The 107,233-nt window shown below is 64.1% G+C and carries 116 protein-coding genes and 5 pseudogenes (1 of these 121 cut by a window edge); 62 read left to right on the top strand and 59 right to left on the bottom strand.

From position 1 onward, the window contains the following. The 13 genes from OWC48_RS24410 to OWC48_RS24350 form a co-directional block, all read left to right on the top strand. Positions 1-72: the end of a hypothetical protein gene (locus tag OWC48_RS24410; protein ID WP_282522233.1), read on the top strand. The gene continues 147 nt to the left of window position 1, outside the view; only the last 72 of its 219 coding nucleotides appear in the window; the start codon falls outside the window, past its left edge; its stop codon occupies positions 70-72. Then, positions 69-989, top strand: a complete 921-nt coding sequence (locus OWC48_RS24405; RefSeq protein ID WP_282522232.1) for a PD-(D/E)XK nuclease-like domain-containing protein — start codon at positions 69-71, stop codon at positions 987-989. The genes OWC48_RS24410 and OWC48_RS24405 overlap by 4 nt, the downstream gene beginning before the upstream one ends. A 2-nt stretch (positions 990-991) precedes the next feature. After that, positions 992-2,038 (top strand): hypothetical protein, encoded by a 1,047-nt coding sequence (locus tag OWC48_RS24400; protein WP_282522231.1) that lies wholly within the window; start codon positions 992-994, stop codon positions 2,036-2,038. Between the two features lie 263 nt (positions 2,039-2,301). Next, a complete protein-coding gene (locus OWC48_RS24395; protein WP_282522230.1) occupies positions 2,302-2,979 on the top strand; it encodes a hypothetical protein in 678 nt (225 codons plus the stop codon). Beyond that, complete coding sequence (locus OWC48_RS24390) at positions 2,979-3,503, top strand: hypothetical protein (protein ID WP_282522229.1); 525 nt, start codon at positions 2,979-2,981, stop codon at positions 3,501-3,503. Before OWC48_RS24395 ends, OWC48_RS24390 begins: the two co-directional genes overlap by 1 nt. Before the next feature lie 88 nt (positions 3,504-3,591). Further along, positions 3,592-4,272 carry a hypothetical protein gene (locus tag OWC48_RS24385; protein ID WP_282522228.1) on the top strand — a complete coding sequence of 227 codons (681 nt, stop codon included), beginning with the start codon at positions 3,592-3,594 and terminating at the stop codon, positions 4,270-4,272. Beyond that, positions 4,273-4,626: a hypothetical protein gene (locus OWC48_RS24380; protein ID WP_282522227.1), complete on the top strand. Its 354-nt coding sequence runs from the start codon at positions 4,273-4,275 to the stop codon at positions 4,624-4,626. A gap of 103 nt (positions 4,627-4,729) precedes the next feature. Beyond that, a complete protein-coding gene (locus tag OWC48_RS24375) occupies positions 4,730-5,734 on the top strand; it encodes a hypothetical protein (protein WP_282522226.1) in 1,005 nt (334 codons plus the stop codon). Between the two features lies 1 nt (position 5,735). Beyond that, positions 5,736-6,032: a hypothetical protein gene (locus OWC48_RS24370; RefSeq protein ID WP_282522225.1), complete on the top strand. Its 297-nt coding sequence runs from the start codon at positions 5,736-5,738 to the stop codon at positions 6,030-6,032. After that, positions 6,025-6,549 carry a DNA N-6-adenine-methyltransferase gene (locus tag OWC48_RS24365; RefSeq protein ID WP_282522224.1) on the top strand — a complete coding sequence of 175 codons (525 nt, stop codon included), beginning with the start codon at positions 6,025-6,027 and terminating at the stop codon, positions 6,547-6,549. Before OWC48_RS24370 ends, OWC48_RS24365 begins: the two co-directional genes overlap by 8 nt. A gap of 9 nt (positions 6,550-6,558) precedes the next feature. After that, positions 6,559-6,837, top strand: coding sequence for a hypothetical protein (locus OWC48_RS24360; RefSeq protein WP_282522223.1), 279 nt, complete (start codon positions 6,559-6,561; stop codon positions 6,835-6,837). Positions 6,838-6,841: 4 nt separating this feature from the next. Next, on the top strand, positions 6,842-7,087 hold the full coding sequence (locus OWC48_RS24355) for a hypothetical protein (protein WP_282522222.1): 246 nt from the start codon (positions 6,842-6,844) through the stop codon (positions 7,085-7,087). Positions 7,088-7,334: 247 nt separating this feature from the next. After that, on the top strand, positions 7,335-8,345 hold the full coding sequence (locus OWC48_RS24350) for a site-specific integrase (protein WP_282522221.1): 1,011 nt from the start codon (positions 7,335-7,337) through the stop codon (positions 8,343-8,345). Positions 8,346-8,550: 205 nt separating this feature from the next. On the opposite strand, the gene OWC48_RS24345 is transcribed toward OWC48_RS24350, so the two are convergent. From OWC48_RS24345 to OWC48_RS24325, 5 genes are all read right to left on the bottom strand, one after another. Further along, a complete protein-coding gene (locus tag OWC48_RS24345; RefSeq protein ID WP_282522220.1) occupies positions 8,551-9,519 on the bottom strand; it encodes a branched-chain amino acid ABC transporter permease in 969 nt (322 codons plus the stop codon). Between the two features lies 1 nt (position 9,520). Beyond that, positions 9,521-10,384 carry a branched-chain amino acid ABC transporter permease gene (locus OWC48_RS24340; RefSeq protein WP_282522219.1) on the bottom strand — a complete coding sequence of 288 codons (864 nt, stop codon included), beginning with the start codon at positions 10,382-10,384 and terminating at the stop codon, positions 9,521-9,523. A 72-nt stretch (positions 10,385-10,456) separates the two neighbouring features. Beyond that, entirely contained in the window at positions 10,457-11,677 is a 1,221-nt protein-coding gene (locus OWC48_RS24335; protein ID WP_282522218.1) for an ABC transporter substrate-binding protein, read from the bottom strand. A gap of 48 nt (positions 11,678-11,725) precedes the next feature. Next, positions 11,726-12,472 (bottom strand): ABC transporter ATP-binding protein, encoded by a 747-nt coding sequence (locus OWC48_RS24330; protein WP_282522217.1) that lies wholly within the window; start codon positions 12,470-12,472, stop codon positions 11,726-11,728. Next, a complete protein-coding gene (locus tag OWC48_RS24325; RefSeq protein ID WP_014495850.1) occupies positions 12,465-13,220 on the bottom strand; it encodes an ABC transporter ATP-binding protein in 756 nt (251 codons plus the stop codon). The genes OWC48_RS24330 and OWC48_RS24325 overlap by 8 nt, the downstream gene beginning before the upstream one ends. 302 nt (positions 13,221-13,522) lie before the next feature. Here OWC48_RS24325 and OWC48_RS24320 point away from each other — a divergent pair, with 302 nt between their 5' ends. Beyond that, positions 13,523-14,215 (top strand): hypothetical protein, encoded by a 693-nt coding sequence (locus OWC48_RS24320; protein ID WP_282522216.1) that lies wholly within the window; start codon positions 13,523-13,525, stop codon positions 14,213-14,215. A 24-nt stretch (positions 14,216-14,239) separates the two neighbouring features. Here the strand turns inward: OWC48_RS24320 and OWC48_RS24315 are convergent, their stop codons facing one another. Next, the gene (locus OWC48_RS24315; protein ID WP_282522215.1) at positions 14,240-14,593 is read right to left on the bottom strand and encodes an ArsC family reductase; all 354 of its coding nucleotides are present in this window, start codon (positions 14,591-14,593) and stop codon (positions 14,240-14,242) included. Between the two features lie 104 nt (positions 14,594-14,697). On the opposite strand from OWC48_RS24315, the gene OWC48_RS24310 reads away from it, so the two are divergent. The 3 genes from OWC48_RS24310 (at position 14,698) to OWC48_RS24300 (ending at position 16,703) form a co-directional block, all read left to right on the top strand. Continuing rightward, positions 14,698-15,069: a tRNA-binding protein gene (locus OWC48_RS24310; RefSeq protein WP_282522214.1), complete on the top strand. Its 372-nt coding sequence runs from the start codon at positions 14,698-14,700 to the stop codon at positions 15,067-15,069. Positions 15,070-15,284: 215 nt separating this feature from the next. Next, positions 15,285-15,917: a TetR/AcrR family transcriptional regulator gene (locus OWC48_RS24305; RefSeq protein ID WP_282522213.1), complete on the top strand. Its 633-nt coding sequence runs from the start codon at positions 15,285-15,287 to the stop codon at positions 15,915-15,917. Between the two features lie 3 nt (positions 15,918-15,920). Beyond that, complete coding sequence (locus OWC48_RS24300) at positions 15,921-16,703, top strand: sulfite exporter TauE/SafE family protein (RefSeq protein WP_282522212.1); 783 nt, start codon at positions 15,921-15,923, stop codon at positions 16,701-16,703. 1 nt (position 16,704) lies between these two features. On the opposite strand, the gene OWC48_RS24295 is transcribed toward OWC48_RS24300, so the two are convergent. From OWC48_RS24295 to OWC48_RS24245, 11 genes are all read right to left on the bottom strand, one after another. After that, positions 16,705-17,409 carry a glutathione S-transferase family protein gene (locus OWC48_RS24295; RefSeq protein ID WP_282522211.1) on the bottom strand — a complete coding sequence of 235 codons (705 nt, stop codon included), beginning with the start codon at positions 17,407-17,409 and terminating at the stop codon, positions 16,705-16,707. Between the two features lie 92 nt (positions 17,410-17,501). Then, positions 17,502-17,645 (bottom strand): hypothetical protein, encoded by a 144-nt coding sequence (locus OWC48_RS24290; protein WP_282522210.1) that lies wholly within the window; start codon positions 17,643-17,645, stop codon positions 17,502-17,504. A 118-nt stretch (positions 17,646-17,763) separates the two neighbouring features. Then, a complete protein-coding gene (locus OWC48_RS24285; RefSeq protein WP_282522209.1) occupies positions 17,764-18,429 on the bottom strand; it encodes a DUF429 domain-containing protein in 666 nt (221 codons plus the stop codon). Between the two features lie 28 nt (positions 18,430-18,457). Then, a complete protein-coding gene (locus OWC48_RS24280; protein ID WP_282522208.1) occupies positions 18,458-18,805 on the bottom strand; it encodes a carboxymuconolactone decarboxylase family protein in 348 nt (115 codons plus the stop codon). A gap of 3 nt (positions 18,806-18,808) precedes the next feature. Continuing rightward, complete coding sequence (locus OWC48_RS24275; RefSeq protein WP_282522207.1) at positions 18,809-19,330, bottom strand: sigma-70 family RNA polymerase sigma factor; 522 nt, start codon at positions 19,328-19,330, stop codon at positions 18,809-18,811. Next, positions 19,327-19,536, bottom strand: a complete 210-nt coding sequence (locus OWC48_RS24270) for a DUF2892 domain-containing protein (RefSeq protein ID WP_282522206.1) — start codon at positions 19,534-19,536, stop codon at positions 19,327-19,329. Before OWC48_RS24270 ends, OWC48_RS24275 begins: the two co-directional genes overlap by 4 nt. A 95-nt stretch (positions 19,537-19,631) precedes the next feature. Beyond that, entirely contained in the window at positions 19,632-20,816 is a 1,185-nt protein-coding gene (locus OWC48_RS24265) for a serine hydrolase (protein ID WP_282522205.1), read from the bottom strand. Between the two features lie 76 nt (positions 20,817-20,892). Next, a complete protein-coding gene (locus tag OWC48_RS24260) occupies positions 20,893-21,585 on the bottom strand; it encodes a GNAT family N-acetyltransferase (protein ID WP_282522204.1) in 693 nt (230 codons plus the stop codon). 4 nt (positions 21,586-21,589) lie between these two features. Beyond that, entirely contained in the window at positions 21,590-21,937 is a 348-nt protein-coding gene (locus OWC48_RS24255; RefSeq protein ID WP_282522203.1) for a Lin0512 family protein, read from the bottom strand. Positions 21,938-22,147: 210 nt separating this feature from the next. Beyond that, positions 22,148-23,803: an acetolactate synthase large subunit gene (locus OWC48_RS24250; RefSeq protein ID WP_282522202.1), complete on the bottom strand. Its 1,656-nt coding sequence runs from the start codon at positions 23,801-23,803 to the stop codon at positions 22,148-22,150. Between the two features lie 344 nt (positions 23,804-24,147). Further along, on the bottom strand, positions 24,148-25,041 hold the full coding sequence (locus OWC48_RS24245) for a LysR family transcriptional regulator (protein ID WP_282522201.1): 894 nt from the start codon (positions 25,039-25,041) through the stop codon (positions 24,148-24,150). 117 nt (positions 25,042-25,158) lie between these two features. On the opposite strand from OWC48_RS24245, the gene OWC48_RS24240 reads away from it, so the two are divergent. Then, entirely contained in the window at positions 25,159-25,392 is a 234-nt protein-coding gene (locus tag OWC48_RS24240; protein ID WP_282522200.1) for a 4-oxalocrotonate tautomerase family protein, read from the top strand. On the opposite strand, the gene OWC48_RS24235 is transcribed toward OWC48_RS24240, so the two are convergent. The 3 genes from OWC48_RS24235 to OWC48_RS24225 all read right to left on the bottom strand — a co-directional run bounded on the left by OWC48_RS24235 (position 25,373) and on the right by OWC48_RS24225 (position 27,343). Continuing rightward, on the bottom strand, positions 25,373-26,017 hold the full coding sequence (locus OWC48_RS24235) for an O-methyltransferase (RefSeq protein WP_282522199.1): 645 nt from the start codon (positions 26,015-26,017) through the stop codon (positions 25,373-25,375). The genes OWC48_RS24240 and OWC48_RS24235 overlap by 20 nt on opposite strands. Before the next feature lie 19 nt (positions 26,018-26,036). After that, positions 26,037-26,663, bottom strand: a complete 627-nt coding sequence (locus tag OWC48_RS24230; RefSeq protein ID WP_282522198.1) for a PadR family transcriptional regulator — start codon at positions 26,661-26,663, stop codon at positions 26,037-26,039. Positions 26,664-26,791: 128 nt separating this feature from the next. Then, positions 26,792-27,343: a carboxymuconolactone decarboxylase family protein gene (locus tag OWC48_RS24225; protein ID WP_282522197.1), complete on the bottom strand. Its 552-nt coding sequence runs from the start codon at positions 27,341-27,343 to the stop codon at positions 26,792-26,794. Positions 27,344-27,412: 69 nt separating this feature from the next. Here OWC48_RS24225 and OWC48_RS24220 point away from each other — a divergent pair, with 69 nt between their 5' ends. Together OWC48_RS24220 and OWC48_RS24215 are read left to right on the top strand one after the other, a co-directional pair. Next, positions 27,413-27,766 (top strand): MmcQ/YjbR family DNA-binding protein, encoded by a 354-nt coding sequence (locus OWC48_RS24220; RefSeq protein WP_282522196.1) that lies wholly within the window; start codon positions 27,413-27,415, stop codon positions 27,764-27,766. Positions 27,767-27,866: 100 nt separating this feature from the next. Further along, positions 27,867-28,022, top strand: coding sequence for a hypothetical protein (locus tag OWC48_RS24215; RefSeq protein WP_282522195.1), 156 nt, complete (start codon positions 27,867-27,869; stop codon positions 28,020-28,022). Between the two features lie 78 nt (positions 28,023-28,100). Here the strand turns inward: OWC48_RS24215 and OWC48_RS24210 are convergent, their stop codons facing one another. Beyond that, a complete protein-coding gene (locus OWC48_RS24210) occupies positions 28,101-28,571 on the bottom strand; it encodes a MarR family transcriptional regulator (protein ID WP_282522194.1) in 471 nt (156 codons plus the stop codon). A 148-nt stretch (positions 28,572-28,719) separates the two neighbouring features. Here OWC48_RS24210 and OWC48_RS24205 point away from each other — a divergent pair, with 148 nt between their 5' ends. The 4 genes from OWC48_RS24205 to OWC48_RS24190 are packed head-to-tail and all read left to right on the top strand — an operon-like array spanning position 28,720 to position 30,932. Further along, positions 28,720-29,121 carry an Ohr family peroxiredoxin gene (locus tag OWC48_RS24205; protein ID WP_282522193.1) on the top strand — a complete coding sequence of 134 codons (402 nt, stop codon included), beginning with the start codon at positions 28,720-28,722 and terminating at the stop codon, positions 29,119-29,121. Between the two features lie 31 nt (positions 29,122-29,152). After that, positions 29,153-29,566 carry a cupin domain-containing protein gene (locus tag OWC48_RS24200; protein ID WP_282522192.1) on the top strand — a complete coding sequence of 138 codons (414 nt, stop codon included), beginning with the start codon at positions 29,153-29,155 and terminating at the stop codon, positions 29,564-29,566. Between the two features lie 52 nt (positions 29,567-29,618). Then, positions 29,619-30,491 carry a bifunctional helix-turn-helix transcriptional regulator/GNAT family N-acetyltransferase gene (locus OWC48_RS24195; RefSeq protein WP_282522191.1) on the top strand — a complete coding sequence of 291 codons (873 nt, stop codon included), beginning with the start codon at positions 29,619-29,621 and terminating at the stop codon, positions 30,489-30,491. 54 nt (positions 30,492-30,545) lie between these two features. Continuing rightward, positions 30,546-30,932, top strand: a complete 387-nt coding sequence (locus OWC48_RS24190; protein ID WP_282522190.1) for an ester cyclase — start codon at positions 30,546-30,548, stop codon at positions 30,930-30,932. A gap of 22 nt (positions 30,933-30,954) precedes the next feature. Here the strand turns inward: OWC48_RS24190 and OWC48_RS24185 are convergent, their stop codons facing one another. Then, on the bottom strand, positions 30,955-32,178 hold the full coding sequence (locus OWC48_RS24185) for an MFS transporter (RefSeq protein ID WP_282522189.1): 1,224 nt from the start codon (positions 32,176-32,178) through the stop codon (positions 30,955-30,957). A 345-nt stretch (positions 32,179-32,523) separates the two neighbouring features. Between OWC48_RS24185 and OWC48_RS24180 the strand changes: the two genes are divergently transcribed. Next, positions 32,524-32,985 (top strand): cupin domain-containing protein, encoded by a 462-nt coding sequence (locus OWC48_RS24180; RefSeq protein ID WP_282522188.1) that lies wholly within the window; start codon positions 32,524-32,526, stop codon positions 32,983-32,985. 17 nt (positions 32,986-33,002) lie between these two features. On the opposite strand, the pseudogene OWC48_RS24175 reads toward OWC48_RS24180, so the two are convergent. Next, positions 33,003-33,580 (bottom strand): annotated as a pseudogene (locus OWC48_RS24175) (DUF308 domain-containing protein). A 104-nt stretch (positions 33,581-33,684) separates the two neighbouring features. Further along, positions 33,685-34,269 (bottom strand): TetR/AcrR family transcriptional regulator, encoded by a 585-nt coding sequence (locus OWC48_RS24170; protein WP_282522187.1) that lies wholly within the window; start codon positions 34,267-34,269, stop codon positions 33,685-33,687. Positions 34,270-34,346: 77 nt separating this feature from the next. On the opposite strand from OWC48_RS24170, the gene OWC48_RS24165 reads away from it, so the two are divergent. Next, the gene (locus tag OWC48_RS24165; protein WP_282522186.1) at positions 34,347-34,844 is read left to right on the top strand and encodes a peptide deformylase; all 498 of its coding nucleotides are present in this window, start codon (positions 34,347-34,349) and stop codon (positions 34,842-34,844) included. 125 nt (positions 34,845-34,969) lie between these two features. Further along, on the top strand, positions 34,970-35,479 hold the full coding sequence (locus tag OWC48_RS24160) for a GFA family protein (RefSeq protein ID WP_282522185.1): 510 nt from the start codon (positions 34,970-34,972) through the stop codon (positions 35,477-35,479). A 291-nt stretch (positions 35,480-35,770) separates the two neighbouring features. Here the strand turns inward: OWC48_RS24160 and OWC48_RS24155 are convergent. From OWC48_RS24155 to OWC48_RS24145, 3 genes and pseudogenes are all read right to left on the bottom strand, one after another. Then, positions 35,771-35,929 (bottom strand): annotated as a pseudogene (locus tag OWC48_RS24155) (GyrI-like domain-containing protein); the annotation flags it as partial. Between the two features lie 42 nt (positions 35,930-35,971). Further along, positions 35,972-36,490 carry a hypothetical protein gene (locus OWC48_RS24150; RefSeq protein WP_282522184.1) on the bottom strand — a complete coding sequence of 173 codons (519 nt, stop codon included), beginning with the start codon at positions 36,488-36,490 and terminating at the stop codon, positions 35,972-35,974. A 161-nt stretch (positions 36,491-36,651) separates the two neighbouring features. Continuing rightward, positions 36,652-37,077 carry a hypothetical protein gene (locus OWC48_RS24145; RefSeq protein WP_282522183.1) on the bottom strand — a complete coding sequence of 142 codons (426 nt, stop codon included), beginning with the start codon at positions 37,075-37,077 and terminating at the stop codon, positions 36,652-36,654. 151 nt (positions 37,078-37,228) lie between these two features. Here OWC48_RS24145 and OWC48_RS24140 point away from each other — a divergent pair, with 151 nt between their 5' ends. Further along, positions 37,229-38,200, top strand: a complete 972-nt coding sequence (locus OWC48_RS24140; RefSeq protein WP_282522182.1) for a LysR family transcriptional regulator — start codon at positions 37,229-37,231, stop codon at positions 38,198-38,200. 112 nt (positions 38,201-38,312) lie between these two features. On the opposite strand, the gene OWC48_RS24135 is transcribed toward OWC48_RS24140, so the two are convergent. The 8 genes from OWC48_RS24135 to OWC48_RS24100 all read right to left on the bottom strand — a co-directional run bounded on the left by OWC48_RS24135 (position 38,313) and on the right by OWC48_RS24100 (position 46,928). Next, on the bottom strand, positions 38,313-38,675 hold the full coding sequence (locus tag OWC48_RS24135) for a helix-turn-helix transcriptional regulator (RefSeq protein WP_039149669.1): 363 nt from the start codon (positions 38,673-38,675) through the stop codon (positions 38,313-38,315). Beyond that, positions 38,675-39,337, bottom strand: coding sequence for an SRPBCC family protein (locus OWC48_RS24130; RefSeq protein WP_282522181.1), 663 nt, complete (start codon positions 39,335-39,337; stop codon positions 38,675-38,677). The genes OWC48_RS24135 and OWC48_RS24130 overlap by 1 nt, the downstream gene beginning before the upstream one ends. A 137-nt stretch (positions 39,338-39,474) precedes the next feature. Next, positions 39,475-40,353: a GyrI-like domain-containing protein gene (locus tag OWC48_RS24125; protein ID WP_282522180.1), complete on the bottom strand. Its 879-nt coding sequence runs from the start codon at positions 40,351-40,353 to the stop codon at positions 39,475-39,477. A 203-nt stretch (positions 40,354-40,556) separates the two neighbouring features. After that, a complete protein-coding gene (locus OWC48_RS24120) occupies positions 40,557-41,816 on the bottom strand; it encodes a serine hydrolase (RefSeq protein WP_282522418.1) in 1,260 nt (419 codons plus the stop codon). A 118-nt stretch (positions 41,817-41,934) separates the two neighbouring features. Then, positions 41,935-42,798, bottom strand: a complete 864-nt coding sequence (locus OWC48_RS24115) for an APH(6)-I family aminoglycoside O-phosphotransferase (RefSeq protein WP_282522179.1) — start codon at positions 42,796-42,798, stop codon at positions 41,935-41,937. A gap of 242 nt (positions 42,799-43,040) precedes the next feature. Beyond that, on the bottom strand, positions 43,041-45,326 hold the full coding sequence (locus OWC48_RS24110) for a hypothetical protein (protein ID WP_282522178.1): 2,286 nt from the start codon (positions 45,324-45,326) through the stop codon (positions 43,041-43,043). A gap of 101 nt (positions 45,327-45,427) precedes the next feature. After that, entirely contained in the window at positions 45,428-45,724 is a 297-nt protein-coding gene (locus OWC48_RS24105; RefSeq protein WP_282522177.1) for a hypothetical protein, read from the bottom strand. Positions 45,725-45,983: 259 nt separating this feature from the next. Next, entirely contained in the window at positions 45,984-46,928 is a 945-nt protein-coding gene (locus tag OWC48_RS24100) for an AraC family transcriptional regulator (protein WP_282522417.1), read from the bottom strand. On the opposite strand from OWC48_RS24100, the gene OWC48_RS24095 reads away from it, so the two are divergent. From OWC48_RS24095 to OWC48_RS24065, 7 genes and pseudogenes are all read left to right on the top strand, one after another. Beyond that, complete coding sequence (locus OWC48_RS24095; protein WP_282522428.1) at positions 46,872-46,997, top strand: hypothetical protein; 126 nt, start codon at positions 46,872-46,874, stop codon at positions 46,995-46,997. The genes OWC48_RS24100 and OWC48_RS24095 overlap by 57 nt on opposite strands. Before the next feature lie 165 nt (positions 46,998-47,162). Then, positions 47,163-47,933 carry an alpha/beta hydrolase gene (locus OWC48_RS24090; protein WP_282522176.1) on the top strand — a complete coding sequence of 257 codons (771 nt, stop codon included), beginning with the start codon at positions 47,163-47,165 and terminating at the stop codon, positions 47,931-47,933. A gap of 346 nt (positions 47,934-48,279) precedes the next feature. Beyond that, positions 48,280-48,759, top strand: a complete 480-nt coding sequence (locus OWC48_RS24085; protein ID WP_282522175.1) for an SMI1/KNR4 family protein — start codon at positions 48,280-48,282, stop codon at positions 48,757-48,759. Between the two features lie 120 nt (positions 48,760-48,879). Continuing rightward, the gene (locus tag OWC48_RS24080) at positions 48,880-49,227 is read left to right on the top strand and encodes a hypothetical protein (protein WP_282522174.1); all 348 of its coding nucleotides are present in this window, start codon (positions 48,880-48,882) and stop codon (positions 49,225-49,227) included. A 299-nt stretch (positions 49,228-49,526) separates the two neighbouring features. Continuing rightward, positions 49,527-49,640, top strand: a pseudogene (locus tag OWC48_RS24075) (alpha/beta hydrolase); the annotation flags it as partial. 151 nt (positions 49,641-49,791) lie between these two features. Continuing rightward, positions 49,792-50,091, top strand: a complete 300-nt coding sequence (locus OWC48_RS24070) for a hypothetical protein (RefSeq protein WP_282522173.1) — start codon at positions 49,792-49,794, stop codon at positions 50,089-50,091. Beyond that, on the top strand, positions 50,088-50,519 hold the full coding sequence (locus OWC48_RS24065; protein WP_282522172.1) for a type II toxin-antitoxin system VapC family toxin: 432 nt from the start codon (positions 50,088-50,090) through the stop codon (positions 50,517-50,519). The genes OWC48_RS24070 and OWC48_RS24065 overlap by 4 nt, the downstream gene beginning before the upstream one ends. A gap of 101 nt (positions 50,520-50,620) precedes the next feature. Here the strand turns inward: OWC48_RS24065 and OWC48_RS24060 are convergent, their stop codons facing one another. Further along, the gene (locus OWC48_RS24060) at positions 50,621-51,517 is read right to left on the bottom strand and encodes a LysR family transcriptional regulator (protein WP_282522416.1); all 897 of its coding nucleotides are present in this window, start codon (positions 51,515-51,517) and stop codon (positions 50,621-50,623) included. A 289-nt stretch (positions 51,518-51,806) separates the two neighbouring features. Here OWC48_RS24060 and OWC48_RS24055 point away from each other — a divergent pair, with 289 nt between their 5' ends. From OWC48_RS24055 to OWC48_RS24045, 3 genes are all read left to right on the top strand, one after another. Further along, positions 51,807-52,541, top strand: a complete 735-nt coding sequence (locus OWC48_RS24055; RefSeq protein WP_282522415.1) for an SDR family oxidoreductase — start codon at positions 51,807-51,809, stop codon at positions 52,539-52,541. A 16-nt stretch (positions 52,542-52,557) separates the two neighbouring features. Next, complete coding sequence (locus OWC48_RS24050; protein ID WP_282522171.1) at positions 52,558-53,157, top strand: NADPH-dependent F420 reductase; 600 nt, start codon at positions 52,558-52,560, stop codon at positions 53,155-53,157. Between the two features lie 786 nt (positions 53,158-53,943). Further along, positions 53,944-54,762 (top strand): hypothetical protein, encoded by an 819-nt coding sequence (locus tag OWC48_RS24045; RefSeq protein ID WP_282522170.1) that lies wholly within the window; start codon positions 53,944-53,946, stop codon positions 54,760-54,762. A gap of 66 nt (positions 54,763-54,828) precedes the next feature. Here OWC48_RS24045 and OWC48_RS24040 read toward each other — a convergent pair whose 3' ends face one another. Continuing rightward, positions 54,829-55,770: a toll/interleukin-1 receptor domain-containing protein gene (locus OWC48_RS24040; RefSeq protein ID WP_282522169.1), complete on the bottom strand. Its 942-nt coding sequence runs from the start codon at positions 55,768-55,770 to the stop codon at positions 54,829-54,831. 53 nt (positions 55,771-55,823) lie between these two features. Beyond that, positions 55,824-57,422: a glutamine-hydrolyzing GMP synthase gene (gene guaA, locus OWC48_RS24035; RefSeq protein ID WP_282522168.1), complete on the bottom strand. Its 1,599-nt coding sequence runs from the start codon at positions 57,420-57,422 to the stop codon at positions 55,824-55,826. A gap of 149 nt (positions 57,423-57,571) precedes the next feature. Here guaA and OWC48_RS24030 point away from each other — a divergent pair, with 149 nt between their 5' ends. From OWC48_RS24030 to OWC48_RS24020, 3 genes are all read left to right on the top strand, one after another. Next, positions 57,572-57,940, top strand: coding sequence for a nuclear transport factor 2 family protein (locus OWC48_RS24030; RefSeq protein WP_282522167.1), 369 nt, complete (start codon positions 57,572-57,574; stop codon positions 57,938-57,940). Between the two features lie 255 nt (positions 57,941-58,195). After that, a complete protein-coding gene (locus tag OWC48_RS24025) occupies positions 58,196-58,528 on the top strand; it encodes a DHCW motif cupin fold protein (protein ID WP_282522166.1) in 333 nt (110 codons plus the stop codon). Between the two features lie 266 nt (positions 58,529-58,794). Further along, entirely contained in the window at positions 58,795-59,004 is a 210-nt protein-coding gene (locus tag OWC48_RS24020) for a cold-shock protein (RefSeq protein WP_008141931.1), read from the top strand. Between the two features lie 230 nt (positions 59,005-59,234). On the opposite strand, the gene OWC48_RS24015 is transcribed toward OWC48_RS24020, so the two are convergent. Both OWC48_RS24015 and OWC48_RS24010 read right to left on the bottom strand, forming a co-directional pair. Continuing rightward, a complete protein-coding gene (locus OWC48_RS24015) occupies positions 59,235-60,533 on the bottom strand; it encodes an RsmB/NOP family class I SAM-dependent RNA methyltransferase (protein ID WP_282522165.1) in 1,299 nt (432 codons plus the stop codon). A 35-nt stretch (positions 60,534-60,568) separates the two neighbouring features. Then, positions 60,569-60,943 (bottom strand): MAPEG family protein, encoded by a 375-nt coding sequence (locus tag OWC48_RS24010; protein WP_282522164.1) that lies wholly within the window; start codon positions 60,941-60,943, stop codon positions 60,569-60,571. A gap of 178 nt (positions 60,944-61,121) precedes the next feature. Between OWC48_RS24010 and OWC48_RS24005 the strand changes: the two genes are divergently transcribed. From OWC48_RS24005 to OWC48_RS23960, 10 genes are all read left to right on the top strand, one after another. Then, a complete protein-coding gene (locus OWC48_RS24005; protein ID WP_282522163.1) occupies positions 61,122-61,736 on the top strand; it encodes an acriflavin resistance protein in 615 nt (204 codons plus the stop codon). A 70-nt stretch (positions 61,737-61,806) separates the two neighbouring features. Further along, positions 61,807-62,649 (top strand): metallophosphoesterase, encoded by an 843-nt coding sequence (locus OWC48_RS24000; protein WP_282522162.1) that lies wholly within the window; start codon positions 61,807-61,809, stop codon positions 62,647-62,649. 145 nt (positions 62,650-62,794) lie between these two features. Continuing rightward, positions 62,795-64,090: an amino acid deaminase gene (locus OWC48_RS23995; protein WP_282522161.1), complete on the top strand. Its 1,296-nt coding sequence runs from the start codon at positions 62,795-62,797 to the stop codon at positions 64,088-64,090. A 13-nt stretch (positions 64,091-64,103) separates the two neighbouring features. Next, positions 64,104-64,763 (top strand): amino acid ABC transporter permease, encoded by a 660-nt coding sequence (locus OWC48_RS23990; protein WP_063983789.1) that lies wholly within the window; start codon positions 64,104-64,106, stop codon positions 64,761-64,763. A 10-nt stretch (positions 64,764-64,773) separates the two neighbouring features. After that, on the top strand, positions 64,774-65,424 hold the full coding sequence (locus tag OWC48_RS23985) for an amino acid ABC transporter permease (RefSeq protein WP_282522160.1): 651 nt from the start codon (positions 64,774-64,776) through the stop codon (positions 65,422-65,424). Beyond that, on the top strand, positions 65,411-66,139 hold the full coding sequence (locus OWC48_RS23980) for an amino acid ABC transporter ATP-binding protein (RefSeq protein WP_282522159.1): 729 nt from the start codon (positions 65,411-65,413) through the stop codon (positions 66,137-66,139). Before OWC48_RS23985 ends, OWC48_RS23980 begins: the two co-directional genes overlap by 14 nt. Before the next feature lie 31 nt (positions 66,140-66,170). Next, the gene (locus OWC48_RS23975; protein ID WP_282522158.1) at positions 66,171-66,968 is read left to right on the top strand and encodes a transporter substrate-binding domain-containing protein; all 798 of its coding nucleotides are present in this window, start codon (positions 66,171-66,173) and stop codon (positions 66,966-66,968) included. Positions 66,969-67,024: 56 nt separating this feature from the next. Then, a complete protein-coding gene (locus tag OWC48_RS23970; RefSeq protein WP_018645782.1) occupies positions 67,025-67,369 on the top strand; it encodes a RidA family protein in 345 nt (114 codons plus the stop codon). A 62-nt stretch (positions 67,370-67,431) separates the two neighbouring features. Continuing rightward, the gene (locus tag OWC48_RS23965) at positions 67,432-68,460 is read left to right on the top strand and encodes a succinylglutamate desuccinylase/aspartoacylase family protein (protein WP_282522157.1); all 1,029 of its coding nucleotides are present in this window, start codon (positions 67,432-67,434) and stop codon (positions 68,458-68,460) included. 41 nt (positions 68,461-68,501) lie between these two features. Next, positions 68,502-69,566: a LacI family DNA-binding transcriptional regulator gene (locus OWC48_RS23960; RefSeq protein WP_282522156.1), complete on the top strand. Its 1,065-nt coding sequence runs from the start codon at positions 68,502-68,504 to the stop codon at positions 69,564-69,566. A 9-nt stretch (positions 69,567-69,575) separates the two neighbouring features. Here the strand turns inward: OWC48_RS23960 and OWC48_RS23955 are convergent, their stop codons facing one another. The 3 genes from OWC48_RS23955 to guaB all read right to left on the bottom strand — a co-directional run bounded on the left by OWC48_RS23955 (position 69,576) and on the right by guaB (position 72,852). After that, the gene (locus OWC48_RS23955; RefSeq protein WP_085402226.1) at positions 69,576-69,872 is read right to left on the bottom strand and encodes a hypothetical protein; all 297 of its coding nucleotides are present in this window, start codon (positions 69,870-69,872) and stop codon (positions 69,576-69,578) included. A gap of 160 nt (positions 69,873-70,032) precedes the next feature. After that, positions 70,033-71,055 (bottom strand): NADP-dependent oxidoreductase, encoded by a 1,023-nt coding sequence (locus OWC48_RS23950; protein WP_282522155.1) that lies wholly within the window; start codon positions 71,053-71,055, stop codon positions 70,033-70,035. A gap of 303 nt (positions 71,056-71,358) precedes the next feature. Beyond that, complete coding sequence (guaB, locus tag OWC48_RS23945; protein ID WP_282522154.1) at positions 71,359-72,852, bottom strand: IMP dehydrogenase; 1,494 nt, start codon at positions 72,850-72,852, stop codon at positions 71,359-71,361. 468 nt (positions 72,853-73,320) lie between these two features. Here guaB and OWC48_RS23940 point away from each other — a divergent pair, with 468 nt between their 5' ends. From OWC48_RS23940 to OWC48_RS23930, 3 genes are all read left to right on the top strand, one after another. Further along, on the top strand, positions 73,321-74,811 hold the full coding sequence (locus OWC48_RS23940; RefSeq protein WP_282522153.1) for an MFS transporter: 1,491 nt from the start codon (positions 73,321-73,323) through the stop codon (positions 74,809-74,811). A 188-nt stretch (positions 74,812-74,999) separates the two neighbouring features. Next, positions 75,000-75,668 carry a VIT1/CCC1 transporter family protein gene (locus OWC48_RS23935; protein WP_282522152.1) on the top strand — a complete coding sequence of 223 codons (669 nt, stop codon included), beginning with the start codon at positions 75,000-75,002 and terminating at the stop codon, positions 75,666-75,668. A gap of 83 nt (positions 75,669-75,751) precedes the next feature. Next, a complete protein-coding gene (locus OWC48_RS23930; RefSeq protein WP_282522151.1) occupies positions 75,752-76,606 on the top strand; it encodes a TorF family putative porin in 855 nt (284 codons plus the stop codon). A 1-nt stretch (position 76,607) separates the two neighbouring features. On the opposite strand, the gene OWC48_RS23925 is transcribed toward OWC48_RS23930, so the two are convergent. From OWC48_RS23925 to OWC48_RS23910, 4 genes are all read right to left on the bottom strand, one after another. Then, a complete protein-coding gene (locus OWC48_RS23925; protein WP_282522150.1) occupies positions 76,608-77,090 on the bottom strand; it encodes a hypothetical protein in 483 nt (160 codons plus the stop codon). 18 nt (positions 77,091-77,108) lie between these two features. Further along, positions 77,109-78,356: a hypothetical protein gene (locus tag OWC48_RS23920; protein WP_282522149.1), complete on the bottom strand. Its 1,248-nt coding sequence runs from the start codon at positions 78,354-78,356 to the stop codon at positions 77,109-77,111. Positions 78,357-78,627: 271 nt separating this feature from the next. Further along, positions 78,628-79,305 carry a response regulator transcription factor gene (locus tag OWC48_RS23915; RefSeq protein ID WP_282522148.1) on the bottom strand — a complete coding sequence of 226 codons (678 nt, stop codon included), beginning with the start codon at positions 79,303-79,305 and terminating at the stop codon, positions 78,628-78,630. Next, a complete protein-coding gene (locus tag OWC48_RS23910; RefSeq protein ID WP_282522147.1) occupies positions 79,280-81,838 on the bottom strand; it encodes an ATP-binding protein in 2,559 nt (852 codons plus the stop codon). The genes OWC48_RS23915 and OWC48_RS23910 overlap by 26 nt, the downstream gene beginning before the upstream one ends. 252 nt (positions 81,839-82,090) lie before the next feature. Here OWC48_RS23910 and OWC48_RS23905 point away from each other — a divergent pair, with 252 nt between their 5' ends. From OWC48_RS23905 to OWC48_RS23890, 4 genes are all read left to right on the top strand, one after another. Beyond that, the gene (locus tag OWC48_RS23905) at positions 82,091-83,917 is read left to right on the top strand and encodes an autotransporter domain-containing protein (protein WP_282522146.1); all 1,827 of its coding nucleotides are present in this window, start codon (positions 82,091-82,093) and stop codon (positions 83,915-83,917) included. Between the two features lie 70 nt (positions 83,918-83,987). After that, complete coding sequence (locus OWC48_RS23900) at positions 83,988-84,179, top strand: hypothetical protein (RefSeq protein ID WP_282522145.1); 192 nt, start codon at positions 83,988-83,990, stop codon at positions 84,177-84,179. A gap of 591 nt (positions 84,180-84,770) precedes the next feature. Further along, positions 84,771-88,577, top strand: coding sequence for an Ig-like domain repeat protein (locus OWC48_RS23895; RefSeq protein ID WP_282522144.1), 3,807 nt, complete (start codon positions 84,771-84,773; stop codon positions 88,575-88,577). A 28-nt stretch (positions 88,578-88,605) separates the two neighbouring features. Beyond that, positions 88,606-88,797, top strand: a complete 192-nt coding sequence (locus OWC48_RS23890) for a hypothetical protein (protein ID WP_282522143.1) — start codon at positions 88,606-88,608, stop codon at positions 88,795-88,797. A gap of 208 nt (positions 88,798-89,005) precedes the next feature. On the opposite strand, the gene OWC48_RS23885 is transcribed toward OWC48_RS23890, so the two are convergent. Both OWC48_RS23885 and OWC48_RS23880 read right to left on the bottom strand, forming a co-directional pair. Continuing rightward, the gene (locus OWC48_RS23885; RefSeq protein WP_282522142.1) at positions 89,006-89,686 is read right to left on the bottom strand and encodes an RlmE family RNA methyltransferase; all 681 of its coding nucleotides are present in this window, start codon (positions 89,684-89,686) and stop codon (positions 89,006-89,008) included. Between the two features lies 1 nt (position 89,687). Further along, complete coding sequence (locus OWC48_RS23880; protein WP_282522141.1) at positions 89,688-90,761, bottom strand: Ppx/GppA phosphatase family protein; 1,074 nt, start codon at positions 90,759-90,761, stop codon at positions 89,688-89,690. A gap of 212 nt (positions 90,762-90,973) precedes the next feature. Here OWC48_RS23880 and OWC48_RS23875 point away from each other — a divergent pair, with 212 nt between their 5' ends. After that, positions 90,974-93,346, top strand: a complete 2,373-nt coding sequence (locus tag OWC48_RS23875) for a xanthine dehydrogenase family protein molybdopterin-binding subunit (RefSeq protein ID WP_282522140.1) — start codon at positions 90,974-90,976, stop codon at positions 93,344-93,346. Between the two features lie 56 nt (positions 93,347-93,402). Here the strand turns inward: OWC48_RS23875 and OWC48_RS23870 are convergent, their stop codons facing one another. Further along, positions 93,403-94,845 (bottom strand): DUF5107 domain-containing protein, encoded by a 1,443-nt coding sequence (locus OWC48_RS23870; RefSeq protein WP_282522139.1) that lies wholly within the window; start codon positions 94,843-94,845, stop codon positions 93,403-93,405. Continuing rightward, positions 94,846-95,646 carry a hypothetical protein gene (locus tag OWC48_RS23865; protein ID WP_282522138.1) on the bottom strand — a complete coding sequence of 267 codons (801 nt, stop codon included), beginning with the start codon at positions 95,644-95,646 and terminating at the stop codon, positions 94,846-94,848. Positions 95,647-95,752: 106 nt separating this feature from the next. On the opposite strand from OWC48_RS23865, the gene OWC48_RS23860 reads away from it, so the two are divergent. From OWC48_RS23860 to OWC48_RS23850, 3 genes are read left to right on the top strand one after another with little or no spacing between them, the layout of a single operon-like run. After that, the gene (locus OWC48_RS23860; RefSeq protein ID WP_014495938.1) at positions 95,753-96,256 is read left to right on the top strand and encodes a YaiI/YqxD family protein; all 504 of its coding nucleotides are present in this window, start codon (positions 95,753-95,755) and stop codon (positions 96,254-96,256) included. A 2-nt stretch (positions 96,257-96,258) separates the two neighbouring features. Further along, complete coding sequence (locus OWC48_RS23855; RefSeq protein ID WP_282522137.1) at positions 96,259-98,070, top strand: ABC-F family ATP-binding cassette domain-containing protein; 1,812 nt, start codon at positions 96,259-96,261, stop codon at positions 98,068-98,070. A 3-nt stretch (positions 98,071-98,073) separates the two neighbouring features. Beyond that, positions 98,074-99,153 (top strand): D-TA family PLP-dependent enzyme, encoded by a 1,080-nt coding sequence (locus OWC48_RS23850; RefSeq protein WP_282522136.1) that lies wholly within the window; start codon positions 98,074-98,076, stop codon positions 99,151-99,153. Positions 99,154-99,263: 110 nt separating this feature from the next. Here OWC48_RS23850 and OWC48_RS23845 read toward each other — a convergent pair whose 3' ends face one another. The 8 genes and pseudogenes from OWC48_RS23845 to OWC48_RS23810 all read right to left on the bottom strand — a co-directional run. After that, a complete protein-coding gene (locus OWC48_RS23845) occupies positions 99,264-100,481 on the bottom strand; it encodes a TIGR03862 family flavoprotein (protein ID WP_282522414.1) in 1,218 nt (405 codons plus the stop codon). Beyond that, the gene (locus tag OWC48_RS23840; protein ID WP_282522135.1) at positions 100,478-101,395 is read right to left on the bottom strand and encodes an SDR family NAD(P)-dependent oxidoreductase; all 918 of its coding nucleotides are present in this window, start codon (positions 101,393-101,395) and stop codon (positions 100,478-100,480) included. The genes OWC48_RS23845 and OWC48_RS23840 overlap by 4 nt, the downstream gene beginning before the upstream one ends. Positions 101,396-101,615: 220 nt before the next feature. Continuing rightward, positions 101,616-102,095, bottom strand: a complete 480-nt coding sequence (locus OWC48_RS23835; protein ID WP_282522134.1) for a MaoC family dehydratase — start codon at positions 102,093-102,095, stop codon at positions 101,616-101,618. After that, the gene (locus tag OWC48_RS23830) at positions 102,096-103,811 is read right to left on the bottom strand and encodes an AMP-binding protein (protein ID WP_282522133.1); all 1,716 of its coding nucleotides are present in this window, start codon (positions 103,809-103,811) and stop codon (positions 102,096-102,098) included. After that, a pseudogene (gene mmsB, locus OWC48_RS23825) lies at positions 103,811-104,710 on the bottom strand (3-hydroxyisobutyrate dehydrogenase); the annotation flags it as partial. The pseudogene mmsB and the gene OWC48_RS23830, both read right to left, overlap by 1 nt. A 21-nt stretch (positions 104,711-104,731) precedes the next feature. Next, the gene (locus tag OWC48_RS23820) at positions 104,732-105,799 is read right to left on the bottom strand and encodes an enoyl-CoA hydratase/isomerase family protein (RefSeq protein ID WP_282522131.1); all 1,068 of its coding nucleotides are present in this window, start codon (positions 105,797-105,799) and stop codon (positions 104,732-104,734) included. Further along, positions 105,796-106,941, bottom strand: coding sequence for an isobutyryl-CoA dehydrogenase (locus OWC48_RS23815; RefSeq protein WP_282522130.1), 1,146 nt, complete (start codon positions 106,939-106,941; stop codon positions 105,796-105,798). The genes OWC48_RS23820 and OWC48_RS23815 overlap by 4 nt, the downstream gene beginning before the upstream one ends. Positions 106,942-107,060: 119 nt before the next feature. Continuing rightward, a pseudogene (locus OWC48_RS23810) lies at positions 107,061-107,233 on the bottom strand (methylmalonate-semialdehyde dehydrogenase (CoA acylating)); the annotation flags it as partial.

The raw sequence follows: 107,233 nt of genomic DNA, 5'->3' as shown, positions 1-107,233 counted from the left end.
CGCGATACCGGTCGGCGCGTGCTGGTGGGCTCCCAAAACCGCGCAATGACCGTTTTCGAGGTGGTCCCATGAACATCACTGAGCCCGGCATCTATCGCGACTTCCCGACGGCTGCGTATTTTGGCGACCCCACGCCTACCCCATCATTTACGCAGTCACTCGCGAAGGTCCTCATCGAGCAGAGCCCGTTACACGCGTTCCAGGCGCACCCGCGCTTGAATGTGAAGCCTGCCGATGAGGACGACGGCGAAGCGTACAACAAGGCAAAGGCGATCGGGAACGCCGCGCACAAGCTGATGCTGAACCGCGGCAAGGATATGTCCGTCGGCGACTTCACGGACTGGCGGTCCGGGGGCGCCAAGGCCTTCAAGATCGAGTCCTTGAACGAAGGCAAAGAGCCGATCCTGCGCAAGCATTTCGACGCCGCCGGCGAGATGGTCGACGCCGCGACCGAGCAGCTCTGCCGCATCCACGGCACACAGAATGCCTTCACACACGGCGACGCCGAGGTTGTGATTGCCAACTGCGAGGACGGGATCTGGCTGCGGTCCATGCTGGATTGGATCACGCCCGACCTGCGCGAGGTCTGGGACTACAAGACCGGCGGCGTCTCGGCCTCACCCTATGCCACGCCGCGCCGCATGGCGGACGCCGGCTGGCACATCCAGGCCGCATTCCACGAGCGCATCCTTGACGCCATCGATCCCAAAGGCGCGGGCCGCCGCAAGTTTTTCTACGTGGCTCAGGAGAACGAGGCGCCCTACGCGCTCACGGTCAACCAGATCGGCGAGGCAGCGCTGACGATCGGCCGCAAGCAGGTCGATTACGCGATCAAGACCTGGGCCTTCTGCATGCGCAAGAAGACGTGGCCTGGCTACCCGAACCGCATCCACACCGCGGAGCTTCCGAATTGGGCAGAGAGCTCGTGGCTCGGCCGCGAGATCGAAGAAGCTTCCGAGAACGATCCCGACCTCATTTTTGCAGGCTAGACATGAACGCAATCATCCGCAGTTTCGAAGACGCCCCCGCCGTCCGTTCCCAAGTCCCGCTGATGATCGGGATCATGTCCCCCTCTGGCGGCGGAAAGACCTATTCCGCGCTACGTCTCGCGACCGGCATGCAGCAGGTGCTGGGCGGCGACATCTACGGCATCGACACCGAGAACGGGCGGATGCTGCATTACGCCGACACGTTCAAATTCAGGCATGTCCCCTTTGCCCCTCCGTTCGGCTCCCTCGATTACTTGGCCGCGCTGAAATACTGCGCGGCCAAGGGATCGCGGATCACCATCGTGGACAGCATGAGCCACGAGCATATTGGCGAGGGTGGCTATCTCGAAACCGCTGAGGCTGTGATCGATCGCATCGCCGGCAATGACTACAAGAAGCGCGAAGCCGTCAAGATGCTCGGCTGGGCCAAGGCCGGCCCGCTGCGCCAGAAGATGATCGAGGGCATCAAGCAGCTCGACGGCGTGTTCATCTTCTGCTTCCGGGCCAAGGAAAAGACCAAGCCCGTGAAGAAGGACGGCAAGACCGAGGTCATCGACATGGGCTTCATGCCCATTGCCGGCGAAGAATGGGTCTACGAGATGGCCGTCAATTGCATGCTCGAGCCCCGCTCCGAAGGCGTCCCCACCTGGCGCTCGGACCACGTCGGCGAGCGCATGATGATGAAGTGCCCCGCACAGTTCAAACACATCTTCGCCCCTCAGCAACCGCTCAGCGAAGACATTGGCCGCGCGCTCGCAGAGTGGTCGCGCGGAGGAACACCGGCGCCATCCGGCGCGGTGTCGTCGGCCGCTCCCCCAGATTCCAGCCCCCAGGCCGGAGCGGCCGACGAACAAATTCCGACTGCGGCCGAGTATCACCAGCAGTGGGGGACGATGATCCTTAGCGCCACCCGCGCCGATCAACTCGGTAAGACCTGGAACGGTCAGAAGGATCTCCGCAAATCGATCGCGTGGACCGAACAGCATCCTTACGAGACGCTGAGGGACGCAGTCACGGCTGCAATCAACAGCATGAAGGCACCGGCATGATCGGCGCCTACGCAGTCTTGGTCATCTGCGCGCTCGTCGCCGTGACCACGATCGTTTCTCTCATCAACGGCCACACGCTTTGAGGATCACATGCGACCGCACGGACAAGTCGGCAAAGCCTACCGAGAGACCGTCGTTCTGTTCGCTGTCGGCGCGGTTGTGATCGCGCTTGCGGTTTGGATTTTGTGACGGGCTGAAGCACGCAGCAGATGGGCTTCGGCCTACCCGAATTAGGCTTTCACGTTCTCTAAGGAACCGACATCATGGCCACCATCACGACTAAATTTTCGATCGGCGAGACCGTTTACCACGCCGGGACCACCACTGAAAAACGGCGCCGCCCGTGTCCTGATTGTCTGGGCTCCAAGAAGTGGGAAACCACCTCGCCGGCTGGCACGAAGTACACGTTCGACTGCCCGCGATGCGCAGCGCAATACCAGAGCGAGCGAGACCTAGCGCTTGATTATGCGCAGTTCGCGCCTTGTGTGAGCCCCCTCACAATCGGCAGCATCCAATACAACACTGCCAAGGGTTCTTATGACGAGGGTGCTCGCTACATGTGCCGGGAGACCGGCATCGGCTCTGGATCGGTCTACAGCGAAACCGACCTGTTTGCTTCCGAAGCAGAGGCCCTTGAGGCGGCGAAGGCCAAAGCTGACGTTCAAAACGTTGAGACCCCGTGGGTCGTTGTTCAATACAACAAGTCGCTTCGCCTCTCTGACTATCAGCTATCGAACGCCATTCTCGAACTGGCGAAGGACGAGAAGTCGCGCGCCCATAGCCTGCTCTGGAACATCAGCGATTTATTTGGCCGCATTGAGGAGGCCGCCGACAAGGAAGAGATCCTTGAAGCCGTCGAGGACTACAAAAACTACGACTGGCAGCGCGACAAAGACAAGATTGCCCCGTCGCACATGGACGCAATGAGCGGGGCAAGCTGATGTCACAACGCGATAGCGGATACGAGCGCAAAGAGCGCGACCTGTACGAAACGCCTGAGTGGGTGACGATGGCGCTCGCGCCTCACCTTCCGACCACCGATTGCGTCGTCTGGGAGCCGGCCGCTGGCGGCGGGAAGATGGTTCGCGCCCTCTCCAAGATCGGGTTTGATGTCGCCGCCTCGGACATCGAGACCGGCCGGGACTTTCTCGCTCAGCCGGCGCCGAAGCCGTTCCGAGCGGTTATCACCAACCCGCCCTATGAGCTGGCGACCGAGTTCATCCAGCGGGCATTGGGACTCGTGCCGTGCAATGGCTTCGTCGCCATGCTGCTCCGAACCGACTTCGACCACGCCAAGACGCGCGCCAATCTATTCGCCAACTCTCCGGTCTTTTCGAAAAAGGTCGTTCTGACCAAGCGCATCAAGTGGTTTGAGGACTCGAAGGGTCAGCCCTCGTTCAATCATGCCTGGTTCATCTGGAATTTCGAGCACGAGGGAGCGCCGACGCTGGCGTATGCCCCATGACCCAGCACTCTATCAGCGGCTTCCTTCTGGCGATCGTATTGCCGGTCCTGCTCTGCGGGATGGCTCGGGGTGTTTTGGAGATATTGAAATGACAGACCATCGGATTCCGCTCTCTATCGATGCTGATGGGAAGGTCGTGGGTATCGGACCCGAGACCGAAGTTTACCGGGTGCGCGATGTGATCGCATCGCATATCGCCTGCGAGGAAGATTGCCAGAAGATGCCGACCGGCTGCGGATGCGCGTTGACGGCTGCGCGAGCCTTGGTCGTCTCACATGCCCAATGTGGTGCAGGGCACCCACTGACAGAGGCGGTAGCTTACTGGATGATGAACAACGGCTACGCGACCGGCCATGGCGATAGCCTTAGTGGGCTGCTTCTGGAGCTTGTTGGGCAAGTCCGGGAGCAAACAGAGCGTCGCACTCCGGCGCAAAGAGAACGCCCATTCTACGGCGCCCAATGCCAGACCTATCCGAATTGCAGCGGGGGGTGCGGTCTTGGCTGCACGAAGGAACACGCCACGGCGGCCTACGATGAGTCCGCAGCCCTAATCACCGCGGCCGTCAAGGAGCGTGACGAGCTATTCGAGGAGGTGCTTCGCCTTGAAGCGCTCGTCGAAAAACAGCGGTCCTGCATCGACTGGATCTCAACCTGGGTCAGTCAGCCCGCTGGGAATTTCTCGGTCTACGCGCTCGATGGGCTCTTTGGCATGGCTCGGGACCGCATCGCGTCGCTTGCATCATCATCAAACGACAAGAGGAGGCTATAAATGCATTATTGGCGCGACGGCTGGATTTTCCGCCGAAATGAAGACGGCTCCGTTACCGTTAAGAACGAAAGTTTACAGGTCTATCTGGGCATTCCGCCGAACGAGTGGGCGTCCATCGTAGCCGCAGTCCGCGAAGGCGGCGAAACCACCGAAAGCTACTACGAAGCTCTTCGCTTCCACATGGGGGCCCGGCAACCAATGAGCATTCCGAATGATAGCCCGGCTAAGCGCCGAAGAACCATCGTTGAATTAGTGATCATCCTCGCCATTGGCGCAGCTCTTGGAGGGATGACTTGGTACGTCGTGCCGAGCGACGATGGCCGCGGCCCGCTTCGCGTGTGGGGCAGGATGTGAGACATGCCGAGCTGGAGTGAGTGGAAAATATTCTTGGCCGGAGTGATCATCGGCACGCTTGTCGATCACGCGCTCCGCACACCGCTATAGGAGATGACGTGACATGACTGAAATCCCGACAGTAAAATGCTCGTGGTGCTCTGGCGAACTCTTGGATCGGCGCGCGCTGACAACAGCGCATCACCGATCGGAAGCGGTCGACATGCAGCCGCAGCTGGAGCAGGCCCGCGCACAGGCGTTCGAGGAAGCCGCAAAGGTCGTAGAACCCAAAGGGTCACGACCGTGCGATTGCGAGCGCTGCTATTGCCATAACCAAGGCGATGCGGAAGCCGTGGCGAGTTGGGATGCAGGCATGGCTACCGCGAAGGCCATCCGGCTTATTGCTGGGCCATCCGCTCTCACTCCGGAGAGGTGCGGCGATGATCGTGCCCAACAATCGACCCCCAACGACGAGCTATGGCACCAAGCGATATCTCGTTTGGAGGAAATTGCCGATGACGACGCGCAAGGTCGCTATGGCCGACTTGCCAAGGAAGCTATTGCCGCGCTCACGCCTCTGCGCTCTCCGCCAGCGTCAGATGCGGCAGAGGGTGCGGCGATAAGCGGCGATGATCGTGCCCAAGATGCTCAAGCCCGGCCCGACGCCGGCCAAATCATGGCCATTCTGCGCAAAGTCACGGTTGGCTCGCTGTATGACAGCCTGACGTGCAAGCGCTGGAAAGACGGCATTGAGTACACCGCGCCGACCTATGCCGCCGAATGCTTGGCAGAAGAATTTGCGGCGCTTGGTTCGCGCACTCCGGCAGATATCGAGCCTGCCCAATGTGAGAGAATGAATGGCGGCGACTGGGCAAAGTTGTTGACGCTGCGCGATGTCATGAAGCGCGCCTACACGCTTGGCGGCAATCGGCTGATGTCCGTTTGGGAGCGCGACGTAAGCGCCATCGAGGCCGCCATTGCGGAACTTAGCACTCCAGAGCTTCGCTCTCCGGCAGAGGGCTGGCGCCAGATCACACTCACCCACGATCAAATATTCAACGGCATGCGTCTCGACGCCGGAACCTACGAGGTCCGCCGCGTAGACGCTCCAACTGATGCGGGGTTTTGAAATGAGCGACGACCTTAAGCAACGTGTTGAGCAGTTTCAAACCTTGAGCCTGCCAGGCCAGCCCATGGGCATGCATATGGGAACCCTGCATCTGGTTAACGATCTCTGGCGCGCGCTGGCACAGGCCCGCGCACTGGTCGAGGGTGCGCGAGAGGCCCTCCGGCCGTTCGGTTCTGGCATCTCCGTTTATAACGGCATGCCCGACGATGCACTCGCTTATGCCCGCGTGGGAGCGCTCAGGGCGGCGGCCAAAGCCTTGTCGTCTCTTTCTCCGCATGTGAGAACGCCCGATGTCTGACCGTAGGACAATAGCGGCCAGCGATAACCCGGCTGTGCTCGGCGGGGTGCGCGCGAAGAACAACGGCCGCTACAACGGCGATGGCCGCCATTGGGCGACGCCGCCCGAGGTCTTTGACCCGCTCCACGCCGAGTTCAACTTTACGCTGGACCCGTGCGCGGCGCCCGCAACGGCTAAGTGCTCGGAATTCTTCACCGAAGCCGAGAACGGACTCGAGCGGAGCTGGGCCGGCCACCGGGTATTCATGAACCCGCCCTATGGCAAAGAAGTCTACGCCTGGACGAAGAAGGCTCGGCTCGAGCAACAGAACGGTGCGCTGATCGTCGGGCTGCTGCCGGCGTCTACCGATCTCGCTTGGTGGCATGACGATATCGTGGGCCACGCCGAAGTGCGCTACCTCCGCGGTCGCGTGCGCTTCCTGACAGGTGGCCCCTACCGCGCATCGGGATTCTTCGCCAGCGTCGTGGTGATCTGGCGGCCGCTCATTTCCCAGGGGCTACAGCCAGATTCAAAATAGGAGGAAACTATGCAGGGATACTGGATCACATTCACTGACGGCACGCAGGGTTATTGCGAGGGCGGCAGCGATTACGACGCGAAGCAGATTGCCGAAAAGTTCAGCGGCAAGAAGGTTGGCGGCGGCGAGTACAAAGACTTCACGATGAAGCCGCTCCCCTACCCGGCCAATCCCGTCATCTGGCAATTCGAGCATCCGATCAGCGGGAAGTGCCCGGCCTTCTGCTACAAGCCGAAGGAATGCGCTGGCAAGTCATGCTGCCCGCAACGTCACGCCTGCACTGAGTAGGGACATGACCGACCTGCTCAATGCTCCAGAAGTATGGAAGGACTGCGAAATCTGCGGAGGCGAAGGTGTGATCTATAGAAACATCTTCGTCTACGAGGCCGGCTGCGGGTTCGGACACGATGATGTGTATTCCGTCGAGTGCGACGCTTGCGCCGGCAATGGCGGTTTCATCTGCGAAGATGAGGGCGACAGGCTGACGCCCCTTCACGATGTGCTGCGTTCCGATGGAAACACCGCATCTAAAACATGAGTGGCGTTTTTCCGAAATTGTTTTGATGGCCTTTGCAAATCTGATAGAGTGGTTGCATGCACAAGCTTCTGACACTTGCACAGACTGCGTCCGAGATCGGCGTGTCCAAGCGCTGGTTTCAGTACTGGCTTGCTGACCATCCTGTGGATAGCTCTGGAATTCCGTTCTACGTTCCGATCGGTCGGAACAAACGTTTCGACTTTGCCGACATCGGTCGGATCAAGGCAGCCATTCGGGAGGGGGAGCGATGCCGCTTAAGCTCTATCGGCGTAAGGGGATCTACTATTGCCGCGGAACAGTTGGCCCGACTGGCAAGCGACGCCGCATTAACCTGTCTCTCCACACCGCGGACAAGGACATCGCGGCGCGCCAGGCTGCCGAGTTCGAAGACAAATACTGGAAAGGTCATTTCGATGGACCCGAGGCCATCCTGACGTTTGCTCGAGCTGCGCAGATCTACCGTGCAGCCGGCAAGTCAACGACGTTCCTTGAACCCATCGAGAAGTACCTAGGGCCGACGCTGGTGCGGGACATCTCAGAGGGATCTATCCAAGTCATGGCCAAGGACCTCTACCCGAACGTTGGCAACGCGAGCCTCAACCGGCTGGCGATCGTCCCGACGCTAGCCGTGATCAACCATGCGGCCAGGTCGAAGCTGTGCACCAAGCTGACCGTGGAACGCTATCCGGAGGACGCCAAGGTGAAGGACCCTGCGACGCTCGAATGGGTGACGCGCTTCCGGTCGGCTGCCAAGCCGCACCTCGGAGCCATGGTCCTGTTCATGTACCTGACCGGCGCCCGGCCCGGCGAGGCAGTTGACCTCCAATGGGAAGACCTCGACCTCCAGCGCGGAACGGCGCTGATCCGGGAATCCAAGGTCAGCAAGGAGCGCGTGGCCCACCTGCCCGCTGCCCTGGTCGCGGCGCTCGCTAACCTGAAGCGGGTCGAGGGCCGCGGCGTGTTCATCTACGGACGTCTGAGCTCACTCAAGGACGCCTGGGCGACCGCCTGCAAGAAGGCCAGCATCAAGCGCCTGACGCCCCACTCCTGCCGCCACGGCTTCGCTACGGGGCTCCTGAGGCGCGGCGTGGACGTGGTGACGGTGGCGTGGCTCGGCGGCTGGAAGGACGCTGCGCAGGTGCTGAAGACCTACGGACACGCGATCAAGAACCCGAAGCTAACCGACCTTCTAACTGGTCCTCCTCTGGCGCACTACGCAGACCTAGAGGCAGAAAATCAAGTCGTAGCAGTAGCTTAGAGCGATTAGCGCAATCCTTGGGAAGGAAAGCGCGAAACCATCGCATCATGGGGATAGGTTACCGGTTGGAAATGGCCCGGCCCGAACTGGCCGTCACAAAACTGTCATAGACCATTTCCGCTCCGCGCGCGTGTCATCTCACGCCCGCGGAGTCGGATCATCCACCGGATTCCGGCGCCAATGAAATTGGTGCAATATCAAAAGCTTATAGTGAACGCCGGAAGTAATGGGCGATTTCGCCGATGACCCCGCGACGGAAGGTGAGCACGCAGACCACGAAGATCGAGCCCTGGATCACCGTCACCCACTGGCCGAAGCCGGCCAGATATTGCTGCATGGCGATGATCGCGAAGGCGCCGACCACGGGACCGAAAATGGTGCCGAGACCGCCGACCAGCGTCATCAGCACGACCTCGCCCGACATCGACCAGTGCACATCGGTGAGCGAGGCGTTCTGCGCCACGAACACTTTCAGCGAACCGGCGAAGCCGGCCAGCGTGCCCGACAGGACGAACGCCAGGAACTTGTACTGGTCGGTCCGGTATCCGAGCGAGATCGCGCGCGGCTCGTTCTCGCGGATCGCCTTCAGCACCTCGCCGAACGGCGAGTTGATGATGCGGTAGATCAGCAGGAAGCCGGCGAGGAAGCCGACCAGCACGACATAATAAAGCACCGTCGGCTTCGAGAGATCGAACACGCCGAACATGCGCCCCTGCGGAATGCCTTGGATGCCGTCCTCACCATGGGTGAATGGCGCCTGGAGGTAGATGAAGTAAAGCAGCTGCGACAGCGCCAGCGTGATCATCGAGAAGTAGATGCCCTGGCGGCGGATCGAGATGTAGCCGGTGATGAGCGAGAGCCCGAAAGCCGCGACGATTCCGACGAGGATGCCGAGCTCCGGCGGCAGCGCCCACACCTTCAGTGCATGCGCGCTGCAGTAGCCCGCCGTGCCGAGGAACATCGCGTGGCCGAACGAGAGCAAGCCGCCATAGCCGATCAGGAGGTTGAAAGCACAGGCAAGCAGCGCGAAGCACAGCGCCTGCATCACGAAGAACGGGTAGATGCCGCTGAATGGCACTGCGGCCAGCAGCAATGCCATCATGACGAATACGATCATCTCGTCTCGAATGGCGCGCGGGGTCACCGGCAGCGTGTCGTCCGTCAAGGCTGTCATATCAGGCCGCCCTTCCCGTCAATCCCGTTGGCTTCACCAAGAGCACCAGCACCATCAGCACGAACACGACGGTGTTGGAGGCCTCGGGGTAGAAATACTTGGTCAGGCCCTCGATCACACCGAGCGCAAAGCCGGTGATGATGGAGCCCATGATCGATCCCATGCCGCCGATCACGACCACCGCGAACACGACGATGATGAGGTCGGCGCCCATCAACGGCCGCACCTGGTTGATCGGTGCCGAGAGCACGCCCGCGAGCGCCGCAAGGCCAACGCCAAGACCGTAGGTCAGCGTGATCATGCGCGGCACGTTGATGCCGAAGGCGCGGACCAGTGTCGGATTTTCAGTGGCGGCGCGCAGGTAGGCACCGAGCCGGGTCTTCTCGATCAGGAACCAGGTGGCGATACATACCACCAGCGAGAAGATGACGACCCAGCCGCGATAGATCGGCAGGAACATGAAGCCGAGATTCATGCCGCCCTTGAGCTGGTCCGGAATGGCATAAGGCAGACCGGAGGAGCCGAAATAGTTCTGGAACACACCCTGCACGATCAGCGCGATGCCGAAGGTCAGGAGCAGACCGTAGAGGTGGTCGAGCCCGGTCAGCCATTGCAGCATGGTCCGTTCCAGGATCATGCCGAAGATGCCGACGATAACAGGCGCGATCAGCAGCGCCCACCAGTAGTTGATGCCGCCGAGGCTCAGCAGGAAATAGGCAACGAACGCGCCCATCATGTAGAGCGCGCCGTGGGCGAAATTGATGATGTTGAGCATGCCGAAGATCACGGCAAGCCCGAGACTGAGCAGCGCGTAGAACGAGCCGTTGATCAATCCCACCAGTAGCTGAGCGTAAAGAGCCTGCATCGATCCCGCACCCGGTCCCTTCGGCGTTCCCTGAAAATCGCCCGCAGGCCTGATGGCCTGCGGGCGGTCATCTTACTTCTTCAAGAGCGCGCACTTGCTCTCGGAGAGCGGCGTGAAAGCCTGGTCACCCGACACGGTGCCGACCAGCTTGTAGAAGTCCCACGGCCCCTTGGACTCCGAGGGCTTCTTCACCTCGAACAGATAGGCATTGTGGATGGTGCGGCCGTTCGGCTGGATCTCGCCCTTGCCGAACAGGTCGTCCTCGGTCGGAATCGACTTCATCTTCTCGACGACCTTGACGCCGTCATGGGGATTGCCGCCGAGCGTTTCCAGCGTCTTGAGATAGTGACGTACGCCCGCATAGACGCCGGCCTGCACCATGGTGGGCGGGGCATTGTTCTTCATCTTCGCGGCGAAGCGCTTGGAGAACGCCCGGGTCTGGTCGTTCATGTCCCAGTAGAAGGTCTCGGTGAAGTTGAGGCCCTGCGCGGTCTCAAGCCCGATCGCCTTGACGTCGGTGAGGAATAGCAGCAACGCCGCGAGCTTCTGGCCGCCCTTGACGATGCCGAACTCGGCCGCCTGCTTGATCGAGTTGGTGGTGTCACCGCCGGCGTTGGCGAGGCCGATGATCTTGGCCTTGGACGCCTGCGCCTGAAGCAGGAAGGACGAGAAGTCCGGCGTGTTGAGCGGATGCTTGACGCCGCCGACGACCTTGCCGCCGTTGGCGGTGACCACGGCCGTGGTATCGCGCTCGAGCGCCGCACCGAAGGCGTAGTCCGCGGTCAGGAAGAACCAGCTGTCGCCACCGGCCTTCACCAGAGCCTGGCCCGTGGTGTGGGCCAGCATGTAGGTGTCGTAGGTCCAGTGCACGGTATTGGGCGAGCACTGCGCGTTGGTCAGATCCGAGGTCGCCGCGCCCGAGTTGATGTAGACGCCGTTCTTTTCCTTGACGACGTTGTTGACGGCAAGCGCCACGCCGGAGTTCGGCACGTCGACGATGACGTCGACTTTCTCGACGTCGAACCACTGCCGCGCGATCGCGGTGCCGATGTCGGGCTTATTCTGGTGATCGCCGGAGATGATGTCGATCTTCCAGCCCTTCGCCGCAAGGCCGGAATCATCGACGGCCATCTGGGCGGCGAGCGTCGAGCCGGGACCGCCGAGGTCGGCATAGAGGCCGGACTGATCGGACAGCGCACCGATCTTGACGGACTTGTCCTGCGCAAAGGCTACGCCAGCCGTTGTGACGGCCAACGCCGTGCCGAGCAGAAACGACGCAATCGACTTTTTCATGCTACTTCCCTCGTGAATTTTCTCGTGGCCGTTTGACGCTTGGCCGTCTTAGACGCCGAGATAGGTGTGGAGCTTGTCCATGTTGGCGGCAAGCTCCGCGTTGGAAAATCCGTCAATGATCTTGCCGTGTTCGACCACGTAATAGCGGTCGGCGACGGTGGATGCGAACCGGAAGTTCTGCTCGACCAGGAGGATGGTAAAACCCTCCTTCTTGAGCCGCGCAATGGTGTGGCCGATCTGCTGGATGATGACAGGCGCAAGACCTTCGGTCGGCTCGTCCAGCATCAGGAAGCTCGCGCCGGTTCGCAGGATGCGCGCGATCGCGAGCATCTGCTGCTCACCGCCGGACAGCTTGGTGCCCTGGCTGTTGAGACGTTCTTTCAGATTCGGAAACAGATCGAAGATCTGCTCGAGCGGCAATCCGCCCGGGCGAACCACCGGCGGCAGCAACAAATTCTCCCGCACATCGAGACTGGAGAAAATGCCGCGTTCCTCCGGGCAGAACGCGATGCCCATCCGCGCGATCTTGTCGGAGGTCGCGCGGATGATCTCCTGATTGTTGAACTTCACCGAGCCGGTCCGCTTGCCGATGATGCCCATGATCGACTTCAGCGTCGTCGTCTTGCCGGCGCCGTTGCGGCCGAGCAGGGTGACCACCTCGCCCGCGTTCACGTCGAAATTGATCCCGTGCAGGATGTGGGACTCGCCGTACCATGCTTCCAGGTTGCGGACCTGGAGGATGTTGCCGCCGGTTGCGGCTTTTGCGGGAGCGTCCGCGATTGCAGTCTCAGGCATGACCGGCTCCCAGATAGGCTTCCTTGACGCGCTCGTCCTTGGTGAGCTCGCTGTAGTGGCCTTGCGCCAGCACCTGCCCACGGGTCAGCACGGTGATGATGTCGGAGAGATTGGCGACGACGCTCAGATTATGCTCGACCATCAGGATGGTATATTTCGCCGAGATGCGCTTGATCAGCGCCGCGATCTTGTCGATGTCCTCGTGGCCCATGCCCGCCATCGGCTCGTCCAGCAGCATCATCTCCGGGTCGAGCGCGAGCGTGGTTGCGATCTCCAGTGCGCGCTTGCGTCCATAGGGCATCTCGACCGCGGGCGTATTGGCAAACTCGCTGAGGCCGACATCGTTCAACAGTTCACGCGCGCGATCGTTGAAGCGGTTGAGCACGGACTTGGAGCGCCAGAAATCGAAGGAGCTGCCGTGCTGGCGCTGGAGTGCGACGCGAACGTTTTCCAGCGCGGTGAGATGCGGAAATACCGCCGAGATCTGGAATGATCGCACCAGTCCCAGGCGTGCCACGTCGGCCGGCGCCATCGCCGTGATGTCCTGCCCCTTGTACAGAATTTTGCCGGCGGACGGTTTGAGGAACTTGGTCAAAAGATTGAAGCACGTTGTCTTGCCCGCCCCGTTCGGGCCGATCAACGCGTGAATGCTCCCACGGCGAACCTTGAGCGCAACGTCGCGGACGGCGAAGAAGCCCGCGAACTCCTTGGTCAAGCCTTCCGTTTCGAGAATGAACTCATCGGCCAAACAGATTTCCCCCTGCCCGCACAATACGCGTGGCTGTCCTTAGCTACTTCGGCTTTCCGGGGGCCTTGGAGCCTGTCCCGGAACGTCGCCTCCGGGCGCGGAATATGCCGGAGGTGACGGGGGTTAGGCAAGGTGGAAAGCTGAGCAGATCAGGTCTCCGGCCGGGAGGCTTATGCTCCCTTAGTCGGACGTGTTTTGATGTCGCCTGCCCGGCCTCCCGGTTCGCAAGGCACCGGTCATCAAGCCGTCGTTAACGGTCTTTCATCCCGCGCGCCAGCCTTCATAGAAAATTTTCCCGCCGCATGGATCATGCGCGGGTTTTATGCGTCGGGAATATTGTCTTGGAGTTTGCCTTGGATTTCGCGAGCGCCGCTTCTTCCGTCGTCAAGTCGATCAGGCAGCGTGATCTCCTGAACACGTGGCTGCGACTTTATGCGCGCGGGCAGATGGTGCCGGCGATCTGGGAGTATCAGCCCGCGCGGCTCGAGGAAGAGCTGTCCGATCTGATCTATTATACGGTGGACATTTCTGCACCGGTGCCGCGCCTCATCATCCAGAGCGAAGGTACGCGCATCTCGCGCGCCTATGGACATACCGGCAAGGGCGTTCTGCTCGACGACTATATCGGGCCGCGCCTCGCACCCTTCGTGATGCCGATCTATCATGAATGCGTGGCGCGCGGCCTTCCGGTCTACAGCGTGGCCGACGTCGACGACGTCTATGGCCGCGTAGTTGCCTATGAACGGCTGCTGCTGCCGTTCCAGACCGACGGCAAGGTCTGCCACGTCATCGCCTCGCTCAAGACGTTCTGCGAGGACGGCGGCTTCGAGATCAAGAATCTGATGCGCGGAAATGACGCGCTGCCGCGCCCGAAACTGCGCGCGGTGATCGACCGCGATCTCTTCCATCGCGCTCCCGGCCGGATCGCTGCGGCCGACGTCGTCGAGTTCGCCGACCAGCCCGGCGTCACCACCGAGATCGTCGAACTGAACTAGCGCTTAGCGCGATTTGGCGCCGACCTACTTGGCCTTGACTTCCTTGGCATAGATGTCCGGCTTGAAGCCGACCAGAAGCTTGCCGCCGAGTTCGAGCACCGGCCGCTTGATCATCGATGGTTGCGCTAGCATCAGCGCCAGCGCCTTCTTCTCGGTGAGGCCTTCCTTGTCGGAATCCGGCAGCTTCTTGAAGGTCGTGCCGGCGCGATTGAGCAGCGTCTCCCAGCCAGTCTTGTCGCTCCACTGCTTCAGCTTGTCCTTCTCGACGCCCGCCGCCTTGTAGTCGTGGAACCCGTAGGCCACGCCATGGGCGTCGAGCCAGGCACGCGCCTTCTTCATGGTGTCGCAGTTCTTGATACCGTAGATGATGTTGGGCAAGACCTTCCTCGCGCATGCGTCGTTGGATGACTGCAGCGTTGTACGAAACTCCGGTTCGCGCGACAACATTGCGAACGAACCTCGCTCTCCGAACGGACACATCAATGCACGTCACTCACGATCCCGCCGCGGCCGTGTCGCCAACCATCGACTTCAACACCTTTCTCGCGGTCGATATCCGCGTCGGCACCATCGTCGATGCAAAACCGTTCCCGGAGGCGCGCAAGCCGGCCTGGCGGCTGTGGATCGACTTCGGCCCTGCGATCGGCGTGCGCAAGAGCTCGGCCCAGATCACCGAAAATCATCCGCTCGAGACGCTGGTGGGGCAGCAGGTCGCGGCCGTCGTCAACTTCCCGCCGCGCCAGATCGGCCCGGTTGTCTCGGAGGTGTTGACGCTCGGCTTCCCCGATGCCGAGGGCAAGGTCGTGCTGGTGCAGCCGAGCAAGCCTGTGCCGAACGGCGGACGGCTGTTCTAGCCGCGCGATTGCCGGCCGGGTCGCCATCACCTCCGCCACAGCCCCCCGGCAATGGTTTGATCCTCCTGTTCCCTGACCGTCAGGACTTGACCAGAATCGCCTTTGATAATAAAAATGACTGACTGATCGTTTTTTATTAACGCCCGGCTTTGTAGGAGCCGTATCAGGCAAATGGTCAAAACGACCGATCTGTCAGTTATTTATGGACGGCCAAAATGCCCAAGATCAGCGACAAGCAACGCGAAGGAAGGCGGCAGCAGATCCTCGAAGCGGCCCTCGCCTGCTTCGCCGAGCAAGGCTTCCACCAGACCGGCATGGCCGACATCGTCAAACGGTCGGGCTTGAGCCATGGCGCGGTCTATCTCTACTTCCAGAGCAAGGACGATTTGATCGAGGCGCTCGCCGACGACCGGCATCGTCGCGAGGCCGTGCTCAACTCGGTGGCGCAGGGATCGGGCGATCCGATCGAAGGACTTCACGCGCTGATCCGCGTCTACGCGCAATGGCTCACCGATCCCGCCGGCGAAGCGCGGCGTCGCGTCGGCATCCATGGCTGGGCGGAGGCCCTGCGCAACCGCCGCGTCCGCACCAGCGTCGTCGAAGGCATCGACATGCCGCGCGCGCTGATCGTGGCGCTGGTCGAGCGCGGCCAGCATGACGGCCTGATCAAGCGCGACCTCGGCGCCGATGCGATCGCGCGCGTGCTCATCGCGATCTTCCAGGGCTTCGTGCTGCAGAAATGCTGGGGCGAGGATTTTGACATCGAGGCCTGCATGATGGCCGTCCGCGGCGTGATCGAAGGATTTCGCACGACCAGACCCGACATCAAGCGGCGAACCAGGACGTAAGCGATGTCCTGGATCCACGATCTCCTCGCAGGCATCGGCGTCGGTCTCGTCGGCGGGCTGACATCGGGCTTCATGGGAACGAGCCCGGGCGGCGGGCTCGTCATCTTCACCGTGCTGCTGCTCGGCGCGGAGCAGCATGTCGCCCAGGGGACGTCGCTGATCACGCAGGTTCCGCCCACTGGCCTCGCCGGCGTACGCCGCTACTGGCAGGGCGGCAATCGCAGCCCGCTGCAATGGATCGCCTGGATCGGCCTCGGATTTCTCGTCGGCGGTGCGGGCGGCGGCTACGCCGCGGCGGCGGTCTCCGACTCGGTGCTGCAATGGACCTACGTCGTCTATCTCGTCGCGCTGATCGCCCTTCTGATCCTGCGCCGTGACCGCAAGGACGGGAGCCACGCGACCGTTGACCGGGACGAACTGCCTTGGCTCCCCCTGCTCCTCATCGGCGCGCTTGCCGGGTTTTCCTCCGGCTTCATGGGCATCGGCGGCGGGCTCGCGATCACCGTCGGCCTCGCCGCGGGCCTACGCGTCCCGCAGCACCAGGCGCAACTCGTCAGCCTCATCTTCTCGGTCATCCCGACCAACATTCCGGCGGCCTGGATCTACTGGAGCAAGGGGCTCATGGTCGGCTGGCCGGCCATCATCGGGATTCTCGCCGGCCTCTGGATCGGCACCGATCTCGGCGCACGCGCGGCCAATGGCGTCAGCAAAGCGGTGCTGCACAGGGTCATGATCGCCCTCATCTCGGTGATGGCGCTCTACATGACGCATAAGGCGCTGACCTGATCTACGGCCGCTTCGGAATGTTCAGCCCGCGCTCCACGGCAGGACGCGCCAGCCCCCGTTCGAGCCAGGCACCGACCGACTTGAACTGGCTGAACTCGACGAGATCGCCGGCGCCGTAGAAGCCGATGAGATTGCGTACCCAGCCGAGCATGGAGATGTCGGCGATGGTGTAGTCGTCATCCATGAACCACTGCCGTCCGGAAAGATGCGTCTCCATCACGCCGAGCAAACGCTTGGCCTCGCCGGCATAGCGGTCGAGCGGCCGCTTGTCCTCGAAATCCTTGCCGGCGAATTTGTGGAAGAAGCCGACCTGGCCGAACATCGGCCCGATGCCGCCCATCTGGAAATGCAACCACTGGATGGCCTGGTAGCGGCGCGCGGCGTCCTCCGGCAGCAGCCTGCCGGTCTTCTCGGCGAGGTATTGCAGGATCGCCCCGGACTCGAACAGCGGAAGCGGCCGGCCGCCCGGACCGTTGGGATCGAGGATCGCCGGAATCTTGCCGTTCGGATTGAGCGAGAGGAATTCCGCTGTCTTCTGGTCGTCCTTGCCGAAGTCCACGAGGTGGACCTCGTAAGGCAGACCGATCTCCTCCAGCATGATCGACACCTTGACGCCGTTCGGCGTCGGCAGCGAATAGAGCTGAAGCAGTTCCGGATGCCTGGCAGGCCAGCGCTTGGTGATGGGAAAGGCGGACAGATCAGGCATCGGGACCTCGGCTTCGTTCGTGAGATGCCGCCTAATCTAGGCGAGCCGTCGAACGGCGCAAGGCCGAGCAATGATCATGCATCGAAGCCGGACTACAAGGGCCGCAGCAGATGCTTGGCGGCGTACGCGATATCGCGGTGCGCGCGTTGCTCGATGAAAAGCTGCCCGGTGACCAGCAGCGCTCCGGTGAAAACGAGCGCGAGCATCGCGGTCGCGAACTGACTAGCATCCTTCATCGCACGAGCTTCTCCGTCATCGGTTCGCACGGGGAACGCGGGCCGACCGTCGACAGTTCCTGCACGCCTCAAATAAATTACCACTTTATCCCGAATCGAGACGCGCCAGGCTGCGACCTCAATAATTGATCTCCATCCGCAGTCCGCGCGGATCGATCTCTTCGCCGCCGACACACTCTGTGCTGTCGCGGGCCGCGACCGCGCAGGCACAGGCATCGATGAGATCGTCGCGGCCGATTCCGGTGCCATGACGCTGCGTCAGCCATGTCTCCAAGCGCGTGAAGCCGCGTTGCGCCAGCAACGAGATGCGCTGCTCGCGACCTTGCGCCGACGTCTTCTTCGGGAGACGGACTCGCCCTGCAAAATTCCAGAAAATCAATTCCGGATGCGCTTCGCCAATTGTCGCCTGCCGCGCCGGCGTCATGATCTCGTCGACGTCCCTGATCTTGTCCCTGATGTTCCAGAGCTGCGCCGACACGCCCCTGCCCTCGCCTTCCCGCTCCCAATAGTGGCGATTGGCTGCCGCCATGTCGGGAAATGTCCAGAGATCGCGGCGCGCGCCGAGAAACACGGCGGGGCCGACCAGCTCGCGGGCGCGCAAGTCGCACAAGCGATAGCCGCTCGGATTCAATCCGATCGGCATGTCGATCATCGCACGCGCGTGTGGCAACGCGAGCAAACGCCTCAGGCCCGGTGAATAGTCGAAGCCATGATCGCCGCGCTCGTCGATCCAGGCGGCTACCCAGCCGAAGCGAAATCCATCGAGACCGAGATAGCTTGGCAAATCATGCGTCCCGACGTCGACCAGACATCTATGCTTCCCTCTCGCCGCGATGCCGCTCGAACAAGCGCTGCGCCAGCAGCGCATGGCCGAGCGTGCCGCCGGCGCGCACGGCGGCGGCGATCAATGCCGCTTCGGCGACTTCTTCCCGCGTCGCACCGGCCTTCGCTGCCTGCGCCGTATGCACGTCGAGGCAATAGGCACATTGCGTGGTGAGCGCGACCGCGAGCGAGATCAGCTCGCGATATTTCGGCGGGATCAATCCGTCCTTGCGCTCGACCGCGTGGTTGAACGCAAGGAACGCGTTGGCCTCGACCGGCGCCAGCGCCACGAAAGCGGGGACAGACTTCAGATCGTCAGGCGTTTGATAATCGGTCATGTCTCACCTCGTCAGATATTCGCGCATCAGGGCGCGGGCACGATGCAGGCGCGCCTTCACGGTCTGCCTGGACGCACCGAGCGCGACGGCGATTTCGTCGATGGTCATTTCCTTGACGTCGCGCATCAGCGCGACATCGCGATAGTGCGCTGGCAACGCTTCAAACGCAGCCGCCACATCAAGCCGCAGATCGGCTTCGGATCGCGACAGCAGCAGAGCCTCCGCCTCGCCGTCGTCGATCGATGGCGCGAAGCCCGCCTTGCGCGCGAGCCGCAGACATTCGCGGCGGACCACGCTGAACAGCCACGCGGAAAGCGCGACCAGCGAGCGGATCGTGCCGACACGGCGGAACAGGATCCACAGCGCCTCCTGGGTTGCATCCTCGGCATCCGCGGAGCTACGGCAGGTGGCGCGTGCGTAGCGGCGGATATCCGGCTGCGCCGTCTCGAGCAGAGACGCGATCGCCTGGGGATCGCCGAGCCGTGCCGCCTCGAACAGGTCTAGCGAGATCGCCGCCGCACTCACGACACGCCTCCTCGTCCGATCCCGGCCATCGCGCACATCGGGCAATAGCCGACGAGCCCCGTCAGTGCGAATCCTGCGCCCCCGAGCGCCACCAGCCACGCCGCGACGCCGGTGAGATACACGAATGCGGCAACCGCAACCGCAATTCCGAGCGCAACCCGCACCGCCTGATGCAGACCGCCGATATTCTTCCTGTAGATTGCCATCACATCCTCCGAAATGAGCCGAAGCAAAATGCCTCGACCATCAAGAGGGCGCGAAGGCCGGAAGGGATTCGCGGCCGCCGGCAATTTTTTCGCGATCAGCCTCCAACCGCCTGATAGGCCAGGCGCTTGAACTCGAAGAAGAAGGGATTCCAGAAGCCCATATGGCGCTGCGCCATCAGCACGCCGGCGGTGTTGGCCTGCGGGCAAATCCACCAATGGGTGCCGGCAAGCCCACCCCACTGGAATTCGCCGGTCGAATTCGGGGGATCGAACGGCGTCGGCGCAAAGGTGACGGCGCCGCCGAGACCAAAGCCCTTGCCGGGAATCGGCCCGAGATTGGCAAACCGGATGGTCTGGCCCGCGGGCAACTGGTTGGTCATCATCTGCCGCAGCGTGTCCGGCTTCAGCAGCGCATCCGAACCGGGTAGCAGCGCGCGTACCAGCGCGAGCATGTCGGGCAAGGTCGACACCAGACCGCCGCCGCCCGAGAGCCGCGGAAACGGCCGCCGATAGGCTTGCGGATAAGGTAGATTGTCGGCCCGCGTCAGACCCGGCTTCATCGGATCGAGCACGTCGGCGCCGGTGTAGAGCACAACCAGCCTGCCCTGCTGCGCCTCGGGCACTGAGAAGCCGGTATCGACCATGCCGAGGCGATCGAAGATGCGCGCCTTGAGGAAGGTGTCGAGCGCGTGGCCGGAGACGACCTCGACCACGCGGCCGAGCACGTCGGTCGCGACCGAGTATTCCCAGCCCGTACCGGGATGATAGGACAGCGGCAGATCGGCGAGCTTGTCGATCATGTCGGTCAGCGGCGTGAGCGGGTTGAGCACGCGCGCCTCGTTATAGCCTTTGAACAGCACCGTGCCGGGATCGAAAATGCCGTAGCTGAGGCCCGAGCTGTGGGTCAGAAGCTGGCGGATCGTGATCGGGCTCTTCGCCGGCTCGACATCGGCAAGGCTCGAGGCACCCTGCTTCAGCACCTTGCGATTGCCGAGCTGCGGCAGGAATTTCTCGACGGGATCATCAAGCCCGATGCGACCCTCCTCGACCAGCAGCATGATCGAGCACGTCACGAAGATCTTGGTGTTGGAATAGGCGCGAAAAATGTGGTCGGGCCGCAGCGCGGCTTTTGCCTCGCGATCGGCGAAGCCGACGCAGTGCTGATCGACGATATCGCGCCCCCGCAGCACCGCCCAGGACACACATGGAATGATCTCCTGATCGACGTAGCGCTGCATCGCCGTCCGCGCGGCGGAAAAATCAGGTGTTCTGGCGTCCATGTGTTTCCCCAAATTATGGTTGGCAAAGGATATAGCGCGAATTGGCCGGATATGAAGCCCGTCCGGATAGCGCAGCTCATCCCTGCTTCGCCAGCACCGTCACATACAGGCGGCGGCGGATGCGCATGCCCTGCCGCTGATACAGTGCGATCGCCGATGTATTGTTCGAGAAGACGTGCAGGAACGGAATTTCGCCGCGCGCCTCGATCCGGCGCGCGACCGCCGCGAGCAGCGCCTGCGCGTAGCCGCGCCCACGATAGTCCGGATGCACGCAGACGGCCGTCATCTCGACGAACTTTCCCGGCTTCATCCGCTCGCCCGTCATCGCGACCAATTCTCTACCAACGCGGATGCCGAGAAACGTGCCTAGCTCATGGGTGCGCAACGCGAATGGGCCCGGCTTGGTCAGCTCCGTCAGCGCCATCATGGCGGCGACGTCGGCCGCGCCGAGCGTGACGATTTCGGCATCGCGAAGTGGGCTGTCGGCCGGCGAGCCGATCATCTGCTCGCCGGTCTCGGCGAGCACGACCTTGAAGCCGGCGGGAACGTCGACCGGCTCCGGCGTGAACAGCGCGGCAACCTGCGAGCCTGCCAGGAGATCACCGAGCGCCGCAAAGCTGGCCGCAGACATGTCGACCATGTCGGCAAACGGCGTCATATCGAGGGGATAGCGCAGCGCGCGCGGGCCGCCCTCCGCGAGATGCTTCTGGCTCGTCGTCAGCGCACTCCAGATCGGATGATCCAGCAACGCCAAATCGCTGTCCGACACCGGCCTAGTCCTTGTCGAAGCTGACGATGACAGCCGCATTGGCGATGAGGATAGGGTCGTTGGCCACTTCCGTGGCCGAGGGAATCTCCAGCCCGCCCTTGACCGCAGTCACCGTCACGGTGCCGTAGGGCAGCTCCATCGCAACGGCTTCCTTGTCCACCGCCTCAGGGTTGGGCACCGCAATCGTGACGTCGACGAACATATCGTTCGCGGTCTTCCCAATCATCCGGAAGAAGCCGAGGCTCGAATGCCTAATGGCATCCGACACCGCGCGCTTCGCCGCCTTGGTGGCGTCCCTGCCGTGAACGTCGACGCCCATGCCCATCTCGGTGATACAGCGAACGCGAGTCATGTCTTATTCCTGTGGTTGGTTGGGTGATTAAGAGTGTCGGGGATCTGGGTGCGCGACACAAGTACGGTTGTCATATGGGCTGCGGCCTCGCCACGAACTCCGTCATTGCGAGCGCAGCGAAGCAATCCAGACTGCCTCCGTGGAACGACTCTGGATTGCTTCGTCGCTACGCTCCTCGCAATGACGGGTGTAGCGAGAGCATCGATCACATCACAGTTTCGACTTCTCATGCGCCCGCAGCTCGTCGACCAGCACGCGCACATTCTCCGAATAGTCGATCGGAATCACGACCAGATGCACGCCGCCCTCCTTGAAGGCCGCATCGAGCGTCGGGCCGAAGCTGTCGATGCTGTCGATGCGATGTCCCTTGGCACCGTAGGCCTTCGCGTAAAGGACAAAATCGGGATTGCCAAAGGTCATGCCGTAATCGGCGAAGTGATCGACGGCCTGCTTCCAGCGGATCATGCCGTAGGCGTTGTCCTCGAGCACCAGCACGACCAAATTGAGCTTGAGGCGGACGGCGGTCTCCATCTCCTGGCTGTTCATCATGAAGCCGCCGTCGCCGGCGACCGCGAGCACGCGGCGCTCGGGATAGAGCATCGCGGCCATCATGGCCGACGGCAGGCCGGCGCCCATCGTCGCCAGCGCATTGTCGAGCAGCAGCGTGTTGGCGACGCGGGTCCGGTAGTTGCGCGCGAACCAGATCTTGTACATGCCGTTGTCGAGCGCGACGATGCCATTCTCCGGGATCACCTGGCGAATGTCGTGCACGATGCGCTGCGGCGTCGGCGGCCAGCGCGCCTCGGTGGCGCGGTCGGCGATGTGCGTGAGGATCTCCTCGCGCAACGGCAACAGCGCCGCCGCCTGCGGCAGCTTGCCTTCGAGCCGGTCGGCGAGCAGCTCCAGGCTCGGTCCGACGTCGCCGACGACCTCGGCATCGGGGAAATAGACCAGCTCGACGCTGGCTGGCGTGTAGCTGACGTGAATGACCTTCGGTCCCGACGGCCCCATGATGAAGGGCGGCTTCTCGATCGGGTCGTGGCCGATCGCCACGATCAGATCGGCCGCGTCGATCGCGTCATGGACGTAGTCGCGCTCGGATAGCGCCGCCGTGCCCATGTAGAGATTGGTGCCGCCGGGCACCGTGCCCTTCCCCATCTGTGTCGTGAAAAACGGAATGCCGGTTCGCCGCACGAAGCTGGAGATGCCGTGGGTCGAGCGCGGCCGGCTGGTCGCAGCGCCCATCATCACCAATGGACGCCTTGCGGCCAGGATCATCTCGGCTGCGCGGTCGAGCGCGGCGCGATGCGCGACCGGAATTTCAATCGGATGGACCGGGATCACGGGGACCGCCGGCACTTCATCGCCCGCGATGTCCTCGGGCAGCTCGAGATGCACCGGCCCCGGCCGTTCCTCCATCGCTACGCGAAAGGCATCGCGCACCACGGTCGGAATGCTGGAGGCGCTGATGATCTGCCGGGAGAGCTTCGTCAGCGGCTTCATGGTCGCAACCACGTCCACGATCTGGAAGCGCGCCTGCCGGCTGCTCATGATCGGCTTCTGGCCTGTGATCAAAATCATCGGCATCGCACCGAGATGGGCATAGGCGGCGCCCGTGGACAGGTTGAGCGCGCCCGGGCCGAGTGTCGAGAGACACACTCCCGGCTTGCCGGTCAGCCGACCGTGCGTGGCGGCCATGAAGGCCGCGGCCTGCTCGTGACGGGTCAGGACCAGCTCGATTTTGGAGGTGCGCAGTGATTCGACGAGGTCGAGATTTTCCTCTCCGGGGATACCGAAGATGCGATCGACGCCCTCGTTCTCCAGCGCCGCGACAAACAGGTCCGATCCTTTTGCCTTGCGTTCCATGTCGCCTCCGCTCGCTGTGCGTCCCGTGGTCGGGAGCGGTCACATGGTAGCCGCTCGCGGCTACAGCACAACTCACAAAGAGGCGTGCGACGCCTCCAACATCGTCATGCGAGGAGCCCTTGCGACGAGGCAATCCAGACTGTCTCCTCAGACGGACTTCTGGATTGTTTCGCTGCGCTCGCAATGACGAGGCAAGAGGAAAAGCTGCGTTCACCAACTCGCCTCGTAGCCCGGATGGAGCGAAGCGTAATCCGGGGGCGCGCCCGCGGATCGAGAGGCCCCGGCTTGCGCTTCGCTCCATCCGGGCTACGATTAAGATCCGGCGCAAGCCAACCGACGCCTCCTTACAGCTTCGCCTCGGCAAAAATGCCTGATATCCAATCGAGGAAGACGCGCAAGCGGAGCGCGAGCTGGCGGTTTTGCGGATAGAGCGCGGAGAGCGGCGTCGGCGACGGCGGATAGTCGGCCAGCACCTCGACCAGCGCACCACTGGCCAGATCCGCCGCGAAGCGATAGCGGGGCGCCTGCGTGAGGCCGAAGCCGAGCCGCGCGAGATCGGCCATGGTGTCGGAATTGTTGACGCGAACCCGGCTCGGCAGCACGACATTGCGCAAGCCGCCGGCGACGGAAAACTCCAGCGGCAGCACATCGCCGGTACGCGAGGAGATGAACGCGACCATCTGATGCCCGTCGAGCGTATCCGGCGTCGCGGGCGCGCCGTGGCTCGCAAGATAGGTCGGGCTCGCCACGGTGATTTCCTCGACCGTGCCGAGACGGCGCAAAATCATCCCGCTGTCCTCGGGCTCTCCCGACCGGATCACGCAATCGATGCCCTCGCGCACGAGATCGACCAGACGGTCGCCCTGCCCGATCTGCAAGTCGAGCTGCGGATAGCGCGCCAGGAATTCCGGCAGGTGCGGCAAGATGAAAGTGCGGGTCAGCAAAGGATGTGCGTCGATGCGCAGCAAGCCACGCGGTCGCGCATCGCGCATCGTGGTTTCGGCTTCCTCGACCTCCGCGAGGATGGCGACGCAGCGGCGATAATAGTCCTCGCCGTCGAGCGTCGGCGTGACATGCCGTGTCGTGCGTTCGAGCAGGCGCGCGCCCAGCCGCGCCTCGAGCCCGCGCAAAACCTCGCTCGCCGTCGAGCGGGGAATGCCGAGATCGGCCGCCGCAGCCGTAAAACTCTGCCGTTCGACGAGGCGGACGAACAGGCGCATGGCGTCAAATCGGTCCATGGCCGATTGTTCACCACAGCCGACAAGTGATGACAAGTTTTTCGCGATTATCCGGTCGCGGCGATCGGGCATTCTCGAACAATGCCAGCCACGATGCATCACACGGAGAGACCCATCATGCCTTTCGCCAATATCAAGATTCCCCAGGCCGCGCTCTCGCGCAGCCAGAAGGCCGAGATCGTGCATAACCTCACCGCGCTGTTCGTCCACTATTTTGGCGAGGCGGCGCGGCTGCACACGATGGTGCTGATCGAGGAAGTGTGCGACGGCGGCTATGGCCGTGCCGACGAGGTGTTCGTCGTTCCCGATGCCTATCGCGCCAGCGAGACCGTCACGCCACCTTCAGGCTGAGCTCGGTGCCGCCCTTGAGCGGCAGCGTCATCGAGACGAAACCGTTTTTGGGATCGCGGATGAAATCGAGATAGTCGGGCTCGGCATTGTCGTTCATGACGTAGCCGCCGACCAGGAGCTGCGTCGCGACGATCTCGATCACCTCGCGTGCCAGCGAAGGACCGCCCTCGCCCGGCCAGCCGTCGATCAGGACGAAATCGACGGGGCCGCCGAGATCGCGCAAGGTCTTTCGCGCATCGCCCTCGCGGATCTCGGCATAGTCGGCAAGGCCGGCCTCGGCGAGATTGCGTTTGGCGGTCTCGACCTTGGCCGGCACGATCTCCGAACCGATCACGGCGCCGCCGCCATTGTCGCGGATAGCGGCCGCGAAATAGAGCGTGGACATGCCGACCGAGGTCGCGAACTCCGCCACACGCGTGGCGCGCAGGCCGCGACACAACAGGTAGATCAATTCGCCTTGCTCGGGATGGATCGAAAAGCCCTGCTCGGCATAGGCGTGGGGATCACGGCTGTTGAAGGAGCCGCGCGGCCCTCCGCCGGCCGGCCGCTGCCGCGCGCCTTGGAGGCGCGCGAGGACGGCGTTGACGCGTGGGTCTTGAATCGGGCTGTGGGGCCGATCATTCATGTGTTGCTTCGCCTCTCAGTTATTTGCCGAGGATTTCCGCTGCAGCACGATCCAGGATCGCCGCGATGCGGCGCGCCTCGGCGGAGTCGCTGCCATGCCTGGAACGCAGCGCGCGCTTGAGGTTGTGGCGGGCACGGTGCAATTCGTCGGAGGCGTCGGCATCGAGATCGCCGACGCCGGCAAAGGCCTCGCGCACCTCGTCCATGCGGCGCCCGATCCGCGACAGCGCTTGCAGGATCGCATCCGCAGTGGCGCGGTTCTCGGCGAGATGCGCCTCGCCCTGCGGCGTGATGCTGTAGAGCTTTCGACCGCCGTCCTGCTCGACGCTGCTGTGGCCGACCTCTTCCAGATAGGTCAGCGCCGGATAGATCACGCCCGGGCTCGGCGTGTAGAAGCCATCGGAGCGCTCCTCGATGATCTTGATCAGCTCGTACCCATGAGCCGGCTTTTCGGCGAGCAACGCCAGGATCACGAGCTGGAGGTCCTGCGAGGACAGCCGCCTTGCGCCAGGGAAGTCGCCACCCGGGCCGCGCCCGAAGAAGCCGTGCCCGCCGCGGCCGAAGCGTCGCCCGCCGCCGTGCCGGCCCATGACGAAATGGGCGAAATGCCCGAAGTGGAAGTCTTTGTGGTCTCGTCCGTGGTGCATATCGTACGTCCTTTTGTAAAACATATCGTACGATATAACTTGCGATAGAACGCCCGCAACCCACAAATCTGTGATCGGGCGCCTTGGCGCCGGTCCCGGCTCGGGGGACCAGCACCGCCGGCGGCCGATTACTCCGCGGCTTCGCTGTGGGGAACGCCCTGCTCGACCTCGAGCTGAAGGATGTCGTTGAAGCGGTTGAAGGCGCCGCAGAGCGCGATGCGCCAGGTCAGCTCGACAATCTGGGCTTCCGAGAAATGCGCGCGCAGGCGGGCGAAGATCTCATCGCGGGTCTTGTTCCAGTTGTTGGTGACGGCGATGGAATATTCGACGACGAGCTTGTCGAGCTCATCGAGCTCGGGATGGTCCTTGTAATCGATGAGGCGCGCGGCGCCCTCCTCCGACACGCCCTGCACCGCCAGCTTTGGCGCGTGGTGCGAGACGCAATAGTCGCATTTGTTGAGCAGCGAGACCGCGACCAGCGCGAGCTCCAGGTGGCGCTTCGAGACATTGCCTTCTTCAGCAAGATCGACCAGCAGCGACCACATATGCTTGAAGATCGGCAGGCGGTGGGCCATGACACCGGCCTGGTTCTCGAACGCGCCGTAGGTCGTCATCTTGTCCCACAACGGCCTCAGCGCCTCCGGCAGATCGTCCCTGGTCTTGATCGAAACGCGCGACATGGCAGTTCATCCCTGGTTGGAAGACGCATGTTGCCATAATTGCGGGCCTTTCGTCTCAAGTGCGAGCGCATGACACCCAAGACATTCGAAGCCCGCTGCCTGCGCCTGCCCGCGGCCACCAAGGTGGTGCAGTGGGAAGGCACCTCCGTGTTCAAGGTCGGTGGCAAGATGTTCGCGCTCGGCGGCGGCTTTGCCGCGGGCTCCGGCGGCTACATGTTCAAGGTCTCGGACATGGCCTATGCGATGCTGATCGAGCACGGCGTGGCACGACCGGCGCCCTATCTGGCGCGCGCCAAATGGGTGCAGCTCGCCAGCAACAACGCACTTCCCGATGCGGAACTCACCGCCTATCTGGCGCAGGCCCATGCCCTGATCGTCGCAAAGCTCACGCGCAAATCGCGCATGGCGCTCGGGCTGAACTGAGCACTCTCCACAACGTGATGCGCTGATCATCGTACTCCCATTGGAGTTGTGCTGCACCGCACCTAACTCGAAGCAAAGCCCTTTCGAGATGGAGTGCTCCATGAGCAAGCCCAACACCACTGCAGCCAAAACTTATCGCTATGAACTCGTGCATGATGATGATGACGACGACTTCGTCGCCTACCAGCGCCGTCGCGAAGACGGGTTCTGGCAAACTTTTGCGACCTGGATGATTCCGCGCACCGTCTGCAACTAGAGCCGCGCGCTTTTCCTTCGCGATTATGTCGGAGGCGGACGCCGCCTCCGACTTTTCCAACGGGAAGGCACTGCCCGCTCAGCGCTTCTTCTCTCCGGCCGCTTCGGTCGCGCGCAGCAGATTGTCCCGCAAGCGGCTCACCGTCTTCTGCACCACCGGAAAATCATCGCCGAGGCCGGTCGCCTCGATCACGGACTCGCCGAGATCCTGTTCGATCAGTTTTCGGCCGCCCGGCGTCAGGCTCACCCGCACCTGCCGCTCGTCGGCGGGATCGCGGTGGCGCTTGATGTAACCGATCTGCTCGAGCTTCTTCAGGATCGGCGTCAGCGTGTTGGATTCCAGGAACAGCTTGTCGCCGAGCGCGCTGACGGTCTGCTCGTCCTCGTCCAACAGCGCCACCATGGCGATGTACTGGGTGTATGTCAGCCCGACCTTGTCCAGCAATGGCTTGTACGCGCGGCCGAAGGCCAGATTGGCCGAATAGACGGCAAAGCACAGGAAATTCGACAGTTTTCGGCCTTTGCCGGCGGCTTTGGCGGGACGGGACACGTGAACCTCCGCAATTCGTGATCTCAGGGTCAATATAAATCGCATCCGATTAAATCGGAAGATCTTGACCGGGCGGAGCGACGGGTTTATTTCAACGCGCATCCGATTAGATCGGATGCGGTACAAATCAAACCCGAAAGGATCTGCCATGACCACCGCTGCAAAGCTTCTCTTCACCGGCAAGACCCGCGTCACGTCCGGCCCCGACGGCGCCGCGCACGCGAACGACGGCTCTCTCGATATCAAGCTGGCGCAGCCGCACCCGGCTGCCGAAAACCTGTTCGCCGCCGCCTGGTCGGCTTGCTACCTCGGCGCGCTCGGCCTCGCCGCCGCCCAGCGCAAGGTCAAGCTGCCGAGCGAGCCGTCGGTCGACACCACGATCGACCTGAGCAACGCCAACGGCGCCTTCTTCCTGCGGGCTCGTCTCGACGTCAGCGTTCCCGGCGTCGATCGCACGGTCGCCCAGGAGCTGATCGAGGCGGCGCACGGCATCTGCCCCTACTCCAAGGCCGTCCACGGCAACATCGAGGTGACCACCACCCTCGTCTGACCCGCCATCAAGCCAACATCAGGAGCCGACCATGAGCCCCTATCCATTACGAACCCTGCGCGTGCTTGCGAGCGCCGCCGTGCTCGCCACCAACCTTCTCACCCTGCCGGCGGCAGCCCAGCCGGCCGGCGTCACGCGCACCGACCTCCAGCGCCATGATCTCAGCGCGCCCGGTCGCGAGGCGGTCCAGGTTCGCGTCGACCTCGCGCCCGGAGTTGCGTTCGGCCGGCACACGCATCCAGGCGAGGAGATTATCTATGTGCTGACGGGCGCCATCGAATACGACGTCGAGGGCAAGCCCCCGGTGACGCTTAGGGCAGGCGACGTGCTGTTCATTCCGGCCGGAACGGTGCATGCGGCGAAGAACGTCGGCAGCGACAAAGCGAGCGAGCTTGCGACCTATATCGTCGCCAAGGACAAGCCGCTGCTGACGCTGGTGAAGTGAGACCGGCCGTCTCGATTGACCAGCACACAATATCTGACTAAAGTCAGATATCATGCTCGATCCCGTCTCCCGCGTCCGCCGCTTCAATCGCGCCGTCACCTCCGCCGTCGGCGCACTCGACACCTCGTTCCTCGGGCGCGGCCGGCCGCTCGGGGCGGCGCGCGTGCTCAATGCGATCGGACATGGGCGCTCGGACGTGGCGGAGATCCGCGACTATCTCGGGCTCGATTCCGGATTGATGAGCCGGCTGCTCCGCAGCCTCGAGGACGAAGGGCTGGTCGAGACCACGACGCATGAGGACGATGCGCGCCGCCGTGTCGCGACGTTGACCCGTGCGGGACGGCGCGAGTTCGCAGCCTACGAGGCGCTGTCGAATACGCAGGCCGAAGGCTTCCTGGTGCAGCATTCGCAGCGCGACGCGCTGCTGGCGGCGATGGACCTGATCGCCTCCGCATTGACGCGCGAGCGCGTCGCGCTGGAGGAGATGGATCCGCGGAGCGAAGAAGCACGCTATTGCCTGCGCGAGTACTATTCCGAGCTCGGCCGCCGCTTCAAGCAGGGTTTTGACGTCTCGCTGTCGCGCGATCCTGACGCCAAGGACATGCGCCGCCCGCGCGGGACCTTCGTCGTCGCGATGTCCGACACGCTGCCGATCGGCTGCGTCGGACTGAAGGGAACGGATCACGGCTATGCCGAGATCAAGCGTCTCTGGGTTGCCCCTGCAGCGCGCGGATTGCGGCTCGGCCGGCGCCTGATGGATGCGGCCGAGAATGCCGCACGTGACCTCGGCATCACGCTGCTGCGGCTCGACACCAACAGCGCGCTCGCCGAGGCCGGCCAGCTCTACCGCACCACGGGCTGGCGCGAGATCCCGCGTTTCAACGATGATCCCTACCCGGATCTGTTCTTCGAGAAACGGCTTTGAGCTGAGCCAACTTCCCCTCTTCCGCGTTATCATCGAAGCCTTGGGAGCTTCGATATGACCAGAGACGACCTCGCCGGCATTTACCGCGACTACATCGCCTGCCTGAACCGGCAGGATTGGCCGGCGCTCGGACAGTTCGTGAGCGATGACGCCAGCCACAACGCACGGCCGCTCGGGCTGTCGGGCTATCGCGCGATGCTGGAGAACGACTTTCGCGAGATTCCGGATCTGCAGTTCAACATCGGGCTGCTGATATGCGATCCGCCCAACATCGCTGCCCGGTTGATATTCGACTGTTCGCCGGTCGGGACATTCCTTGGGCTTGCCGTCAACGGCAAACGCGTGTCCTTCAGCGAGAACGTGTCTTACGAATTCCGCGCGCGAAAGATTTGGCAAGTGTGGTCGGTGGTGGACAAGGCGGCGATCGAGGCGCAGCTCTGACGCTGCGCCTCGATGGTCGCATTCACGCCGCCGCCGCCGCAGCCGCCTCGCCTTGCGGCTTGGCGAATGGCCTGAAATTCATCGCCATCAGGAAGGCGCCGAGGCCCATCGCCCAGGAGGCGATGTAGAGCCAGGCGTAGCTGGAGAACGCGTCGTAGATCAGGCCGCCGGCGAGCGGGCCGGTCGCCATGCCGAGGCTGCCGGCCATCGCGGTGCCGCCGATCACCGTGCCCATCATGCGCAGCGGAAAGTTTTCGCGCACCAGCACGGCATAGAGCGGCATGGTGCCGGCATAGATGAAGCCGAAGACGGCGCCGACAGCGTAGAACGTCGCGAGCTGCTGCGCGAAGACATAGGCGAGCGCGCCGAACGCCTGCAACAGCAGCCCCGTCACCAGCACGCGCTTGGCGCCGAAACGATCGCCGAGCAGCCCGAAGGCGATACGGCCGCCCATGCCGGCAAAGCCCTCGATGCTGTAGATCGTCACCGCCGCGATCAGCGGGATGCCGCAGCTCACGGCATAGCTGACGGTGTGGATGATCGGGCCGGAATGGGTGGCGCAGCAGAAGAAGTTGGTGGCGAGCAGGATCATGAATTGCGGCGAACGCAGCGCCTCGCCCAGCGACATCTCCCCTTGCAGCACGCTCTCGCCCGCAGGCGCGGCCGCGGCATGCGCGAGCGCGGGCGGGCGTCGCACCAGGAACGAGACCGGGATCATGATGGCGCCGACCACCAGCGCCACGATCTGCATCGAGGTGCGCCAGTCGTGGCCGGAGACGAGCCAGGCCGCGAGCGGCGCCATCGTCATCGGCGCCATGCCCATGCCGGCCGACACCAGCGACACAGCCAGGCTGCGATGGGTGTCGAACCAGCCGGTGACGGTCGCCATCATCGGCGCGAAGATCGCCGCGCAGGAGGCGCCGACCAGAAGGCCGAACATGACCTGGAACGCCAGCAGCGAGGTCGCATGACTTGCGGCGAACAGGCTGAGCGACAGCACGGTCGATCCCGTCAGCACCACCGGCAGCGGTCCGAATCTGTCGGTCGCAGTGCCCCAGGCCATGCTGGTGAAGGCCATCGCCAGGAAGCCGATCGTCATCGCGCTGGAAATGCCGGTCACCGACCAGCCGGTGTCCTTGGCGATCGGCTGGAGGAACACCGGCAGCGAAAACATGCCGCCGATCGCGACGCAGCCGAGCAAGCCGCCCGCGGCAACGATCACCCAGCGATAGGAGGAAGCGTTCATTTGGGTCTCCCGTCAGGTCTGTCTGGGTGGAAGACGAATGGAAACGCCGGAGACCGACAGGCTCGCGTCATTTTTCGTAGCAGGCTTTTGCGGCCCGCCAAGAAAAATGTCGAAAACAACCCCATGCACAGTAGCCAGCCCCCGCGGGATCAATGACTTACGGGGCGGCCAAATTGCATGATCGGGAACTCGCGATGCCAGGCCGAAATTTGACACGTCGGGCAAAACACTGGCATCCTGTCATCATCCCGAAAGCCTCATTGCATCACGTACAAACGGACGCCGATCATGGCGCCGGTCACCGGTCCGCTGCGCGCGATGCGCTGATTTGAACGGAACATTTACATGCCCAAGATCGACATCGCTGCTGTCCCGGCGCGCAAGGGCTCCGGCTATCCCGCGCCCTTCGCCGGCCCTTGCGCCGATCGCATCCGCAAGCGGCTCGGCAATGCCGGTGGCCTCTCCGATTTCGGCGTCAACCTGATGCGTCTGCCGCCGGGCGGCTGGTCGAGCCAGCGGCACTGGCATTCTCATGAGGACGAGTTCGTCTATGTGCTCGAAGGCGAGCTGACGCTTGTCGAGGACGAGGGCGACACCGTGCTCAACGCCGGCGACTGCGCCGCTTTCCCGAAGGGAAGCGGCAACGGCCATCACATGATCAACCGGTCCGATGCGACGGCCGTCTACCTCGAAGTCGGCTCGCGCTCGCCCGATGACCTCATCACCTGCTCCGACGTCGACATGATGAGCCCGGCTTCCAGCGGCCGGTTCCTGCACAAGGACGGCACGCCTTATCCGCACGAATGAACGGCAACAGCGACGCCTCACATGGCCGCGCCACGCCGCCACTCGGTCACGGTCAACCATACCGCCGAGACCAGGAAGTAGATCGCGCCGACTGCAGCGTAGCCCGCGACATTCGCGATCGTTGGAGACATCGGCGTCGTGGCCTGAAAGATGAAGAAGCCGCCGGCCAGGGCCGACTGGCCACCGCTGAGCACCATGGCCCACTGCGCGCCGAAACTCTTCCAGCGCCGGATGGCCGTCCCCAGTTGGAGCAGGCCGGACAGGATCGCCCATGCTCCGAACACGGCAAGCACAAGGTTCATGCTCATCTGCAAGGTGACGAGCACCGCGACGGTGGTCGCCAGGCTAACTAGGACGTTGAACGCCTGCGTCCGGTTTTGTTTCAAGCCGCCGCTGCGGAGCGCGTCCACGACATTCGCCGCGGCGTCCATGCGGGATAGAGCACGAGCAAGGCTCCGGCGATCGCCGCAGATGACGGCCCGACGGCAAACGCGGCAACGACCCAGGCGACGGAGAACGCCGCCCGGATGAAGTAGTAGAGCTTCAGCCATTGCTCGCGGTCGGCCCGAACGAGATCCAATTGATGATGCGTCACTGCACTTTCTCCTTTACCTACTAGATGGTAGTCTTCGCGCGCAACAAGTCGCCCTCCGCCCCAGCGTGCCTGCGGGCGTGTCATTGTCGTCTCGTCGAAATGTTTCAGTGCCTGGCGGACAACCGATCCAGCAGCGGCCCGGCGATCACGCCGAACATCTTTGGATCGCCATAGGCACGCGCCGACAGCATCGCGCCGTGAATGGTCGCCATGAAGCCTTCAGCCTCGACCTTCGCTGCGCTGGAGAGCTGCAGCTGCCCCTTCCGCTTGCCGCGCTCCATCACCGAGGTCAGCCACGACGCGAGCGAACGGAAATGCGCGCGGACTTCAAGCGCCACCTCCTCCGGCAGAATCGGTAGCTCGCAAGCAAGCAACGCACACACGCAGAAAGGCGCCGTCGCATCATTGATGCACGCCTCCCAATACCCGACATAGCTTTTGAGCTGCTCGCGAGGGTCCGCGACATTGCGTTCGAGCGCGGACAGTCCCGCCTCGGCTTCCGCGCGATAGCGCGACACGAGGGTGCGGACCAGATCGACCTTGCTGGCGAAATGGTGGTGGATACTCGGCTTGCGGATGCCGACGACGTCAGCCACGTCGGCGTAGCTGAAGCCGTTATAGCCGCCCGCGATGATCAGGGTGCGCGCGCAGGCCAGGATGTCGTCGGCCGTCGAGGAAACGTTGGTCATGGCGGAGTTCACTACCTTCTAGTTGGTAGAGCGTCAAGAACGGGTGCTTCAACCATCCGTGAGTGGTAGGAGCCTGCATGACAATTCGCCCGATCGTCCGCTACCCCGACCGCCGCCTCGCGATCCCCGCCCGCCCCGTCACCGCCTTCGACGAGGGCCTGCGCGAGCTTGCAGCGGACCTGCTGGACACGATGCGCGCCGCGCCCGGCATCGGCATCACGGCGCCGCATATCGGCGTGCCCTTGCGCGTCGTCGTGCTCGAGCTCGACGCCAAGGCGGGCCCGCAGATCTACGTCAATCCGGAAATCACATGGGCCTCGCCCGAGATGATCCTGCACAAGGAAGGCAGCGTCTCGATGCCCGGCGTCAACGACGAGGTCCAGCGCCACGCGCGCGTGCGGATCAGCTACTGGGATCTCGACGGCAACGTGCAAAGCGAGGAATCGGAGGCGTTGCGCGCGGTCTGCCACCAGCACGAGATCGACCAGCTTGATGGGATGTTCTGGATCCAGCGGCTGTCGCGGCTCAAGCGCGAGCGGCTGGTGAAGAAGTTCGAGAAGATGTCGCGACCGTAAGGCGGGTGAACGACGCGCAATCCGCCAATTTTCGTCGCGCCGAAATGTCGGATTCCGCTTCGCTCATCCGTCCTACGAGCTGAAGCAGCTTGAAACCCTCCACGAACTCCATGAGATGCCAGCCCATGACCAGCGCCCCTACCATGACCGCAACATGCGCCTGCGGCAGCGTCGAAGTCCGAGCGTCCGGCAAGCCGATTGTCAGCGCCGCCTGCTATTGCGACGACTGCCAGAACGGCGCAGCGCAGATCGAAGCGCTGCCGAATTCGCCCGCCGTGCGCGATCCAGACGGCGGGACGGCCTATATGCTCTATCGCAAAGACCGGTTCGAATGCTCCAGGGGAGCCGAACATTTGCAGCCTCGTAAGCTGAAGGACACGTCGCCGACCAACAGGGTTGTCGCGACGTGCTGCAATTCAGCGATGTTCGTGAATTTCGATCGAGGCCCGCACTGGGTCTCGGCCTACCGGGCGCGATTTCACGGCGACCTCCCGCCGCTTCAGGCCCGGATTTGCACGAAATTCAAACCGGATGGCGTCGTGCTGTCGGATGATGTGCCGAGCTATCGAAGCTATTCGCCAGGCTTCATCGTCAAGCTTCTGGCCTCGCGCATCGCGATGGCGCTGGGGAGATGAGCGCGCACGATGGGTAGAGCGCCGGTTAGCAACTTTGCAGCGAAGGTTCGAAGACCCTCATGGTGAGGAGCGCGAAGCGCGTCTCGAACCATGCAGGCCCCTATCTCGCCTGACGCCATCCTTCGAGACGCCCGCCTGTGGCGGGCTCTCAGGATAAGGTTCAGGTGCATGTGACGGGGACGGGTTCTTGAGGCAGAACGCGCAGGATGGGGAGAGCGCAGCGAAACCCATCGCGATCGACGCGCGGTATTGATCGGTTTCGCTTCGCGCTACCCATCCTACAAGGGAGCGCTACTTCAGCGGCAGAAACACGTCCGCAACCGTCTCACGCTCCGGTACCTCCGGGAAGAAGCTCAGCCGCTGGCAATAGATCGGGAAGTCGCGCGCTTCCTCGCTGCTGGCCGGAAGCCAGTCGCAATAAAGGTGGAGCGCGGCGGGCTCCAGATTGTCTGGTGTAGCCGACGACGCCTTGCACGAGAGGCCTGGTTCGTCTCAGCCCGCGCCGGCCAGTACCACGGCCCCGACGTCGACCCGAGGGCGTGTCAGAAAATAGAATGCGGTGACGTGCGTGATCATCAGCAGCGGCACGTAGATGATCGGGATCGCGTAGGTTGAGCCAAGCCACTCCGCATGCGCGGGAAGGCCGACCTGGATGGCGTTGTAGTAGTCGACGACGAGGTCGATCGCCCCTGCGAGATTGAAGGCGACGACGAACAGCCAGAAGAGCGTGCGTATCCTCACCGTGAGAAGCGCCAGCATGGCCAGCACCCCGGTCGCGAAGTCGCCCCAGGCAGCGAACACCGCGAAGCCAGCCGGGAGGTCCGGGCTCACGACGCCGGGAAGGATGAAGACGAGCCCGAAGAAGCGAAAGCTGTGCAGAGTGGCGATGGCACGGTGCGCGTCGAGCCTGTCCATCGACCTGAGCCAGGGCCAGGCATACGTGCCGAAGCAAAGTAGCCATGCGACATAACCGAGGGCAAGATGTATCCGGAAGAGCGTTTCTGTCGTCATGTTGGCCTCCAATCAGATCGCGACTAGCGCGCAGATCAACCACGTCACAGTGCCGTCAGTGGGACGGTCCAAAGCAGGCTATGCCAGGCCCGAAGCGGCGGCACGATCGCAGCGGGAGCAGCGTCGGTGGTCATCGGCCGTCCTCCATCCGGGTCTCGCCCTTATTGCCGACGCTCAGGATTGGCCATGAGCAAGCGGAGCGGCAAAAGCGGGCCGATTGCGATGTACTCGTGGTCCATCAGATCTTGCTTGGACAATGGGAGGTCTTCCATGATCGCGTGTGCCCCGGCGATATCCCTGGCATCGACGAAGAGGACAACTCCGCGCCCATCGCCACGCGAATACCACTCGCGTATTTTCCCATCGAGATAGAGCTGCACGGTTTGCCGGATTTCAGCCGGCATGACGGCCATGACCTGCTCGCGCGTGACGCCAGCCTTCACGGTCAGGATCACCATCACCCCGGTGGTTGTGGGCGACATGGCTTGTGAGATGGCTTGTGCTTGGGCAACGGATGGATCGGTCATGGAAGTCGCTCCCATCAGGGTTAGGGTGAGCATGACGACAAATTTACGGATGACTTTCATCGGTTTCGCTTCCCGGAGCCACGGCGGTCTCCTTTGTTCTCTGAGATGGCGCTGATGTCGCAAATGTCCGCCATCAGCGACGCTCCCGATCTGCGAGCGAGAGATACGATCGATTGTCGCGAGCGACTATTCGGGATAATGTTGATAGGCTATGAAGCAGAACTTCACAGTCAGACAAGGCGCGCTCGATGGCGTCGAAGCGTTCCTGCGCGTCGCCCAATACCGCAGTTTCCGCCGGGCAGCCGCGGAGCTCGGGGTCACGCCATCGGCCATCAGCCAGGCGGTCCGTGCGCTCGAGGCGCGTGTCGGCGCAGCTTTGTTCATACGCACGACACGCAGTGTTGGCCTGACCGAGGCCGGCGCGCGGTTCCTCTCGCGCGCAAAACCGGCTTTCGAGGAGCTCGTCGCCGCAAGCGAGGTTGCGCGCGATCTTGGGCAACGACCGACTGGACTGTTGCGCCTCACCGTGCCGCGCGCGGTGGTACCGATCCTGCTGGAGCCGCTGATCGCATCCTTCTGCCAGGCCTATCCCGAGGTCGAGGTGGAGATCGCCGCAGGCGAGGAATTGGTCGACCTCGCGGCCAAGGGGTTTGATGCCGGCGTCCGGATGGGCCAGTTCATCGCCACCGACATGGTCGCGGTCCGGCTGACGCCCCCTTTTCCGTTCGTGGTCGTCGGCAGCCCCGACTATCTACGCCGGCACGGGCGGCCCGAGCGTATCGACGACTTGCGTCGGCACGCATGCCTGCGCATTCGCCGCAGCAACGGATCGATCGCGCCGTGGTCTCTTGTCGAAGGCAACAAGACAGTCGAAGCGATCGTCTCGGGGCCGCTGATTGCTCACGACTTTCCCACCATGCTTGGCGCCGCCGTGGAAGGCATGGGACTTGCGCAAGTGCCCGCGCCGATCGCCGCCAGCCTGGTGAAGACGGGAAAGCTCGTACAGGTCCTGAAGTCTTTCGCGCCAATGGCGCCGGGCGTATTTCTCTACTATCCGAGCCGTCATCAAACGATGCCGAAACTGAGAGCCTTCATCGATCACGTGAAGGCCCGCCCGGCCGCTGCCGGCAAAACGCGCGTTCACGTTGATGACAAGCGTACGCGCGGGACGAGAATGCGCTGATATGGAAAGCGCGGAACGGTCAAGCTGCTGGCCTCGCGCATCGCGATAGCGCTGGGCAGATGAGCGCGGCAGATGGGTAGAGCGCAGCGAAACCCATCCCAAATCATAGAGCTCACGCCCTCTTCCCGCTCCGTTTGGTCATCGGCGCGTGACGACGCTCCCGTTTGCCGCGCGCGATCTCAGTCGCCAGCGCGTCCAGCTTCGGCTCCCAGAAATTCCTGAACTGACCGATCCACGCATCCACCGACCGAAGCCCCGCACCATCGACCGAATAGAGTCGTCTTTGCGCCTCTGCCCGAACTGTCGCAAAACCGCTCTCGCGCAGCACCTTGAGATGCTGCGACACGGCCGCCTGCGTGATCCCGAACTCGGCCCCGATCACTTCAACGACCTCACCGGACGCCATCTCCCCCGGAGCGAGCAGCTCGAGGATGCGACGGCGCACCGGATCGGCGAGGACCTCGAAGACGTGCATCAGCTTCCTGCGCCCGGATGTGCGACGTCAGGCGGCATCTCGCCGCGGTAGAAGGCGATGGTGCGGTCGGAGCGCTGCTTCGCCGTATCAGGATCGACCCCGCTTGCGACATGCGCCGCGCACCAATATTCACCGCTTGTCGTCATGAATTCCTTGCCGGCAGGAGAGCCCATCCAAGCCTCGGCCGTCTCGTGGTCGACCGATGCGCCGGTCGCAACATATCGCTCCAGTCCCGCGATGGCGAGATCCCAACCGATACCCACCGCACCTGGACCAAACTGATTCCAATGGTCCTCGATGATTGCGGTGTGCTCCAGCGTCAGACGCGCCTGATCTCGTTCTGCTGCCAGCTTGACGTCGATCCAGCTCATCCCGCCGCCGAATTCCCACGTCGCTGCAAAATGCGTCGGCGGCGTACATGCCGTGATGGTGCCGCCCGCGTTCCCCCTCAGCTGGTACCTTCCACCCAGCTGGAGGTCTCCCTCGACCGGCAGGAACCAGCGCGGAATGCGTTGCTGGCTGGTCACTGCGTCCCAGAGATCGTCGACGCTGGTCTCGTAAAGTCGCGTCAGCGTCACCGTGCTGGCTGCTTTTCCATCCTTCTCGAAATTCTTCACCGAACGCGTGACAAGCCCCAAGACCCTGGCGACGTCGATTTCCATTGCATCCCTCCGCATCGTTTCGCGCAATGGCGAGTATCGGCCTTCACTAATATAAGTCAACTCTTATATTAGTGAGACCGTGCCGCTGTGTGCAGCGCGCGAATTAATTGATTGCCAGTTCGTCCGCCGTCTGAGGGCTATTTCAGCGGCAGGAAAACGTCCGCAACCGTCTCGTGCTCCGGCACCTCCGGGAAGAAGCTCAGCCGCTGGCAATAGATCGGAAAGTCGCGTGCTTCCTCGCCGCTGGCCGGGAGCCAGTCGCGATAGAGGTAGAGCGCGGCGGGCTCCAGATTGTCGGTGTAGCCGACGACCCGCAGCACCGCGCAGCGTCCGCCCGGGATCTCGCCGGCCTTGATCTCTTCGCCGTTCGCCTCGATCGGCTGGTCGGTCCCGACACAGAGGTCCGTGCTGTAAGCGGCGGGCGAGGAAGGACGCCGTTCGGACCGCCAGACATTGAAGGTCGGACTTGTCCTGGGGTGCAGGCCAGCTTTCTTTCGCCACGCGATGAACCGCCGGATGGTGTCGCCGAGCGTCGCCGGGTCGCCCCGATGCTCCATGATCGCGACCTTCGTCGGCGGCACATCGCGTATCGTCACGTCGTCGGTAGTAAAAGTCTTCATGAGCTTGCTCCTCGCGTTGTCGAGAGGCCCGAAGGCCACAAGCCACGGCTCCCAGTCGGGAGAGTTGCGGAACGACGACGGCGATTGCCCGAACCGTTGTCGAAAGGCGCGGGCAAAGGCGTCCGGTGCGTCGTAACCGGCGTCCATCGCGATGTCAGTGACACCAGGGGCGTCACTGTAGGCCAGCAGGTAGGAAGCGCGCTTCATACGGGCCAGCTGGACATAGCGATGCACGGACAACCCGAAGGTCGCCGAGAACTGCCGGTGGAAATGAAATTTCGAGAAGGCTGCAACGCTGCTCAGCGTATCCAGGTCCAGATCGTCGTCGAGATGCCGGTCGATATGGTCCAGCACCCGCCGCATCCGGTCCTGATAGTTTTGCAGCGCCGCCTTCATCGTCCCTCCTCCGTGGCGGCTTTAGTGTGGTGCGGATCGCCGTGAAGTGCTCGACCGATCTTGCGGTTTTGGGCCCCCGTAGCCCGGATGGAGCGCAGCGCAATCCGGGATTCTTACCACACGTGCAGCCTCGTGATGCGGCTGGTCTGTCCCGGATTACGCTGCGCTCCATCCGGGCTACGAGGATGCCAGGTCGTGCGCGGTTACCCGCCAGCCATCAGCTGCTTCGCCAGCGCCATGTACGCCGGCAGGGTCACGGGATCGTTGGCGGCGTTGCCCGCGACGGGGTGCGACGCATAACGCGCGATCACCATCTCGGCCTTGGGATCGACGTAGATGCCCTGGCCGTGAACGCCGCGCGCCATATAGGCGCCGTGGGCGTTGTGCGTGACCCACCATTGATTGCGGTACGACGCGCCCGGCAGCGTGCTGTAGCCGGCCGGCCTGAACTTCTCGGGGTCTCCGCCGCGCGCGATGTCCTCGACCACCTGTGACGGCACGATCTGTCGGCCGTTGAAGCGGCCGTGATTGCGCATGGTCTCACCGAAGCGGGCGAGATCGCGCAAGCTGGTCGAGAGGCCGCCACCGCCGCTCTCGGTACCGATGCGATCGACGTGATAATGCGCGTCCTCCTCCGCGCCCATCGGCGTCCAGATGCGCTCGGAGAGAAGCTCGGACAACGTCATGCCGCTGACGCGCCGGCAGATCCAGGCCAGCACGTCGGTATTGACGGTCTTGTAGGCAAAGACCTTGCCGTGCTCGCCCTGCTTCGTCTGCGCGACGAGGAAATCGAAGATATTGGTCGCACCGTCATAGTCAGGCGGAATCGGCGCCATGCCGTTGGCACGCCGCAAGCCCCAGACGTGCGAATTTTTGTCGGTATAGATTTCGGTGTATTCGAGCCCCGTGGTCATATCCATGACCTCGTGCACGCGCGCATCGCCGAACGCGCTGGCCTTCAGCTCCGGCACATAATCCGTGACCTGTGCCTGCGGATCGATCTTGCCCTCGGTGACCAGAATGCCGGCCAGCACGCCCGTGAAGGATTTCGTCACCGACATCGCGATATGCGGCTTATGCGGCTTCAGCGCGCCGAAATAGCGCTCATAGATCAGCTTGCCCCGATGCAGCACGGCGATGCCGTCGGCATAAGTTTCCTCCAGCATTCTTGCGAACGTCATGGGCCGGCCGTCCATGGTGGTCGAGGCGACCGCGCCGATGTCATGGTCTTCCCGCGGCAACACGGACGCAGGCCCTGCCCCACGCCAGACATTCACGGTCGGCACCAGCTGGCGCACATTGCTCCAGGCCCAGCGCAGCTCGGGGAAGCTGCGGAACGAGCCGTTCTGGAAGGTGATCGTCCGCTCCGGCGCCGGCGGAAAGCCCTTCATCCAGCCGAGCGTTTCGGGGTCGGATTCGGTGGCAGTCGCGGGCTGTTGGTTGGGGGCGGTTGCGGCGGACATGAACACGAACTCCGGAGGCAGCGGTGCGGATGACGTATCATGGGATGGCATGATCCACATCCGGCGTTTGCGCCGGGGGGCCGTGCAGCCCTGGCGCGGCCGCTCGCGCGGGTCCGCGTTATGAGCGAGCACTCGCGCGCCGAGGCTCATCGAGCAGGCGGCGAGTGATTGCGTTGATGGTCAGGTCGATAGCGGCGCCCTGCTCGTCGCCGTCGCCAATGAACCAGGCTGCCGACAACCCCGTCCACGCAACGATCCAGCGAAGCAGCCGCTCGGGCTGAAGTCCCGTCACGGCGACCACGATATCCAGCCGGGCCTCCAGTCGACCCGGCAGGGTCGCAAGCGGCCGGCTGGGATCGCTGAGATCGGGGTTCGTGAAGATGTTGGCATAGTCGAATGTTCGTTCGCCGACGAGCCCGTGCGGGTCGATCGCCAGCCATCCCCGCTCACCGAAGTCGAGCACATTCTCGTGGTGCAGGTCGCCGTGCAGCGGACCGATGGCGTGTGGCGCGGCCAGGAGTTCGCGGGCGATGTCGGCGGCGGGCGCGAGTGCCGCGTGGTCCGGGGCCAGCTGGAAGAGCGGCTGAAACCAGTCTTCCAGCGGGTGCAGGTCAGGAAGCGCGCCCGGCCGCGTTGCGTGCAGCCGCGCCGTCGTGTCGCAGAGGATCCGGCATGCCTCGTCGTCCCGGCCCGACCAGGCCATCTGCGCGAGATCGCCGGCTCCCGAGGCCCGTTCCATCAGCAGAGCGTCCGCGGTCGAGGCAAAGACCCTGGCAGCGCCCTGACCGTCCCACCAGGTCAGAAGGCGATAGCCCGCCCCCTCATCGGGAATACGGGCAACCTTGAGCATTGCAGGCCGGCCGTCATGTCGAACCGGCAGAACCCAGCTGGAATGGGTGGTCAGCAGTGCCCCGTCCGGAACCAGACGCCATCGTTCAAGCCAAATTGCGACTGGCGGCAGAATATGGGGATGCGAGTCCATGGGGTCATCACCTGAGATCATGTCCGGCGCTCTGTCTGCCGAGACTTGATCAACAATGCGGCCGGCCGCCACCGTTTCGTTGCAGCGATACCCTTTCCACGTTTTCGTTTTCCTTTCCCGTGGCCAAAGAGTCGCGCTTTCGCGTCGCCGTCGGCAGAGGTGACGGCGCACCTGCGACGACACAGTCGCAGGTGCGCTCGTCCATGACACCAACGGTCTTCACCGGGCTTCAGCGAAACGGCTTACCGCTTCCGCCCCGCGCGCCCCTTTGCCTTCGCCGCGCGTTTGCGGCCTGGGGCGGCTGCTCGCGCCGGTCCGCGTGGCGTACGGCTGCCTGTTTCTGCAGCCAACTCGGGACGCAACTTGGCGAGCTTGGCGCGATCCGGCAGCATGTCCGCAAAACCGTCGATCGCGCGCGGCGCGGTCGTATCGTCGCCGGCCGCAGCCATTGCGGCGCGCGCGCCTGACGGCGCGGCGGTCTGGCTGAGCGCCTGCAACCGCCGGCACGCTTCACCGAGGTGATAGGCATCGCCGCCGAGCGCCACCCATTTGCCGACCTCGGGATGCAGCACGAGATTGGCTGAATGGTTGTCGCTCGCGCTGGTCGGATAGTCGACGAACACGTCGACCCCCGACTGCACGCCCACCATCACGCCCTGCGCCGACCATGACACGGCGACGTCGACGCGGTAGCGGCCCGGCTTCTCGAAGGCGAAGCCCGCCGTGCTCCAGAACACCTTCGCCGAAGCCGTGACGCTCTTGCCGGGCTCGAGCTCGGCCAGCTTCGCGTGCTCGCACAGGATCACGAAGGGCCTGACCGGGCGTTCGCGCCCCTCGCCGTCGGTGACGGTGATCGACGCGAACAGGGCCTCGGTGCTGACGTCGTTCGGCGCGCGCAGCGACACGCCGCTGGTGTTCGTCATCGTCCAGGTCAGATCCAGCGGCTGGCCGAGCGCGACGCGGTCGGTGGTGGCCGTCACCGTCAGCGCCAGCTCGGAAGGTTCGAAATCGTGCCGGTCGGCGGCTTGCGGCGCACCGGTCGGGAACCAGCTTGCGAACGGCCATCCGCCCGGACGAATGACCGGATCCGGCATGTGGTTGAGGTGATGACGGACGTTGGTGTTGTGCGCGAGCGCGATCTGATCCGGGAACACGCCAGGCGCGCCGGTCGCGGGACCGCCGAGCACGTCCGCCACGCTCGGCGTCGTGGTCATGATCGAGTTGTCGGCCGCTGTCTCCTGCTCCTGGTGGATCTGGTTCAGCGTATGCGTCAGCTCGTGGGTCGCGCTGCGCAGGAACGCGCGCGGCACGTCGCGCTGCTTCTTGTTCGCGGCGAGACCGAAGTTCGAGGAGTCCGAGACGGGATAGCCGTCATCGGAGAAACTGGCACAGCCTTCGCGGGGAACGCCGATCTGATCGTACATGATGCCGCGCGAGCAGCCGAGTTTTGCAGGCACCACGATCATGTGCACGTGCCATTCGGTGTCCAGATTCGTCGCGGGATTGCGCACGGTCGTCATCAGCGCGTGCAGATCCGCAGAGCTCCAGCAATTGGTCGCCACCACGCCTGCGGGCACCGGGACGTTGAGCTGGTCCTGCACCACCGACAGCTGCCAGCCGGTCTTCGCGAAGACCGTGTCGAAGAACTCGGTGCCGCCGGCACCGTCAGGCACCGGCGCGGGCCGGACGGCTCCGACCAGCGTGTCGATCTCCAGCGTCGCGCGGCGGAAGAATTTCGACACCCAGGCGAGCGTGACGCTGCCCTTGTCCACGCCGCCCTCGAACAGCCGGCCCTGGTAGAACGGCCCGCCGGTCAGGGAGAACGGAAACGGCGCCGGCACCTTTGCAAGCTTCATCGTCACGGTGCGCGACGGCGAAGCCGGGAACGTGCCCTTGAACTGGCCGGCCGGCGGCTGCGTGTAATTGAACTGCTCGGCGACAATCGTCAGCTCGCATTTCTTCGGCAGCGGGACCGCGACGGGCGCGGACACGCTGGTCACCCTGAGATAGGAATGATAGCGCGCGCGGGGGAAGATGGGGATCCGCGGCCTGCGGATCGGAAACGGAATCAGGGGTTCATCGAGCGCACTGAGCGAACCGGCGAGGCTCGTCAGTCCCGAATCCGCCGCCGCTTCATCTCCGTCCGCGTCGCCCACCGGCAGCACGGGCCCCACCGGCGGGATCGGACCGATCACCGGCCGGCGCGAGTAGAGATCGCCGCTGACGATCAGATGATCCGCCCCGCCGTCGGGCGCCGAGCGATCGACGCGCAGCGTGCCTTCGAAGGTCACGAAGCCCGCGGTCGGCCTGAAGTTGATCTGATAGCAGCCTTCGCGGAAGTCGAGCCTGCAGAGCCTGAACGGCGGAAACGGCTGCAGATCGGTTGAGGCCGGCTGATCGCCGGACTCCTCGTCGCTGAAGCTGATCTGGCGCGACAGCGGGACCTGCGGCTTCATCGCGGGCTCGACCGATGCCGCGGTCATCTTGGAAAGGCTGCCACTCGCTTCATGCTCTGAGCAATTGCACATGTCGTCTTCTCCTCGTTGAAAGGTGGAGGCGATCGACGTGAGCATCGGGCTCGTTCGCGGGTACGCCCGCGTTATTTCGGTCAGCTGTGGCGTGCGCAGTCCTACGCGCGCCGATAGGTCACGACACAGCCCTCTGAATCCGTAAACTCAAATCGGTCGGCCTTGAGTGAAATGCGATAGGTCACAAGTTCATCAGTCGCCGTCCCGACGACGAGTGTGTTGGAATCTTCGAGACGGTAGATTCCCGCGTCCCACCACACCATGCCCTGCCCTTCGCCGCGCATGCCGCGGTAGGTGCCGGTCGAGAACGTGAGAGTGGCGGGATACTTGTCCGCACACGCAGCCGACGTGGATTTGGTCCACGTACCAACCATGCTCTGTTCGTGTTTGTCAGCCATAGTGTCTCCATAGCTCTCATCGGCCGAGCGGCCGATTGGAGGCTATTTCAACATGCCGTTCTGGCGTGTGCAGCTCATTTGAGGCTGATGTGATGACGGGTGTGTCAAATCGACTAAATTCACCACGTTCAATCACAACAGGTACTCTATCGCAGCATTGACGCGAGCGTGCGTGTGAGATGCTTCACACCGAAGGTGCGACAATTGAGCACCGGCAATGAGAGCGAGATGAAAGCGCGGCCGAGCAACTGACGCTCGTTCAATCGGAGACGTTCACTTCCGCACCGTGCGGTTGTCCTTGGCTTCCATCAAGGCGTTGAGCGGTCCGGTAGCGGCCGGGCGACATGCCATGATGTCGATGAAACAGTTTTGAAAACGCCGCCGCTGTCTCGTAACCGACCTGGCTCGCGATCCGTGCGATGGGCTCATCGCTGGTTTCGAGCAGGAACGCCGCTTCCGCCATCCGGCGTTCGATCACATAACGATGCATGGACTGGCCGACGAGCTTGGTGAAGCGCGCTGAAAATACCGAGCGGCCGAGCCCCACGCGTTGGCCGAGGTCGTTAAGCGTCCAGGGCCGCTCCGGGTTATCGTGGATCAACTTGAGCGCCGGTCCGATATGCGGGTCCGATATGGCGCCGAGCCAGCCGCCTTGTCCGGGACTGAGAGACGCGATCCAGCTTCGGAGCACCTCGACAAACAGCACTTCCGTCAGGCGTGAGAGCGCGACGCGCTGGCCGGGACGCTCGAGCGCGGACTCACTCACCATGCGCCGCAGGATGGCTTCGAGCCAGCCACCGTCCGCCGTCGGCTTCAACAGAAGCACGGGCGGAAGCATTTCCAGCACGCTGCTGAACGAGGGCCGCGACACGGTGAAATTGCCGCAGATCATGGTCGAGAGCGGCTTTGCACGGCCGCCGTGACGAACGACGCCAAGACGTGCCGACGATCGATCGAGGTCCACAATCTGCAAAGGCTTGGCCCGGCGATCCGAATAAAACACATGGGGCTCGCCGCGTGTGATGACGACGAAATCGCCCTCGGTCATCTGGATTTCCTGTCCCTGCTCGAGCGCGAGGGTCGCGGAGCCCCGGCTGAGATAGTGAAACAACGCGTAGGGGCGCGCCGGCAGCTCCAGATTCCAGGGATGGCCGAGCTCGAAGTGGAAGAGCAGCGTCCCTCCGAGACGAACGCGATCGAGCACTTGGGCGAGGATGTCCATGCCGCCGAAGCTAGTCCGGTGGACGGTCGGACACAACATCCGGACGATTGATCCCTACTGTCCGGGAGCCCGCGAACTAGGTCATGTCGCGGCGGGCCGACGTCATGTGCGGCAACCATTTCGCCAACGGCGGATGGAAGAAACCGCGACCTTGCAGGAAACGCCTGTCCATTCCCCCGGACCTTATTCCGTCCGACATATCAACAGGAACAATCAATGCTAAATATCCTTCTCTCAGCCGCCACCGTACTCCTGGCCGGAACGACCTTGGCCGGCTCCGCTTCTTCCGCTGAGCTGCCCAAGGGAGCAGCCCACAACATCGTGCTCGTGCACGGCGCTTTCGTGGACCAGACGAGCTGGCAGCCCGTTGCCGATATTCTGACGAAGAAGGGCTACAACGTCACGCTCGTGGAAAATCCACTCACCTCGCTCGCCGCTGATGTCGATGCCACCAAGCAGGCGCTCGCGAAGCAGGACGGCAAGACCGTTCTGGTCGGCCACTCCTGGGGCGGCGTGGTGATCACGCAAGCCGGCAATGATCCCAAGGTCTCGGCGCTGGTCTACGTCTCCGCCTTCGCGCCCGACGTCGGGGAATCCCTGGCGTCGCTGGCCAAAGCCGGGCCACCGACCGAAGGCGGCAACGCGATCCATCCTGATGCGAAGGGCAATCTGTACATCGATCCCAAGGTGTTTCCGTCGGCGGTCGCGGCTGACCTTCCTCCTGAGATCGCCGAGCACCTGGCCAAATCGCAGCTTCCATTGAGCCTCGCTGCGTTCGAGGCCCCCGTCACCATTGCGGCCTGGCATGACAAGCCGACGTTCGATGTCATCACCACGAAGGACAAGGTCATCGCGCCCGAGGCCCAGAAGTCGTTCGCAGCCAGGATGAAGGCTCAGGTGACGGACGTCGCCGGCAGCCATGCCTCGCTCGTCGTCCACGCGAAGCAAGTCGCCGAGGTGATCGAGAAGGCGGCGCTCGCGAAGTGACGAACCTGCTCCCGGCACGTCGGTGTCGGGAGCAGCCCCACGTTTGGTCGAGGACAATGGGAGGTTGCTTGCGCGATGACCTTCCGGGCGGCGCACCGGCGTTAAGGGCCAGTCGATCTTAGGATGGGTAGAGCGCAGCGATACCCATCAATCTCGTTTTGCAAGCGCGATGGGTTTCGCACCGCCCGCTCTTGACGCTCGTTGCTGGTATGACGGCCGGAGCTTCGAACAATCTATGATAGAGTACTCCGACGATTAAAGCGAGCTTACATCGCGCTGAAATTTGGCGTAGATCGAACCGGGGCGGCAGGAGGCGACGCCGACCCGGCCCGTGCCAGAGGTGCGAATGAACTACCTTCCTTTGCTGAAAGTGACCAAGCCACCGGCTTCGGTACAAGACATCGCCAGCGTGGAGACTGCCCTAGGCGCCAAACTCCCCGAGCCCTTCAAGGCGTTTCTGGCCCAGAGCGACGGCGGCGAGTTCAAGATCGACGGCGTTCGGATCAAAGCCCAAAATGATGTGACGATTCTCGATCGCATCCTGTCGGTCCACGGCACCGCGACGTCCGGCATCCTCCAGCAGTACGAGATGCGGCGGTCCATGGATCGCATCCCGGTCCGATGCTGCCCGATCGGGCGCGACCCCGGCGGCAATTTGTTCATCCTGAGCCTCGAACCGAAGTCCTACGGCCGGGTCTATTTCTGGGATCACGACAACGAACCGCCCGACGGCGGCGATGATCTCGCCGACTTCCCGAACATGCACGAGCTCGCGCCGAACTTCGAGCGCTTCATCCGCGACCTCGAGGACTTCAACCGTGGCTGATGCGGCTGCCGGGCGCGCCTGTCCTGGCGCCACCCTGGCCTAGATGCTACGAGGCCATTAGGCACAGGATGAATCAGGGACGACTTCTCAAGGACGTCCCATCTCAAACGGAATCCAAGAATGAACGGAACTCTCTCGATTGTCGTCCTGGCTGCCGAGCTTCTCGTCAGCGCGTTGAGCGCGTTCGTTTCGATTGCCGCTCTTGGCTTCGCAGGAGAGGTCACCCGATCCAGGGATCTGACTGCCTTTGGCTGGGTGTTGGGAGCTCTCTACTTCATCGTCGCCTTCACTCCCCTCGTCGCAACCGGATGGGTGGCCTACAGACGATTCATTTCAGACAAAGCATTTCCAGTGCTCGAAATCATCTCGTCGCCATACCTGGTCCCGTTGGTGCTGCTGATCGGCGCAGCGATTTTCTGCATTGGGCTGTTGGCGTTTCAAAACGGCGCGGGCTTGGCACCTCGGTAGGTGCAACGGCTTGGAGCCGATTGAGAAGTTTCAATGAGACGGTAGATTCCTGCATCCCACCACACCGTGCCCCTGCCCTGGTCCGCGCATGCCGCGGTAGGCCGTCGGCCTGGAATGCGAGGGTGGCGGGATATTTGTCTGCGCACGCAGCCGCCGTGGTTTTGGTCCACGTCCCAACCATGCTCTGTCCGTGTCAGCCATAGTGTCTCCATAGCTCCCATCGGCCTTCTGGCCGCTTGAAGAATATCTCAACATGTCGTTCTGGCGTGTGCAGCTCATTTCAAACGATGTGGTGGTGATTTGCCGCAACAATGAAGGCTCAGGTGACGGAAGTCGCCGGCAGCCATGCCTCGCTCGTGGTCCATGCGAAGGAAGTCGCTGAAGTCATCGAAAAGGCAGCGCTCGCGAAGTGATGAACCTGCTCCCGGCGCCTTGGCGTCGGGAGCAGCCTAAGTTTGAGCAGCGGACGTTTGGAGGTCGCTTCCGAGATCTAACCCCGAGCGATCGAGCTTGTAGAAGGCGGCATTTCTGGCTATATTACTGGAAATATTGCCAGGGAATTCCATGGGAAATTCGCAGAAGCGTGCCATCCAGAATTACCGATCCCGGCTCGGCAAGCGCGGTTTGGCGCGTTTTGAAGTGCTCGGTCGGGATGCCGACCGCGATCTTATCCGTTCGTTCGCCAGACACCTGTCAGAGGATACGCCCGAGGCCTCGGAGCTTCGTGCCGCCGTGAGCAAGTCGATCGCGGGTGAGCCGCCCAAGCCCGGCGGGATTCTCGCCGCCTTGCGTCGCTCACCGCTCGTAGGCGCCGATCTTGATCTTTCGCGGCCCCGCGAGAAAGGGCGCAAGGTCGATCTGTGATGCGCTATCTCCTCGACACCAACATCATCCGTAACGTCGTCAAACCGCGCCCATCGGAATCCCTGCTGTCATGGATGTCGATGCAGCGCGACGAGGATTTGTTCATCGCCTCGCTGACCGTTGCAGAAATCCGCCGCGGCATTTTGGAGAAGCCGAGCGGCAGGAAGCGCGCCATACTCGACAAGTGGTTCTCCGGGCCAGAAGGACCGCAGGCCATTTTTGCCGGCCGTATTCTATCCTTCGACGACAAGGCGGGGCTTATCTGGGCGCAGTTGATGGCCCAAGGCAAAACGACGGGCAAACCGCGAAGCGGGCTCGACATGATCATCGCCGCAGTCGCCGACGCAAACGAGTGTGTGGTGGTGACGGATAACGAAAAGGACTTCGCCGGACTTCAGATCGTCAATCCGGTACGCCGACTGGTTTGACGCCGCTTGTGGGATGACTGGATCGCAGTGGCATCCATTCATCCCATTTGCAATCGCGATCGGATTCGCTGCGCTCTATCCATACTACGCGCTGTTTCGCATCAGTCGCCCGATATTGACAGCCCCGCGAGAAGCGGAGCGTATGCGGCGAGCCTGCGGGATACGAATTCGGTGAAGAGCCGCACGCGCTTCGTCTTGCGCGTCTCCCCCTGTGTGAGAAGCCAGAGCGTTCCGTACATGTGCAGGTCGGTGCCCGGCACCCTCACCAGCAAGGGATCGGCATCTCCGACGAAGCACGGCAGCGTCGTGATCCCGAGCCCTTGCCGTACGGCAACGATCTGCGCCCCGGCATCTGTGACCCTGAACGGAACCTCGGCGGTGCGAACCTCACCCTCGCTGGCCCAATCCGGAATTCCATGAATGCTGATGACGATCCAACGGATGGGATCAGGCGCGCCCGCACGCCACGCGGCTAGCCGATCCCTGGACATGTAGACGCCGCCGAACAGCTCCGGTCCCTTCAGGCCGTGAAGATTGGGCGGCAGGGTTTTGCGGTCGTAGACGACGCGGATCGCGACGTCGGCCTCCCGGTTGGTCAGATTTGCCAGCTCGCCGAACGACAGGATGTCCATCTCGATATCAGGATGCAGACGCGCGAAATCGGCGAAATCAGGCATGAGCAGGTGTGTCGCCAGCGGCGGTGCCAGCGTCACCCGCAGAAGCCCGCGCACGCCCTGGTCGCGGCCGAAGACGCGCGTCTCCAGCTGGTGCGACGACGCTTCCATCTGGTCCGCAAGCTCGAGGACCTCCTCCCCTGCAGCCGTCAGGCGGTAGCCGGACGGCAGCTTCTCGAACATGAGCGCCCCGAGCCGTTCCTCCAGTTGGGCGACGCGTCGCAGCACGGTCGAATGGTTCACCCCGAGGCGCTCGGCGGCGGCCCGCACCGAGCCTCCACGCGCGACGGCAAGAAAATAGCGAACGTCATCCCAGTCGATCATGGTGCAATCCAGCACCGCCGGGGTGCGCCTTCCAAAGCCGGTCCAATCCATCGAACAGCATCTCGTATGTGGGTAGCACGGGCGGCCATCGCAGCCTATGCCGGCAAGCGCCGCCCAATTCCGAACTGCGAACGCCAATCGTTGCGGCTGGCGCCAGCCGTCCAGCCGGATCGATTCCGCACCACCGATGTGCGCGCTTCCGCACTCAACGCCTGTCGCCGGCGGACCTATGTCGAGGTTCTCGGGGACCTCCCCGAACGGCCAAAGACAGAGTCTCAAAGGAGAAGTCGTGGGAAAGCTTGAAGGTAAGGTTGCAGTCGTCACGGGTGGATCGAGCGGCATGGCGCTGGCGAGCGCCAAGCGCTTCGTTGAAGAAGGCGCCTATGTCTTCATCACGGGCCGAAGGCAGGAGGCGCTCGACGAGGCCGTCAGGCTGATTGGCCGGAACGTGACCGGCGTGCGCGGCGACGCGGCCAATCTCGACGACCTCGACCGCCTGTTCGACACGGTCAAGCGGGACAAGGGCAAGATCGACGTCCTGTACGCGAGCGCCGGCACCGGCGAAGCCGTCCCGCTGGGCGAGATTACCGAGCAGCATTTCGACACGACCTTCGGCCTGAATACGCGCGGCACGCTGTTCACGGTTCAGAAGGCGTTGCCGCTGTTTGGCGATGGCGGATCAATCTTCATGACCGGGTCGGTTGCGTCGGTGAAAGGTTTTCCCGGTTACGGCGTGTATGCGGCGAGCAAGGCGGCGTTGCGCTCATTCGCACGCACGTGGCTGAACGAACTGAAGGGCAGGAACATCCGGGTGAACGTGCTGAGCCCGGGGCCCATCGCCACACCGATGCAGGACCAGGTTCTCACCGAGGAGGCGAAGCGGATGTTCGAAGCCCTGATCCCGCGGGGAAAGATGGGTCGTCCTGAGGAAATTGCGGCGGTCGCGCTGTTTCTCGCTTCAGACGATTCGAGCTTCGTGAATGGGGTGGAGTTGTCTGTCGACGGCGGCTTCTCGGCCATCTGAAAATCGGAGACGCATGATGAGCTACGCAATCATAGGATTCGGCAAGGTAGGCCAGGCCCTCGCCCGCGCCTTCGCCCGTAAGAACATCGAGGTCACAGTCGCGAGCCGCCGGCCACCCGAGGCGTTGGCGCCGCAGGCTCGGGCGATTGGACCCACGGTCGTCGTCAAGTCGCTGCGGGAAGCACTCGAGGCCGACACGATCATCCTGGCGGTCCCGTTCGCCGAGCATCGCGAGGTTGCGAAGGCCCTGCCGAGCTGGAAAGGCAAGACGATCATCGACGCGATGAACGCGTTTCCAGTCCCCGAAGAGCTGGACGGTCTCCCCTCCTCCGCGTTCGTCGCGAAGGCGTTCACCGGCGCCAAGCTCGTGAAAGGTTTCAATCACCTGGTTGCGGCCACCCTGGCCGCCGATCCGGTCGTCGAGGGCGGCCACCGGGTCGTCTTTTTATCCAGCGACGACGACGACGCGATCGCTCCCGTGGCGGCCTTGGCCAAACAGCTCGGCTTCGCACCCGTCAAGCTGGGAAAGCTCAACGAAGGCGGCGCGCTGGTGCACGCACGCGGCTGCATCTGGGGCCAACTCATCTTCCAGGATTTGTTTAGGAAGGAACAGTGATCGATCTACGGCCGTGTAATTTGGCCCGAGAAGTAAAATCCCAAAACGTCGAATTGCGGTGACGGCGCGTTAAACTCGCAAGCCTTCTTTGGCGAGCGATAGTTAGATGCACTGCCACCGTAATCCCTGTTTGTCAGCTCCATAGCTCACATCGGCCTTCTGGCCAGTTGGAGACTATTTCAACATGTCGCTCTGGCGTGTGCAGCTCATTTCAAGCTGATGTGATAGCAATTCACCGCGCACAATCACAGCAGGTACTTTATCTCAGCATCGATGCGAGCATGCATGTGAAGCGGCTCAAGTCCGTCTTTGCGGGAGCGGACTCAAGACCAACTCGGGCCAGTGAACAGGACATTGGAAGGCGCTGTTTGCGAAAGCATGATCGCTCTACGGGTTGGCAGCGCGCGACCTTCACGGTCGGCACCAACTGACGGATGTTGCTCTAGGCCCGGCGCAACTGGGGAAACTCCGGACCGAGCCGTTCTGGACGGTGACAGTGCGGTGGAAAGCCCTTCATCCGGTCGGGGTTGGCGGGGTGACGGGGAACTGGGTGGCGGCAGGTGCGGCGGAAATTGGCACGGAGAAGACGCACTTCCAACGCTTGCTCTGGGTAAGAGCCGTCCCTGCCTTCGCTGCGGCGCGCCCAGATCGATGAACCCAACACAGGCCGAAAGACTCGGCTCAATCCGTCGCACGCTGGGGTTGATTGGAATGCCCTTGCTGAGTACTCTTCGTCATTTCAGGACGCCAAACGAATAGAGCAGCACATTGAAGGAATGTCAGCTCATGGATTTACTGGATGTCGCCATCGACGCAATGCTCAAGGGAGCAGTGAGCCACTATGTTCGCAAATCGTTGGAGAAGATCGATCAAGGATTGTCGACTCTCGTGCAATCCGGAAATCGCGATGAGATCAAGAAGTATGTTACAGACAAGCGACTCATCGAACCACTCACTAATTTGGCGGGCCAGACACTTCGAGGCGCCTATGTCGTTCCAGCAATGCCTGGAACTATCGCAACTGTCGAGGATCGCGCAGAACTATTCCGACACGTCCTTCAGTTCGGCTTCAACGTATCCCATAAGCTTCAAGTGGATCTTGTCTTACCCGGCTCCCTTCACAGCCGAGACACCATAACCTTATTCATCAAAAACAAGGCCAGCGCTCCCAACCTCCAGCGCGAAGGAAATCGAATCGCGCTGCCCAGCAATACCGACTTTTCAAATCAGGTTTACATTGTGCCCGTGCCCTTTCCGCAAGCAAAGGAGCTATTCGCGGACTACAAGAAAAAACTGCTACGGCATATCGTGGACGGGCAAGGTTACTTTCGCTACGACATCGTCAAAGCTGTCGATGGTTGGGACAATTGCAGACTAACCAGAATTACCGCAGGCTCCTGTTACTTCGAATTTCTAAATTTGATGGAAGGCGCAATACGGGCTCACTTTGCGCCTGAGGACGGCAGAGTCCAGATAAGCGATTGGTCAAGCGGCTTACACGAGATGTTCGGCGCAGTCGGAGAAGTTCCCGAACTAGGTTACTTAAGCGACGAGCAAATCAAAGAAATCATGAAAGGCTACGAGCAACTCCAACGTCAAAGCTAATACATGCCCGATACAGTCGATACAAACACTACGCAGCTCGTGCTGCATCAATAGCGGCCGCTTCCATCACCGCTCAAGCGGCTTAACAAAGCGTCGCCACAAATAATCAGCAGCCTGCCCAGCGTCCATCCGTTTGGGGTTCAGGGTTTCAGCAAACTGAGCAGTCGAGGTTCCGAAGAGAGCCTCGAGATATAGCGCACCACCGGCTTCCGAGATCGAGAGTATCTCATTACATGCGTTGGTTCCAAAATGTGCCTGCCCCTCGGCATAGGAGATGCCGTCAGGTGAACTTAGACCCCCAAGCCACAAGCGGCATCGACAAGCGCTCTTGCCGTGAAGGAAGACTTCAGCCGAAAATCCTGTCATTGAACTTGATTGAAAGTCACATTCGATCGCGTCGCTATGGTCAGCGAGTTCGTTCAATCCATTCCTGAAGTAGGCGCGAATTGTATCGAACGCCGCTTGGCTGAAACGCCTGCGATCGACGTCCGTCGATTGCTTCTTCAAATCGGGAATGTAAGTTGATCGATGCACCTCGGAGGCTGAACCAGGAAACGGCTTGCGTAGCGCTGGCGCCTCGGCTCCAGGAAATTTTGGTCGCTTCGACGGCTTCGCACGTTTGGCGTTTGTCCCATCGAGAAGCTGCTGGCGGGCACTATCCTCGTCAAGCGCTGACAGATCGATGTGGACCACACTTCTCAGCAGACCTGGCACATTGCACTTGCGGACCACAATGGGCAGTAGCTTTCGATCAATACCTTGCGAGTCCTGTGCAAAGGCTGCAGCCCATTCTGGCGAGGTAAATTGAGATTTCAGGTAGTCCGGCGACAAGACCATGATCGTGCGATCAGCTTCGCTAGCCTTCTGCATCTCAAGGACAAAGTTGCTGCCAGGGCGAAAATCCCAAGCCTGAATGACGGTCGAAAAGCCAGCCTCTTCAAGGACAAATGCAATCCACTCCGCCCAAGCACGGTCAGCGGAGGTATAGCTAACAAAGAAATCCGGCATAGCTTGTCATCCCGTGCTGCTAAGAGACAACGTCACGAAAAATTCGCCTCCCCCTACTCCCACTCAATCGTCCCAGGCGGCTTGCTCGTCACGTCGTACACCACCCGGTTCACGCCCTTCACCTCGTTGATGATGCGTGTCGCGGTCTCGCCCAGGAATTTCATGTCGAACTGGTAGAAGTCCGCGGTCATGCCGTCGGTGGAGGTGACGGCGCGGAGGCCAACCACATAATCGTACGTGCGGCCGTCGCCCATCACGCCGACGGTCTTCACGGGGAGCAGCACGGCGAAGGCCTGCCAGATGTCGTCGTAGAGGCCGTGCTTGCGGATCTGGTCGATGTAGACGGCATCGGCCTTGCGCAGGATGTCGAGCTTGTCGCGGGTGATGTCGCCGGGGCAGCGGATGGCGAGGCCGGGGCCCGGGAATGGGTGGCGGCCGACGAAGATTTCGGGCAGGCCGAGCTCGCGACCGAGCTTGCGCACCTCGTCCTTGAACAGCTCGCGCAGGGGCTCGACGAGCTTCATGTTCATGCGCTCGGGCAGACCGCCGACATTGTGGTGCGACTTGATCGTCACCGAGGGGCCGCCGGTGAAGGAGACACTCTCGATCACATCGGGATAGAGCGTGCCTTGCGCCAGGAAGTCGGCGCCGCCGATCTTCTTCGCTTCCGCCTCGAACACCTCGATGAAGAGGCGGCCGATGGTCTTGCGCTTGGTCTCGGGGTCGGTGACGCCTTCGAGCTCGCCCAAGAATTGCTTGGACGCATCCACGTGCACGAGCGGGATGTTGTAGTGGTGGCGGAACAGGTCGACCACGGTCTTGGCCTCGTCGAGGCGCAGCATGCCGTGATCGACGAACACGCAGGTGAGCTGGTCGCCGATGGCTTCGTGAATCAAGACGGCCGCGACCGCGGAATCGACGCCGCCGGAGAGGCCGCAGAGCACCTTGCCCTTGCCGACCTGGGCGCGGATCTTCGCGATCTCCTCCTCGCGGAAGGCGCGCATGGTCCAGTCGCCGGAGAGGCCGGCGATCTTGCGCACGAAATTGCGGATCAGTTTTGCGCCATCGGGCGTGTGCACCACTTCGGGGTGGAACATCAGGCCGTAGTACTTGCGGGTCTCGTCCTGGATGATCGCGAACGGCGCGTTCGGCGAGGTGCCGGCGACCGAGAAGCCCGGCGGCATTTTTGTGATGCGATCGCCATGGCTCATCCAGACTTGGTTCTTGCCGCCCGGCGACCAGACGTCCTCGAACAGCTTGCTCGGCGCCTTGACTTCGACATCGGCGCGGCCGAATTCGCGGTGATGGCCGCCCTCGACGGTGCCGCCGAGCTGCTCCGCCATGGTCATCTGGCCGTAGCAGATGCCGAGCACCGGCACGCCGGAGGCGAAGATCAATTGCGGGGCGCGGGGCGAGCCGGCTTCATGCACCGACTCAGGCCCGCCGGAGAGGATTACCGCTTTCGGCTTCATCTCCTTGAAGGCCGCTTCGGCCTTGTTGAACGGGACGATCTCGCAATAGACGCCGTCCTCGCGCACGCGACGCGCGATCAGCTGCGTCACCTGGCTGCCGAAGTCGACGATGAGAATCTTGTCGTGCGCCGAGGCCACCGAGGGCGTCGACGCGGAGCGGTCGTTCTGTGCTGCTGTCATGGCCAGCAAATACGCGACCGTGCCCCTGCCCGCAACCGCGCGATGCGCGCGCCCACATTCTTCTTTGGGCATGGACAAATGGATATAGGTCAGTATTATTGACCTAATTTGCTCGCCCCGGCGAACAGGGGCCGATCAGGGAGAACGCCATGTCACAGCACCATCAGCCATCAACGCTTGCCGCGCTCGGCCGGACCTGGGTCGAGGCCTGGAACGCGCGCGATCTCGAGCGCGTGCTCACGCTCTATGCCGAGGACACCGTGATGACCTCGGACCGCATCCCCGCGATGGGGATCGATGCCAGCGGCACCGTGCGCGGCAAGGACGCGTTGCGGGCGTATTGGGGCAAGGCGCTCCCCCTGCTGCCGGAGCTGCATTTCGCGCTGATCGACCTGTTCGTCAGCCCTGATAGCGTCGTGGTGTTTTACGCGAACGAGCGGGGCAAGCGGATCTGCGAGTATCTGCGGGTGAATGATGCGGGGCTGATCGTGCAGGGTTCGGCGAACCATTTGGTGTAGTGACGCTTGCGCGCATTTGCCGTCGCCGCCGCGCGCTTAGCGTGTGCAGACGGTGCCGCCCCGTCCACAGCTGTCATTCCCCGCGAAGGCGGGGAATCCAGTACGCCGCGGCTTCTCCGTATCACGGCACGGCCTCTGGAATACTGGATCGCCCGATCAAGTCGGGCGATGACACCGAGTATCGCTCGCAATGACGGAGACTGCCGGACGAGCGTGCGCTAACAACGACGCTGCGGCTCTGACATAGGATTCCCCATGAAACTCCCCGCCTCCCCCTTCACCGTCACCGACTGGAGCAAGGTCGAGGCCACCACCCATCCCGGCGAGACCGGGCAGGCCAGGTGGCGGACGCTCAATATCGGCGAGCTCCGGGTGCGGATGCTCGAGTATTCGCCGGGCTACCTCGCCGACCATTGGTGCGACCGCGGCCACGTGCTCTACGTGCTCGAGGGCGAGCTCGACTCGGAGCTGCGCGACGGGCGCAAGTTCAAGCTTACGGCGGGGATGAGCTACCAGGTCTCCGACTTCGGCGACGCCGCGCATCGGTCCTCGACGGCCACGGGGGCGACGCTTTTCATCGTGGACTGAAGCGCGCGGCGGCCCCTGTTTGCACCGCAAAATAGCAAAGTCGCGCGACATGCCGGGCCACGGGTAGTGCCTTGAAGTAGCCCCAAATTCTCGCTATATTGTGATCATCGATACTTGGCCGAACGACTGGGCCGCTTCGCTTCGTTTCAGACGGGCGCGCACGCTTCAGATGACTTCTCCAAACATCGACTGAACAGGATCATGGGCGCAATTTTGCGTACCGGTCCACGTGCGTATCCTCTTTTAACTAACTAAAGGAAATTCCCATGGCTATGGGCACCGTGAAGTGGTTCAACACCCAAAAGGGTTATGGTTTCATCCAGCCGGATGACGGCCAGAAGGACGTGTTCGTTCACATCAGCGCCGTCGAGCGCGCTGGCCTCTCCTCCCTCAACGAGGGTCAGAAGGTCTCGTTCGACATCGTCGCCGACCGCCGCAGCGGCAAGTCGTCGGCTGACAATCTCCGCGTCGGCTAACGCCCACGCACCGTTCTGACCACGGACGTACCGGCAGAACGTCGAGTTAGAAAGCCCCGCGAGCTTCGGTTCGCGGGGCTTTTGTTTTGGGAACTGCGGCGCGGCGCACCGGTGCCGTAGGGTGGGCAAAGGCGCGCTCTTCGCGCGCCGTGCCCACCATCTCTGGGCGTTCTCACTACGAATGGTGGGCACGCTTCGCTTTGCCCACCCTACGAGGGTCAATACGAGAGCTACGTCTTCTTCAGCACCGAGACGAAGAACCCGTCCGTCCCCGTCCGCCGCGGCGTCATCAGCCAGCCTTCGTCCGACTGCAGTGCGGCCCTTGCGAAATCCTCCGCCTTGTCCCAGAGCACGCTCGCAGTCTGCTCGGGCGGCACGACTGAGAACTCTGGATGGCGGGCGGTGAACGCCCTCACCTGCTCGCCGTTCTCTTCCGCCAGCACCGAGCAGGTGATGTAGGCGATGCGGCCACCGGCCTTGACCAGCGGCACGGCGCGCTCCAGCACCTCGGCCTGGTCGCGCAGGCGGATCTCCAGCGCGCCGGGGCGCATGCGCCATTTGGCGTCCGGATTGCGTCGCCAGGTGCCGGTTCCCGTGCAGGGCGCATCGATCACGACGAGGTCGGCGGTGCCGCTGATGTCGGCCAGCGGATCGGCCTCGCCCTTGGGCGTGCGGACATCGGCATTGTGGACGCCGGCGCGCGAGAGACGCTCGTGGATCGGGACAAGCTGGCGCTTGTCGCTGTCGGTGGCGATCAGCCGGCCCTTGCCCTGCATCATGGCCGCGAGCGCCAGCGTCTTGCCGCCGGCGCCGGCGCAGAGATCGATCACCTGCTCGCCGGGTTTTGCCGCGGTGAAGCTGGCCGCAAGCTGCGATCCCTCATCCTGAACTTCAACGGCGCCCTTGATGAAATCCTCCTCCGCCTGGAGGCCGGGATTGCGCGCATCGGCCGAAAGCGCGATGCGCAGGCCGTTTGCGGACCATGGCGTCGGTTCCGCATGAAGATGAGCAAGCCCGCGCAGCACCTTGTCGCGATTGGATTTTAGCGTGTTGACGCGCAAATCGAGCGGCGCCCGGCTCGCCATCGCGGCCGCCTCCGCGGCGCGCTCCTTGCCGAACACTTTTGCAAAATACGGGTCGAGCCAGTCCGGATAGTCGCCGGCGATCGCAGCCGGCGCGTCCTTGAGGGAACGCGAGGCCAGTGCGGCCTGCTCGGCCTCGGTCAGCGGCGCCGGTGCAAACCGGCTGCCGTCGAACAGCGCGCCCATGGTGGCCGCGTCCATGTTGCGCTCGAGGCGGAGCATGCCGATCAGCCGGGCGCGTGCGGTGTCGGCGTCCATCAGGAAGGCGCTCGAGGCATAGCGGCGCAGCACGTCCCAGACGAGGCCGGCAATGGCGGCGCGGTCGCCGGAGCCGGCGAAGCGGTGCGCGGTGCCCCACTCCTTCAGCGCCTTGGCCGCGGGCACGCGGTCCTTCTCGATGGTGTCGATCAGTTCGATGGCTGCGGACAGCCGGGCAGCGGGAGTCATTTGAATCTTTCAGATCAGGATTGGCAAATAGGCGCCTAGATCAGCAACAGCATCTTCAGCGCGAAGTAGATCCACATCGCCAGCAGCACAAGCACGCCCGCGAGCCAGATCGTGGAGCGCCGGCCGAGATCGTTGGAGGAGACGAACACGCCGGCATGGGCGAACCGCGTCACCACGAACACCCAGGACATCAGCACGATGAAGAGATCGGCATGGCGCAAGGGCAGCGCCAGTGCGATCAGCGCGTAGAACAGCACCGGCAATTCGAACTGCTCGCCGAGCGCAATGTCGCGGCTCTTGGTCTCGCCGGAGACCGGCGAGCGCCGGCGCGCCAGCGCCATTCCGATCAGGAGTGCGAAGGTGAGACCGACCTGCACGAAGACAGGCAGCAAAACCATTTGGATGGACATCGGAACTTTCCCGTCAGGCGGAACACCGCGGACCGTCATTAGCCGCGACTGCTGGCGCTGACAATCAACGAGTTGAACCGGTGTTCCCGATTCCGCGACCAAATGCCGATAGTTAAAGCGATTTCGGTCCCCGGGACCGCAAGGCGAGCTAGCGCCAAGAGACTGACAAGAGACTGACATGAACACCCTCTCCAGCCTTTTGACCGAATCCGCGGACGGCCGGCTCGGCGTCCTGATGTCGGCGCTGGCAGGCATCGCCGCGGCGCTCGCGGTCGCGCTGGCGATGACGGTGTACTTCCGCCTGGGCTACCGGAGCTGGCGCGACGTCGTCAGGCATGGCCTCGCCACTCTGGCCGCCCTCGCCCTGTTCGCCTTCGCCGCCTACGACATGCGCCACGCCGCGCTGGCCTATCTCGGCCTCAATCCCTCCAAGCCGGCAGTCGAGTTCGAGATCCGCATGCCCAGGGAAACGCTGACGGCGGTGAGCGATAGCCAGATCGAGCTGCACACCGACCGCAACCAGACGCTGGCGCTGGTCGACGGCGTGCGCGAGCTCGGTGATGGCCGCTCCGTGCTGCGCGGCGCCGTGGCGCTCAACCACCGCACCGCCGACCGCGTGCTGGTCGTGAACCTGCCCGGCAAGGGCACGTTCGAATTCCGCCTCCGCCTGCCCGCCGAGCCGCACCGGTCCGAGCAATTCGGGCCCTGCCACCTCGCCGACCGCATCGCCTCGCCAGCCACCGGCAACGGCGCGCCGCAGGACGCCTACACGATCCGCTATCGCGTGCTTTAAACTTTGTTTCATTGCGATGCATGCGCGCGCCGTCATCGTTCCGACGTGCGACAACGCGTATGCTGACCCCATGTCCGAATTTCGCCTCACGCAGATTTCCGACACCCATCTCGGCCGACGCTTCTCCGGCCTGATCGCCAACTTCGATCGCGTCAGCGAGCACATCGACGCTGATAGGCCCGACCTCGTCGTCAACACCGGCGACGTCTCCTTCGACGGGCCGACAAGTCGCGACGATGTCGAATTCGCCAAGAGCCGGCACGACGCCCTGCCCGTCGCCTGCCGCTACCTCCCCGGCAATCACGACATCGGCGACAATCCGACCGCGATCGGGCCTGCGCCAAAGCCGCCGGTCGAGGAAAAGCACCGCCAACAATTCCGCGACATCATCGGCGAAGATCATTGGTCGTTCGAAGCGGCCGGCTGGCACTTCATCGGCCTGAACTCGCTGGTGATGAATTCCGGGCTCGCCTTCGAGGCCGAGCAATTCGACTGGTTGTCCCGGGAAATGGCGCGCATCAACGGCAGGCCGATCGCGCTGTTCGTCCACAAGCCGATGTTTCTCAACTTGCCCGACGACCCCGAGACGCCGGAGACCTCGATCCGCTACGTGCCGCAGCCGGCACGGGCGCGTCTGATCGAGATGTTCTCGACTGTGGACCTGCGCCTCATCGCCAGCGGGCACGTGCACCAGCGGCGCGACTTCACCTACCGCCACACCCGCCATGTCTGGGCGCCGTCGGCCGGCTTCAGGATCAACGACGCGCGCCAGGACCGGATCGCGATCAAGGAAGTCGGGCTCGTCGAATACCGCTTCCGGCCGAACAGTTTTGAAGTTCGTCACGTCAGGGCCGCGAGCCAGGTCGATGTCGATATCGAGGAGCTGCTCGCCCAGATGGGCGGCGAGCACTAGCCCAATTCATTCACGGGCACAAGACCCTACCTAAATACCTTGCTGCATCGAATTCGCGCTAAAACTGGCTAAAATGGGCTAATGACAACGTTGTCATTCCGACATATCGTTCCCGAACGGTCGATGGGCCGCTGAGGGAGCGACGATGCAGTTCTTGTCCCGGTGGGAGAGTCAACGTCTTTCAACGACCACGCGGGGCATCCCCCTGGTCGATGGCCTACCGATCGAGGAGATCGCCGGCCAGGATTGGCAGCCCTCCCGCGGCGATCTCGCTCTGCCCGCCCTCACCCTCGATGAAGCCGCCTTCAGGGCCAATCGCGACCTCTTCCTGCGCTGGTGCAAGAGCGCCGGCGTCACTGTCGCGCCCCACGCCAAGACGCCGATGTCGCCGGAGCTGGCGCGCTCGCTGCGCGAGGCCGGCGCCTGGGGCACGACGGTCGCCAATATCCAGCAGGCCGCCGTGCTGCTCGCGAGCGGCGAGCAACGCCTGCTGCTGGCCAACGAAATCGGCGGCCTCGCGGCCGGCCGGCGGCTCGGCGCGTTGCTCGGCGCCTATCCCGACGTCGAATTTCACGCCTTCGCGGATTCACCGGGGGCGGTCGCAGCACTGGCGGAAGCGGCCCGGATTGCGGGCCGCAGCGAATTGTCCGTGCTGGTCGAGCTCGGCGCGGGCCGCGCGGGCGCGCGCGATCGCGCCGCGGTCGAAGCGACGATCGCAGCCGTGCTCGCGACCGACGGCCTCCTGCTCGGCGGCGTCGCCACTTACGAAGGCGCGGTCGCAACGCCCGATGCCGGCGAGACGATGCGCGCGATCGCGGCGCTGATGGAGCGCACCATCGCGGCCTTCGCGCTGGTACGTCATGCTGCCCCGGGCCGGCCGCTGATCATCAGCGCCGGCGGCTCGGCCTATTTCGACGTCGTCGCCCGCGCGCTCGTACCAAGCGCGCAGGCAGACGGCAACGCCAGCGTCCTGCTGCGCTCAGGCGCGCTGTTCTTCGCCGATCACGGCATCTATGCGCGCGCCTTCGCGGAAGTAGACCGGCGCGGCGGTCTCGTCATCGACGGCGCGCGGCATTCGGCGGCCGAGGGTTTCCGGCCTGCGCTGAAACTTTGGGCCGAGGTGTTGTCGCGGCCGGATGCAGGCCTTGCGATCGCGGGCTTCGGCATGCGCGATGCCTCGTTCGATCAGGGATTGCCGGTGCCGCTGCGCGTCTTCCGCGACGGCGTCGCGCAGCAGAGGCTCGCCGAGACCTTGTCGGTCACCCGTCTCAATGACCAGCATGCATTCCTGTCCGTCGCGCCCGATAGCACGCTCGCGGTCGGCGACGTCATCGCCTTCGGCATCTCGCATCCCTGCACCTGCCTCGACCGCTGGCGCGTCATCCTCGGCCTCGACGCCGACGGCGTCGTAACGCGCGCCCTCCCCACCCAGTTCGGCTGAGGCGGCTCGCGCGATGAATTTCCTGCCGCTGTGGCGCTATCAGAACCAGCTCATCGACGGGGCCATCGTCACGCTCGAGCTGACGGTGATCGCGGCGCTGGCCGGGCTTCTGATCGGTGTTGCCGGCGCGGTCGCGCTGAACGGCCGCATCACGCCGTTGCGCTGGCTGGTGCGCGGCTACATCGAGCTGTTCCGCAACACGCCGTCGCTGATCCAGATCTTCATCGTCTTCTTCGTGCTGCCGAATTTCGGCCTGAAGCTGCCGGCGTTCGAAGCCGCCGCCGTCGCGCTGTCGCTCTATTTCGGCGCCTATTCGGTCGAGATCATCCGCGCCGGCCTCGACTCCGTGCCGAAGAACCAGATCGAGGCCGGCCAGTGCCTTGGCCTGTCGGGTTGGCAGGTGTTCCGCCACATCCTGCTGCCGCCGGCGCTGCGCAACGCCTATCCGGCCGTGACCAGCCAGTTCGTCCTGCTGCTGCTCGGCACCTCGCTCGCCTCGCAGGTCGCGGCCGACGAGCTGTTCCATGTCGCGGGCTTCATCGAGAGCCGCACCTATCGCAGCTTCGAGGTCTATGCGGTGATCTGCGTGGTCTATTTCGCAATGGCGATGTCGTTCAAGGCGCTGTTCGCCATCATCGGTCTGGCGGCCTTCCGCTGGCCGCGGCGGCGCTGAGGGGACAGCGATGCGATCCTTCTCCCTCATCGACTTCGTCTCGCTGTTTGCGGCGCTGCGCTGGACCGTTGCGCTCGTCGTGCTCGCGCTCGCCTTCGGTGCGCCGCTGGCGCTGGCGTTCGCCACGGGCCGCATCAGCCGCTTCGCCGGCCTGCGCTGGACGATGGCGGCGTGCATCCAGATCGTCCAAAGCGTGCCGCTGCTCGGGCTCTTGTTCTTCTTCTATTTCGGCATGCCGATGTTCCTCGGCATCCAGGTGCCGGCCCTCGTTGCCGTCACCGTCGCCTACACGCTCTACACCGCCGCCTTCCTCGGCGAGATCTGGCGCGGCGGGCTGGAAGCCGTGAAGCAGGCGCAATGGGAGGCAGGCAGCTGTCTCGGCCTCTCCGCCTGGCAGCAATTCCGTCACATCATCGCGCCGCAGGCACTGCGGCTGTCGCTGCCGCCGACCGTCGGCTTCCTGGTGCAGCTGATCAAGGGCACCTCGCTCGCCTCGATCCTCGGCTTCGTCGAGCTTGCCCGCGCCGGCCAGGTGGTGAGCGCGGCGACGTTCCAGCCGCTGCTCACCTACGCGCTGGTCGCCGCGATCTATTTCGCGCTGTGCCTGCCGCTCACGCTCTGGTCCCGCTCTTTGGAGGCCCGCCTCGATGGCTCTCGTTGAAATCCGCGACGTGCACAAGACATTCGGCAAGGTCGAGGTGCTCAAGGGCGTCTCGCTCGACGTCGAGGAAGGCGAGATCGTCACGATCATCGGCCGCTCCGGCTCGGGCAAGTCGACGCTGCTCCGCTGCATCAACGCGCTCGAGACCGTCGATTCCGGCGAGATCCGCGTCGAGGGCGAGAGGGTCCACGCCAGGATGCCTGACCTGAAGGCATTCCGTCAGCGCGTCGGCATCGTGTTCCAGGCGTTCAATTTGTTTCCGCACCTGAAGGTCGAGCGCAACATCACGCTGGCTCCGCTCCTCACCGGCCGCATCGACAAGGCCCGCGCGCGGGCGCTGGCCGAGGACGTGCTCACCCGCGTCGGTCTCGCCGACAAGATCGACGCCTGGCCGGAGCAGCTCTCCGGTGGCCAGCAGCAGCGCGTCGCCATTGCGCGCTGCCTCGCCATGGCCCCTCACCTCATGCTGTTCGACGAGGTCACCTCCGCGCTCGACCCCGAGCTCGTCGGCGAAGTGCTGAAGGTGATGGAGGCGATGGCGAAGCAGGGCATGACCATGATCCTCGTCACCCACGAAATGGGCTTTGCCCGCAACGTCGCCGACCGCATCGTCTTCATGCATCAGGGCCGCGTCTGGGAACAAGGACCGCCGGCAAAACTGTTCGCCAATCCTGAGACCCCCGAGCTCGCTAGCTTCATCGCGTCCGCCAAATAACCATCCACCAATCCCCGATCAGGAGAGAGCCATGAGACCACTGAAATCCCTCTTTGCGATCGCAGCCACGGCGCTCGCCGTGCTCGCTGCCCCCACCCTCGCGCAGGCCGACAAGCTCCAGGACGTGCTCGGCGCGGGCAAGCTGCGTGTCGGCCTGCTGACCGATGCCGCGCCCTGGGGCTTCAAGGACGAAAAGGCCGAGATCGCGGGCCTCGACGCCGATCTCGCCCGGCTGATCGCCGCCGACATGGGCGTCAAGCTCGAGTTCGTGCCGGTAACGGGCGCAGCGCGCATCCCGAGCCTGCTCTCGGACAAGATCGACATCCTGATCGCGGGCCTCGGCGCTACGCCGGAGCGCGCCCAGCAGGTGATGTTCTCGCAGCCTTATGCCGTGGTGAATCTCGGCGTCTATGGTGCCAAGGCAATTCCGGCCGCGACCGGCAAGAAGCCCGACAATCTCGACGGCCGCAGCGTCGCCGTGTCCAAGGGCTCGACGCTCGACGTCTGGCTCACCGACAATGCGCCGAAGGTAAAGCTGGTGCGTTTCGAGGATACGCCGGCGGCACTCGCCGCGTTCCTCGCGGGACAGGCCGATACCTTCGCCGAGAACAGCGCCATCGCGCTGAAGGTGCAGGACCAGAACCCGACCAAGGAGGTCGAGCTGAAATTCCTGATCCGCCAGTCGCCTGCTCATGTCGGCGTGCGCCAGGGCGAGCAGAACCTGCTCAACTGGATCAACACCGACATCTTCTTCAACAAGCTCAACGGCAAGCTCGGCGCGTTGCAACTGAAGTGGTTCAAGGAAGAGCAGGCGCTGCCGACGCTGTAAATTCACATGCGGCTCCCGCGTCATGCGGGAGCCAATCTTCACCGGGAGTATTCAAGATGATCAAACGTTACGTCGTCGGATCGCGCATGAGCCAGGCCGTCGCCGCAGGCGGCATGGTGCACATCGCAGGCCAGGTCGCCGATGACCGCAAGGCCGGCATCGTGTCGCAGACCCAGCAGGTGCTCGCCAAGATCGACGCGTTGCTGAAGGAGGCCGGCTCGGACCGCTCCAAGCTGATCGCGGTCAACGTCTTCCTGCCTCATATCACCGACTTCGACACCATGAACTCGGTCTACGATGCCTGGATCGATCCGGCCAATCCGCCGGCGCGCGCCTGCGTCGAAGCCCGCCTCGCCGATCCCGATTTGCGCGTCGAGATGACCGCTGTCGCCTTGCTGTAAAGGCACCGCCATCCCTTCAACCTTTGGCCGGCGCCGGCGACGGCGCGGCCGCGAGGCAAGCCATGCATACCGGACTTTTCCACGAGATCGATTTCGAGAAAGACCAGAAATGGTCGGGCCATCTCGGCATTCCCTTCTCGATCGATCGCTCCCCCTACTACCAGCTCAAGATCCCGATCTTCCGGATCAAGAACGGCGCCGGGCCCAAACTGCTTTTGATGGCCGGCAATCACGGCGACGAATATGAGGGCGAGATCGCGCTGACGCGGCTGTATCGCCGGCTCGATGCAGAGGACGTCAAAGGCGAGATCACCATCCTGCCCTTCGCCAATTGGCCGGCCGTGATGGCGGCGCGGCGCCGCTCGCCGCTCGACGAAGGCAACCTCAACCGCGCCTTCCCCGGCGATGCCGCGGGCACGCCGACATTCCGGCTTGCGCACTTCCTTGAGCACGAGCTGTTTCCGCGCCATGACGTCGTCTTCGACATCCACTCCGGCGGCACCTCGATGGCGCATGTGCCTTGCGCGCTGATCGAGCGGCAGGGGCCGCCCGAGATGTTCGGCCACGCGCTGCGCCTGATGGAGGGGGTGGGGATGCCCTTCGCCTTCGTCGCCGAGAACGGCGCGACCGCTCCGACCTCGATGGCCGCGGCCGCGCGCGCCGGCGCGATCGGACTCTCCGGTGAATTCGGCGGCGGCGGCACCGTCACGCCGCAGACCATGGCGCTCACCGCGCGCGCGATCGACCGGCTGTTGCTCGCGCTTGGCATTGTCCAGGCGCCGGTGCTGGGCCCGCATGCGCCGGTCGAACGCGCCACCGAATTGCTGGCGCTGCAAAGCCATGCGCAGGCAGTGTTCGCGACCCGTCGCGGCTGGTTCGAGCCCGCCGTCATGGTCGGCGCGCGGGTTGCGGCCGGCGACGTCGCCGGCTGGTACCATGATTTCGAGCGCCCGGAGCTGCCGGAAGAGGTGCTGCGCTTCCCCGCCGACGGCATCGTGATCTCGCAGCGCCTGCACACCGACAGCCAGAGCGGCGACTGCCTGGTCCAGGTCGGCCGCGCGCTGTCGCGCGACGAGGTTTCAGCGCGCTGAGTTTTGGAGACGATACCGACTGCGATTACACTCGGGATTCGATGACCGATCCGGCAAAGCCGACCTATGACGACGTTGTGCGCATTCCAGCGCCGCCCGGCCGCGCCAGCGCGAGCGGGCGGCCGCCGCGCATCGAGGAGGTCGCGGAGCGCGCGGGCGTTGCGCCGATCACGGTGTCGCGGGTGCTGCGCCACCCCGAGAAGGTCAATCGCGAGACCCGCGAGCGCATCCTCGAGGTGATCGAGGCGACCGGTTACGCCTCCAACCCGCATGCGCGCGCGCTGCGCTCGGGGCGCTCGAACGTGGTGATGGCCTTCGTCTCCAACATCCTCAGCCAGCAGTTCGGGCTCGCGGTGCGCAGCTTCGCCGCGACGCTGGAGCCTGAGGGTTTCGAGGTGCTGGTCGGCCAGACCTCCTACTCCTATGCCAAGGAAGTCGCGATGATCCAGTCGCTGCGCGGCATTCGCCCCGCAGCAGTGATGTTCACCGGCGTGATCGAGCTCGAGGAGAATCGTGCCGCGCTGCTCGAGCTCGGCATTCCCGTCATCGAGACCTGGGCGTTTCCGCGCGACCCCATCGACATGCTGGTCGGCCTGCCTAACGCGGATGCCGGCGCGATGGCGGCGCGCAGGCTGGCGGAAGCCGGACATCGCCGCGTCGCCTTCATCGGACGCGGCAGCGGCCGTGGCGCGCTGCGCCGCGACGGTTTTCGGGCCGCAGCCGCACACCTCGGCCTCGAGATCGTCCACGAGATCGGCGTCGGTGAGATCACGGGACTGGCCGACGGCCGCGCCGCCTTCACCGCCCTGCTTGAACGCGGCGGCGACGTCGACGCGGTGTTCTGTGCCAACGATCTGCTCGCGACCGGCGCGCTGATCGAGGCCCGCGCCCGCGGCCTCTCGGTGCCGCGCGATCTGGCGCTGCTCGGCTTCGGCGACAACGACGTCGCCGATCAGATCACGCCTGGTCTCACCACCATCTCCTTCGATGCGGCGGCTGTGGGACGGATCGCGGGCGAACTACTCCTGGCGCGGCTATCAGGCACGCCACGCGCCGAGCAGCGGCTCGCCGTCGAGCTGTTCCTGGTCGAGCGCGGCAGCGTCTGAGGTTGCGGATCAGGCGATGGTCTTGAGATCCTGCTGGATCGCAGCCAGCAGCGATTGCAGCGCATCGCTGTTCACCGGCCTCGCCTCCGCCTTCGCAGGCTGGACCTTGTCAGGCTGCGCAGCTTTGCCCGGACGTTTCGGGAATGGCGGTGGTGGCGCCGGCATCGCGGCTGGCGTGAAATCGCCCTCTTCGTCGACGTGGACGAACTTGCCATGGATCACGTCGTCGCGACGGCCCATGACGAACAGGGTCGCCCAATAGCCGGCAGCCAGAAGGATTACGCTGAAAATACCAATCTCTAACATCGCAGCACCTAAAATAGGCGCGATGATTCAATGCCTTCACTCTGCGGTCAATGAACCGACGGTCACACCTGCGGCTTTTGCGGGCAGGTGTGGCCGATCGGTCACTCTTTGTTAACCATCGATATCCGGGGTGTGACACCCGTGCAACTAGGCCTTGCAGTTAAGCTTTATCTTGCCCGACCCGCACCAGCTGCTTGCCGAAATTGGCGCCCTTCAGGAGCCCCATGAAGGCGCCGGGCGCGCTCTCCAGGCCCTCGGTGACGAACTCCTTGTACTTGACCTTGCCGTCGCGGACCCAGGTGGACATGTCGCGCAGGAAGTCGCCGTGGCGGTTGGCGAAGTCGGAGACGATGAAGCCTCGGAAGGTGAGCCGCTTGGTCAGCGTCGCGCGCATCATGCTGGCCGCCCATTTCGGCGGCTTGGCCTCGGTGTCGTTGTAATGGGCGATCAAGCCGCAGACCGGCACGCGCGCGAACGGATTGAGCAGCGGGAAGACCGCCTCGAACACGGCGCCGCCGACATTCTCGAAATAGACGTCGATGCCTTTCGGGCAGGCAAACTTCAGCTTCGCGGCGAAATCGGTTTCGCGGTGATCGAGACAGGCATCGAAGCCGAGCTCCTTCACCACGTAGTCGCACTTGTCCTTGCCGCCGGCGATGCCGACCGCGCGCGCCCCCTTGATCTTCGCGATCTGGCCAACGGCCGACCCGACCGCACCGGAGGCACCGGCGACGACGACGGTCTCGCCTTCCTGCGGCTTGCCGATGTCGAGCAGGCCCGTATAGGCGGTCATGCCGGGCATGCCGAGCACGCCGATGGAGGTCGAGATCGGACCGAGCTTGGGATCGACCTTGATCAGGCCCTTGCCGTTGGAGATCGCGTGCGACTGCCATCCGGTACGGGCTCGCACGATGTCGCCCTTGGCGAAATCAGGATGGTTGGAGACCGCGACCTCGCTGACCGCCTCGCCCTCCATCAGGCCGCCGACCGGCACAGGTGCTGCGTAGGACGGACCGTCGCTCATGCGTCCACGCATATAGGGATCGAGCGAGAGCCAGATCGTGCGCAGCAGGACTTCCCCCGCGCCGGGCGCCGGGACTGCGAATTCCTCGATGCGGAAATCGGATGGCTTGGGCTCGCCGACGGGACGCGCGGCGAGAACGATGCGTTTTGCTTGGGACATGGCTTCCTCCACTTTTCTGTCATTGCGAGCGAAGCGAAGCAATCCAGTCTCGTCAACATAAAAGGACTGGATTGCTTCGTCGCTGACGCTCCTCGCAATGACGAGCTTGTGGCAGGCGCCGCCCACACACTCACTGTCATCGCCCGCCTTGCGCGCACTGGAGCGGGCGATCCAGTATTCCAGAGGCAGCTGTGATTGAACCGAGAAGCCGCGGCGTACTGGATTCCCCGCCTTCGCGGGGAATGACACCGTCATTGCGGCGAGCGCGCCGCAACCGACGCGCAGCCGAATGCCGAGCGAGGCCTAACCCGCGCCCGGATAGTTCGGGCTCTCGCGCGTGATCGTCACGTCGTGGACGTGGCTTTCGCGCAGGCCCGCGCCGGTGATGCGGACGAACTGGGCCTTCTCGTGCAGGTCCTTCATGTCCTTTGCGCCGACATAGCCCATCGCGGCGCGCAAGCCGCCGGCGAGCTGGTGCATGACGTTGCCGACCGGGCCCTTGTAGGGCACCTGGCCCTCGATGCCTTCAGGCACGAGCTTGAGCGTGTCCTTGATGTCCTGCTGGAAGTAGCGGTCGGCAGATCCCCGCGCCATCGCGCCGACCGAGCCCATGCCGCGATAGGCCTTGTAGGAACGGCCCTGCCACAAGAACACTTCGCCGGGGGTCTCGTCGGTGCCGGCGAGCAGCGAGCCGACCATCGCGATGTCGGCGCCGGCGGCGAGCGCCTTCGCAAGGTCACCGGAGAACTTGATGCCGCCGTCGGCAATGATGGGAATGTCGGACTTCTTTGCAGCCTCGACCGCATCCATGATCGCGGTGAGCTGGGGAACGCCGACGCCGGCGACGATGCGCGTGGTGCAGATCGAGCCCGGGCCGATGCCGACCTTGATGCAGTCCGCGCCCGCATCGATCAGCGCCTGTGCGCCCTCGGTGGTGGCGACGTTGCCGGCAACGACCTGCACGGAGTTGGACAGGCGCTTGATGCGGTTGACCGCATGCAGCACGTGGCGGGAGTGGCCATGCGCGGTGTCGACGACGACGAGGTCGACGCCGGCATCGATCAGGCGCTCGGTGCGCTCGAAGCCGGTGTCGCCGACGGTGGTGGCGGCGGCGACGCGCAGGCGGCCCTGTGCGTCCTTGCAGGCGAGCGGATGGGCGACCGCCTTCTCCATGTCCTTCACGGTGATCAGGCCGACGCAGCGATATTGCTCGTCGACCACGAGCAGCTTCTCGATGCGATGCTGATGCAGCATCCGCCGCGCCTCGTCCTGGCTGACATTCTCGCGCACGGTGACGAGGCCGTCATGCGTCATCAGCTCGGAGACTTTTTGCCGGCGGTCGGTGGCAAACCGCACGTCGCGGTTGGTGAGGATGCCGACCAGCTTGCCGGGCGTATTCTTGCTCGCACCGGTGACGACGGGAATACCGGAGATGCCGTGGTCACTCATCAGCTTGAGCGCATCGTCGAGCGTGGCCTCGGGGCTGATGGTGAGCGGGTTCACCACCATGCCCGACTCGTAGCGCTTGACCTGCCGCACCTGGGCGGCCTGCCCCTCGGGATCGAAATTGCGGTGGATGACGCCGAGGCCGCCGGCCTGCGCCATGGCGATCGCCATGCGGGCTTCGGTGACCGTGTCCATGGCGGACGCCATGATCGGGATGTTGAGCGGAATGGCGCGGGTGACGCGGGAGCGGATGTCGACCTCGCCCGGCATGACGTCCGACAGGCCCGGTTTCAACAGCACGTCGTCGAACGTAAAGGCTTCGCGAATGCCTTGAAGTTGCACCGTGGCCATCTGCCAACTCCTTCCTGCGGCCCTGCCGCAAATAGCTATGGATGAGCGCCGCCCTCGGCGTACCTTGCGGCATCGCCGGAGAATCGGAGCCCATCGGTGGGGTTGACGCGGGTCGATAGCACGGCCACGCGACGAATCAAAGCAAATCGGACCGCTGGCCAGCCATGCACAGGCTTTTTAAGTAAATTCGGCGTGGATGGCCGGGCGGCGGCCACCCTCGTCATCCCCCGGCGCGACGAAGTCGCGAGCCCGGAATCCATCCCGCAAACGGTCTGGGGCCCGATGGAATCCGGGCTCGCGAAGGGGCGCGCCGGGGAATGACGAGGGAGCGCGTGCACCCGCCGTCGAGGGTCACACCGTTGTTACGCAGGATTTAGGTGCTATGCGTTGATCCGCAATGGTCCGGGCGGAGCGGCAGTGATAAGCCGCAAGTCCACCTTTCCTTCTGATTTTCATTACCAATCCGTCATGGTCGACAAGCAACGCGTCATCCCGCTGATCGTGGCCACCGCTCTCTTCATGGAGAACATGGATTCGACGGTGATCGCCACCTCGCTGCCGGCGATCGCGGCCGACATCGGCACGAGCCCGCTGACGCTCAAGCTTGCCATCACCTCCTACCTGCTGTCGCTCGCGGTGTTCATCCCGGCGAGCGGCTGGACCGCGGACCGTTTCGGCGCGCGCATGGTGTTCGCGATCGCGGTCGGCGTGTTCATGGTCGGCTCGATCGGCTGCGCACTCTCGACCTCCGTCACCGATTTCGTATTCGCGCGCATCCTTCAGGGCATGGGCGGGGCGATGATGACGCCGGTCGGACGCCTGGTGTTGCTGCGCTCGGTCGACAAGAGCGCGCTGGTCAACGCCATGGCATGGGTGACGGTCCCTGCCCTCATCGGTCCCGTGATCGGCCCGCCGCTCGGCGGCTTCATCACGACCTATGCGTCATGGCACTGGATCTTCCTGATCAACATTCCGATCGGGCTGCTCGGCATCTTCATGGCCTTGCGCTTCATCGATCCCATCAAGAGCGAGACGCGGGAGCCGTTCGATCTCTACGGCATGCTGCTCGCGGGCGTCGGCCTCGCCGGCATCGCGTTCGGTCTGTCCGTCGCCGGGCTCAACCTTCTGCCCTGGAGCACGGTCGCGGCCCTGGTCGTGGGCGGAGCGATCTCGATGACATTGTATGTCCTGCACGCGCGGCGGACGGGTTCGCCGGTGCTGGATTTTTCGCTCCTGAAGCTGCCGACGCTGCGCGCGGCCGTTTTCGGCGGCTTCATGTTCCGGCTCGGCATCGGCGCGCTACCGTTCCTGCTTCCGCTGCTGATGCAGATCGGGTTCGGGCTGTCGCCGTTCCATTCCGGCCTCGTCACCTTCGGCTCCTCGCTTGGCGCCATGGGCATGAAGACGCTGGCCGCGCGCATCATCCGCACCTTCGGCTTCCGCAATCTGATGACGGTGAACGCGATCGTCAGCGCGTTCTTCCTCGGCGTCTGCGCGCTGTTCACGGTGACGACGCCGCTGCTCATCATCATGGTGATCCTGGTGGTCGGCGGCTTCTTCCGCTCGCTGGAGTTCACCGCGATCAACACGGTGGCCTATGCCGACGTCGAGACCGCGCAGATGAGCCGCGCCACCACGCTGGTCAGCGTCAACCAGCAGCTCGCGGTCTCCGCCGGCGTCGCGGTCGGCGCGGCCTGCGTGGAAACGACGATGTGGTTCAACCATGTCAGCGAGATCGACGCCACCGTGTTCGCGCCGGCCTTCGTCGTGATCGCGCTGACCTCGGCGGCGTCGAGCTGGTTCTTCTGGCAGATGCCCGCCGACGCCGGTCACGAGATCTCCGGCCGCAAGGCGGTGGAGATCGCCAGCCGCAAGGGTGCCGCAAAGAGCGCGGCGACCGCCGCCGTCAAGACGGCGACGGAGGATACGCAGGACGTGCGGGACCAGCGGCTGGGCTAAAGCGCTATCAGGCCCGAGCGACGTCGGTCAGAACCCGACGTCGTAAAATCGTCCTCGATGGACTGGCGGGCACGGGCGGCGCCCGGCCGGCCCAGTCCACTCATGCCCAGGCCTTTGACTTAGCTCAACGGACGACAGCCGGACGTGAGCCTCGATGACACCTGCAAACGGCGATCGAAGACCAAGCCATGGGCGCCTTATTGGGACGCAATACTCGCTTCGGGAGCATACTTGATCCGATGGAACGGATCTCGGAGACTTTGTTCGGGCTGATCATGGCCCTTACCTTCATCTGCTCGCTTGGTGTCGCGACCGGGACCAATATCAATATTCAAACAATGCTGATCGGCGCACTCGGCTGCAATCTCGCATGGGGCATCGTTGACGGCGGTCTTTATCTGCTGGCGCGCATCAATGACCGGGGAAACAAGGTTCTGACCCTCCGCGCGATACGGAAGGCACCGGATCCCGAAGCAGCGCGCCGCGTCATTGCCGACGCACTGCCGCCGGAATTGTCGGTGATGCTGCCCGTAGAGCAATTGGAATCGATGCGGCAACGGTTGCAACAATTGCCTGAGCCGGCTCCCGGTCCAGGGCTGACGAAGCGCGACTGGATCGGAGCGCTCGGCCTTTGCCTGCTGAGCTTCCTGTCCACCTTCCCGGTGGTGCTGCCGTTCCTGTTCCTGAGCGACGCCAGGCTGGCGCTGCGCGTCTCCTATGCCGTCGCCATCGTGATGCTGTTCGGCTGCGGTTACGTGTTCGGGGTTCACAGCGGGCTGCGGCCCTGGGCGGCGGGACTTGCGATGGTGGCTGTCGGGAGTACGCTGGTTGGCATCGCAGTCGCTCTGGGAGGATGATCGACTTGCGGCGACACGAAACATCGTTTCCGGTTGCAAGCGGTGCCTCATTTGCCGCGCTGGCCGGATTGTGGCTTGCACCCATGACCGGCGGTTTGGCGCTGGCCCAATCCTCGGCTGGGGCGCTCGGTCTCGGCAACCGCGGTTGGTCGGCGGCCGACACCACCCAGGCAACGCCTGCCGACAAGCTCGAATTCAGCGCTCGCGCGGGGCTTGCATCCGACTACATCTACCGCGGGACCACGCTGTCCGATCATGGACCCGCGGCCGGCGCCGCCTTCGAGACGAGATGGGGCCCGCTCTACGCCGGCACAACGGTCGCCACCGTCAAGCTGCCGACCCAACCGGCCGCCGAACTCACCTTTGCCGCCGGCATGCGCCCGCAGATTGCCACGATCGATTTTGATCTTGGGGCGACCTATTTCGCCTATCCCGGTGAAAGACTTCCTGGCGAGACCAACGGCATCAATTATTGGGAGATCGTTGTCCGCGGGGATCGACGCATCGGCGATCAGGTCCGCGTCGCCGGCGGTTACGCCTACTCTCCGAACGTCTCGAACACCGGCGCCTGGAGCCAATATGTGGCGGCCGGAGTCGGCTTCGACGTGCCGGAGCGGTTTCTGCCGCAGAACCTGACCGTGTCGTTCACCACCGCCGCCGGCTATTCCTGGTTTGGCAACCAGACCTCGCAACTCGGCGGCTTCCCGCTGCCTGCCTATCTCAACTGGCAGGCCGGCGTGACGTTCACGCACAAGGCGCTCAACCTCGATCTGCGCTACTACGACACCAATCTGTCGAAGGAAAACTGCTTCGTCTTTACGGGCGATCCAAATGCGCGGCCGGGCGGCCGCGCCAATCCGATCACCAACCCGGACGGCCTGGTCTCGAACTGGTGTGGCGCGACATTCGTCGCCAAGGTCTGGTTTGCGTTCAACTAATTTAGGGAACCACCGTCGGCGGCAATATGCGGTAGAGCACGACACCCAGCCCGAGGGCGTCGCCCGTCAGGACGAGCTTTCCGCTATTGATCGTTCGCTGCAGCAATATCCTCTGCAGGTTGGGATCGGGGTGGGTCGGATCGGAATAGAACTTCGCCAGGTTGCTGGTATTCGCATCGATCAGGTAGCGCTCAATCGTCACGGTCGAGCCATCGCTGAACGGCAGGTTGTCGACCTCAAGCGAAATCCCCTCCGGCGTCTCGGTCGAAATGTTGTTGCCGAAGACACGTGTCGGATCATAGTTGTAGACCATGATGTTCGCGGTCGAGTTAGCGCCATCCCAGGTCGCGAACGCGTTGAGGTGGGAGCCCGCCCCGCTGGTGAGAGCGGCCTGCACGCGCTGGCCGGACATCTTGTTGTACATCTTGAAGAGGTTCGCGACCGGCTTCGGGTAGTAGTCGGCCGGGTTGTCGCCGTGCGGCACCTTGTGCAGCAGGCTGGCCTAGCCGAGGGCAGGTGTGATGTTCGGATCCCCCTGGCCGTCGCCGATAATGAGGTACGACCCCATCGATATCTTCTTTTTCACTGCTTCGGGCAGGAACGCCGCCGTCCAGGCTGCCCCCTTGTGCGAATAATTGACGTCAGTCGCCTCAAAGGCCGTAGGGCCCCATTCCGACAGGAACAGCTTCACATCGGGCATGTTGGCATTGTTCATCTTCAAGGCCTCCAGCTTGGCCTTGGCCTTGTCGACCAGGTTGTCGAAGAACGCGAAACCGCCGGTGCCGTCTGTCGAGCCGTAATAGTGGAACGAGAAGCGATCGAGCCGCGCGTTGAATTTTGCCAAGTAAGTATCTGCCAGCGGATTGAAGGTCTGGTCGAGGAATACTTCCTCCAGCGTCGGAAGATTCTCCGCCGGATAATAGTTGATGCTCAGTCCGACCAGGGCCGGCCCGGCCATTTCGAGCGTCTTGCCGGAATAGCTGTTGTTGCTGGCGAGTTCGGCCCTGACCGTGTCAATCGCCTGCGAGAAAATCTTCTGAACCGGCAAGAGCTGCCTGGGCAGACGGCGCGCATCGCCCCCGTAGGGGTACGACAAGGTCGGATCTTCGGCATTGGACATCATGTGGGTCTGCAGCGGGGTCCACTGCTTGAGGACGTACTTGGCCGGGTCCGTCCACCACAGCCAGCGACCCCATGGACCCAATGGCTTGAGCCTGTAGGCGGATGGATTGGTGTCACTCCAGTTCTCCGGGGCTGAATCGGCGATATCAGCCTCGTTGCTGACCTCGAAGATGACGGATGACGCCCCGCCGTCGAACGATTTCTTCGCGATATAGCGCACGAGAGCGTTGGCGTATTTCTGGAAAAGTGCCGGAGCCGGCCCGTTCCGATTCCAACTCTCGCCAGGTCCGTATTGCACTAGGCGCGGCGGCATGAAGGCCGCGACCGCCACGTGAGGCGACAGCCCGCGACCCAGGGCCCACTCAAGATGCCAGGCCAAAGGCTGGCAGTCGCCCGGATGGAAAACGCCGTCCATGGTGTAGCCGAATACATCGCCAGTCTGATCGACATCGCAGTAGACATCGCTGAGCAGCAGGCGCGTCCGCTTCATCCCGGTATCGGTGATGATCTGGTTGAACTGATCGAGCGCCTGTTCGGCCGGGCTATTCGCGCTCTGGTAGATTCGCTTGAGGTCGCCGAGATCGTCGTTGCCACTGATGCCCTCGTTGAACGGCACCTGGGTGTCCACGACAATCGATGCAGATGCAAACGAGGGCGTCGCAAAATCGAGGATTGTTGCGCAAGACGTCAGGAAGAAAGCCGAAGCCGAGAGCATGGCGCGCTTCCAAGCATGGAAACGCCGACGATCAGAAAGGCACTGCATATTGACCCCACCCGCTTGAATTGCCGGCGCGGTTATTAACATCCCAAGATGTTATCAACGTGACTGTTATGTTATCTTCGCGCGAAGTCCACGGAAGACGCGCAGGACGTGCGGGATCAGCGGCTGAGGTGAGACATCAGGACTGCACCGGCATCAGCGCATAGCCGACGCCGCGCACCGTTGCGATCGGCGCCGCCGTTCCGTCATACTGCATCTTGCGCCGCAGCCGCACGATCAGATTGTCGACCGTGTGCTCGCTGATCTCGCGGGGGTCGCGATTGGAGATGACGTCGAGCAGGAAATCGCGGCTGAGCGGCCGCGTCATCTGCGAGGCAAGGGCGGCGAGGATGTTGAATTCGCCCGACGTCAGCTGGACCAAGCTGCCGTCGGGACGAAACAGTTCGCGCCGGACCGGGTCGAGAATCCAACCGTCGAACGTGACGACCGATTCCTTGGTCCGGCGCAGGACGCTGCGGATGCGGGCCAGCAGCGTGCGCAGGTTGATCGGCTTGGAGATATAGTCGTCGCCCCCCGCCTCCAGCCCCGAGAGAACGTCGTCATCGGAATCCCGGCTGGTGACGAAGATAAGCCCGCATTGCTCACCGAGCCGCAATTCGCGCGCGAGGGCAATGCCGTCGGCGTCAGGCAGGTTGATGTCGAGCAGGACGATGTCGGGCCTGAGCGCAGCGAGCCCCGCGCGCAACTCGTCGCCGGTCGCCATGCCATGCGCGACCATGCCTTCCTCCCGGAGGAACGAGGTCAGCATCAGCCGGATCTCCGGCGCGTCCTCAACCACGAGTACGATCGTCGACATCGGCCCCTTCAAGCTCGGTGTTGGTGGAGGCAGGCACCGGCCTGCTCTGCCCGGCGGCATCCAATTCCCTCAGGACAACGGCGATCTGCCGGCGCAGCGCCTGGATCGCCTCGTCGAGACCGCCGCGGCTCGCTCCGGCGGCCCTTGCCGCCGTCAGCGCGTCATCGGCACGCGCGGCGAGTTCCGGCATTCGCAGATTAGCCGCACTTCCCTTGATGCGATGCGCGACGCTGGCAAGATCCTTCGGCGCCAGATCGCCTCGCGCCAGCGCGCGGTCCAGTTCCTTGAGGCTCGTGGCGAACAGCCCCTGCAATTCGTCGATGCGGTCGCGTTCGAAAACCTCTTCGAGTGCGAATGATCCGGACGCCTGCTGCGAGGCGAGGAAGGCCCCGATCTTCCAGGAGATGTCGTCAGGCGCGAGCGTTGCGTCAAGCACGAGGTCGGCGCCCTCCTCCAACAGCCACGCGGCTTCTCCATCGACGGGAACGCCGACGATGAACATGCCCTCTCCCGCGGCGCGCTCGCGCAGCGATCCCAGAAAGCCCGGCGGCGGGCAGACGGCAACCATCGCCGCGAATTCCCGCGCCGCCACCATCGTGCCGGCAGCCTCGAACGACTGCGCCGGAAAGACACGAAATCCAAGATCCCCAAGCGGACCATGCGTCGCCTTGCGCGCATCGCCCACCACGAGAACGTCGCCGCCGGCCTTCAGCGACGCACTCGGGCCGGATGCCGGCCAGTGCCGGGCCTCCAACGCCGCCTCGATCGCGGTGTGCAGTGCTGCGACATCGATCGGCTTCGCCAGATGCCCGTCCATGCCCGCGGCAAGGCACGCGGCGACATCCTGCGACATCACGTTGGCCGTGAGAGCAACGATCGGTACCTGCCTGTGCGGACGCGGCAGGGCGCGGATGCGACGCGTCGCCTCGAGCCCATCCACGTCGGGCATCTGCATGTCCATCAGGACCGCATCGAACCGAGCACTCCGCACCAGCTCGAGCGCCTGCTCGCCGGACCTTGCGAGCGCGATGCTGTGCCCCGTCTTATCCAATATCCCGCGTGCGACCATCGCGTTGATGTGGAGATCCTCGACGAGCAGCAGATTGAGAGGCCGCACAGGCGGCGCCGCCACGCCGATCGCATCGCCGTCGGCCGGTTCATCGATCGCCGGTAGCGGCAGGCAAAAGCGAAAGCGGCTGCCCTCTCCCGGCGCACTCTCGACGTCGATCTTGCCGTGCATGCCGTCGACCAGCCGCTTGCAAATGACGAGTCCAAGTCCTGTGCCGCCGAAACGCCGCCGGATCGACGCGTCCGCCTGCCCGAACGCCTGGAACAGATGCGCCCGTTGCTCGGGCGTGATTCCGATGCCGGTGTCGGACACGCAGAAACTGATCCGCGCCCCGTCCCGCGATCCGGTCGCTGTAACCTCGACGGTGACACTGCCCTGGCTCGTGAACTTCACGGCGTTGCCGATCAGGTTGAACAGTATCTGCCTGACGCGCGACTGATCGCCGAGCACCCATTGCGGCACGAGGGGCGAGAGCTCCAGCTGGAGAGTCAGTCCCTTTTCGTGCGCGCGCGGCGTCATCAGATTGACGATCTCGCGCAGGCTTTGCCGGAGGTCGAACGGCGCGCGCTCGTAGACTTCGGCCTGTCGTTCGAGTTTGGAGATATCCAGGATGTCGTCGAGGATGTTGAGCAGCCCCTCCGCCGACGACTTGATGATCGACAGGCGCTTGCGCTGCGACGGCGGCAGCGGCTCGTCGAGCGCCAACTGCGCCATGCCGAGGATTCCGTTCATGGGGGTGCGGATCTCGTGGCTCATGACGGCAAGGAAGTCGGCCTTGACGTTCGCGGCCGCTTCCGCCGCATCCTTGGCTTCACGCAGGTCGAGGTTGACCTGCCGCTCGCGCGCGATGCGCAGATATTCCTCGCGCCGCAGCCGGTTGAACTGCGTGCGTGCCACCGCCCCGACGACGTAGCCGACCGCCACGACCAGCCCGATGATCGTGAGATCGAGCGGGCTCTCCGGATCGGGTCTCAGCATCGCCCAGAACAACAGGCTGACGATCGGCGCATAGGCGCTCATCAGCGCCACCCAGCGAAACCGCCCGGGCAGGCACAGATTGAGCGCGATCGCGATCAGCGGCAGCAGCAATCCGCCGTGACGGGTCAGGCTCGGATGGTTGAAGACCAGCGCGTTGAGCGTGAAGAACGCAAACTGGTGCGCATAGGTGATCGCGACGATGCGCACATATCCGCCCGTCCGCAGCAGGGCCAGGACGGCGGCGACCGCGGCAACCGCGATCAGGAGCCGCACTTCCAGGAAGAACGCAAGCCGCGAGCCGCTCAGCGTCATGGCGTCGAGCGGCACGAATGACAGGCTCGCGACGGTGTCGGCCAGAACGCACAACAGCGCCATCGCGCGCGCCGACCGCCAGACACTCTCGGAGAACGCCGCCTCCGTCCTCGGATCACGAAATTCGCCGCTCGTCCCGATGCATCCCTGAAGGTCCAATTCTACCGCCGGCATCCCGGCCAATCCTCGCGCTCATTCACCCTGAGATCTTCCATTGCAGAGTTGATCCGCCCTCGTCCAGAGCCAATGTCGGCGGCTCTTTCGTTTCCGGCCGGCGGGAAGATCAACGCGCATTGATGGTCGTTTCCGCGCCTTTCGCCTACGAGCCCCCGTTAATCGATCCCAGACACGTCCGACGTCGCCTCACACGCGGGTCCCGCGTCGCGGCCAATTGCGGCCGGGATCTCGACGAGTGGAAATTGGGGTATGGCTTTCCTTTGTCTCGACAGATGCGCGCGTCTCGCCGCCTTCAAGCAGGCGACCTCGGCGGCGCCCCTGGCTGTGCTCCGCACGCTCGCGGTGCTCGTTCTGCTTCAGGCAACCGGCATAGGCCCGGCGCTCGCGGCGACCACCTGTGCCGGCATCAATGCCGGCGCCTTCAACGTGAGCGGGGCCGACTCTCAGCCGAACACGCCGGTGACTCTGACCGCCGGCGACGTCATCAAGCTGAACTACACGTTCGTCGTCGACACGACCCTCGTCTACGGCATCCAGATGGGCGTCGGCGGCCGCAACACCGACCGCTCCGGCGTCGTGTCGGGCACGCTGCAGATCATCGTGGCTGCGTCGGGCACGCAGAACTTCGGCTGGAACGCCCTGAGCGAAGGACTGCCGTCGCAGATCGACGTCACCGTCACCTGCACGGCCGCCTCCAGCCCCGGCCCCGTGGTGACCAGTACCAATCCGGCATCTGGCCCGATCGCCGGACAGCAAACCACCATCGTCATCGGCCAGAACCTCACCGGCGCCACGTCGGTCAAATTCGGCGGCGCCAACGTGCTCGGCTTCACGGTGCTGAGCGCGACGCAGATCTCGGTGGTGACGCCTCCGCATGCGGCGGGTGCCGTCGACGTCACCGTGACCACGCCGCTCGGCTCGGCCACGGGGACGGCCATCTATCGCTATGCCGCGATGCCGGATCCGACCGCGGATCCGACCGTGAAGGCAATGGTCGACTTCCAGGTTCACACCGTGCAGGTGATGGGTCAGCAACAGATCGACAACGTGCAGGACCGGCTGATCGAGTTGCACAATGACTACGTCCCCCTGGTCAGCAACAGGGCGTCCTTCGCACAGATGCCGGCATCGCAGAGACAGTATGGCCTGCCGGCGAATGCCGGAGACAGGACGAGCTCCGCATCCGATATGGCACAGCCCCGCCAGACGCCGAAAGATGGGCAGGCCGTGCCGGTACCAGCGGGATCGGATTCATCGCTGCGCTACTGGACCGCAGGCGCGCTGCTGTTCGGCCGCGACACCACTTACGCCGATGCCAAATACAACGTGTCCTCGACCGGACTGACCGCCGGTGTCGATTCGCGCCTGACCCGAAACCTGAAGGCCGGCGTCGCCGTCGGTTTCGGCATCAATCATGCCACGATCGGCAGCGACGGCTCGCACATCAACGCCAATGTCTGGTCGACGCAGGCCTATGCCAGCTACCGCGTTGCGCCGCAGTGGTTCATCGATGGCGTCCTCGGCTACGCCGTGGGCCGGCTCGGCAACTCTCGCTACGACAGCTCGGCGCAGGCCTTCGGCGCCGGACATCGGGGCGCCGAGGATCTGTTCGGCTCGCTCGCGGTGAGCCGCGAGATCAAAGTCGAGCGCTGGAAGATCGCGCCGTATGCGCGGCTCGACCTGCAATGGATCCGGCTCGACGGCTATGTCGAGACCGGCGCCGGCATCTACAATCTCACCTTCAACCAGACCTCGGCCGTCGATCTCGCGGGCGTGCTCGGCACCCGGTTCAGCCATGTGATGGACACCTCGGCCGGCGTTCTCAAATCGAGCTTCGAGCTCGCCTATCGCCGCAGCCTTAGCGGCTCCTATACGCAAGCGATCGCCTACAGCTTCGATCCGACGACCGTCTACAGCCTGTTCGGCTCGGCGGAGAAGCGCGACCAGGCCCTGATCGGCCTCGGCTTCGAACTGCAGGTGAACCGGTCGGTCAGCCTTGGCTTTCAGCTCGACGAACTGATCGCCAGCAATTCGCGGAGCGAGCGCGGGCGTGCGCACGTCAAGATCGGGTTCTGAGACGACACCGGGTCGCGGGATCAGCAGCAATCACACATCAAGACTTCAATACGGATTCTGGAGACCGGACATGATCGCTGCAGGCAAGCCAGCGCGAGCAAATGGGGTCGCCCGGCCTCAAACCCAGGATGAGACGGGCTGGCTGCTGGCCGTGGCCGCCGCCTTCCTGGTCGTTCACATCGTTGCCCTGACGATCTGCGATCGCGCCACCGCGGACCGAACAGCCCCGGGACAATTAGCGCTGTCGCAGGAATGCGACTAGCGGCTACCCAATCCCCAGGATCAATCCGCGTTGATGGTGGATTTGCCGTTCGTCGCCTACCAGACCCGACCAAACGATCTCAGGCGTGAGAGATCTCTGGGTTGGCGAGGCATATCCTCTGACGCTCCCTCTCCTCGCCTGTCCAATCCCTGCGACCTCCATCGCGTGGGATCCGAACGATGGGGACAGGGCATGCATTCCGGTTGTTTCGATGTGGTCGCGCGCTGCGGCCAGCTTGAGAACGATCGCGCCACGCGAGCGATATCGTCATTCGCCAGTGCAAAGCCGATCGCGACGGTGCTGTCTCGCACGGTTCGAAACGCTGTTGGCAGCCTTTGGCTGGCTGCCATTCTGCTCTTCTGCGCGAGCGCGCCGGCCCATGCACTGCGAACGCTCGCGAACGCAACGATCGGGACCGCGTACTCGCAGAGCCTCACGGTCTATACCGACAGCTCCGGCTGCCAAATTTCGAGTATGTCTTTCTTCGTGCCGGGTGTCACAATTTCGAATACGTCGAGCGGCGACACATGCTCCATCGCCATAAACGGCACCCCGGCGACGGCAGGTACCTATTTCGGGGTCATATCGATCATGACCGACTCACTTTCTCTCCCTTCGGATGCTGCCGGCGTGGGCCCGGGCTGGGGCAACATCTCCTACCAGATCAGGATCGACAAGGCGTCGCCGACGTTGACCGTTTCATCATCGTCATCCTCCATCATCTACGGCAGCCCGGTGACGTTGACAGCGACGCTGAGCGGAGGCTATTCGCCGAGTGGGACAATCACGTTCTACGCCAACGGAACATCGGTCGGCACCGCCAACCTCTCGGGAACGACGGCAAGCCTGACGATCAACTCGCTGCCGGTCGGATCGGACGCGATCACCGCGAGCTATTCGGGCAACTCCAACAACAACTCGGCTACGAGCGGCTCCACAACGGTCACGGTGGCCCAGATCACGCCCTCGATCGCGCTCGCCGCCTCGTCGACTTCGGCAAGCTATGGCTCATCCGTCGCGCTCGTCGCAACCCTGACCGGCGGGGCCTCGCCAAGCGGCACCGTCACCTTCCTGGAAGGCGCGACCCAGCTTGGCAGCGCCACCATCTCAGGGACGACCGCCATCCTGGCGGTGTCGTCGCTGTCCGTCGGCCCGCACACGATCACCGCGACCTATAACGGCGACACCACCAACGCGTCGGTCACGTCGGGCTCGATCACCGTGACGATCACGCAGGACGCCCCGACCGTCACCCTGGGCGCATCGTCGACGTCAACCAGCGCTGGCGACCCCGTGACACTGGTCGCTTCGCTCAGCGGCGGCACCTCGCCGGGCTGCTCTGTCACCTTTTATGACGGCGCGACCTCGCTCGGCTCCGGCACCGTTTCCGGATCGGCCGCGATGCTGACGGTATCGTCGCTGTCCACCGGATCGCATACGATCACCGCCGTCTATGGCGGCGACAGCCACAATGCCGGCGCGACGTCCAACGTCATGACGGTGACGGTCGGCAGCGCATCGCTGTCTGTCTCGATTTCGAGCTCCTCGTTGTCGCCGACGCTCGGCCAATCGGTGATCTTCACGGCGACACTTTCCGGAGGCTCCTCGCCATCAGGCTCCGTGACCTTCAAGGACGGCTCCACGACGCTGGGAGCGGCCACGATTTCGGGTTCGACCGCAACCTTCACGACCTCGTCGCTCGCGGTCGGCGCGCATCCGATCGCGGCAATTTACGGCGGCGATGGCAGCAACGGCTCGGCAAGTTCGGGCACGATCACCGTCACGGTCGGCAAGGTCTCGCCGTCACTGACCGTTTCCAGCTCGTCGAGCTCGCCGACCGTCGGTCAGTCCGTGACTTTCACGGCAACACTCTCCGGCGGCTCCTCGCCGAGCGGCTCCGTGACCTTCCAGGACGGTGCCACCGTCCTCGGCTCGGCCACGATCTCGGGCGCGAGCGCGGCGCTGACGACCTCCGCCTTCACGGTCGGCACGCATGCGATCACCGCCGTCTATGGCGGCGACGGCAGCAACGCCACAGCCACCTCCAGTGCAATCATGGTGACGGTCGGCCAGGCATCGCCTTCGGTCTCGCTCTCGGCGTCATCGGCCGCGCCGGCTGTCGGCCAGTCCGTAACCTTCACGGCAACGTTGTCCGGCGGATCGTCGCCGAGTGGCACCGTGACCTTCCAGGACGGAGCCACCGTCCTCGGCTCCGCCGCGATCGCGGGTTCGAGCGCGAGCCTCGCCACCGCGGCGCTCGCGGTCGGAACACACACGATCACCGCGGTCTATGGCGGAGACAGCGGCAACGCCGGGGCGACGTCGACCGTCGTGACGGTGACCGTCGGCAAGAGCTCGGCCTCACTCGCCCTTGTGGCTTCGTCCACCTCGCCGTCCGCCGGCCAGTCGGTCACCTTCACCGCCACGGTTTCGGGCGGATCGTCGGCGGGCGGCACCGTGACCTTCAACGACGGCGCCACCATTCTCGGCTCCGCCGCGATCTCGGGCACAACCGCAACCTTCACGACGGCGGCGCTCGCGATCGGCACGCACAGCATCACGGCGGCCTATGGCGGGGACAGCAACAATGCCGCGGCGACCTCCGGCGCCGTCACCGTCACGGTCGCCAAGGTGTTACCCTCGATCTCGGTATCGGCCTCGTTGACGTCGCCGGCCGCCGGCCAGTCGGTGGTCCTCACCGCGGTGCTCTCCGGCGGCTCCTCGCCGTCAGGCTCCGTCACCTTCAAGGACGGCACGACGACACTCGGCACGGCGACCATCTCGGGCGCGACCGCGACGCTCGCAACATCGACACTTGTCGTGGGCTTCCATTCCCTGACGGCGATCTATGGCGGCGACAGCAGCAATGCCTTGGCAACATCGAGCACGATCGCAGTGACTATCGGCAAGGCCGCGCCTTCGATCGCCGTATCGAGCTCGGCGAGCGCACCTGCGGCCGGCCAGTCCGTCACCTTGACGGCGTCACTGTCGGGAGGCGCTTCCCCGACCGGCAGCGTGAGCTTCAAGGACGGCACGATCGTGCTGGGCACGGCGACGATCTCCGGCTCGGCTGCATCCTTCACGACCTTGCCTCTGGCGTCGGGCGCGCATTCGATTGTCGCGATCTATGCCGGTGACGGCAACAATGCCGCTGCCACGTCAATCGCCATCTCGCTCACGGTCGGACGCTCCGATCCCGGCACAAGCGCGGCGGTCCGTGGAACCGTCGCCTCGCAGGTGTCGACCGCGGTCCGCTTCGGCCAAGCCCAGATCGGCAACATATTCCAGCGTCTCGAAGGCCTGCACGACGCGGATGACGGCGCACCCGGCTCCGGCCCGATCGCGGCCGCAGGCCCGTCCGGCCCATCGGCCAGCAATTCCGAAATCGACCGTCGGGCGGCCGGCCTCTTCAACGATCGGCCCGCAGCGGCACAGGCCCTCGGCTACTCCGACGAGCTGCCGATCCGCACGAACCTGACGTCGCAGTCCGACGCCGGCCGTGCCGTCAACCAGCTCGCCGCCGCGCTCCCTCAGGCGGTCGAGCGCATCAACAAGGCCAATCTGCTGCCCTTCAACGTCTGGGCATTCGGAACGGTTGGCTTCGGCAGGCTGCAAGGCGACAACAGCTACGACAACCGCTTCACGTCCTCCGGACTGACGCTCGGTTTCGATCGAACCATCACCGACGGCCTCAAGGCGGGCGCCGCATTCGGTCTCGGCTTCGACCACAACAAGATCGGAACGGACGGATCGAGGATCGACGCGCGCAGCTTCAACGCGACGATCTATGCAAGCTGGAACTTCCTGCCCCACACCTATCTGGACGTCGCCGGCGGATATGGCTGGCTCCGTTTCGACGGCAAACGCTGGTCCAACGACGGCAACGTCATGCTGGACAGTCAGCGCGCCGGCAGCCAGCTCTTCGGCACGGTCGGTGTGAGCCATGTCTCCCGGTGGGAGGGCTGGAAGCTTTCGAGCTACGGCCGCTTCGATGTCGTGAACGCGACGCTCAACACCTACAACGAGACCGGCTCGAGCCAATGGGCCCTGAGCTACGACAGGATGAACACGACCAGCGTGGCCGGCGTTCTCGGCGGTCGCCTCGCCTATCCGATCCTGCAAAGCTGGGGCGTGCTGACGCCGGCCGTTCGTGCGGAATGGCGGCATGCCTTCGACGGCGGCTATGTGCAGGGCCTGAACTACGTCGATCTGGTCGGCCTGACCTCCGGCTATGCACTCAGCGGCACCTCGACCGCGCGCGACACCATGACCGGCGGTCTCTCGTTGCGCGCCGATGTCGGCAACGCGCTGAGCCTCGATCTGGAATATCTGCTGACGAGCTCCCTCAACGGCGTCGAGAGCCAGAGGCTGCGCGGGGCAATGAAGTACGGCTTCTGATAACACCGAGCCTGGAGGACCACTGACAATGTCGATCGGAGAGGGACAGCGGCGCGAGAGCTTCATTCAGGCTCCGCCGCTGAGCGAGGATGCACTGCTGGCAATCATCGCAGTTGGCTTCGTCATGCTCCACATTCTGACGGCGGTGTCCCTGCTGTCATCCTCGGGAACGATGACCGCTGCCCCATCACTGGAACAGATGCTTGGGCATTACGACTAACGGCGTCCGAAGCCAAGGGGGCGCCCACCGCGACGAACGGCTTCTGATCGAAGAAAACTCGCGCAAACCACTCGCCGTCGTCCCGGCGAAGGCCGGGATCCATAACCACAAGCGGATGTGGTTACGGGGACTCGGAGTTACCGCTCTCGCGCAACGACCGCTCCCTGGGGTTATGGGTCCCGGCCTTCGCCGGGACGACGGCGGGGTGTTACATCCCGCCGCGAAACCCCGTCGCAAGCACATAGCGCTCCGACGAATCCTGCCGGCTCGCAGCGGGCTTCACATGCCGCACGGTCGCGAAATCGCGCTTGAGCTGGGCGAGCAGATCGGCGTCGGCGCCGCTCTGGAATGTCTTGGCGAGGAATGCCCCGCCCGGTTTCAGCACGTCGCAGGCGAACGCGGCCGCCGTCTCGATCAGGCCGACGATGCGGAGTTGGTCGGTCTTGCGGTGACCGGTGGTGTTGGCGGCCATGTCGGACATCACGATGTCGGCGCCGCCCCCGAGCATCGCAGTGAGCTTCGCGGGCGCGTCGTTGTCCATGAAGTCGAGCTGCGCGAAGTCGACGCCGGCAATCTCAGGCATGTCCAACAGATCGATCGCGACGACCTTGCCCTTGCCGTCGACCGAGCCGACGCGCTTGGCCGCGATCTGGCTCCAGCCGCCCGGCGCAGCGCCGAGGTCGACCACGGCCATGCCGGGCTTCAGCAGCCGAAACTTGTCGTCGATCTCGAGCAGCTTGAACGCGGCGCGCGAGCGATAACCCAGCGCCTTGGCCTTGACGACATAGGGGTCGTTGAGCTGCCGCTCCAGCCACAGCTTCGACGACAATTTGCGCTTGCCGCCGGTCTTGACCTGGACGTGCAAGCGGCCGGTGGTGTCCTTGGCCATCTCACCAGCTCCTGAGTGCGCCGTCCTCGCGCATCATCTCGACCAGCATGCCTTCGCGCAGGCCCCGGTCGGCGACGCGCAGGCGCGGAAGCGGAAAGGCGCGGCGGATAGCATCGAGGATGGCGCAGCCGGCCAGCACGAGATCGGCGCGCTCGACGCTGATGCAGCTGTTGTTGGCGCGCTCCTCGTAGCTCATGCCGAGCAGCTTGCTGATGGTCGCGGTGATGTCGGAATCGTTCATCCAGATGCTGTCGATGCGGCGGCGGTCGTAGCGCGCGAGGTTGAGATGGATGCCGGCGAGCGTCGTCACCGTGCCCGAGGTGCCGAGCAGGTGCATGTCGGCGAGATCGCCGCCGTGCGCTTCTGCGAACGGCGCGACGTGGTTGGCGACCTCCTGCTCCATCGCGGCATAGATGTCCGGCGTGACGTCGCGGCCGCCGAAATGCTCGGCCAGCGTCACGACGCCGAGCGGGATCGACATCCAGGCTTTGATGCGCGGCTCCGGATTTTGCGGATCGCGCTCGATCCGGACCAGCTCGGTCGAGCCGCCGCCGATGTCGAACAGGATCGCGCCCCTGCCCCGGGGGTCGACCAGCGGCGCGCAACCGAGCACGGCGAGCGAGGCCTCGGTCTCGCGGTCGATCACCTCGAGCTCGATGCCGGTCTCGGCCGCGACGCGGCTGCGGAAACCTTCCGCATTCGAGGCGGCCCGGCAGGCTTCGGTCGCGATCAGCCGAAGCCGCTTGGCTTTGCGCAGATTGATCTTGTCGCGGCAGATGCTGAGCGCGGCGACGGCGCGCTCGATCGCGGCCTCGCTGATGCAGCCGGTCGCCGAGACGCCCTCGCCGAGCCGGATGATGCGCGAGAAGGAATCGACCACGCGAAAGCCGTCGCTGGTCGGACAAGCGATCAGGAGCCTGCAATTGTTGGTGCCGAGGTCCAGCGCCGCATAGACGCCGGTTCCCGGCGCGTGCGGGGCGACGGCCGGTTCGGGGGCCAACGCCACCGCCGCCATCGACCCCTCCAGCCCACCGTGCGGCGCATGGCCGTCGCGGAGCCGCGTGTGGTCATTCATACAAATTGTCTTTCCGCGGCCCGATGGGGCCGATCTGGAATTGCTTTTTCGCCTGAAACATTAGCAGCGCGGCAAGCCTGCGCAACAACGCATCACATGGGACCATGCCCATTCGTGCGTTGTCGTGAACGGGACCGTGGGCTATTTTTGAAGGGTCCGGTCCTCCAGGCGCCCCCCAAAACGCGCGATTGCCGGCTTTTCAGGTCAATTCCATGCAAGAACACACCAAATCGTCCACGCTCGAAAACGCTATTGCACTGCAAAAATACGGCGTCGGGCAGCCGGTCCGCCGCAAGGAAGACGATACGCTGGTGCGCGGCAAGGGCCGCTACACCGACGATTTCAACCTGCCCGGCCAGGCCCATGCCGTGGTCGTCCGCTCCACCCATGCCCATGGGCTCATCCGCGGCATCGGCACCGACGCCGCCAGGGCAATGCCGGGCGTGCTGGGGGTGTGGACCGGCAAGGACCTCGATGCCGCCGGCTACGGCCCCTTCACCTGCGGCCTGCCGCTGAAGAGCCGCGACGGCTCCCCCCTGCTCCAGACCAATCGGCAGCCGCTGGCGACCGACAAGGTCCGTTTCGTTGGCGATCCCGTCGCCTTCGTGGTCGCCGACACGCTGGCGCAGGCGCGCGACGCCGCCGAGGCCGTCGAGCTCGATATCGAGCCGCTGCCAGCGGTGACCGATCCCGAGGAAGCCGCCAGACCCGGTGCGCCGCTGCTCTATGACCACATCCCGAACAATGTCGCGCTCGACTACCACTATGGCGACATGGACAAGGTGAACGCGGCCTTCGCCGGTGCCGCCCACGTCACCAAGGTCGACATCGAGAACACCCGCGTCGCCGTGGTCTCGATGGAGCCGCGCGTGGGGCTTGCCTCCTACGACAAGAAGACCGAGCGCTACACCATCCAGATGCCGACGCAGGGCGTTGCGGGCAACCGCGCCAACCTCGCCAAGAACCTGAAGGTGCCGAACGAGAAGGTGCGGGTCCTCACCGCCAATGTCGGCGGCTCCTTCGGCATGAAGAACGTCAATTACCCCGAATACATGTGCATCCTGTACGCGGCCAAGGAATTGGGAAAGCCGGTGAAGTGGCTCGACGAGCGCTCGACCAGCTTCCTCTCGGACAGCCATGGCCGTGCGCAGAAGATCCATGCCGAACTGGCGCTCGATGCGGAGGGACACTTCCTCGCGGCAAAGCTGTCCGGTTACGGCAATCTCGGTGCCTACATCACCGGCGTCTCGCCGGGGCCGCTCTCGCTCAACACGGGCAAGAACTTTTCGAGCGTCTACCGCACGCCGCTGATGGCCGTCGACATCAAGACGGTGCTCACCAACACCACGCTGATGGGCGCCTATCGCGGCGCCGGCCGGCCCGAGGCGAACTACTACATGGAGCGGCTGATCGACCGCGCCGCCGACGAGATGGGCATCAACCGGTTGACCTTGCGCAAGCGCAACTTCATCAAGCCGAACCAGATGCCGTTCCCGGCCTCCTCCGGCGTCACCTATGACAGCGGCGACTTCCAGGCGGTGTTCAACAAGGCGCTCGAAATCTCCGACCACGAGAACTTCGCCAAGCGCAAGAAGGAGAGCAGGAAGATCGGCAAGCTGCGCGGCATCGCCGTCGGCTCCTATCTCGAGGTCACCGCGCCGCCGAGCCCCGAGCTCGGCAAGATCGTGTTCGATCCCGATGGCTCGGTACAGCTCATTACCGGCACACTCGATTACGGCCAGGGCCACGCGTCCGCATTCGCGCAGGTGCTGTGCGCGCAGTTAGGGGTGCCGTTCGACAGCGTGAAGCTTGAGCAAGGCGACAGTGACATCGTCCACACCGGCAACGGCACCGGCGGTTCGCGTTCGATCACGGCGAGCGGCATGGCCATCGTGGGCGCCGCCAAGCTCGTCATCGAGAAGGGCAAGCGCGCCGCCGCGCACATGCTGGAGGCCTCCGAGGCCGACATCGAGTTCGCCGACGGCAGCTTCACCATTGCCGGCACCGATCGCAGCATCGACATCATGGTGCTCGCCAGGAAGCTGCATGACGGCAAGGTGCCGGACGGCGTGCCTGACAGCCTCGACGTCGACCATACCAGCGAACCGGTGCCCTCTGCGTTCCCGAACGGCTGCCACGTCGCCGAGGTCGAGATCGATCCTGATACCGGTGTGGTGCAGATCGTGCGCTACAGCGCGGTCAACGATTTCGGCACGGTGATCAATCCGCTGCTGGTCGCGGGCCAGCTTCATGGCGGCGTCGTCCAGGGCATCGGCCAGGCGCTGATGGAGCATGTCCGCTACGACGACAGCGGCCAGCCGATCACGGGATCGCTGATGGACTACGCGCTGCCGCGCGCGGAGGACGTTCCGAACATGACGGTCGGCGATCACCCGGTGCCGGCCACGACCAATCCGCTCGGCAGCAAGGGCTGCGGCGAAGCCGGCTGCGCCGGCAGCCTGTCGACGGTGGTGAACGCGGTGCTCGACGCCCTCTCCGACTACGGCATCAAGCACATCGACATGCCGCTGACCCCGGAGCGGGTGTGGCGTGCCATCCAGGATGCTAAGGGGAACGCGGCGTAGGGGGAGTTCCGCGATCGTGACAACGCCGGGGGCTTCGACCGGCATTCCGAAAGAGATCACTTGATCGCCGTTTCGGCGGCGATCAACTCCTTTCCCTCCGTGGTCGTGATCGTTAGCCGTATCTTTTCCCCGCTGCGGCCGTCGGCAATCGCTGCCGAAATGCGATTTCCGTTGTTCGGATCGGCGCTCACGATCCCGCTGAACAGAGCCGTGTCACCCTGTTTCAACGTGACAAGCAACGGGATGGCCGGTTCGATGCTGAAGAACTCGAGAACGGCGCGAGACGCCTCGGCCGAAAAATTGATCAGGATTTTCTCGTTCGCATGCGTCACGTTGCTCATGCCGACGGTCGGGCTGTAGGTTTCCGGAATCGACACCTCGCTGCGTGCGGGAAAGTCTGCGCTGTGGAAAAACTGGTCTGACACGCCCGCCCATAATTCGACATACGGCCGCCACTCGTTCGGATCCTTCCGGGCATCGGTTTCGCCGGTGAGCGACGGAAACCCCCACGTCCACATTTTCAAGCCCCGCGTAACGGTGTTGTCCGCAATGCGAATAATTCCTTCTGCATTGTCATGGTTGATGACGCCCCAGAAATTCCCGCCCTGCATATCCGGTGCAGCATAGGCGATGCCCATCGTTGGCCAGTTCTTGAAGTAGCGCAGGTTTTCGAAGCGCCGCCTGCCCATACCCGCGCTCTCGTCGCCGTCTGCCAGACTGGTCGACCAGGCAGGCGTCGTGTAAGTTCGGATCGGCGCGATGATCTCGGCGCCGACCGTTGCCTTGGGATTATTCGGCTCCGATCCCGGAGCGAGGGTCGTGCACGTCCAGTACTCGTATTGGACGGCCTCGTCGTTCGGATTCTTCAGCACCACGCGCGCATCGAGTGCGGCACGATCGGCCTTGAGCGTGACGTAGTAGTTCGCCTCGATGCCGGTCGCGCCCCTGAACTTGCTCGGCCGCGCGGAATAGTCGAAGTCATCCCGGAACGACATCACGACCGTGACTTCGTCGGCGCCCTCCTTCACCACCCGGAAAGCCCACGGCTTCAGCCACGTCTTGCCGTGCTCGGCATCCGGAAACGTGGGAAAGATTCCGCCGTAGACCATCAGCCAGTCGTAGTAGAAATTTCCGGCCTTCATGCCGTAGGGCACTCCGACCTCCGTTCGATAAAGCTGCTCGTGGCCAGTCGGCTTGTAGACCATGGAAAGAATACGCCCTCCGAATTCGGGCACGAGAGTTACCTTCAGATATCGATTCTCAAGCACGTAGGATTTGAAACTGCGTTCGACGATCACGCCCTTGTCGAGCGACCCGCTGACAAAGCCATTCTCCGCATCGACGGCGAACTTGACGGTGCTCCACGTCGTCGTCTGCTCGCTGAGCGACACACCATCGGGCACCTGTGCTGCGGCATGCACGACGCAAAGCGCATGGAGCGACAAAAGGAGTGCTAATCCAAAACAAACGAGGGCACGCAAGGAGACCTCAACTGGCATTCAGGCCGCCGCCTGCTCACGCGGCTGGTAGATCGCGGTGTGCTGGCAGTGCGCCAGCGGCGTCGTGCCGTTGGCGACGACCAGCGCGTCGAGCTCGACGAAGCGGTGGCCCTTCTTCTCGTAATTCGCGGTGACTTTTGCCCGCGCGGTGATCTCGTCACCCGTGCGCGCGGCCGACAGCAGCTGCATGCGGCTCCCGACATGGATCCACGGGCCCAGGATGGTGTTGTCGACCAGCACGCGGTTCATAACACGCTGGATCAGGCCAGGATGGCCGAGACCCTCGCGCGCGAAGATCGGATCGGCCTCCCTGATGTCGGCGAGATAATCGGCGGCGTCCTGCCCGGCCCAGCGGCGCGGCGTCGTGCCCAGCCATTTGCCCACCTCGAACGCTGCCGGGCTCACAGGCTTGCGCTCGGCAATGGCCGCGACCTCGACATAGTCGTTCAATGACACCACAGATGCGGCCGCCGGGAGCGACGCTGTCCCCGCGGCGCACAGCTCGGTGCGGCTGAACACCTCGATTGTGAGAAGCTCGTTGTGCTCGGTGGCATCGACATCGGCGGTCTCGCCGTCATAGACCGGCTTGATGAAGCGGGCCTCGATCAGCCCGCGCGACAGGAAATCGCGGCCCCAGCGCGCCACCGGCACGTGCATCATGTAGGCGAAGACATCGACGCCGGGGACCAGCCCGCCGGAAAAGCCGAAGCGGCGCGCCACCGTGTCGTCATGCATCTTGTTTTCGGACTGTTTGGCGGTGTTGTAGGCCTCGACGCGGTAGGTTTCGAGCCGGTTCGGCATGGCTGGTTTTCCCCAAATTCTTGTTGTTTCAGGGCCGATCGTAGGCCCCCGGGAACACCGGTCAATCCCCTCGCCTTTGCGGCCCGAATGGGGTACCACGCGGCGAATGACTGACACCCCCACCCGCATCTATGTCGACGCCGACGCCTGTCCGGTGAAGGACGAGATCTACCGCGTCGCGCTCCGGCACGGCGTGCCCGTGAGCGTGGTTGCCGGCAATTTTATTCGCGTGCCCCAGGATCCGCTCATTGAGCGGATTGCAGCGGGCGCCGGCATGGATGCCGCCGACGACTGGATCGCAGAGCGGGCCAAGCCGGGCGACGTCGTCGTGACATCCGACATTCCGCTGGCGAGCCGTTGCGTGAAAGCGGGCGCCGACGTGATCGCGCCGAACGGCAAGCCGTTCACGGAAGAGTCGATCGGGATGACGCTGGCGGTGCGCAATCTGATGACGGATCTACGCTCGGCCGGCGAGGTCACCGGCGGGCCGCGCTCGTTCGCGCCGCGCGACCGCTCCGCCTTCCTCTCCGCGCTCGACCAGACGCTGCGCCGGATCCAGCGCCGCCGCGCCGACCAGGCCGCGACGAGCCAGAATTTGAATCAAGGCTAGTCATGGCGCCGCCCCTGATCCAACTCAAAGACATCAAGCTTACCTTCGGCGGCACGCCGCTGCTGAGCGGCGTCGAGCTCAACGTCGCGCCGAGCGAGCGCGTCTGCCTGATCGGCCGCAACGGCTCGGGCAAGTCGACACTGCTGAAGATCGCGGCCGGCCTGGTCGAACCCGACGGCGGCACGCGCTTCGTGCAACCGGGCGCCACCGTTCGCTATCTGCCGCAGGAGCCGGATTTCGGCGATCACAAGACCACGCTTGCCTATATCGAGGCGGGCCTGGCGCCCGGCGACGATCCGTACCAGGCGCGCTACCTGGTGGAGCAGCTCGGGCTTACCGGCAACGAGAACCCGGCCAACGTCTCCGGCGGCGAGGCCCGCCGTGCCGCGCTGGCACGCGTGCTGGCGCCCTCGCCCGACATCTTGCTGCTGGACGAGCCGACCAACCATCTGGATCTCTCCACCATCGAATGGCTGGAAAAGGAGCTCGACAGCCGCCGCGGCGCACTGGTGATCATCAGCCACGACCGCCGCTTCCTCACCAATCTCTCGCGCTCGACGGCGTGGCTCGACCGCGGCAAGATCAAGCAGATCGATCGTGGCTTCGCCTCGTTCGAGAGCTGGCGCGACGAGGTGCTCGCCGAGGAGGAGCGCGACCAGCACAAGCTCGACCGCAAGATCGTCGACGAGGAGCATTGGCTGCGCCACGGCGTCTCCGGCCGCCGCAAGCGCAACGTCAAGCGGCTCGGCAATCTGCATGCGCTGCGCGACCAGCGGCGCAATTATCGCGGCACGGCGGGCACCGCCAGTCTGGCCGCGGCGGAAGCCGAGCAATCCGGCAAGCTGGTGATCGAGGCCAAGGGCGTCACCAAGGCCTTTGGCGACCGCGTGATCGTCGACAATTTTTCCACCCGTATCCAGCGCGGCGACCGGCTCGGTATCGTCGGGCCGAACGGCGCCGGCAAGACCACGCTGGTCAACCTGCTGACCGGCGGCGCGGAGCCTGATTCCGGCATCGTGCGGCTCGGCGCCAATCTCGAGACGGCCACGCTCGACCAGCACCGCGAAAGCCTCGATCCCAAGTCGACGCTGGCCGAGGCGCTAACCGGCGGCCGTGGTGACCAGATCATGGTCGGCGGCAAACCGAAGCATGTGGTCGGCTACATGAAGGACTTCCTGTTCGCCCAGGAGCAGCGCGGCACGCCTGTCGAGGTGCTCTCGGGCGGCGAACGCGGCCGGCTGATGCTGGCCCGCGCGCTGGCAAAACCCTCGAACCTGCTGGTGCTGGACGAGCCGACCAACGATCTCGACCTCGAGACACTCGACGTGCTCGAGGACATGCTCGGCGACTACGACGGCACGGTGATCCTGATCAGCCACGACCGCGACTTCCTCGACCGCATCGTCACGTCCGTGATCGCCCCCGAAGGCAACGGCAAGTGGACCGAATATGCCGGCGGCTACAGCGACATGCTGGCGCAGCGCGGTGCCGACCTCAAGCGCGAGACCACGAAGGCGCAAGCCCCCGCGGAGAAGAAAGAGGAGCGCGCCGCCGCTCCTGCCTCCACATCCAGGCGGAAGCTAAGCTTCAACGAGAAGCACGCGCTGGATACGCTGCCGAAGAAGATGGAGACGTTGCAGGCCGATATTGCCAAACTGCAGCGGGTGCTTGACGATCCCAACCTCTACGCCAAAGATCGCAAGACATTCGACGATACGTCGGCTGCCATCGCCAAGGCGCACGATGAATTGTCAGCCGCTGAAGAGCGCTGGCTCGAACTTGAAATGCTCCGCGAAGAAATCGAACAGGCTTAACCCATGACAACCACCCTCGCCGCCAAGATCGCCCGCGAATACGGCACGCCCTGTGCCGCCATCGACATGGACAAGGTCGAGCGCAACATCGCGCGAATCCAGAAAGCCTGCGACGACGCCGGCGTCGCCAACCGCCCGCATATCAAGACGCACAAGAATCCCACCATTGCGAAGATGCAGGTCGCAGCCGGCGCCAAGGGCATCACCTGCCAGAAGATCGGCGAGGCCGAGATCATGGCCAATGCCGGCATCGACGACATCCTGATCAGCTACAATCTGCTCGGCGAAGAGAAGATGGCGCGGCTCGGCGCGTTGCAGGCGAAGGCGAACATGACGGTCGCGGCCGACAACTCGACGGTCGTCGCCGGCCTGCCCAAGGCAGCCGCAGCCTCGGGTCGTCCGCTCTCGGTCGTGGTCGAATGCGACACGGGGCGCAAGCGCGCGGGCGTCGAGACCCCTGGTGAGGCGATTGCGCTGGCCCGCGAGATCGCCGGGTCCAAGGGGCTCGAATTCGCCGGCTTCATGCTCTACCCGACCGAGACCGGTTGGGCTGAGGCGCAAAAATTCTATGACGAGGCGCTGGCCGGCGTGCGCGCGCACGGGCTGGACGCCAAAATCGTCTCGACCGGCGGCACACCGAACCTCGTCAACATCGGCAAGCTCAAGGGCGGCACCGAGCATCGCTTCGGCACTTACATCTACAATGACCGCATGCAGGTCGCCGCCGGCGTCGCCACCTGGGACGACTGCGCCCTGCACATCTATTCGACGGTCGTCAGCCGCGCCGCGCCCGAGCGCGGAATTCTGGACGCCGGCTCGAAGACACTGACCACGGACACCGGCGGCCTCGACGGCCACGGCCTGATCCTGGAGCACCCCGAAGCCAAAATTGCGCGCTTCGCGGAAGAACACGGCTTCCTCGACCTCTCACGCAGCAACACGCGGCCGAACGTCGGCGACGTCGTCCGCATCGTGCCCAATCACGTCTGCGTCGTCGTCAACATGATGGACGAGGTCGTGATGATCCGCGGCGAGGAGATCATCGGCACGCTGCCGGTGGCGGCGCGCGGGAAGCTGCGGTAAGGCACGCCGCCTCCATGTTCGTCATTGCGAGGAGCTCTTGCGACGAAACAATCCAGACTGTCACCGCGCAGAGATTCTGGATTGCTTCGCTGCGCTCGCAATGACGGTGGTTAGCGCCTTAGCCACGCCAGCACACCCCTGCCCGCAGCAGCGCCCGTCGCGAACGACGCCTGCAACAGATAGCCGCCAGTCGGCGCCTCCCAGTCGAGCATCTCGCCGGCGGCGAATACGCCGGACAGCTTGGGCAGCATCAGGCGTTCGTCGAGCTCGTCGAAGGTCACCCCGCCCGCCGTCGAGATGGCGCGCTCGATCGGGGCGACGCCGGTGAGCTGGACCGGAATGGCGTTGATCAGCTTCGCAAGCTCCGCCGGCGAGAACGACGCCAGCGGCCGGCCGGATGCGATGGCGGCCTCCTGCATCAGGCCGATGCCGACCGGCGACAGCTGCGCCGCCTTGCGCAGGAAGTTCGCGAGCGATTGCTTGCCGCGCGTGCCCGATAGCCGCATGGTCAGCGCATCAGCCTCGAGGTCGGGCCGGAGCGCGATCGTCAGCGTCGCCTGCCCAAGACCCAGCACCGCCTCGCGCAGCTCGGCCGACAACGCGTAGATGGCGCCACCTTCGATGCCGCTGCGCGTGATCATGGCTTCGCCGCGCACCGTATGCGCCCCGATCGTCAGCGCCACGCCCTTGAGCGGCTGGCCCTCGAAGCGGTCACGGAACACATCGGACCATGCGACCGTGAAACCCGAATTGGCCGGCCGCAGCTTCGAGATGGCAATACCTTTCGCGGCAAGGATATCGACCCAGCCGCCGTCCGATCCCAGTCGCGGCCAGCTTGCGCCGCCGAGCGCGAGCACCGTTGCCTTGGCCGGGATGGCATGCACGCCGTCGGCTGTTTGAAACCGAAGCCGTCCTTGGTCGTCCCAGCCGGTCCAGCGATGGCGAAAGGCAAACCGTACGCCGGCGGCATCGAGCCGCCGCAGCCAGGCGCGCAGCAACGGGGAGGCCTTGAACGCCTTTGGAAACACGCGCCCGCTGCTGCCGACGAAAGTCGGCTCGCCCAGCGCCGCGCTCCAGGCGCGGAGCCCGTCGGGCGAAAACGCCGCGATCGCCGCTTGCAGCCTCGGTGCCGCCTCGCGGTAGCGCGCCATGAAATCCGGCAGCGGCTCGCTATGGGTGAGATTGAGCCCGCCCCGACCGGCCATCAGGAATTTGCGACCGGCGGACGGCATTCCGTCATAGACAGTGACGCGGGCGCCGCCTTGCGCCAGCACCTCCGCCGCCATCAGCCCGGCGGGACCGGCACCGATGACGGCGACGTCAGTCAGAGCTTGATCCCCGCCCTTGCAGCCGCCTGCGCCACGTATTTCTGCGTCTGCTCGAACGCGCCTTGCAGCGCCTTCGCCTTCGACATGTCGCTGATCTCGGCGAAATGCGCCGCGACCGCATCCGGCGTCCACTCGGCTTCCGGCAGGTTGATGCCCTCGCTCTCGACGATCTTGATCACCGCAAAGGACCCGGCACCGGCGCCCATGATGGTGCGGGTCGGTGCGTCCTCGCTCAGCATGTATTCGACAGCGGGCGTGATCGCGTTCGGCTTCATCAGTTGTAGCGCCTGCGGTGGCAGCAACTCCTCCGTCATGCGGGTCGCCGCGGTCGGCGAGATGATGTTGACGCGGATGTCGGTCTTGCGGCCCTCTTCCGCGAGCACGTTCATCAGGCCGACCATGCCGGACTTGGCCGCGCCGTAATTGGCCTGGCCGAAATTGCCGTAGAGGCCGGAGGACGACGTCGTCAGCACGATGCGGCCGTAATTGCGGTCGCGCATGCCGGCCCAGGCCGCCTTGCAGCAATAGAACGTGCCGACGAGATGCACATCGAGCACCTTCTGGAAATCGGCGGCCTCCATCTTGCCGAACGACTTGTCGCGCAAGATGCCGGCATTGGCGCACATCAGGTCGACGCTGCCCCACTCCTTGGTGGCGCGCTCGACCATCGCCGTGACCTGCTCGAAATTGGAGACGTCGGCGCCGTCGGCCATCGCGGTGCCGCCGGCTTTGCGGATCTCCTCGACCACGGCTTCGGCCGGCGACAGCGAGCCACCGCTGCCGTCACGCGCGCCGCCAAAGTCGTTGACGACGACTTTTGCGCCACGGCTGGCCAGCCCGAGCGCATGCGCGCGTCCGAGGCCATTGCCCGCGCCGGTGACGATGGCGACACGTCCGTCGAACCTGATTGCCATGAGTGCAGTTCCTGCTTCTTCTTCCTTCTCCCCTTGTGGGAGAAGGTGGCGCGAAGCGCCGGATGAGGGGTTGTTTCTACAGGCGAGCCCGCGGAGAGATACCCCTCACCCGGCTTCGCATTCGCGAAGCCACCCTCTCCCACAAGGGGAGAGGGTAAACACCGCGCTTTGGGACAGCTTTTGAGCAGCGATGGACGGCTTGGTCAAGTCCGGGCCGCACCTACGCGAAATAGATCAACCCCAGCCAATCGGCGACCAGCGCCGGCTTGTCCTCGCCCTCGATCTCCACCGTGACGTTGGTTCGGGACTGCAGCTCGTTCGGTTTGCGCAGCTTGGCTTCCGCCAGCACGAAGCGGCCGCGGACGCGCTTGCCCGAGCGCACCGGCGAGATGAAGCGCAGCTTGTCGAAGCCGTAATTGACGCCCATCGTGGTGCCGGCGATGACCGGCATCACCTCGTACGACATGATCGACAGCAGCGACATCGTCAGGAAGCCGTGGGCGATGGTGGTGCCGAAGGCGGTCTCTTTCCTCGCGCGCTCCGGATCGACGTGGATGAACTGGTGATCCTCGATCACGTCGGCATAGGTGTCGATGCGAGGCTGATCGACCAGGTGCCACGACGACACGCCGATCTCCTTGCCGACCATGGCCTGATAGGCTTCGAGGGCAATCGGCGGCTTCTTCCAGACTTCGTTCACTTAGGTCTCGCTCCGTGTTTTCGGCAACTCCGGAAAATCCTCCTCGCGGAATTCCCGGCCGCGCAGCGGATCGCTGCGATCATCGTCGCGCTCCAGCCTGCGTAGCTGCACGCGGCGGATTTTTCCAGAGATCGTCTTTGGCAGCTCGGTGACGATTTCGAGGCGGCGGATGCGCTTGAACGGCGCAAGGCGCGTGTGCAGATGCCTGAAGATCGAGAGCGCTGTCTCGGGCGAGCGCTCGGCACCTGATGTCAGCAGCACGAAGGCCTTGGGGATCGCGAGCCGGATCGGGTCCGGGCTCGGCACCACCGCGGCTTCCGCGACGAGCTCATGCTCGAGCAGCACGCTCTCCAGCTCGAACGGGCTGATGCGATAGTCGGAGGATTTGAACACGTCGTCGGAGCGGCCGACGAAGGTGAGATAGCCATCCTCGTCTGCGAATACGACGTCGCCACTGCGGTAGAGCGCGCCTTCCGCGCCCGAGAGCTGGCCGTCGTCGCCCTGATAGCCCTGCATCAGGCCGGCCGGACGGTCAGCACCCAGCACCAGCGCCACCTCGCCTTCCTTCGCCGGGTTGCCGTCGGCGTCGCTGACCTGCACGCGATAGCCCGGCAGCGGCCGGCCCATCGAGCCGACCTTGATCTTTTGCCCCGGCGAGTTGCCGGCCAGCGCGGTGGTCTCGGTCTGGCCGTAGCCGTCGCGGATGGTGAGGCCCCAGGCGGCCTGCACCTGGTCGATCACTTCCGGATTGAGCGGCTCGCCGGCGCCGCAGACCTCGCGCAAGCTCACCTTGAACGCCGCAAGGTTCTCCTGGATGAACAACCGCCATACCGTCGGCGGCGCGCACAGCGTGGTGACGCCGCAGCGGCCGATGGTGGCAAGCAGACCCTTGGCATCGAAACGCGGCTGGTTGACCACGAACACGGTCGCGCCCGCATTCCACGGCGCGAAGAAGCAGCTCCAGGCGTGCTTGGCCCAGCCGGGCGATGAGATGTTGAGGTGGACGTCGCCCGGCTTCAGCCCGATCCAGTACATGGTCGAGAGATGGCCGACGGGATAACTGCGCTGGCTGTGCAGCACCAGCTTCGGTTTCGCCGTGGTGCCCGAGGTGAAATAGAGCAACATCGGGTCGTCGGCATTGGTTGGACCGTCAGCCGTAAAGCTCTCCGAAGCATTCGCTGCCTCGTCATAGGCAAGCCAGCCATCCGAGGCAGCACCGACCACGATGCGCACGACATTTTCGGCGCCAAGGCTTGCGAATTTCGCGACCTGGTCCTGGGCCGCGACCACGGCCTTCGCCTTGCCGCGATCGAGCCGGTCGCGCAGCTCGTCCGCGGTGAGCAGCGTGGTCGCGGGAATCACGACGACGCCGAGCTTCATCGCGGCCAGCATCGTCTCCCACAGCGGCACCACGTTGCCGAGCAACAGGAGGAGATGGTCGCCGCGCTTCAGGCCGTGCGCGCGGAGGAAGTTGGCGACCTGGTTCGAGCGCTTCGAGAGCGCGCCGAAAGAAAGCTTGGTCTGCCGGTCCTGCGCGGCATCGACGATCCAGAGCGCGGGCCGGTCCTTGGCGTCCGCATCCTTCGCGAGGTCGTCGAACCAGTCGAGCGCCCAATTGAAGGGAACCGGATCGGGCCAGCGGAAGTCCTTGACCGCTGTCTCGTAATCCGTGCGGTGTTTTAGCAGAAACGCGCGCGCGTCCTGAAATGTCGTCATTAGGCTTTCCCGGCTAGCCCCCTAACGTGCTTGATAATTCCGGAAAAATCCACCCCGCCCTGCCCGGCGGCATCGAAGGACTGATAGATCTCCTGCGCATGCTTGCCGAGCGGCGTCGCCGCGCCCGCGGCCTTGGCGGCGTCCTGCGCCAGCGTCAAATCCTTCACCATCAGCGCCGAGGCAAAGCCCGGCTTGTAATCGTTGTTGGCCGGCGAGGTCGGCACCGGGCCCGGCACCGGGCAATAGGTCGTCAGCGACCAGCACTGGCCCGACGAAGTGGAGGCGACGTCGAACAGCGCCTGATGCGAGAGCCCGAGCTTCTCAGCCAACGCGAAGGCCTCGCTCACCGCGATCATGGAGATGCCGAGGATCATGTTGTTGCAGATCTTGGCCGCCTGCCCGGCGCCGGCGCCGCCGCAATGGACGATCTTCTTGCCCATCTTCTCCAGCACCGGCTTTGCCGCCGCAAACGCGCTCTCCTCGCCGCCGCACATGAAGGTGAGCGTCGCGCCCTTGGCACCACCCGTGCCGCCGGACACCGGTGCGTCGACCGAGAGCACGCCGTGCTTGACCGCCAGCGCATGCGCCTGCCGCGCGCTCTCGACGTCGATGGTGGAGCTGTCGATGATCAGCGCGCCCTTGGCCATGGCGGGAACAACCTCGCTCCAGACGCCGAGCACGTGCTTGCCGGCCGGCAGCATGGTGACGACGACATCGGCGCCCTTCACCGCGCCCGCGGCGCTGTCGGCAATGCCGGCGCCGTCGGCTTTGGCTTGCGCGCGCGAGGCTTCGACGAGATCGAACGCCGTCACCTCGTGGCCGGCCTTGACCAGATTGGCTGCCATCGGGCCGCCCATGTTGCCGAGACCGATGAATGCGATCGTGGCCATATCGATATCCTCCGCTGGACGTTTCGTTGATTAGTTGAACTTCAGTTCGTCGGCGCCGATCTCGGCGAGATATGGCGCGAGCATCTCCTGCGTCACATCCTCGATACGTGGCGGCGACCAGGTCGGGTTGCGGTCCTTGTCGATCACGGCCGCGCGCACGCCTTCGCGGAAATCGTCGCTGCGGAAGACCTCCAGCGCAGCGCGATATTCGCGCACCAGGCACTCTTCCAGGCTCGATGCGGCGCGCGCGAGCCGTAGCAGCTTCAACGTCACCACCATGCCGCGCGGCGATTTCTCGTTGAGCGTCTTCAACGTGGCCAGCGCGAACTCGGAGCCGTCGCGCTTGAGCGCAGCGACGATGTCCTCCATGCGGTCGAAGCCGAACAGCGCGTCGATAACAGGCTCTTTCGCGGCCACCGGTCCCGCGGTCTCACCGGTCGCAAAGCCGTCGATGAGCTTGCTGACATCGGCTGCGGTCGCGCCCTGACCAACCTTCGTCAGCGCGTTGCGCAGCTCCGGCCATTTGGCGGCCGGCACCACGGCATCGGCGAATTTCGCGTGGATCGCATCGGGCCCGTTCATGGTCTGGCCGGTCAGACCGAAATACGTGCCGATCTCCCCCGGCGAGCGCGACAACAGAAAGGTGCCGCCGACATCCGGGAAGAAGCCAAGCCCGACCTCGGGCATCGCGAGCCTGGTGCGGTCGGTGACGACGCGGTGGCTGGCATGGGCGGAGAGCCCGACACCGCCCCCCATCACGATGCCGTCCATGAACGCGACATAGGGTTTTGGGAATCTCTTGATCCGGGCGTTGAGGATGTACTCCTCGCGCCACAGGATCTTGCCGAGGTCACCATTGACCTTCGAGCTTTCCCAGAGCGTGCGGATGTCGCCGCCGGCGCACAGGCCGCGCTCGCCGGCCCCCTCCAGCAGGACCACGGCGACGGCCGGATCGGCCTCGAAGCGGTCGAGCGCCCTTTCGATGTCGCGAAACATCTCCAGCGTCACGGCATTGATCGCCTTGGGGCGGTTGAGCCGGATCACGCCGGCCGCGCCCTCGACACGGGCGACCAGATCGCCCTCCTCCACTGAACTCATCGCGCGCCCTCGATCAATTTGCGCGCCACGATGAGCCGCATGATTTCATTGGTGCCTTCGAGGATCTGGTGTACGCGCAGATCGCGCACGATCTTCTCGATGCCGTATTCGCTGAGATAGCCGTAACCGCCATGGAGCTGCAGCGCGTGGTTGGCGACCTCGAAGCCGACATCGGTGCCGAAGCGCTTTGCCATGGCGCAGAGCATGGTGGCGTCGGGGTCCTTGCGGTCGAGCGCGGCGGCGGCGCGCCACAGGAAGGTGCGCGCGGCCTCGAGCTCGATCGCCATGTCGGCGAGACGGAATTGCAATGCCTGGAATTCGTCGAGACGTTTTCCAAAAGCCTTGCGCTCCTTCATGTAGGTGCGCGCCTTGTCGAGCGCGGTCTGCGCGCCGCCGAGCGAGCATGCGGTGATGTTGAGACGGCCGCCATCGAGGCCGGCCATCGCGATCTTGAAACCGATGCCCTCCTCGCCGAGGCGGTTGGCGACCGGCACGCGGGCGTTCTCAAACATCACGGCGCGGGTCGGCTGCGCATTCCAGCCCATCTTGCGCTCATTGGCGCCGTAGGAGACGCCGGGCGTATTGCCGTCGATCACGAGGGTCGAGACGCCGCCGGCGCCGTCACCGCCGGTTCGGACCATGGCGACAAGAAGATCCGTGCCGCCGGCGCCGGAGATGAACTGCTTCTGGCCGTTGAGGACGTAATGGTCGCCGTCGCGCACGGCGCGGGTGCGCAGCGCTGCCGCATCGGAGCCGGCGCCCGGCTCGGTCAGGCAGTAGCTCGCGATCAGCTCCATCGCGCAGAGTTTTGGCAGCCATTTGTAGCGCTGGGTGTCGTTGCCGAAGGCATCGATCATCCAGGACGCCATGTTGTGGATGGAGATGAAGGCCGAAATGGTCGGACAGCCCGTCGCCAGCGCCTCGAAGATCAGCGCCGCGTCGAACCGCGTCATGGCGGAGCCGCCGACATCCTCGCGGATGTAGATGCCGCCCATGCCGAGGGTCGCCGCCTCGCGCATCACGTCGACGGGGAAATGCTTTTCCTCGTCCCAGCGCAGCGCGTGCGGCGCGATCTTCTCGGCCGCAAACGCCAACGCCATGTCGCGAACCGCGACCTGATCCTCGTTCAGAGCGAACTGCATGCCGGGCTGCTCATTTTTCTCTCGTCATTGCGGGCGACGCGAAGCAATCCAGACTGTCTCCGCGGAAAGATGCTGGATTGCTTCGTCGCTACGCTCCCCGCAATGACGGCCGAGGAGAATTACTTCATCAGCGGGATCGAGAACTCCGCACCTTCCTTGACGCCGGACGGCCAGCGCGAGGTCACCGTCTTGGTCTTGGTGTAGAAGCGGACCGAGTCCGGGCCGTGCTGGTTGAGATCGCCGAAGCCCGACTTCTTCCAGCCGCCGAAGGTGTAATAGGCGATCGGCACCG

This window comes from Bradyrhizobium sp. Arg816, assembly GCF_029989365.1.
In the GTDB taxonomy this organism is placed as follows: domain Bacteria; phylum Pseudomonadota; class Alphaproteobacteria; order Rhizobiales; family Xanthobacteraceae; genus Bradyrhizobium.
Note: the sequence above shows the minus strand (reverse complement) of the source record. Positions and strands in the feature narration are given on the sequence as shown.

What these genes read in the sequence shown, in the direction of transcription:
- OWC48_RS24405 (WP_282522232.1), top strand. Translation starts at nt 69, where the DNA reads ATGAACATCACTGAGCCCGGCATCTATCGCGACTTCCCGACGGCTGCG.
- OWC48_RS24400 (WP_282522231.1), top strand. Translation starts at nt 992, where the DNA reads ATGAACGCAATCATCCGCAGTTTCGAAGACGCCCCCGCCGTCCGTTCC.
- OWC48_RS24395 (WP_282522230.1), top strand. Translation starts at nt 2,302, where the DNA reads ATGGCCACCATCACGACTAAATTTTCGATCGGCGAGACCGTTTACCAC.
- OWC48_RS24390 (WP_282522229.1), top strand. Translation starts at nt 2,979, where the DNA reads ATGTCACAACGCGATAGCGGATACGAGCGCAAAGAGCGCGACCTGTAC.
- OWC48_RS24385 (WP_282522228.1), top strand. Translation starts at nt 3,592, where the DNA reads ATGACAGACCATCGGATTCCGCTCTCTATCGATGCTGATGGGAAGGTC.
- OWC48_RS24380 (WP_282522227.1), top strand. Translation starts at nt 4,273, where the DNA reads ATGCATTATTGGCGCGACGGCTGGATTTTCCGCCGAAATGAAGACGGC.
- OWC48_RS24375 (WP_282522226.1), top strand. Translation starts at nt 4,730, where the DNA reads ATGACTGAAATCCCGACAGTAAAATGCTCGTGGTGCTCTGGCGAACTC.
- OWC48_RS24370 (WP_282522225.1), top strand. Translation starts at nt 5,736, where the DNA reads ATGAGCGACGACCTTAAGCAACGTGTTGAGCAGTTTCAAACCTTGAGC.
- OWC48_RS24365 (WP_282522224.1), top strand. Translation starts at nt 6,025, where the DNA reads ATGTCTGACCGTAGGACAATAGCGGCCAGCGATAACCCGGCTGTGCTC.
- OWC48_RS24360 (WP_282522223.1), top strand. Translation starts at nt 6,559, where the DNA reads ATGCAGGGATACTGGATCACATTCACTGACGGCACGCAGGGTTATTGC.
- OWC48_RS24355 (WP_282522222.1), top strand. Translation starts at nt 6,842, where the DNA reads ATGACCGACCTGCTCAATGCTCCAGAAGTATGGAAGGACTGCGAAATC.
- OWC48_RS24350 (WP_282522221.1), top strand. Translation starts at nt 7,335, where the DNA reads ATGCCGCTTAAGCTCTATCGGCGTAAGGGGATCTACTATTGCCGCGGA.
- OWC48_RS24345 (WP_282522220.1), bottom strand. Translation starts at nt 9,519, where the DNA reads ATGACAGCCTTGACGGACGACACGCTGCCGGTGACCCCGCGCGCCATT.
- OWC48_RS24340 (WP_282522219.1), bottom strand. Translation starts at nt 10,384, where the DNA reads ATGCAGGCTCTTTACGCTCAGCTACTGGTGGGATTGATCAACGGCTCG.
- OWC48_RS24335 (WP_282522218.1), bottom strand. Translation starts at nt 11,677, where the DNA reads ATGAAAAAGTCGATTGCGTCGTTTCTGCTCGGCACGGCGTTGGCCGTC.
- OWC48_RS24330 (WP_282522217.1), bottom strand. Translation starts at nt 12,472, where the DNA reads ATGCCTGAGACTGCAATCGCGGACGCTCCCGCAAAAGCCGCAACCGGC.
- OWC48_RS24320 (WP_282522216.1), top strand. Translation starts at nt 13,523, where the DNA reads ATGGATCATGCGCGGGTTTTATGCGTCGGGAATATTGTCTTGGAGTTT.
- OWC48_RS24310 (WP_282522214.1), top strand. Translation starts at nt 14,698, where the DNA reads ATGCACGTCACTCACGATCCCGCCGCGGCCGTGTCGCCAACCATCGAC.
- OWC48_RS24305 (WP_282522213.1), top strand. Translation starts at nt 15,285, where the DNA reads ATGCCCAAGATCAGCGACAAGCAACGCGAAGGAAGGCGGCAGCAGATC.
- OWC48_RS24300 (WP_282522212.1), top strand. Translation starts at nt 15,921, where the DNA reads ATGTCCTGGATCCACGATCTCCTCGCAGGCATCGGCGTCGGTCTCGTC.
- OWC48_RS24295 (WP_282522211.1), bottom strand. Translation starts at nt 17,409, where the DNA reads ATGCCTGATCTGTCCGCCTTTCCCATCACCAAGCGCTGGCCTGCCAGG.
- OWC48_RS24290 (WP_282522210.1), bottom strand. Translation starts at nt 17,645, where the DNA reads ATGAAGGATGCTAGTCAGTTCGCGACCGCGATGCTCGCGCTCGTTTTC.
- OWC48_RS24280 (WP_282522208.1), bottom strand. Translation starts at nt 18,805, where the DNA reads ATGACCGATTATCAAACGCCTGACGATCTGAAGTCTGTCCCCGCTTTC.
- OWC48_RS24270 (WP_282522206.1), bottom strand. Translation starts at nt 19,536, where the DNA reads ATGGCAATCTACAGGAAGAATATCGGCGGTCTGCATCAGGCGGTGCGG.
- OWC48_RS24265 (WP_282522205.1), bottom strand. Translation starts at nt 20,816, where the DNA reads ATGGACGCCAGAACACCTGATTTTTCCGCCGCGCGGACGGCGATGCAG.
- OWC48_RS24255 (WP_282522203.1), bottom strand. Translation starts at nt 21,937, where the DNA reads ATGACTCGCGTTCGCTGTATCACCGAGATGGGCATGGGCGTCGACGTT.
- OWC48_RS24250 (WP_282522202.1), bottom strand. Translation starts at nt 23,803, where the DNA reads ATGGAACGCAAGGCAAAAGGATCGGACCTGTTTGTCGCGGCGCTGGAG.
- OWC48_RS24245 (WP_282522201.1), bottom strand. Translation starts at nt 25,041, where the DNA reads ATGGACCGATTTGACGCCATGCGCCTGTTCGTCCGCCTCGTCGAACGG.
- OWC48_RS24240 (WP_282522200.1), top strand. Translation starts at nt 25,159, where the DNA reads ATGCCTTTCGCCAATATCAAGATTCCCCAGGCCGCGCTCTCGCGCAGC.
- OWC48_RS24235 (WP_282522199.1), bottom strand. Translation starts at nt 26,017, where the DNA reads ATGAATGATCGGCCCCACAGCCCGATTCAAGACCCACGCGTCAACGCC.
- OWC48_RS24230 (WP_282522198.1), bottom strand. Translation starts at nt 26,663, where the DNA reads ATGCACCACGGACGAGACCACAAAGACTTCCACTTCGGGCATTTCGCC.
- OWC48_RS24225 (WP_282522197.1), bottom strand. Translation starts at nt 27,343, where the DNA reads ATGTCGCGCGTTTCGATCAAGACCAGGGACGATCTGCCGGAGGCGCTG.
- OWC48_RS24220 (WP_282522196.1), top strand. Translation starts at nt 27,413, where the DNA reads ATGACACCCAAGACATTCGAAGCCCGCTGCCTGCGCCTGCCCGCGGCC.
- OWC48_RS24215 (WP_282522195.1), top strand. Translation starts at nt 27,867, where the DNA reads ATGAGCAAGCCCAACACCACTGCAGCCAAAACTTATCGCTATGAACTC.
- OWC48_RS24205 (WP_282522193.1), top strand. Translation starts at nt 28,720, where the DNA reads ATGACCACCGCTGCAAAGCTTCTCTTCACCGGCAAGACCCGCGTCACG.
- OWC48_RS24200 (WP_282522192.1), top strand. Translation starts at nt 29,153, where the DNA reads ATGAGCCCCTATCCATTACGAACCCTGCGCGTGCTTGCGAGCGCCGCC.
- OWC48_RS24195 (WP_282522191.1), top strand. Translation starts at nt 29,619, where the DNA reads ATGCTCGATCCCGTCTCCCGCGTCCGCCGCTTCAATCGCGCCGTCACC.
- OWC48_RS24190 (WP_282522190.1), top strand. Translation starts at nt 30,546, where the DNA reads ATGACCAGAGACGACCTCGCCGGCATTTACCGCGACTACATCGCCTGC.
- OWC48_RS24185 (WP_282522189.1), bottom strand. Translation starts at nt 32,178, where the DNA reads ATGAACGCTTCCTCCTATCGCTGGGTGATCGTTGCCGCGGGCGGCTTG.
- OWC48_RS24180 (WP_282522188.1), top strand. Translation starts at nt 32,524, where the DNA reads ATGCCCAAGATCGACATCGCTGCTGTCCCGGCGCGCAAGGGCTCCGGC.
- OWC48_RS24170 (WP_282522187.1), bottom strand. Translation starts at nt 34,269, where the DNA reads ATGACCAACGTTTCCTCGACGGCCGACGACATCCTGGCCTGCGCGCGC.
- OWC48_RS24165 (WP_282522186.1), top strand. Translation starts at nt 34,347, where the DNA reads ATGACAATTCGCCCGATCGTCCGCTACCCCGACCGCCGCCTCGCGATC.
- OWC48_RS24160 (WP_282522185.1), top strand. Translation starts at nt 34,970, where the DNA reads ATGACCAGCGCCCCTACCATGACCGCAACATGCGCCTGCGGCAGCGTC.
- OWC48_RS24150 (WP_282522184.1), bottom strand. Translation starts at nt 36,490, where the DNA reads ATGACGACAGAAACGCTCTTCCGGATACATCTTGCCCTCGGTTATGTC.
- OWC48_RS24145 (WP_282522183.1), bottom strand. Translation starts at nt 37,077, where the DNA reads ATGAAAGTCATCCGTAAATTTGTCGTCATGCTCACCCTAACCCTGATG.
- OWC48_RS24140 (WP_282522182.1), top strand. Translation starts at nt 37,229, where the DNA reads ATGAAGCAGAACTTCACAGTCAGACAAGGCGCGCTCGATGGCGTCGAA.
- OWC48_RS24135 (WP_039149669.1), bottom strand. Translation starts at nt 38,675, where the DNA reads ATGCACGTCTTCGAGGTCCTCGCCGATCCGGTGCGCCGTCGCATCCTC.
- OWC48_RS24130 (WP_282522181.1), bottom strand. Translation starts at nt 39,337, where the DNA reads ATGGAAATCGACGTCGCCAGGGTCTTGGGGCTTGTCACGCGTTCGGTG.
- OWC48_RS24125 (WP_282522180.1), bottom strand. Translation starts at nt 40,353, where the DNA reads ATGAAGGCGGCGCTGCAAAACTATCAGGACCGGATGCGGCGGGTGCTG.
- OWC48_RS24120 (WP_282522418.1), bottom strand. Translation starts at nt 41,816, where the DNA reads ATGTCCGCCGCAACCGCCCCCAACCAACAGCCCGCGACTGCCACCGAA.
- OWC48_RS24115 (WP_282522179.1), bottom strand. Translation starts at nt 42,798, where the DNA reads ATGGACTCGCATCCCCATATTCTGCCGCCAGTCGCAATTTGGCTTGAA.
- OWC48_RS24110 (WP_282522178.1), bottom strand. Translation starts at nt 45,326, where the DNA reads ATGTGCAATTGCTCAGAGCATGAAGCGAGTGGCAGCCTTTCCAAGATG.
- OWC48_RS24105 (WP_282522177.1), bottom strand. Translation starts at nt 45,724, where the DNA reads ATGGCTGACAAACACGAACAGAGCATGGTTGGTACGTGGACCAAATCC.
- OWC48_RS24095 (WP_282522428.1), top strand. Translation starts at nt 46,872, where the DNA reads ATGGCCGAGCTCGAAGTGGAAGAGCAGCGTCCCTCCGAGACGAACGCG.
- OWC48_RS24090 (WP_282522176.1), top strand. Translation starts at nt 47,163, where the DNA reads ATGCTAAATATCCTTCTCTCAGCCGCCACCGTACTCCTGGCCGGAACG.
- OWC48_RS24085 (WP_282522175.1), top strand. Translation starts at nt 48,280, where the DNA reads ATGAACTACCTTCCTTTGCTGAAAGTGACCAAGCCACCGGCTTCGGTA.
- OWC48_RS24080 (WP_282522174.1), top strand. Translation starts at nt 48,880, where the DNA reads ATGAACGGAACTCTCTCGATTGTCGTCCTGGCTGCCGAGCTTCTCGTC.
- OWC48_RS24070 (WP_282522173.1), top strand. Translation starts at nt 49,792, where the DNA reads ATGGGAAATTCGCAGAAGCGTGCCATCCAGAATTACCGATCCCGGCTC.
- OWC48_RS24060 (WP_282522416.1), bottom strand. Translation starts at nt 51,517, where the DNA reads ATGATCGACTGGGATGACGTTCGCTATTTTCTTGCCGTCGCGCGTGGA.
- OWC48_RS24050 (WP_282522171.1), top strand. Translation starts at nt 52,558, where the DNA reads ATGAGCTACGCAATCATAGGATTCGGCAAGGTAGGCCAGGCCCTCGCC.
- OWC48_RS24045 (WP_282522170.1), top strand. Translation starts at nt 53,944, where the DNA reads ATGGATTTACTGGATGTCGCCATCGACGCAATGCTCAAGGGAGCAGTG.
- OWC48_RS24040 (WP_282522169.1), bottom strand. Translation starts at nt 55,770, where the DNA reads ATGCCGGATTTCTTTGTTAGCTATACCTCCGCTGACCGTGCTTGGGCG.
- guaA (WP_282522168.1), bottom strand. Translation starts at nt 57,422, where the DNA reads ATGACAGCAGCACAGAACGACCGCTCCGCGTCGACGCCCTCGGTGGCC.
- OWC48_RS24030 (WP_282522167.1), top strand. Translation starts at nt 57,572, where the DNA reads ATGTCACAGCACCATCAGCCATCAACGCTTGCCGCGCTCGGCCGGACC.
- OWC48_RS24025 (WP_282522166.1), top strand. Translation starts at nt 58,196, where the DNA reads ATGAAACTCCCCGCCTCCCCCTTCACCGTCACCGACTGGAGCAAGGTC.
- OWC48_RS24020 (WP_008141931.1), top strand. Translation starts at nt 58,795, where the DNA reads ATGGCTATGGGCACCGTGAAGTGGTTCAACACCCAAAAGGGTTATGGT.
- OWC48_RS24015 (WP_282522165.1), bottom strand. Translation starts at nt 60,533, where the DNA reads ATGACTCCCGCTGCCCGGCTGTCCGCAGCCATCGAACTGATCGACACC.
- OWC48_RS24010 (WP_282522164.1), bottom strand. Translation starts at nt 60,943, where the DNA reads ATGTCCATCCAAATGGTTTTGCTGCCTGTCTTCGTGCAGGTCGGTCTC.
- OWC48_RS24005 (WP_282522163.1), top strand. Translation starts at nt 61,122, where the DNA reads ATGAACACCCTCTCCAGCCTTTTGACCGAATCCGCGGACGGCCGGCTC.
- OWC48_RS24000 (WP_282522162.1), top strand. Translation starts at nt 61,807, where the DNA reads ATGTCCGAATTTCGCCTCACGCAGATTTCCGACACCCATCTCGGCCGA.
- OWC48_RS23995 (WP_282522161.1), top strand. Translation starts at nt 62,795, where the DNA reads ATGCAGTTCTTGTCCCGGTGGGAGAGTCAACGTCTTTCAACGACCACG.
- OWC48_RS23990 (WP_063983789.1), top strand. Translation starts at nt 64,104, where the DNA reads ATGAATTTCCTGCCGCTGTGGCGCTATCAGAACCAGCTCATCGACGGG.
- OWC48_RS23985 (WP_282522160.1), top strand. Translation starts at nt 64,774, where the DNA reads ATGCGATCCTTCTCCCTCATCGACTTCGTCTCGCTGTTTGCGGCGCTG.
- OWC48_RS23980 (WP_282522159.1), top strand. Translation starts at nt 65,411, where the DNA reads ATGGCTCTCGTTGAAATCCGCGACGTGCACAAGACATTCGGCAAGGTC.
- OWC48_RS23975 (WP_282522158.1), top strand. Translation starts at nt 66,171, where the DNA reads ATGAGACCACTGAAATCCCTCTTTGCGATCGCAGCCACGGCGCTCGCC.
- OWC48_RS23970 (WP_018645782.1), top strand. Translation starts at nt 67,025, where the DNA reads ATGATCAAACGTTACGTCGTCGGATCGCGCATGAGCCAGGCCGTCGCC.
- OWC48_RS23965 (WP_282522157.1), top strand. Translation starts at nt 67,432, where the DNA reads ATGCATACCGGACTTTTCCACGAGATCGATTTCGAGAAAGACCAGAAA.
- OWC48_RS23960 (WP_282522156.1), top strand. Translation starts at nt 68,502, where the DNA reads ATGACCGATCCGGCAAAGCCGACCTATGACGACGTTGTGCGCATTCCA.
- OWC48_RS23955 (WP_085402226.1), bottom strand. Translation starts at nt 69,872, where the DNA reads ATGTTAGAGATTGGTATTTTCAGCGTAATCCTTCTGGCTGCCGGCTAT.
- OWC48_RS23950 (WP_282522155.1), bottom strand. Translation starts at nt 71,055, where the DNA reads ATGTCCCAAGCAAAACGCATCGTTCTCGCCGCGCGTCCCGTCGGCGAG.
- guaB (WP_282522154.1), bottom strand. Translation starts at nt 72,852, where the DNA reads ATGGCCACGGTGCAACTTCAAGGCATTCGCGAAGCCTTTACGTTCGAC.
- OWC48_RS23940 (WP_282522153.1), top strand. Translation starts at nt 73,321, where the DNA reads ATGGTCGACAAGCAACGCGTCATCCCGCTGATCGTGGCCACCGCTCTC.
- OWC48_RS23935 (WP_282522152.1), top strand. Translation starts at nt 75,000, where the DNA reads ATGGGCGCCTTATTGGGACGCAATACTCGCTTCGGGAGCATACTTGAT.
- OWC48_RS23930 (WP_282522151.1), top strand. Translation starts at nt 75,752, where the DNA reads ATGACCGGCGGTTTGGCGCTGGCCCAATCCTCGGCTGGGGCGCTCGGT.
- OWC48_RS23915 (WP_282522148.1), bottom strand. Translation starts at nt 79,305, where the DNA reads ATGTCGACGATCGTACTCGTGGTTGAGGACGCGCCGGAGATCCGGCTG.
- OWC48_RS23910 (WP_282522147.1), bottom strand. Translation starts at nt 81,838, where the DNA reads ATGCCGGCGGTAGAATTGGACCTTCAGGGATGCATCGGGACGAGCGGC.
- OWC48_RS23905 (WP_282522146.1), top strand. Translation starts at nt 82,091, where the DNA reads ATGGCTTTCCTTTGTCTCGACAGATGCGCGCGTCTCGCCGCCTTCAAG.
- OWC48_RS23900 (WP_282522145.1), top strand. Translation starts at nt 83,988, where the DNA reads ATGATCGCTGCAGGCAAGCCAGCGCGAGCAAATGGGGTCGCCCGGCCT.
- OWC48_RS23895 (WP_282522144.1), top strand. Translation starts at nt 84,771, where the DNA reads ATGACCGACTCACTTTCTCTCCCTTCGGATGCTGCCGGCGTGGGCCCG.
- OWC48_RS23890 (WP_282522143.1), top strand. Translation starts at nt 88,606, where the DNA reads ATGTCGATCGGAGAGGGACAGCGGCGCGAGAGCTTCATTCAGGCTCCG.
- OWC48_RS23885 (WP_282522142.1), bottom strand. Translation starts at nt 89,686, where the DNA reads ATGGCCAAGGACACCACCGGCCGCTTGCACGTCCAGGTCAAGACCGGC.
- OWC48_RS23880 (WP_282522141.1), bottom strand. Translation starts at nt 90,761, where the DNA reads ATGAATGACCACACGCGGCTCCGCGACGGCCATGCGCCGCACGGTGGG.
- OWC48_RS23875 (WP_282522140.1), top strand. Translation starts at nt 90,974, where the DNA reads ATGCAAGAACACACCAAATCGTCCACGCTCGAAAACGCTATTGCACTG.
- OWC48_RS23870 (WP_282522139.1), bottom strand. Translation starts at nt 94,845, where the DNA reads ATGCCAGTTGAGGTCTCCTTGCGTGCCCTCGTTTGTTTTGGATTAGCA.
- OWC48_RS23865 (WP_282522138.1), bottom strand. Translation starts at nt 95,646, where the DNA reads ATGCCGAACCGGCTCGAAACCTACCGCGTCGAGGCCTACAACACCGCC.
- OWC48_RS23860 (WP_014495938.1), top strand. Translation starts at nt 95,753, where the DNA reads ATGACTGACACCCCCACCCGCATCTATGTCGACGCCGACGCCTGTCCG.
- OWC48_RS23855 (WP_282522137.1), top strand. Translation starts at nt 96,259, where the DNA reads ATGGCGCCGCCCCTGATCCAACTCAAAGACATCAAGCTTACCTTCGGC.
- OWC48_RS23850 (WP_282522136.1), top strand. Translation starts at nt 98,074, where the DNA reads ATGACAACCACCCTCGCCGCCAAGATCGCCCGCGAATACGGCACGCCC.
- OWC48_RS23840 (WP_282522135.1), bottom strand. Translation starts at nt 101,395, where the DNA reads ATGGCAATCAGGTTCGACGGACGTGTCGCCATCGTCACCGGCGCGGGC.
- OWC48_RS23830 (WP_282522133.1), bottom strand. Translation starts at nt 103,811, where the DNA reads ATGACGACATTTCAGGACGCGCGCGCGTTTCTGCTAAAACACCGCACG.
- OWC48_RS23820 (WP_282522131.1), bottom strand. Translation starts at nt 105,799, where the DNA reads ATGAGTTCAGTGGAGGAGGGCGATCTGGTCGCCCGTGTCGAGGGCGCG.
- OWC48_RS23815 (WP_282522130.1), bottom strand. Translation starts at nt 106,941, where the DNA reads ATGCAGTTCGCTCTGAACGAGGATCAGGTCGCGGTTCGCGACATGGCG.